This is a genomic window from Rhizobium sp. 32-5/1, assembly GCF_029537235.1.
Taxonomy (GTDB): domain Bacteria; phylum Pseudomonadota; class Alphaproteobacteria; order Rhizobiales; family Rhizobiaceae; genus Pararhizobium.
Window position 1 is genome coordinate 978,438 of the sequence record NZ_CP120639.1, and the last position, 108,184, is coordinate 1,086,621.

The 108,184-nt window shown below is 57.9% G+C and carries 89 protein-coding genes and 32 pseudogenes (1 of these 121 running past the window's edge); 65 read left to right on the plus strand and 56 right to left on the minus strand.

Going from position 1 to position 108,184, the window contains the following annotated elements:
• On the plus strand, positions 1-466 hold the 3' portion of the coding sequence (locus P6U16_RS26400; RefSeq protein WP_277704325.1) for an SDR family oxidoreductase. It extends 179 nt beyond the left edge of the window; only the last 466 of its 645 coding nucleotides appear in the window; the start codon falls outside the window, past its left edge; its stop codon occupies positions 464-466.
• Between the two features lie 102 nt (positions 467-568).
• On the opposite strand, the gene P6U16_RS26405 is transcribed toward P6U16_RS26400, so the two are convergent.
• Positions 569-1,462 (minus strand): LysR substrate-binding domain-containing protein, encoded by an 894-nt coding sequence (locus P6U16_RS26405; RefSeq protein WP_277704326.1) that lies wholly within the window; start codon positions 1,460-1,462, stop codon positions 569-571.
• 100 nt (positions 1,463-1,562) lie between these two features.
• Here P6U16_RS26405 and P6U16_RS26410 point away from each other — a divergent pair.
• The 6 genes and pseudogenes from P6U16_RS26410 (at position 1,563) to P6U16_RS26435 (ending at position 8,009) form a co-directional block, all read left to right on the plus strand.
• Positions 1,563-2,782, plus strand: a pseudogene (locus P6U16_RS26410) (pyridoxal phosphate-dependent aminotransferase).
• Between the two features lie 22 nt (positions 2,783-2,804).
• Positions 2,805-3,590 (plus strand): SDR family oxidoreductase, encoded by a 786-nt coding sequence (locus P6U16_RS26415; protein WP_277704327.1) that lies wholly within the window; start codon positions 2,805-2,807, stop codon positions 3,588-3,590.
• Between the two features lie 27 nt (positions 3,591-3,617).
• A complete protein-coding gene (locus P6U16_RS26420; RefSeq protein WP_277704328.1) occupies positions 3,618-4,328 on the plus strand; it encodes a ribonuclease activity regulator RraA in 711 nt (236 codons plus the stop codon).
• Positions 4,329-4,833: 505 nt separating this feature from the next.
• Positions 4,834-5,121 (plus strand): integration host factor subunit beta, encoded by a 288-nt coding sequence (locus P6U16_RS26425; protein WP_277704329.1) that lies wholly within the window; start codon positions 4,834-4,836, stop codon positions 5,119-5,121.
• Between the two features lie 306 nt (positions 5,122-5,427).
• Entirely contained in the window at positions 5,428-7,527 is a 2,100-nt protein-coding gene (locus tag P6U16_RS26430) for a methyl-accepting chemotaxis protein (RefSeq protein WP_277704330.1), read from the plus strand.
• Positions 7,527-8,009, plus strand: a complete 483-nt coding sequence (locus tag P6U16_RS26435; protein WP_277704331.1) for a chemotaxis protein CheW — start codon at positions 7,527-7,529, stop codon at positions 8,007-8,009. The genes P6U16_RS26430 and P6U16_RS26435 overlap by 1 nt, the downstream gene beginning before the upstream one ends.
• A 261-nt stretch (positions 8,010-8,270) precedes the next feature.
• Here the strand turns inward: P6U16_RS26435 and P6U16_RS26440 are convergent, their stop codons facing one another.
• Positions 8,271-8,396 (minus strand): hypothetical protein, encoded by a 126-nt coding sequence (locus P6U16_RS26440; protein ID WP_277704332.1) that lies wholly within the window; start codon positions 8,394-8,396, stop codon positions 8,271-8,273.
• Positions 8,397-8,754: 358 nt separating this feature from the next.
• Between P6U16_RS26440 and P6U16_RS26445 the strand changes: the two are divergent.
• The 3 genes and pseudogenes from P6U16_RS26445 to P6U16_RS26455 all read left to right on the plus strand — a co-directional run bounded on the left by P6U16_RS26445 (position 8,755) and on the right by P6U16_RS26455 (position 11,304).
• A pseudogene (locus P6U16_RS26445) lies at positions 8,755-9,416 on the plus strand (transcriptional regulator).
• 129 nt (positions 9,417-9,545) lie between these two features.
• Positions 9,546-10,088, plus strand: a complete 543-nt coding sequence (locus tag P6U16_RS26450; RefSeq protein WP_277704333.1) for a hypothetical protein — start codon at positions 9,546-9,548, stop codon at positions 10,086-10,088.
• A 126-nt stretch (positions 10,089-10,214) separates the two neighbouring features.
• Positions 10,215-11,304, plus strand: a pseudogene (locus P6U16_RS26455) (GSU2403 family nucleotidyltransferase fold protein).
• A 58-nt stretch (positions 11,305-11,362) separates the two neighbouring features.
• Here the strand turns inward: P6U16_RS26455 and P6U16_RS26460 are convergent.
• From P6U16_RS26460 to P6U16_RS26475, 4 genes and pseudogenes are all read right to left on the minus strand, one after another.
• Positions 11,363-12,818: pseudogene (locus tag P6U16_RS26460) on the minus strand (ISKra4 family transposase).
• 360 nt (positions 12,819-13,178) lie between these two features.
• Entirely contained in the window at positions 13,179-13,817 is a 639-nt protein-coding gene (locus tag P6U16_RS26465) for a lipase (RefSeq protein WP_349017719.1), read from the minus strand.
• Positions 13,818-13,821: 4 nt separating this feature from the next.
• Positions 13,822-14,406 carry a protein-S-isoprenylcysteine O-methyltransferase gene (locus P6U16_RS26470; protein ID WP_277704334.1) on the minus strand — a complete coding sequence of 195 codons (585 nt, stop codon included), beginning with the start codon at positions 14,404-14,406 and terminating at the stop codon, positions 13,822-13,824.
• Positions 14,403-15,587 (minus strand): lipase, encoded by a 1,185-nt coding sequence (locus P6U16_RS26475; RefSeq protein WP_277704836.1) that lies wholly within the window; start codon positions 15,585-15,587, stop codon positions 14,403-14,405. Before P6U16_RS26475 ends, P6U16_RS26470 begins: the two co-directional genes overlap by 4 nt.
• A gap of 181 nt (positions 15,588-15,768) precedes the next feature.
• On the opposite strand from P6U16_RS26475, the pseudogene P6U16_RS26480 reads away from it, so the two are divergent.
• The 3 genes and pseudogenes from P6U16_RS26480 to P6U16_RS26490 form a co-directional block, all read left to right on the plus strand.
• Positions 15,769-16,053 (plus strand): annotated as a pseudogene (locus tag P6U16_RS26480) (transposase family protein); the annotation flags it as partial.
• A 163-nt stretch (positions 16,054-16,216) separates the two neighbouring features.
• Positions 16,217-17,754 (plus strand): IS3 family transposase gene (locus tag P6U16_RS26485; RefSeq protein ID WP_277701657.1). Its coding sequence is split into 2 segments (ribosomal slippage): positions 16,217-16,853 and positions 16,853-17,754, totalling 1,539 coding nucleotides; the frame shifts between segments, so codons are not numbered across the junction.
• Between the two features lie 63 nt (positions 17,755-17,817).
• Positions 17,818-18,318 (plus strand): SOS response-associated peptidase family protein, encoded by a 501-nt coding sequence (locus P6U16_RS26490; protein WP_277704837.1) that lies wholly within the window; start codon positions 17,818-17,820, stop codon positions 18,316-18,318.
• Between the two features lie 7 nt (positions 18,319-18,325).
• On the opposite strand, the gene P6U16_RS26495 is transcribed toward P6U16_RS26490, so the two are convergent.
• Both P6U16_RS26495 and P6U16_RS26500 read right to left on the minus strand, forming a co-directional pair.
• Positions 18,326-18,523 carry a hypothetical protein gene (locus P6U16_RS26495; protein ID WP_277704335.1) on the minus strand — a complete coding sequence of 66 codons (198 nt, stop codon included), beginning with the start codon at positions 18,521-18,523 and terminating at the stop codon, positions 18,326-18,328.
• A 20-nt stretch (positions 18,524-18,543) separates the two neighbouring features.
• Positions 18,544-18,924 carry a hypothetical protein gene (locus tag P6U16_RS26500; RefSeq protein ID WP_277704880.1) on the minus strand — a complete coding sequence of 127 codons (381 nt, stop codon included), beginning with the start codon at positions 18,922-18,924 and terminating at the stop codon, positions 18,544-18,546.
• Positions 18,925-19,079: 155 nt separating this feature from the next.
• Between P6U16_RS26500 and xth the strand changes: the two genes are divergently transcribed.
• Both xth and P6U16_RS26510 read left to right on the plus strand, forming a co-directional pair.
• Positions 19,080-19,883: an exodeoxyribonuclease III gene (xth, locus tag P6U16_RS26505; protein WP_277704336.1), complete on the plus strand. Its 804-nt coding sequence runs from the start codon at positions 19,080-19,082 to the stop codon at positions 19,881-19,883.
• Positions 19,876-20,094 carry a hypothetical protein gene (locus P6U16_RS26510; RefSeq protein WP_277704337.1) on the plus strand — a complete coding sequence of 73 codons (219 nt, stop codon included), beginning with the start codon at positions 19,876-19,878 and terminating at the stop codon, positions 20,092-20,094. Before xth ends, P6U16_RS26510 begins: the two co-directional genes overlap by 8 nt.
• Before the next feature lie 40 nt (positions 20,095-20,134).
• Here P6U16_RS26510 and P6U16_RS26515 read toward each other — a convergent pair.
• The 3 genes and pseudogenes from P6U16_RS26515 to P6U16_RS26525 form a co-directional block, all read right to left on the minus strand.
• Positions 20,135-20,308 (minus strand): annotated as a pseudogene (locus P6U16_RS26515) (nucleotidyl transferase AbiEii/AbiGii toxin family protein); the annotation flags it as partial.
• A gap of 5 nt (positions 20,309-20,313) precedes the next feature.
• Positions 20,314-20,628, minus strand: coding sequence for an addiction module antidote protein (locus P6U16_RS26520; RefSeq protein WP_277704338.1), 315 nt, complete (start codon positions 20,626-20,628; stop codon positions 20,314-20,316).
• A 4-nt stretch (positions 20,629-20,632) separates the two neighbouring features.
• Positions 20,633-20,929: pseudogene (locus P6U16_RS26525) on the minus strand (type II toxin-antitoxin system RelE/ParE family toxin).
• A gap of 344 nt (positions 20,930-21,273) precedes the next feature.
• Here P6U16_RS26525 and P6U16_RS26530 point away from each other — a divergent pair.
• From P6U16_RS26530 to P6U16_RS26540, 3 genes and pseudogenes are all read left to right on the plus strand, one after another.
• Positions 21,274-22,074: a hypothetical protein gene (locus tag P6U16_RS26530; RefSeq protein WP_277704339.1), complete on the plus strand. Its 801-nt coding sequence runs from the start codon at positions 21,274-21,276 to the stop codon at positions 22,072-22,074.
• A gap of 167 nt (positions 22,075-22,241) precedes the next feature.
• Positions 22,242-22,358, plus strand: a pseudogene (locus tag P6U16_RS26535) (LysE family translocator); the annotation flags it as partial.
• Between the two features lie 40 nt (positions 22,359-22,398).
• Positions 22,399-22,956, plus strand: a complete 558-nt coding sequence (locus tag P6U16_RS26540; RefSeq protein WP_277704340.1) for a cysteine hydrolase family protein — start codon at positions 22,399-22,401, stop codon at positions 22,954-22,956.
• A gap of 165 nt (positions 22,957-23,121) precedes the next feature.
• On the opposite strand, the pseudogene P6U16_RS26545 reads toward P6U16_RS26540, so the two are convergent.
• The 3 genes and pseudogenes from P6U16_RS26545 to P6U16_RS26555 form a co-directional block, all read right to left on the minus strand.
• Positions 23,122-23,436: pseudogene (locus P6U16_RS26545) on the minus strand (DDE-type integrase/transposase/recombinase); the annotation flags it as partial.
• 344 nt (positions 23,437-23,780) lie between these two features.
• Positions 23,781-24,401 (minus strand): nucleotidyl transferase AbiEii/AbiGii toxin family protein, encoded by a 621-nt coding sequence (locus tag P6U16_RS26550; RefSeq protein WP_277704341.1) that lies wholly within the window; start codon positions 24,399-24,401, stop codon positions 23,781-23,783.
• 309 nt (positions 24,402-24,710) lie between these two features.
• Positions 24,711-25,160, minus strand: coding sequence for a DUF892 family protein (locus P6U16_RS26555; protein WP_277704342.1), 450 nt, complete (start codon positions 25,158-25,160; stop codon positions 24,711-24,713).
• Positions 25,161-25,337: 177 nt separating this feature from the next.
• Between P6U16_RS26555 and P6U16_RS26560 the strand changes: the two are divergent.
• Positions 25,338-25,937: pseudogene (locus tag P6U16_RS26560) on the plus strand (IS6 family transposase); the annotation flags it as partial.
• A gap of 47 nt (positions 25,938-25,984) precedes the next feature.
• Here P6U16_RS26560 and P6U16_RS26565 read toward each other — a convergent pair.
• Both P6U16_RS26565 and P6U16_RS26570 read right to left on the minus strand, forming a co-directional pair.
• Positions 25,985-27,379, minus strand: a complete 1,395-nt coding sequence (locus P6U16_RS26565; protein WP_277704343.1) for an EAL domain-containing protein — start codon at positions 27,377-27,379, stop codon at positions 25,985-25,987.
• Between the two features lie 26 nt (positions 27,380-27,405).
• Positions 27,406-28,257 (minus strand): CHASE4 domain-containing protein, encoded by an 852-nt coding sequence (locus P6U16_RS26570; protein WP_277704344.1) that lies wholly within the window; start codon positions 28,255-28,257, stop codon positions 27,406-27,408.
• A gap of 245 nt (positions 28,258-28,502) precedes the next feature.
• Here P6U16_RS26570 and P6U16_RS26575 point away from each other — a divergent pair, with 245 nt between their 5' ends.
• Entirely contained in the window at positions 28,503-29,306 is an 804-nt protein-coding gene (locus P6U16_RS26575; protein ID WP_277704838.1) for a transporter substrate-binding domain-containing protein, read from the plus strand.
• A 1,555-nt stretch (positions 29,307-30,861) separates the two neighbouring features.
• Here the strand turns inward: P6U16_RS26575 and purU are convergent.
• The 3 genes from purU to P6U16_RS26590 form a co-directional block, all read right to left on the minus strand.
• Positions 30,862-31,746 carry a formyltetrahydrofolate deformylase gene (gene purU / locus P6U16_RS26580; RefSeq protein WP_277704345.1) on the minus strand — a complete coding sequence of 295 codons (885 nt, stop codon included), beginning with the start codon at positions 31,744-31,746 and terminating at the stop codon, positions 30,862-30,864.
• A 61-nt stretch (positions 31,747-31,807) separates the two neighbouring features.
• Complete coding sequence (locus tag P6U16_RS26585) at positions 31,808-33,037, minus strand: FAD-dependent oxidoreductase (protein WP_277704346.1); 1,230 nt, start codon at positions 33,035-33,037, stop codon at positions 31,808-31,810.
• Between the two features lie 142 nt (positions 33,038-33,179).
• Complete coding sequence (locus P6U16_RS26590; protein ID WP_277704347.1) at positions 33,180-34,208, minus strand: LacI family DNA-binding transcriptional regulator; 1,029 nt, start codon at positions 34,206-34,208, stop codon at positions 33,180-33,182.
• 304 nt (positions 34,209-34,512) lie between these two features.
• Between P6U16_RS26590 and P6U16_RS26595 the strand changes: the two genes are divergently transcribed.
• The 10 genes and pseudogenes from P6U16_RS26595 to P6U16_RS26640 all read left to right on the plus strand — a co-directional run.
• The gene (locus P6U16_RS26595; protein ID WP_277704348.1) at positions 34,513-35,535 is read left to right on the plus strand and encodes a sterol desaturase family protein; all 1,023 of its coding nucleotides are present in this window, start codon (positions 34,513-34,515) and stop codon (positions 35,533-35,535) included.
• 149 nt (positions 35,536-35,684) lie between these two features.
• On the plus strand, positions 35,685-36,635 hold the full coding sequence (locus P6U16_RS26600; RefSeq protein ID WP_277704839.1) for a substrate-binding domain-containing protein: 951 nt from the start codon (positions 35,685-35,687) through the stop codon (positions 36,633-36,635).
• A 109-nt stretch (positions 36,636-36,744) separates the two neighbouring features.
• Complete coding sequence (locus P6U16_RS26605; RefSeq protein WP_277704349.1) at positions 36,745-37,755, plus strand: ABC transporter permease; 1,011 nt, start codon at positions 36,745-36,747, stop codon at positions 37,753-37,755.
• A pseudogene (locus tag P6U16_RS26610) lies at positions 37,755-38,578 on the plus strand (ATP-binding cassette domain-containing protein). The gene P6U16_RS26605 and the pseudogene P6U16_RS26610 overlap by 1 nt, the downstream one beginning before the upstream one ends.
• 145 nt (positions 38,579-38,723) lie before the next feature.
• Positions 38,724-39,035 carry a MocE family 2Fe-2S type ferredoxin gene (locus P6U16_RS26615; protein ID WP_277704350.1) on the plus strand — a complete coding sequence of 104 codons (312 nt, stop codon included), beginning with the start codon at positions 38,724-38,726 and terminating at the stop codon, positions 39,033-39,035.
• 1 nt (position 39,036) lies between these two features.
• Positions 39,037-39,821: pseudogene (locus tag P6U16_RS26620) on the plus strand (TIM barrel protein).
• A gap of 11 nt (positions 39,822-39,832) precedes the next feature.
• A pseudogene (locus P6U16_RS26625) lies at positions 39,833-40,644 on the plus strand (3-methyl-2-oxobutanoate hydroxymethyltransferase).
• A 68-nt stretch (positions 40,645-40,712) separates the two neighbouring features.
• Positions 40,713-41,708 (plus strand): inositol 2-dehydrogenase, encoded by a 996-nt coding sequence (gene iolG / locus P6U16_RS26630; protein ID WP_277704351.1) that lies wholly within the window; start codon positions 40,713-40,715, stop codon positions 41,706-41,708.
• Between the two features lie 33 nt (positions 41,709-41,741).
• Positions 41,742-42,044, plus strand: coding sequence for a hypothetical protein (locus P6U16_RS26635; protein ID WP_277704352.1), 303 nt, complete (start codon positions 41,742-41,744; stop codon positions 42,042-42,044).
• 106 nt (positions 42,045-42,150) lie between these two features.
• Positions 42,151-42,888 (plus strand): annotated as a pseudogene (locus tag P6U16_RS26640) (AraC family transcriptional regulator); the annotation flags it as partial.
• A gap of 162 nt (positions 42,889-43,050) precedes the next feature.
• On the opposite strand, the gene P6U16_RS26645 reads toward P6U16_RS26640, so the two are convergent.
• Positions 43,051-43,257 carry a hypothetical protein gene (locus P6U16_RS26645; RefSeq protein ID WP_277704353.1) on the minus strand — a complete coding sequence of 69 codons (207 nt, stop codon included), beginning with the start codon at positions 43,255-43,257 and terminating at the stop codon, positions 43,051-43,053.
• 238 nt (positions 43,258-43,495) lie between these two features.
• On the opposite strand from P6U16_RS26645, the gene P6U16_RS26650 reads away from it, so the two are divergent.
• Positions 43,496-43,888 (plus strand): SMI1/KNR4 family protein, encoded by a 393-nt coding sequence (locus P6U16_RS26650; protein WP_277704354.1) that lies wholly within the window; start codon positions 43,496-43,498, stop codon positions 43,886-43,888.
• Between the two features lie 5 nt (positions 43,889-43,893).
• On the opposite strand, the gene P6U16_RS26655 is transcribed toward P6U16_RS26650, so the two are convergent.
• The 3 genes from P6U16_RS26655 to P6U16_RS26665 all read right to left on the minus strand — a co-directional run bounded on the left by P6U16_RS26655 (position 43,894) and on the right by P6U16_RS26665 (position 45,287).
• Positions 43,894-44,307 (minus strand): hypothetical protein, encoded by a 414-nt coding sequence (locus tag P6U16_RS26655; RefSeq protein WP_277704355.1) that lies wholly within the window; start codon positions 44,305-44,307, stop codon positions 43,894-43,896.
• Between the two features lie 12 nt (positions 44,308-44,319).
• A complete protein-coding gene (locus P6U16_RS26660; RefSeq protein ID WP_277704840.1) occupies positions 44,320-44,592 on the minus strand; it encodes a DUF2382 domain-containing protein in 273 nt (90 codons plus the stop codon).
• A gap of 395 nt (positions 44,593-44,987) precedes the next feature.
• On the minus strand, positions 44,988-45,287 hold the full coding sequence (locus tag P6U16_RS26665; RefSeq protein WP_277704356.1) for a hypothetical protein: 300 nt from the start codon (positions 45,285-45,287) through the stop codon (positions 44,988-44,990).
• A 383-nt stretch (positions 45,288-45,670) separates the two neighbouring features.
• Between P6U16_RS26665 and P6U16_RS26670 the strand changes: the two are divergent.
• A pseudogene (locus P6U16_RS26670) lies at positions 45,671-46,024 on the plus strand (exodeoxyribonuclease III); the annotation flags it as partial.
• A 365-nt stretch (positions 46,025-46,389) separates the two neighbouring features.
• On the opposite strand, the gene P6U16_RS26675 reads toward P6U16_RS26670, so the two are convergent.
• The 6 genes from P6U16_RS26675 to P6U16_RS26700 all read right to left on the minus strand — a co-directional run bounded on the left by P6U16_RS26675 (position 46,390) and on the right by P6U16_RS26700 (position 53,461).
• Entirely contained in the window at positions 46,390-47,313 is a 924-nt protein-coding gene (locus P6U16_RS26675; RefSeq protein WP_277704357.1) for a HAMP domain-containing sensor histidine kinase, read from the minus strand.
• Positions 47,208-47,996 (minus strand): PAS-domain containing protein, encoded by a 789-nt coding sequence (locus P6U16_RS26680; RefSeq protein ID WP_277704358.1) that lies wholly within the window; start codon positions 47,994-47,996, stop codon positions 47,208-47,210. Before P6U16_RS26680 ends, P6U16_RS26675 begins: the two co-directional genes overlap by 106 nt.
• A 556-nt stretch (positions 47,997-48,552) precedes the next feature.
• The gene (locus P6U16_RS26685; RefSeq protein WP_277704359.1) at positions 48,553-48,954 is read right to left on the minus strand and encodes a response regulator; all 402 of its coding nucleotides are present in this window, start codon (positions 48,952-48,954) and stop codon (positions 48,553-48,555) included.
• Between the two features lie 4 nt (positions 48,955-48,958).
• Positions 48,959-50,203, minus strand: coding sequence for a PAS-domain containing protein (locus P6U16_RS26690; protein WP_277704360.1), 1,245 nt, complete (start codon positions 50,201-50,203; stop codon positions 48,959-48,961).
• 418 nt (positions 50,204-50,621) lie between these two features.
• Positions 50,622-51,602 carry a sensor domain-containing diguanylate cyclase gene (locus P6U16_RS26695; RefSeq protein ID WP_277704361.1) on the minus strand — a complete coding sequence of 327 codons (981 nt, stop codon included), beginning with the start codon at positions 51,600-51,602 and terminating at the stop codon, positions 50,622-50,624.
• Between the two features lie 71 nt (positions 51,603-51,673).
• A complete protein-coding gene (locus tag P6U16_RS26700; RefSeq protein WP_277704362.1) occupies positions 51,674-53,461 on the minus strand; it encodes a methyl-accepting chemotaxis protein in 1,788 nt (595 codons plus the stop codon).
• A 436-nt stretch (positions 53,462-53,897) separates the two neighbouring features.
• Between P6U16_RS26700 and P6U16_RS26705 the strand changes: the two are divergent.
• The 4 genes and pseudogenes from P6U16_RS26705 (at position 53,898) to P6U16_RS26720 (ending at position 56,885) form a co-directional block, all read left to right on the plus strand.
• Positions 53,898-54,619: pseudogene (locus tag P6U16_RS26705) on the plus strand (LuxR family transcriptional regulator).
• Between the two features lie 334 nt (positions 54,620-54,953).
• Positions 54,954-55,250 (plus strand): hypothetical protein, encoded by a 297-nt coding sequence (locus P6U16_RS26710; protein ID WP_277704363.1) that lies wholly within the window; start codon positions 54,954-54,956, stop codon positions 55,248-55,250.
• Between the two features lie 50 nt (positions 55,251-55,300).
• Positions 55,301-55,727: pseudogene (locus P6U16_RS26715) on the plus strand (transposase); the annotation flags it as partial.
• A 423-nt stretch (positions 55,728-56,150) separates the two neighbouring features.
• The gene (locus tag P6U16_RS26720) at positions 56,151-56,885 is read left to right on the plus strand and encodes an autoinducer binding domain-containing protein (RefSeq protein ID WP_277704364.1); all 735 of its coding nucleotides are present in this window, start codon (positions 56,151-56,153) and stop codon (positions 56,883-56,885) included.
• Between the two features lie 434 nt (positions 56,886-57,319).
• Here the strand turns inward: P6U16_RS26720 and P6U16_RS26725 are convergent, their stop codons facing one another.
• Positions 57,320-58,303: a glycerophosphodiester phosphodiesterase family protein gene (locus P6U16_RS26725; protein ID WP_277704365.1), complete on the minus strand. Its 984-nt coding sequence runs from the start codon at positions 58,301-58,303 to the stop codon at positions 57,320-57,322.
• A gap of 567 nt (positions 58,304-58,870) precedes the next feature.
• On the opposite strand from P6U16_RS26725, the pseudogene P6U16_RS26730 reads away from it, so the two are divergent.
• Positions 58,871-59,757: pseudogene (locus tag P6U16_RS26730) on the plus strand (alpha/beta hydrolase); the annotation flags it as partial.
• Between the two features lie 815 nt (positions 59,758-60,572).
• Here the strand turns inward: P6U16_RS26730 and P6U16_RS26735 are convergent.
• Complete coding sequence (locus P6U16_RS26735) at positions 60,573-62,387, minus strand: methyl-accepting chemotaxis protein (protein ID WP_277704366.1); 1,815 nt, start codon at positions 62,385-62,387, stop codon at positions 60,573-60,575.
• A gap of 579 nt (positions 62,388-62,966) precedes the next feature.
• On the opposite strand from P6U16_RS26735, the gene P6U16_RS26740 reads away from it, so the two are divergent.
• From P6U16_RS26740 to P6U16_RS26750, 3 genes are all read left to right on the plus strand, one after another.
• Complete coding sequence (locus P6U16_RS26740; protein ID WP_277704841.1) at positions 62,967-63,335, plus strand: integration host factor subunit alpha; 369 nt, start codon at positions 62,967-62,969, stop codon at positions 63,333-63,335.
• A gap of 291 nt (positions 63,336-63,626) precedes the next feature.
• Complete coding sequence (locus P6U16_RS26745) at positions 63,627-64,544, plus strand: AraC family transcriptional regulator (RefSeq protein WP_277704367.1); 918 nt, start codon at positions 63,627-63,629, stop codon at positions 64,542-64,544.
• A gap of 2 nt (positions 64,545-64,546) precedes the next feature.
• Entirely contained in the window at positions 64,547-64,915 is a 369-nt protein-coding gene (locus P6U16_RS26750; protein ID WP_277704368.1) for a hypothetical protein, read from the plus strand.
• Between the two features lie 367 nt (positions 64,916-65,282).
• Here the strand turns inward: P6U16_RS26750 and P6U16_RS26755 are convergent, their stop codons facing one another.
• Positions 65,283-65,606, minus strand: a complete 324-nt coding sequence (locus P6U16_RS26755; protein WP_277704369.1) for a helix-turn-helix domain-containing protein — start codon at positions 65,604-65,606, stop codon at positions 65,283-65,285.
• A gap of 138 nt (positions 65,607-65,744) precedes the next feature.
• Between P6U16_RS26755 and P6U16_RS26760 the strand changes: the two genes are divergently transcribed.
• Complete coding sequence (locus tag P6U16_RS26760) at positions 65,745-66,050, plus strand: antibiotic biosynthesis monooxygenase family protein (protein WP_277704370.1); 306 nt, start codon at positions 65,745-65,747, stop codon at positions 66,048-66,050.
• A gap of 102 nt (positions 66,051-66,152) precedes the next feature.
• On the opposite strand, the gene P6U16_RS26765 is transcribed toward P6U16_RS26760, so the two are convergent.
• The gene (locus tag P6U16_RS26765; protein WP_277704371.1) at positions 66,153-66,995 is read right to left on the minus strand and encodes a LysR family transcriptional regulator; all 843 of its coding nucleotides are present in this window, start codon (positions 66,993-66,995) and stop codon (positions 66,153-66,155) included.
• Between the two features lie 88 nt (positions 66,996-67,083).
• On the opposite strand from P6U16_RS26765, the gene P6U16_RS26770 reads away from it, so the two are divergent.
• Complete coding sequence (locus P6U16_RS26770; RefSeq protein ID WP_277704372.1) at positions 67,084-67,485, plus strand: 4-oxalocrotonate tautomerase family protein; 402 nt, start codon at positions 67,084-67,086, stop codon at positions 67,483-67,485.
• A gap of 44 nt (positions 67,486-67,529) precedes the next feature.
• Positions 67,530-68,421 (plus strand): annotated as a pseudogene (locus P6U16_RS26775) (DMT family transporter).
• A gap of 147 nt (positions 68,422-68,568) precedes the next feature.
• Here P6U16_RS26775 and P6U16_RS26780 read toward each other — a convergent pair.
• On the minus strand, positions 68,569-69,492 hold the full coding sequence (locus P6U16_RS26780; protein ID WP_277704373.1) for a LysR substrate-binding domain-containing protein: 924 nt from the start codon (positions 69,490-69,492) through the stop codon (positions 68,569-68,571).
• 160 nt (positions 69,493-69,652) lie between these two features.
• On the opposite strand from P6U16_RS26780, the gene P6U16_RS26785 reads away from it, so the two are divergent.
• The 5 genes and pseudogenes from P6U16_RS26785 (at position 69,653) to P6U16_RS28610 (ending at position 72,707) form a co-directional block, all read left to right on the plus strand.
• The gene (locus P6U16_RS26785; protein WP_277704374.1) at positions 69,653-70,480 is read left to right on the plus strand and encodes a transporter substrate-binding domain-containing protein; all 828 of its coding nucleotides are present in this window, start codon (positions 69,653-69,655) and stop codon (positions 70,478-70,480) included.
• Positions 70,481-70,491: 11 nt separating this feature from the next.
• Positions 70,492-71,169, plus strand: coding sequence for an amino acid ABC transporter permease (locus tag P6U16_RS26790; RefSeq protein WP_277704375.1), 678 nt, complete (start codon positions 70,492-70,494; stop codon positions 71,167-71,169).
• A 41-nt stretch (positions 71,170-71,210) separates the two neighbouring features.
• Positions 71,211-71,976: pseudogene (locus tag P6U16_RS26795) on the plus strand (amino acid ABC transporter ATP-binding protein).
• A 153-nt stretch (positions 71,977-72,129) separates the two neighbouring features.
• Positions 72,130-72,198: pseudogene (locus P6U16_RS28605) on the plus strand (hypothetical protein); the annotation flags it as partial.
• A gap of 134 nt (positions 72,199-72,332) precedes the next feature.
• Complete coding sequence (locus tag P6U16_RS28610) at positions 72,333-72,707, plus strand: MBL fold metallo-hydrolase (protein ID WP_349017720.1); 375 nt, start codon at positions 72,333-72,335, stop codon at positions 72,705-72,707.
• Positions 72,708-72,736: 29 nt separating this feature from the next.
• Here P6U16_RS28610 and P6U16_RS26805 read toward each other — a convergent pair whose 3' ends face one another.
• From P6U16_RS26805 to P6U16_RS26825, 5 genes and pseudogenes are all read right to left on the minus strand, one after another.
• Positions 72,737-72,943, minus strand: a complete 207-nt coding sequence (locus tag P6U16_RS26805; protein ID WP_277704376.1) for a hypothetical protein — start codon at positions 72,941-72,943, stop codon at positions 72,737-72,739.
• 170 nt (positions 72,944-73,113) lie between these two features.
• A complete protein-coding gene (locus P6U16_RS26810; RefSeq protein ID WP_277704377.1) occupies positions 73,114-73,452 on the minus strand; it encodes a DUF982 domain-containing protein in 339 nt (112 codons plus the stop codon).
• 404 nt (positions 73,453-73,856) lie between these two features.
• Positions 73,857-74,521: pseudogene (locus P6U16_RS26815) on the minus strand (NAD(P)H-binding protein).
• Positions 74,522-74,591: 70 nt separating this feature from the next.
• A complete protein-coding gene (locus P6U16_RS26820) occupies positions 74,592-75,065 on the minus strand; it encodes an SRPBCC family protein (protein ID WP_277704378.1) in 474 nt (157 codons plus the stop codon).
• 38 nt (positions 75,066-75,103) lie between these two features.
• Positions 75,104-75,972 (minus strand): annotated as a pseudogene (locus tag P6U16_RS26825) (NmrA/HSCARG family protein).
• A gap of 105 nt (positions 75,973-76,077) precedes the next feature.
• Here P6U16_RS26825 and P6U16_RS26830 point away from each other — a divergent pair.
• Positions 76,078-76,968, plus strand: a complete 891-nt coding sequence (locus P6U16_RS26830) for a LysR family transcriptional regulator (protein ID WP_277704379.1) — start codon at positions 76,078-76,080, stop codon at positions 76,966-76,968.
• Positions 76,969-77,002: 34 nt separating this feature from the next.
• Here the strand turns inward: P6U16_RS26830 and P6U16_RS26835 are convergent.
• Positions 77,003-77,901, minus strand: a pseudogene (locus tag P6U16_RS26835) (AraC family transcriptional regulator).
• Positions 77,902-77,998: 97 nt separating this feature from the next.
• Between P6U16_RS26835 and P6U16_RS26840 the strand changes: the two are divergent.
• Entirely contained in the window at positions 77,999-78,802 is an 804-nt protein-coding gene (locus P6U16_RS26840; protein ID WP_277704380.1) for an SDR family oxidoreductase, read from the plus strand.
• Between the two features lie 393 nt (positions 78,803-79,195).
• Here the strand turns inward: P6U16_RS26840 and P6U16_RS26845 are convergent, their stop codons facing one another.
• From P6U16_RS26845 to P6U16_RS26865, 5 genes and pseudogenes are all read right to left on the minus strand, one after another.
• Positions 79,196-80,701: a tripartite tricarboxylate transporter permease gene (locus tag P6U16_RS26845; protein ID WP_277704381.1), complete on the minus strand. Its 1,506-nt coding sequence runs from the start codon at positions 80,699-80,701 to the stop codon at positions 79,196-79,198.
• A 1-nt stretch (position 80,702) separates the two neighbouring features.
• Positions 80,703-81,266, minus strand: coding sequence for a tripartite tricarboxylate transporter TctB family protein (locus P6U16_RS26850; protein WP_349017758.1), 564 nt, complete (start codon positions 81,264-81,266; stop codon positions 80,703-80,705).
• On the minus strand, positions 81,224-81,625 hold the full coding sequence (locus tag P6U16_RS26855; RefSeq protein WP_277704382.1) for a tripartite tricarboxylate transporter substrate-binding protein: 402 nt from the start codon (positions 81,623-81,625) through the stop codon (positions 81,224-81,226). The genes P6U16_RS26850 and P6U16_RS26855 overlap by 43 nt, the downstream gene beginning before the upstream one ends.
• Entirely contained in the window at positions 81,622-82,203 is a 582-nt protein-coding gene (locus P6U16_RS26860; protein ID WP_277704383.1) for a tripartite tricarboxylate transporter substrate binding protein, read from the minus strand. The genes P6U16_RS26855 and P6U16_RS26860 overlap by 4 nt, the downstream gene beginning before the upstream one ends.
• A 31-nt stretch (positions 82,204-82,234) precedes the next feature.
• A pseudogene (locus tag P6U16_RS26865) lies at positions 82,235-83,337 on the minus strand (4-oxalomesaconate tautomerase).
• Positions 83,338-83,436: 99 nt separating this feature from the next.
• Between P6U16_RS26865 and P6U16_RS26870 the strand changes: the two are divergent.
• Positions 83,437-84,335, plus strand: a pseudogene (locus tag P6U16_RS26870) (LysR substrate-binding domain-containing protein).
• Between the two features lie 289 nt (positions 84,336-84,624).
• On the opposite strand, the gene P6U16_RS26875 reads toward P6U16_RS26870, so the two are convergent.
• The 5 genes and pseudogenes from P6U16_RS26875 to pcaD all read right to left on the minus strand — a co-directional run bounded on the left by P6U16_RS26875 (position 84,625) and on the right by pcaD (position 88,302).
• Positions 84,625-85,713 (minus strand): 3-carboxy-cis,cis-muconate cycloisomerase, encoded by a 1,089-nt coding sequence (locus P6U16_RS26875; protein ID WP_277704384.1) that lies wholly within the window; start codon positions 85,711-85,713, stop codon positions 84,625-84,627.
• 6 nt (positions 85,714-85,719) lie between these two features.
• Positions 85,720-86,334 (minus strand): protocatechuate 3,4-dioxygenase subunit alpha, encoded by a 615-nt coding sequence (gene pcaG, locus P6U16_RS26880; RefSeq protein WP_277704385.1) that lies wholly within the window; start codon positions 86,332-86,334, stop codon positions 85,720-85,722.
• Positions 86,334-87,081 (minus strand): annotated as a pseudogene (gene pcaH / locus P6U16_RS26885) (protocatechuate 3,4-dioxygenase subunit beta). The gene pcaG and the pseudogene pcaH overlap by 1 nt, the downstream one beginning before the upstream one ends.
• Positions 87,082-87,092: 11 nt before the next feature.
• Positions 87,093-87,497 carry a 4-carboxymuconolactone decarboxylase gene (gene pcaC / locus P6U16_RS26890; RefSeq protein ID WP_277704386.1) on the minus strand — a complete coding sequence of 135 codons (405 nt, stop codon included), beginning with the start codon at positions 87,495-87,497 and terminating at the stop codon, positions 87,093-87,095.
• Complete coding sequence (gene pcaD, locus P6U16_RS26895) at positions 87,490-88,302, minus strand: 3-oxoadipate enol-lactonase (protein ID WP_277704387.1); 813 nt, start codon at positions 88,300-88,302, stop codon at positions 87,490-87,492. The genes pcaC and pcaD overlap by 8 nt, the downstream gene beginning before the upstream one ends.
• A 93-nt stretch (positions 88,303-88,395) precedes the next feature.
• Here pcaD and pcaQ point away from each other — a divergent pair, with 93 nt between their 5' ends.
• Positions 88,396-89,331 (plus strand): pca operon transcription factor PcaQ, encoded by a 936-nt coding sequence (pcaQ, locus tag P6U16_RS26900; RefSeq protein ID WP_277704388.1) that lies wholly within the window; start codon positions 88,396-88,398, stop codon positions 89,329-89,331.
• Positions 89,332-89,384: 53 nt separating this feature from the next.
• On the opposite strand, the gene P6U16_RS26905 is transcribed toward pcaQ, so the two are convergent.
• Both P6U16_RS26905 and P6U16_RS26910 read right to left on the minus strand, forming a co-directional pair.
• Positions 89,385-90,047 carry a sulfite oxidase-like oxidoreductase gene (locus P6U16_RS26905; protein ID WP_277704389.1) on the minus strand — a complete coding sequence of 221 codons (663 nt, stop codon included), beginning with the start codon at positions 90,045-90,047 and terminating at the stop codon, positions 89,385-89,387.
• Positions 90,048-90,114: 67 nt separating this feature from the next.
• Entirely contained in the window at positions 90,115-90,870 is a 756-nt protein-coding gene (locus P6U16_RS26910) for an IclR family transcriptional regulator (RefSeq protein WP_277704390.1), read from the minus strand.
• Positions 90,871-91,011: 141 nt separating this feature from the next.
• Between P6U16_RS26910 and P6U16_RS26915 the strand changes: the two genes are divergently transcribed.
• The 3 genes and pseudogenes from P6U16_RS26915 (at position 91,012) to pcaF (ending at position 93,856) form a co-directional block, all read left to right on the plus strand.
• Entirely contained in the window at positions 91,012-91,872 is an 861-nt protein-coding gene (locus P6U16_RS26915) for a CoA transferase subunit A (protein ID WP_277704391.1), read from the plus strand.
• A gap of 10 nt (positions 91,873-91,882) precedes the next feature.
• Positions 91,883-92,656: a CoA-transferase subunit beta gene (locus P6U16_RS26920; RefSeq protein ID WP_277704392.1), complete on the plus strand. Its 774-nt coding sequence runs from the start codon at positions 91,883-91,885 to the stop codon at positions 92,654-92,656.
• Positions 92,656-93,856, plus strand: a pseudogene (pcaF, locus tag P6U16_RS26925) (3-oxoadipyl-CoA thiolase). The gene P6U16_RS26920 and the pseudogene pcaF overlap by 1 nt, the downstream one beginning before the upstream one ends.
• A 55-nt stretch (positions 93,857-93,911) precedes the next feature.
• On the opposite strand, the gene P6U16_RS26930 reads toward pcaF, so the two are convergent.
• Entirely contained in the window at positions 93,912-94,553 is a 642-nt protein-coding gene (locus P6U16_RS26930; RefSeq protein WP_277704393.1) for a TetR/AcrR family transcriptional regulator, read from the minus strand.
• 238 nt (positions 94,554-94,791) lie between these two features.
• Between P6U16_RS26930 and P6U16_RS26935 the strand changes: the two are divergent.
• From P6U16_RS26935 to P6U16_RS26945, 3 pseudogenes are all read left to right on the plus strand, one after another.
• Positions 94,792-95,687: pseudogene (locus tag P6U16_RS26935) on the plus strand (shikimate dehydrogenase).
• Positions 95,684-97,571, plus strand: a pseudogene (locus P6U16_RS26940) (TIM barrel protein). Before P6U16_RS26935 ends, P6U16_RS26940 begins: the two co-directional pseudogenes overlap by 4 nt.
• A gap of 276 nt (positions 97,572-97,847) precedes the next feature.
• Positions 97,848-97,913 (plus strand): annotated as a pseudogene (locus tag P6U16_RS26945) (hypothetical protein); the annotation flags it as partial.
• A 96-nt stretch (positions 97,914-98,009) separates the two neighbouring features.
• Here P6U16_RS26945 and P6U16_RS26950 read toward each other — a convergent pair.
• A complete protein-coding gene (locus P6U16_RS26950; RefSeq protein WP_277704394.1) occupies positions 98,010-98,684 on the minus strand; it encodes an FCD domain-containing protein in 675 nt (224 codons plus the stop codon).
• A 227-nt stretch (positions 98,685-98,911) separates the two neighbouring features.
• On the opposite strand from P6U16_RS26950, the gene dctP reads away from it, so the two are divergent.
• The 4 genes from dctP (at position 98,912) to P6U16_RS26970 (ending at position 102,294) form a co-directional block, all read left to right on the plus strand.
• Entirely contained in the window at positions 98,912-99,898 is a 987-nt protein-coding gene (dctP, locus tag P6U16_RS26955; protein WP_277704395.1) for a TRAP transporter substrate-binding protein DctP, read from the plus strand.
• Between the two features lie 103 nt (positions 99,899-100,001).
• Positions 100,002-100,520 carry a TRAP transporter small permease subunit gene (locus P6U16_RS26960; protein WP_277704396.1) on the plus strand — a complete coding sequence of 173 codons (519 nt, stop codon included), beginning with the start codon at positions 100,002-100,004 and terminating at the stop codon, positions 100,518-100,520.
• The gene (locus P6U16_RS26965; protein WP_277704397.1) at positions 100,517-101,818 is read left to right on the plus strand and encodes a TRAP transporter large permease; all 1,302 of its coding nucleotides are present in this window, start codon (positions 100,517-100,519) and stop codon (positions 101,816-101,818) included. The genes P6U16_RS26960 and P6U16_RS26965 overlap by 4 nt, the downstream gene beginning before the upstream one ends.
• Positions 101,819-101,832: 14 nt before the next feature.
• Entirely contained in the window at positions 101,833-102,294 is a 462-nt protein-coding gene (locus P6U16_RS26970) for a type II 3-dehydroquinate dehydratase (protein WP_277704398.1), read from the plus strand.
• A gap of 237 nt (positions 102,295-102,531) precedes the next feature.
• Here the strand turns inward: P6U16_RS26970 and P6U16_RS26975 are convergent, their stop codons facing one another.
• Entirely contained in the window at positions 102,532-103,398 is an 867-nt protein-coding gene (locus P6U16_RS26975) for a helix-turn-helix domain-containing protein (protein WP_277704399.1), read from the minus strand.
• Positions 103,399-103,526: 128 nt separating this feature from the next.
• Here P6U16_RS26975 and pobA point away from each other — a divergent pair.
• A pseudogene (pobA, locus tag P6U16_RS26980) lies at positions 103,527-104,698 on the plus strand (4-hydroxybenzoate 3-monooxygenase).
• Positions 104,699-105,044: 346 nt separating this feature from the next.
• Here the strand turns inward: pobA and P6U16_RS26985 are convergent.
• Positions 105,045-106,118 carry a LacI family DNA-binding transcriptional regulator gene (locus P6U16_RS26985; protein WP_277704400.1) on the minus strand — a complete coding sequence of 358 codons (1,074 nt, stop codon included), beginning with the start codon at positions 106,116-106,118 and terminating at the stop codon, positions 105,045-105,047.
• A gap of 115 nt (positions 106,119-106,233) precedes the next feature.
• On the opposite strand from P6U16_RS26985, the gene P6U16_RS26990 reads away from it, so the two are divergent.
• The gene (locus tag P6U16_RS26990; protein ID WP_277704401.1) at positions 106,234-107,334 is read left to right on the plus strand and encodes a glycoside hydrolase family 88 protein; all 1,101 of its coding nucleotides are present in this window, start codon (positions 106,234-106,236) and stop codon (positions 107,332-107,334) included.
• Positions 107,331-108,167 carry a 5-dehydro-4-deoxy-D-glucuronate isomerase gene (gene kduI / locus P6U16_RS26995; protein ID WP_277704402.1) on the plus strand — a complete coding sequence of 279 codons (837 nt, stop codon included), beginning with the start codon at positions 107,331-107,333 and terminating at the stop codon, positions 108,165-108,167. The genes P6U16_RS26990 and kduI overlap by 4 nt, the downstream gene beginning before the upstream one ends.
• Positions 108,168-108,184: the final 17 nt, after the last annotated feature.

Below are 108,184 nucleotides of genomic sequence, written 5' to 3' on the forward strand. Positions count from 1 at the left end.
GCTTGCAGGCAAAATAGCCGGAAGCGACGTTGTTGTATTCTCCGCTGGTGCTGGTGGCGCTGGATTGGAGGTAACAAACGCAATTGACGGGAAAGGCCTGGAACTTGCGGTCGACGCGGCACAGAAGGCCGGCGTAAAGCGATTTTTGCTTGTCTCGGTATTTCCTGATGCACTCCGCGATGATGAGCGCAACACGGGCTTCGAGAATTACATACGGGTCAAAAAGCAGTCGGACGTCTATCTCGCGGCTTCAGCGCTCGATTGGGTCATCGTTCGTCCGGGCACACTGACTGACGACACCGGAACTGGCCTTATCAGCGCAGGTGCCGCCATTCCCTACGGCGAAGTGACGAGGGACGACGTGGCCGCTTTCCTAGCCGAGCTCGTTGATCATCCTGCGACAAACAATGTGATCCTGGAATTGACGTCGGGCAGCACACCTATTCAAGCAGTGATGCTGAGGTAATAAATGCGTCTCGGCCTTCAATAGGGAGCATCCACTGCATCAATTCAGTCGTGGATAGATAGAAAACGCTGATGATGTCGTAGTGACTTTCGACAGTCAGCTTTACCCCGTCGTAAAGCCGAGGTTTTTCGCTTTTGCCGCGGCACGGGCCTCTTCCGCGAAAGCCTTGACGAGACGCTCGTTCAACGTCAGGCGCGGGAAAATAATGCCGACGGCCCGGAAAGGGCCTCCCTTTAGCGCTATCCTTCGCAGGGACAGCCCCTCCGGCCATGGCGGCAGCCAGTCCGGCACGACGGAGACCCCAAGGCCCCGGTTCACCAGCACCGCGATCGCTTCGAGTGAGTCGAGTTCGTATTTTTCCTGCAGGTTGAGCTTCAGCCCTTTGAGATACACCTCACCCGGTCGCCCGCCCCAGTGCTTGCGATCGTAGCGGATGAACGGCGACCGCTTCAGGAGCGCGACAGGATCGTCCTCGGTCTCGTCGATACTGCAGAGGACGACTAAAGGATCCTTGCGTAGTTCGTGCCAGGCAAATTCCTTGGGGATGGCGAAGGGAGGTTCGACAAGGATTGCTGCGTCCAGGTTGCCGTCGACCATCTGCTGGAACAGGTCCGATGACTGCCCCGGTTGCACCTCGACCTGTATCCCCGGCCGTTTCTCCTTCATCAAGATCAGGATTTCCGGAAGCAGCCCCGTCGTCATCGAGTGGATGATGCCGACGCGCACCTTGCCGATTTCGTCGTTCCGGTTCGCAAGGCTTGGCATGCTTTCGGCCATTTCGACGATCCGCCTCGCTGTTTCGACGACGGCCATTCCCGCTTCGGTCGGGCGCATGGAGTGTCCGGCCCTCTTTACCAGCGGCGCTCCGACCTCATCTGCCAATGCCCGCAATCTTTGCACGACGGCAGAGGGCGTCAGATTTTCTTTCCGCGCGGCGGCAGCGATGGAGTTCCCGTCGATCACTAGGAGCAGGGTCTTCAGGAAGCGGGTCTCCATTGTTAAGACTTTCTGCTTTTCGAGAACATGAAAGCGTATGTTTTCTTACGTTGGTCCACGTGTCAATCTCCCTCAAGGAATCCAACTAAGGGAACAATCGATGACCGTCCAGTTTCAGCAGGAGAGCCTCTCCGGGCGTCTGAAAACCGTCAAGCCATCGCCGACGATCGCAATCACGCGGCTGGCGACCGAGCTTCGTCGCGGCGGTGCGGACATTATCGCGTTGTCCCAGGGCGAGCCCGATTTCGACACGCCGGATCACATCAAGGCGGCAGCGAAAAAGGCCATCGACGACGGCGCCACCAAATATACCGACGTGGATGGTATACCGGAGCTGAAGCGCGCGATCGTTCAGAAATTCAGGAACGAGAACGGTCTCGACTACGAAACGACCAACATCTCGGTCGGAACCGGCGGCAAGCAGGTCATCTTCAATGCCTTTTCCGCCACGCTCGACGCGGGCGACGAAGTCATCATTCCGGCACCCTACTGGGTGTCCTATCCCGACATAGTGCTTTTGACTGGCGGCGTGCCGGTCGCCGTCGCCTGCGGCGAGGAAAGCGGCTTCAAGCTGACAGCCTCGGCGCTCGAGGCGGCGATCACGCCGCGCACCAAGTGGCTGGTCCTGAACTCGCCGAGCAACCCAACGGGTGCCGGCTACTCCGCCGCCGAACTCAAGGCCATCGCCGAGGTTCTTCTGCGCCATCCACGCGTTCTGGTGCTGACGGACGACATGTACGAGCACATCCGCTACGACGGGTGGGAATTCTCCACCATCGCCGCGGTCGAGCCGCGTCTTCACGAGCGCGTTCTCACCTGCAACGGCGTCTCCAAGGCCTATGCGATGACCGGCTGGCGCATCGGCTATGCGGGCGGCCCCGCCGCCCTGATCCGGGCGATGGCCACCATCCAGTCGCAGAGCACGACCAACCCGAGTTCGATCTCGCAGGCCGCCGCCGTCGCGGCCCTGACCGGCCCCTCGACTTCCTCGCCGCGCGCAATGCCATCTTCCAGGAGCGGCGCGATCTGTGCCTGGCCTCGTTCAATGCGACGCCCGGCCTCACCTGCCGGACGCCCAACGGCGCCTTCTACCTGTTTCCGTCCTGCGCGGGACTGATCGGCAAGACGACGCCCGATGGAAAGGTCATCGCGAGCGACGTGGACTTTGCCACCTACCTGCTGGAATCGGTCGGCGTCGCTGTCGTGCCGGGCTCAGCCTTCGGTCTCGGACCCTATTTCCGCATTTCGTTTGCGACCTCCACGGAGCGGCTTCGCGCGGCATGCACACGCATTGGCGACGCCTGCGCGTCGCTTCGGTAACCTCAGCTAAGGATTGACGACGATGGATTTGGGAATCTCTGGAAAATGCGCCCTGGTTCTGTGTGCCGGCGGCGGCCTCGGCGGCGCAATCGCGCAAACGCTGGCAGGCGAAGGTGCGAAGGTCGCCGTTGCCGATATCGACGTGGCTGCTGCGGAAAAGACCGTGGCTTCCATCGCATTGGCGGGCGGCGAGGCCTTTTCGATCAAATGGGACATCGGTGATCTCACTGTGCTTGAGGGCAATGTCGCGCAGATCGAGGCGCGGTACGGAAATATCGCCATTCTCGTCAACAATACGGGCGGCCCTCCGCCGACACCGGTGTCCGGCCAGAGCCCGGAACAGTGGTCCCAATTCTTCCAGTCGATGGTCCTGTCGGTCATCGCGCTCACCGACCGGGTTCTTCCCGGCATGAAGAGCGCCGGCTGGGGCCGCGTCATTACCTCGACGTCGTCCGGTATCGTGGCGCCGATACCCAATCTCGGCCTGTCGAACGCGCTTCGCTCCACCCTCGTCGGCTGGTCGAAGACGCTCGCGAAAGAGATAGGCGGCTCCGGCATCACCGCTAACATCGTCCTGCCCGGACGCATCGCCACGGCGCGCATCACCTTCCTCGATGAGCAGAAGGCCAAGCGCGAAGGTCGCTCGGTCGAGGAAGTCGCCACCGAAAGCACCGCCTCCATCCCCGTCGGCCGCTACGGAAAACCGCAGGAATACGGCGACGTGGTCGCGTTTCTCGCCAGCGAGCGGGCCTCGTTCCTTACCGGAAGCGTGATCCGCGTCGACGGCGGCATGATTGCAAGCATCTGATAAACATTAGAGATCAAAGGAAAACCAATGGCTACCGATGCAGACATCAAAAACATCCTGGCAGGCGTCACGACCGCGACGCTGACGACGATCCTGTTGAAGAAGGGTCTGCGCAATGTCTGGATGCGCGGCGCACTGCCGATCAAGCCGGGGCAGGGCCGCATCATCGGCCGCGCCTTCACGCTGCGGTTCGTTCCCGCCCGCGAGGATCTGGCCACGCCGGAATCCTGGTCGTCGCCGAAATCCACCCGTGCCGCGATCGAGGCGATGCCGGATGGCTGCATCGCGGTCGTCGACGCAATGGGCATCACCGATGCCGGCATCTTCGGCGATATCTTGTGCGCCCGCATGGCGAAGCGCAATGTCGCGGCGCTCGTCACCGACGGTGTCATCCGCGATCTCGACGGCGTTCTGGGCACGGGCCTGCCCGTCTGGTGCGCCGGCGTCGCGGCCCCGCCGTCCGTCGCCGGCCTCACCTTTGTTGACTGGGACCAGCCGGTCGGCTGCGGCGGCGTCGCCATCTTCCCGAACGATCTCATCGTGGTCGACAATGACGGCGGCGTCGTGATCCCGGCGGCCCTCATCGACGACATCCTCGAACTTGCGCCCGAACAGGAACGCCTCGAGGGCTGGATCATGCAGGAGGTCAATAAGGGCGCAGCGTTGCCGGGTCTTTATCCCGCCAACGCCGAGAACAAGGCGCGCTATGAAGAATGGAAGAAACGGTCGGGCCACTGATCGCACTATCCACGAGCGCGCTATCGTGTGCTGCGGGAAAATCTGACGGATATTTGTATCACACGCCGCGCCCTCCATCGGCGCGGCGTGTGATTGTTCTTGAAAGGGGCCGCTCTCCGGCCGCCTTGGGCGTAACCCGGTCATTTTCTGAATCTGGAAGTTCCATAAATAGGCGTTATCCCACGAAGTATGTCTTTTCAGACACTTAAGCTATCTGACCAACCTGTCGCCGGTTCGATTCCTATCAAGGCGTGTGCGATAACGCCGTCTCCTTTGTGATCTTGATGAACAGCGTGTGCTGCGCCGGATCGGGCTCACAAGACGGTGGTTGTTTGACGAGCTCGACGAACTACCCCGGCAGTTTCACGATTGCCCGCAACGGGAAGGTTTGGTCCTGCCGCAAAATCCCGCATCTTTTTGGAAAACCAGTTAAGTTTACAATGCCTCATGGCGGTCTATTGTTAAGTCAGTAGTGACGTCGCTTCAACATCTGGTATAGGCCAAAATGATAAGATCAGAACTCGTTCATAGTATCGCCTCACGCAACCCTCACCTTTACCGCAGTGACGTCGAACGGATCGTTGACACCATTTTCGAGGAAATTACAGAAACGTTGGAGCAAGGCGGAAGGGTTGAGCTGCGCGGTTTCGGGATTTTCTCCATCAGACATCGGCCATCCAGATCGGGGCGAAACCCGATGAATGGCCACGCAGTCTTTGTAGAGGAAAAGTGGGTGCCCTTTTTCAAGGCCGGAAAAGACATGCAGGAACGTTTGGATTCTGAACAACGGTAGATCGGGTCGCGAGTTGGCTACGAACTCACAAACAGTTTTGCTGACTTCGATGACGTGTGATGCGCTAGTCATGACGCATTGCCTCCGCAGCCGGCAGAGTTGCGCTACGCTTTTAATTCACTTTTTTGCGCGGACCCCGCGATTTTTCGCATGCGCGAGAAAAATTGTGCAGATCACATCGCACAGTGGATTACGTCGAATTGAAAAAGAGGGTCGAATTGAGCTGATATTCAACAGCATAGGACTTAGTCTGGAGCAGAATAAGAACCGAGAATAGCTGGCAAGCGATTCGAATGTTTAAATGAAATGAAAGCTTTTCGTTTAACATTGGATGTGACTGAAAGTACGAAATTGGTGCGAAGATGTATTTCCACCATCCCGGCTCATAAGCAGAATGATTTTGCCAAACGGGTTGTGTTTGCGCCGCCGGGCCTCGGTCCGGCGATGGGAGGATCTATGGCTCGCCCGAAAATCAAAACTGCACTGGTGGGAATGCTGATCGCGGTCAGCATTATATTCGGTGGCTTTGCGTTCTATTCCATAAATCGCCTGGAAGTCGTCAACAGATACGTCAGCGATCTGGCAACCGACTGGATGCCAAATCTCGCCTTGGCCAAGAATATGGCCGCCGACTTGACCACTCTGCGCGTTGTGTACCGTGACCACCTTCTTTCCGTGGATGACGCCGGGAGGGAACGCGCGGAGATCCGAATAAAGCAGACCGGCGAGGCTTTTCTTGCGCACTTGGTTGCCTACGAAAACAGTGGCATCAATCAGGGCCAGGTCAATGTCACCACTCAAATCAGGGCGGAGCTGGAGAGCTACAACACTGTCGGCGAGCGCGTCCTCACCGCCTCCCGCACGGGCAAGACCGATGAAGCCAAGCAAATACTTTGGTTGGAACTGGCGCCTCTGGGCGACAAGATCGTCAAGCAGGTGAGCACTCTTGTCGAGACAGCCGAAGCCGGGGCAATGGAGACCTACTCGAGCAGCCAAGTCATCCACGACACAGCTCTGGTCATGACGTTGATCGCCATCGGCTTGTGTGCCGTGGCGATTGGCGGTTCGATCTGGTTTGCCGTGGCGGGCATTGCCAGGCCGATCCAGACCATCACCGCCTCCATGAAGACGCTGGCTGCAGGTGATTCAAAATCTGCGATCCCCTATAATGGACGCTCTGATGAGATCGGTGAAATGGCCGCCGCTGTCGAAGTATTTCGCGCGAATGCTGTCGCCAATCTGCGCCTTGAGCAGGAAGCCCATACGCAGCGAAACCAGGCTGAACAAGAACAGCGCAAGGTCGCCGAGATCGAGCGGATAAAGGCCGAGGCAATGGCTCAGGCAACATCGGGTCTGGCCGCGGGTTTGAAGCATCTCGCCAGCGGAGACCTTACCTTCCAACTCTCTGAGCCCTTCGCTTCCGATTTCGAGAGCCTTCGATCGGACTTCAACGCGGCGGTTGGACAGCTTGCCGAAACGCTGGGCTCTGTCGCTCAATCAACAGGATCCATTGACAGCGGCACAAGAGAAATCAGCCAGAGTGCAGAAGACCTGTCAAAGCGGACCGAGCAGCAGGCCGCGGCGCTGGAGGAAACTGCCGCAGCATTGGATCAGATCACTGTAAACGTCAGCAACTCCTCTAAACGCGCAGAGGAGGCGCGCATCGTTGCCGTCGAAGCCAATAAGAGTGCAGAGGGGTCTGGTAGGGTGGTTGCCGACGCTGTCAACGCCATGCAGAAGATCGAGCAGTCCTCAAACCAAATCGCCAGTATTATCGGCGTCATCGACGAGATTGCTTTCCAAACCAATCTGCTAGCCTTGAACGCAGGGGTCGAAGCGGCCCGTGCGGGAGATGCCGGAAAGGGCTTTGCTGTTGTGGCGCAGGAAGTGCGTGAACTGGCGCAGCGCTCGGCGAAAGCCGCAAAGGAAATCAAGGATCTCATCCGCAATTCCAGTGTGGAGGTTCAGAGTGGCGTCAAGCTTGTCAGCGAAACCGGTCAAGCGCTGAAGACGATTGAGGGTTATATCATCACGGTAAACCAGCATATGGATTCCATCGCCACGTCGGCGCGTGAACAGTCTATTGGCCTTGCTGAGGTGAATACGGCCGTCAACCAGATGGACCAGGTGACGCAGCAGAACGCCGCGATGGTTGAAGAAACCAACGCAGCCAGTGCCACGCTTGCCAATGAGGCCGGTCGACTGCGTGAACTGATCAGCCAGTTCCAACTCGGGGGACAACGCACGCCGCAAACGATGACCGCCAGAAAACCGGCAGGCCTGACGATCGCAAGCAATCAGTATAAGCCGGTCGTCGCGCCGGTGCGGCGGATGGCCAATTCGGTTGCCAAAGCGTTTGGCGGTGGTCAGGCGGCACGTGCGACCGACAACTGGGAGGAGTTCTGATGCACCCTGCTGCGGCTGCGGCAACAACAGGTGATCAGATGCTTGAAATCATCGCTTTCAAACTCAATCATCAGCAGTTCTGTCTCAGGACTGAAACCATCCGCGAAATTCGCGGGTGGACCCCTGCAACACCCATCCCCCATGCGCCAGTTTATGTCGTTGGAATGATGAACCTCCGTGGCCTCGTCATTCCTATTGTCGATCTTGCCCGTAAACTCGGCATGCCCGATGCCGTAACACAAGAGCGAAGTGCAATCGTTGTCGCCGAAGTCCATGGAATGAACTTGGGTCTTCTCGTGGATGAGGTGTCAGATATTCTGTCAGTTCGCTCCCAATCGGTGCAGCCCGTACCGAATATCCATATTGCCAGTGGTGTTTGCTATTCAGCGGGGATCATTGTCCAGGAAAGCGGCATGATCTGCTTGCTCGACTTGGAACAGACATTTAGAGACGACGATTCTGGCTCGCTCCTAGCTGCATGACTAACGGTGCATAGGCCTGAAGTGTTTGCGCTGCCGGCTCCAATCTCTTCAGGGCGCGCCAGTCACACAATTTGCTGCAAAGCGATACTCCGCAACTCGTTCTTCGTCAGCGCTGGCGACCCGTCATGGCTCTCGCGGAAGCCAGCTGGATCTACGCTCCGCGCGCGGCTTGGTTGAAAGATCATGCCCCTGCTTACGCTGCACATGAAATCAAAAGCCATATTGTAAAAAGAATTATTTTTAGGGCAGAGCAGATCAACATCAGGAGGAAACGTCGACCGGCCAGAAGTCTATGTCGTCTTGCGCATACGCTTCCGGCGTGTGACCCTGCTCGGCGGTTTTCGAATATTCACGAGCGATCCGTTCTGCGTAGAAGAGAACAGGCATGCCGTCCTCCCACAGCGTTCGAACCTGACATGTTCTACCCCAAGCGCTGCCGATAACGCTCAGAATCTCATCTTGTTGCCTTTGTTGCAAGAATTTTGCTGACCAGACATGTCCGACGTGCTGAGGCCGACCAAAGGTTCATAATCGGCAGGCGTTAAGCGCATCCAAGCAAGTTGCGTTTCCATGACGGGCCGGTTTTGCGCGTTAGCGTCTAGAAATGCGTCACACAACGCAGAATCGCTCATTGGGGCCTTGTCTCACAAGGGGCTGGACTGAAACACTGGCATCGCATATTTCGGAGCCTTCTCTCGACGGCGAACTGTCGATGAGCATCCCGTCGTCACCCAGGGTTTTCAAAATTGAAAAAGTCCAACGCAGTTTTGCCGTTGAATATAAAAACGGTAGGCGAAAAGCAGATGCCAGGTCAAACTCTATCTGGGGCAATATGGATCTCAAGTCTGTGGCGCTCGCGTTGGAGGAAGAGACAATGCTCTTGCCGGATAACCAGCTTGCGAGAACATCCGACGGCGAAATTTCTCCTTCAAGCGCTAAGCCAGCAGTGTTCTTGTTGACACCGCCGATTGGGCAGAACAAAACTGTGGCAGTGATAGAGGAGACAACAATGGCTGACGAAATCGATACAATCACCACTGAAGCGCCGGCCGTTGCGGAAACGCCTGTCGCACCAAAAAGCAGCGCAAACCTCGCGCGACAAAGGCAACCCCGGAAGCAGTCACGGTTGACGCTGCAACGGATCCGTCCATTGTCTCTGGCAAGCAGAAGCGCGGACGAAAAGTGAAGCCCGTTGACAACGCTGGTACTGCAAAGCGCGCGCCTGTGAAACGCTCTCCAAAGGCCGTTCAAAAAGCGCCTGCCGAGCCGACGCCTGCCGAGGCTGCTGGCGATGAGATGACGGACATCTTGCAGTTGGAAAAGGAAAACCAACGGCTGCGCAAACAGCTGGCGGAAAAACTTCGGGTCGAAAACGCTGATCTGCGTAAGCGTCTGAAGCTCGACTGAAAGACCTAAGCGGCCAATCGCCGACCGCATTTCTGTGCTAAGCGCGACGGGGTATTGGCAGAGGTCATGTCTGCTGCCGGACCCGCAAACGCTCAACCTGCATGCGGATAGTAACGCGAGGTCGAAGTGATGGCGTCACCCTGGAAATTTCTTACTCGGCTTATCTCACCGCGACGACAGCGAAAGCAGGATGATGCCGCGATCGGTGTCGAGCCGGTTGCGGCGCTCTCGGAGCAGACGGTCACCCCTGTCGGGGAGAGCGTCGATCAGCCAACGCGCCAAACTCCAACGCCCTTCGTTCGAACAGAACCGTTTACGGCAGAGCCCAAACTACTGATACAAACTGGCGGCGACGGCCGGGACACTGCGCAAAGCGATAGCGAGCGGGGTGCAGGAACCTCTGACCCCGCGACATACGGTATCACCGCCACAATCGCATCTGCCTCTCCAAGGGACAAACCGAGTGCTAAAGTTGCGCCGGGCAAGAGAAGAGGGCGTACCAAGAAGATCGCCACGGTTGAGGGTGTCGAGCAACCGGCTGAAGTCATTCCCAAAATCTCTGACGAAATCGGCCTGGATCAAGAGATCAGGATGCTTCGAATTCAACTGACAAGCAAGCTAAGGCTGCAGAACGCCCAATTGAAAAAAATGTTGGAGCGGTTCGAACGTTGAACCAGTGGCGATGTTTTCCTCGCACATCGACCAAGCGCGATAGGTGCATCCAGCACCCCATCTTGCGCCTATCCTCTCGATCGTTATACTGTTTTTGAAAAACAGTATAACGTCGGATTCGAGCTTATGAAGTCCATCGACCTCATGTATCAAACTATGCTCGCCGAGCTAGGCCAGCGCTCGCTCGACGCCACTTGGACGGCCGATTTCCCTCCAGAGGGTCGGTTCACCCCAGCTAACATCAAGGGGCGCAAGTATTGGTACTTCGACATCCCAGACGGACATGGTGGTACGAATCGTCGTTACGTTGGCCCTGCTGACGATCCGGATATCGCGCAGCGCGTAGCTGATCATAAGCGGGACAAGGACGATCTACGCGCCCGCAGGCGGTTGATAAATACCCTGACCCGCGAAGGCGGGATGATCGCCCCTGACGCCATGTCGGGCGACATCGTCGAAGCTCTCGCCCATGGGGGCTGTTTCGGCGCCGGGGTGTTCTCATCGGCACGGTGGCCTTTCAGTGCTATTCAGGACTGCTGGGCGTGCGCCTTCCTATGGCTGCAATTCTGACCGGCGATGCTGACATCGCCCAGGACTATGCCATCAGTAGAGAAGTTGAAGACAGTCTGCCTCCGATCGTAAAGTTGCTGCAGGGCGTCGACGCCAGTTTCCGGCCAGTTCCACACAGATCGGGATCCGCAGCCTCGTCGGCATTTCAGAATGCCGACGGCTACAGGGTTGAATTCCTAACGTCAAACCGTGGTTCGGACGACTACATCGATCAGCCGGCGAAGATGCCTGCCCTTGGTGGCGCCAGTGCAGATCCACTACGCTTTCTCGACTTTCTCATCAGGGAACCCGTCAGGACAATATTGCTTCACCGAAGCAGTATCCCAGTCGTCGTCCCCGATCCGTCTCGGTATGCAGTCCACAAGCTCATAGTCGCCAGCCGTCGGCACACTGACGCGCAGGGGCCAGCGAAGCGAGAGAAGGACATTCGCCAAGCTGCGCTGCTGTTTGAGGCCCTGCAGCAAACAAGGCGATCTGCCGACTTGGCGCTCGTCTACAATGAAGCATGGAAGCGCGGACCTGCGTGGCAAGACGGTATTCAAGCCGGGGCGGGGATGCTGTCGACACCAGATGCCGAACGGTTCAAAACGGTCCTGATCGAGGGCGCAAAGAAAACCGCGAAGATATCGAACTTCCGTTTGGTTGATAGGCTGTCCACGCATTGAACGCCAGGCAGTTGGTTGAGACCGGTAATTTCACTGGGGTCAGGCGGCACGCAGGAGGGGCGGTTTTGGTTTGAATAGCGGTGGAAAGTTCGCTTCAGGCTGTCGGAAACGTGCCCGCAATCGATCACGAAGTTCACCATTGGCCTCCGCAGTGCGAACCTGCATGAGCATATTCGCGCCGTGGAGCGACCACCGCATCGGCTGCTTTTTCACCATCCGCTTGCCGATGAGGAAATTCACTGCCGACTCGGCGAGGGTGGTAGCAACACGGAGCCTGGCTCGGTGGCGCTTTCCATAGTCGACAATCGCACCACGTTCGAGCGGATATAGGTCAGGAGTTGCACGCCGAGGCTGTGTAGCCGTACGATCGAGAACTCACTTACCTGCGGTGATCCCTGCAGCTTCGCCAGGAGCCGCTCAAGGTCCCGGATCGGGCGATCCGCGCGGCCGTGCCATAAACGCCATTTCACGGCTCTGATATCTCTATCTATGGTAAAGAGCGCTTCAACGGGGCTGGGCTGCGATCGCGCGATGCGATCGGCAATCTGCTGCATGGGCTGGATCTTGATGGCGATGTGGAACCAGTCGATGATGTGGGTGTCGGCTTCGGCATGGCGCGGGGCACCCGCTTGAGAACTTCTGCGCCGTCCGAAATCACCGTCACATCGCCAAAGCCGCGATATCCGACTCCCTCAAGCGCGTGGAGGGCGCGATCGCGAATTGCTTGCTGGGCGGTGCTACCGGTGACGAAATAGCGGCCACCTGGTTCGCCTCGTCCTCCGCGGCCGCATCGGGCAACGACGAGCTCGAAGTTTCGAGCTGCGTTGGGCTCGGCGCTGCGAACAGGAACGGTATCGATGCTGATAACGAATTCCTTGTGGCGATCGCCTGGAAGCTGCATCTCAAGTTGGCGACGGTCATCCGTCTGAGCTCTCGCCTTCCATGTTTTCCGCACAATCTGGTCGTCGAGCCGTTCGCCGATCCTAATGGTCCGCTTGCGCACGGTAGCGTACGTCTCGGTGGGTTCAATCGGCAGGAACTCGGCCAGCACCTTGGCCGCCTGCCGGTAGGGCATCATGCTTCCCAAACGGGCGGTCAGCTCCATCAGTTCGGGCGTCGCTCGATCGGAGCAGATTTCCTTCAGCGGCGCGAAGGCGCCGAGCATGGCCGGATGGCAATCCTGGCACAGCATCCAGCGAGGATTACGGACCTCCACCGTACCGAAGACGGTTCGGATCCGGCGTGATGTGTAGTCCTTCACCGGCCGGAACTTGTGGCAGTCCGGGCAGACCCGACGGAAGAGGGAGTAGGTCTCCGCCTCATGGGCTACGACTGCGCTTTGCAGCGCCGTCACAATCGTCTTGCCGTCCTCAATCGACAGGCCAATGTCGCCGTCAAACAGACGTTCCCAACTCTTGTCGATACGAACCGCCTTCCGGCAAACGTCGCCGAACTCGTTCTGCCCCTCGATCGTGATCGTCCATTCCACCGCCATCGCTGCTTCTCCGAACAAAGCGATGCTGATGGACTGGACTGACCTAACACCCGGTGTCCGACTCCAGAGAAATTACCGGTCTCCAGCTTCGTATCGAGAGAAGGTTGGAGCCGCTCGTCTTCAATCTTTACCACCGGGACGAAACGCATCTCCTGCCTATCCGATGCGCACTCGCGGGCGCAGCGGCGCCAGTAGTGTACCAAGCCTTGGGTGACGCCGTATTGACGTGTGACCGCAGAGATATTGGCGCCAGGCACAAAACTCGCGCCGTAATCGTCGCCTTATCCTCGGGGCTCCATTGAAAGGGCGCCCCTTCAAAAGGGGTCGCGCTCCTGCTGCGCCTTTTGGCCGTCGGGCTCATCAAATCGTTATCTTTAAAGCGCGAAGAATATCACTGACAACTTCATCCTGTAGCAGATCCTGCTTCTCGATATTGAAATGATTGACATACCGGTCATGAGACAGGTCTCGGTTCTCGAGCCTACCTTTAAAGCCGGGGCCTTTTGTCAACAGTGCTCCCCAGCTATGGCTGGAGAAATAAAAGTTCACGACGCGTTTGATATTCCCTGGCAAGGGGCTAGGGGTCGTCGCTGCAAACGACGCCATGTAGTCCACCCGGATACCACGCTTCTCCAATTCCTGCGCCAGAGAGATAATGGCGTTGGCGCCGAGTGAATGCCCGACAAGAATTACGGGCGATGGCCCGAATGTCTGCCGGTCAGCAACGATTTTGTTCAAGGCTGACCGCCAAGCCGTGAAACTCCGGACATGCGCATCGACGCCCGCCGCCTGAAGCTTTCTGCCAATTTCATCAAGTCCTGTCGAAAAAATATTTGCCAATCCGCGTAAAAGGTAAACTTGCGGGTGCCCGCCATACTTGCTTTTGCCAGCTGCGAAAGTCGACTTCCCTTGCGTACCGGTGAGTGCGATAGCCAGAACTGAGCCCAAAAAGGCACGACGGCCTGAGGAGATTTCGATAGGAGTTTTGAAATTTTTCACTTAATTACCAAGGTTTGGGGATGATCCGGCCCGTCTGTCTGGTATATTCGTCGTACGATGTTCCAAACGTGTCTCGCATCATCGCCTCTTCATGGCGAACACGAGAGAAGTAGAGTGTCGCAACCCCTACAAGACCCGCCGACCCCGCAATGCCATTAGGCAAAAGGCAAAGCTGAGCGATCGCCCAAAGCCAAAATGATAGATACATGGGGTGCCTGACGTAGCGGTATAGGCCATCGGTGACGAGCCTGTGTTCGGTGCGAATTTCAAGTGTCACCGACCAATATTTCCCAAGTTGTTGATGACTGGCATAAAACAGGCAAAGAAATGCCAGTTCAATCAGAAGTCCTAACCAACCAAGCCAAGGTTGAAACGTGTAGTTGGCAAAACCTGGAAAGCCCGTCGCGACAAACAATATTGGAACGAGACACAGGCCTACGGCGGCGGCAAGCAAAGCCAGGCGATCTTGTAACGTTTTAGCGCTGCTGGTCACGCGTGTCTTGCGAGCTCGGCTTTGATGCGGCACGCGAATAATGGCCCATGCGACAAGACCAACGCCCCATACAACTTCAGCAAGCATAGGTGTCATACCATTGTCGCTTTCTCCGTTTGCAGGCCGCCAACAATACGGCTTTCTACTCTTTCCGCGAGGAAATTGGGGCCGCAACAAATCTGGAAGAAATCATACCAGTACGGCTTTGTATTCGCGCATACATATTGATAGTGCACGCGAAAGAAGTTTCTTTTTATGCGCGCGTATGTATCAGGCTGCAGCATGTCCCGTACTTTAATGGTTCGAACGATGGGAAACGCCCGATTAGCCTTAGGATCAAGACCCATTTCCGCCACTGGATCAGTCTTGTAAAAATTGATGGCGTCAGTCAAACACTGAATTTCCACCCACACCAATTTATCATCATTGATGAGCTGCTCGACGGATTTTCGGAAATTCGTACCGGCAGGGTGATACCCTGCTTTGAGTGCTGTCGAGCCTAAGGTGAGAAGAGCCACTTTCCTTGCGGAGCCTGCAAATTTCTTGTCAATTGAAAGGCAGCGTGCGGCGACATCGATCATTAGTAGGCCACCAGTGCTGTGGCCGATTAAAATGACCTCATCATAGCCTCCAGCCGCTGTTCTCGCGATGACGGTCTCTGCAAATCGCTGCAAAATTATATCGGCATCGGCCCTCCTACCACGGATGAAGTCAAGCGAAAACGACCACAAATCCATCAGATGATTTGTCGACCATCGCTCTCCCGCCACGGAAAGCGCGAGAATAAAAATCAACACGCCGACCAGCCCACTTGCTAGACCGAACCATTGTAACGTTAGCTGCGCGACAAGGTAACCGACCAGGGCAAAAAATGTCAGCACGAGAAATGGATAGACGAAATAAAGACCAAACCGCCAGGCCTTGAAAAAGAAATGAAATGCTGCGCCCGAGATTACGAAGTCTGTGAAGGAGCGAATATAATAGAACAATCTTATAGGCATCGGGCGAGCAAAATCGCCAAGCACAATCCTGTTCAAACTAAGGAAATTGAAATCGGTGCTTGTCGACCAGTTTTCCTCGGTCGCGCGTGTTGAGATTGTTACTACACCCGAGTCATTATCCTGTGTAACCTCGACAGGTGAAACATCCGAGCTGTAGCCCCAGAGCGCATCGAAGCGAGAAACCTGCCTGGAAAGCCCGCTGAAAAACGCCTCCGGCGTTTTTGGCTCGTAGCCTCCAATGAAGAATACGGCGCGCTTCAGGACAGGCTGCTTCATGTCAGAACCGTAATTTGCGTTTCTGGTATCGTCAAGAACATGTGGCCCGAACATAGGACAAATGCGCGGAGCGTTCTCGATCGTCACCTCGATCCCGGCTTCCGCGGTTCTCACAATTTACGGGTCTTCCTCAATTTCTGTGGTCAACAGGATGTTAGCGCCTCGACTGCTATCTGCGAGAATGCGAGCGCAATTGAAATGGTCACCCGGCCCAGGGGGCAACGTTCTGGGTATCACCCTTCAAGATGAAGGAAACTGGGTTGTCTCCGCTGCTGCGAAACCGGTCGGCATCTGCCCTGATTGTGGAGCGCGGAGTCAGCATCGGCACGGCTGGCACCACCGCCGTCTGCAGGACTTGCCTGTTCAAGGTCAAGCTGTGAAAATCAGGCTCTCTCTGAACCGGTGGCAGTGTCGACAGCGGAGATGTGGACGACGAACATTCACCGACAGACTGCCCGAGATTGCTTGTTGAGTTTCAGCACTATTTGATCCACTTTTTCATTTCGCGTTAGCCCACAAAATTCGACGTAGTCAATTGTGTGCAAACGTCTTTATTCGCCCTGAGTGGATCACGGCGAAATGGAAAAGTGGGGGTGCGGACGAAAACTTGGACCACCAGGAGGTAGTTCATGTATTCCTACGCAGACAGACTTCGAGCCGTTGAGCTTTATATCAGGCTTGGCAAGCGACTTAACGGGACCATTCGGCAGTTGGGTTATCCCACAAAGAATGCGCTGAGGGGTTGGTACCGCGAGTACGTACAGCATCTCGACCTGCGTATTCAGCCGGTAGCTCGAGCGCCAAAGTATTCCAAGAGTCAGAAGCAGGCGGCACTTGAGCATTACCGCACCCATGATCGTTGCATCTCTGCGACGATGAGGGCGCTCGGCTATCCTGGTCGAGGAACTCTGACCGCATGGGTACGTGAGGCCTTTCCGGAGACGCGAACATCGATGGTGGGTCGATCGTGGCGCCCTGCCTATCCCGCAGCGGTGAAGCAAGCTGGTGTCATCGGACTATGTAGTGGAGATGAAAGCGCCCAACAGGTGGCTGACCGGCTGGGCGTCTGCAGGCCGACGTTGTACAACTGGAAAGACCAGCTACTCGGTCATGAGGCTCCTTCCTCCATGAAACGCCGCAAAACCACCCCGCAGGCGCCGGAACGCGAGGAACTCGAGCGCCAGCTTGAAGCCCTCCAACGTGATGTTCGCCAGTTGCAACTCGAGCATGACCTCCTGAAGAAGGCCAATGAACTCCTAAAAAAGAACTGGGCGTCGATCTGCAGATCCTGAGTAATCGGGAAAAAACACAGCTGGTTGACGCCCTTAAAGATACCTATCGCTTGCCAGAACTGCTCGCCCAGCTGCAAATTGCGCGAAGCTCCTACTTTTATCATCGCACGCGCATGTGTCTGGCAGACAAGTATGCCGCCGTCCGGCACAGCCTTGCAGAAATCTTTGAAGCGAACCGTCGTTGTTACGGCTACCGCAGACTACAGGCGTCACTGGCCAGGAAGAGCGTGATCATCTCGGAAAAGGTTGTCCAGCGCTTGATGAAGCAGGAGCACTTGGTCGTGGCCAGACCGCGCCGACGGCGTTTCGGATCGTACTTGGGAGAAATAAGTCCGGCACCCGAGAACCTGATCAATCGCGACTTCCATGCGAAAGCGCCGAACGAGAAATGGCTGACAGACATCACCGAGTTCCAGATCCCAGCCGGGAAGGTGTATCTCTCGCCCATCATCGATTGCTTCGACGGAATGGTCATCAGTTGGTCGATTGGAACGCAACCAGACGCGCGGCTGGTCAATACTATGCTGGATGCAGCTATTGAGACCGTGACCGACGGCGAGGAACGGCCAATCGTCCATTCCGATCGCGGAGCCCATTATCGCTGGCCAGGCTGGCTAACGCGGATCAGCGAAGCGAAACTGGTTCGCTCAATGTCCCGAAAGGGATGCTCACAAGATAACGCCGCATGCGAAGGCTTCTTCGGCCGATTGAAAACGGAACTATTTTATCCACGAGATTGGAAGGCCATCACAATCAAACAGTTCGTTGCCGAGGTAGACGCCTATATCCGCTGGTACAATGAGAAGCGGATCAAGATATCGCTGGGATCACTCAGCCCGGTCGAATATCGCAAGAGCCTCGGCCTTAACTTATAAAGCTGTCCAACTTTTTATCCGCACCCCCAGTGGATCAAATTGTGGTGAAAATGAACATTAAGGCTGCTGAAGTCGATCTCATGGGGTTTTCCGCTGCGCCTGAAAGGCATGAAGCCGGAAGCCAAGCCAAAGCCGGTCAACAACATCGCCGACCTGGCGAAAGGCATGTGGATTGGCTTGGCGCGTAAACCGCAGTGGCGCTGCCTGATCCCTGTGACGGGTTTTGCTGAAGCTGAGGGTGAGAAGGGCAGGATGACCCGCACCTGGTTTGCGCTGAAGGACCAGCCGGTCTTCGCCTGGGCAAGGCTGTGGCGGATCAGCGACGAGTGGGGTCCGGTCTATTCTGGCGTCATTACGGACGCCAATGAGGCGATCCAACCCGTGCACAACCGCATGCCCGTCCTGTTACTTGCCCACGAGTACGAACAATGGCTTCACGGCACCTTTGATGATGCACTCGCATTCCAGAAGCGGACATTTCCGCCCGAGTTGGTAACGATGGAGCGGACCAGCGAACTATGGGCGAAAAAGAAGACTGCAACCGAGGCGCCTCAGCTGCTTTGACGCCGGCCTATTTCCCAAGTGTGGCGAACCAGTCGCCATCGGGCGTGTTTTTCGGAATGTGCCGGTTATAATCCGGCGCGCCGACCTCCCACCAGGGCGGACCGCGCTCGACAAGAGCCACCTTTGCATTGTTGACCAGATGTCGGGCCTTTGCCATTGCATCCGGCTCGCCCTTGACGTCGCGAACGGCCCTTCTTGAAGACATCAAATCCTTGACCAGTCTATTCAGTGTGGCTTCGTCAAGCCCGGGCCGCCTTTGATCGCTTGGTCGATCATCCGCTGTGTTTCCAGATTGGATGCCAGCGAAAGCATGTGGCAGTCGGCAATATCCACCAGTGCGCCGGCGACTTCGGTCTCTCCCCAACCGGCCATCACAGCTTGCGCAGTCAATAGCCTGAATGCGTCGGCGATCGCTTCCTGACAGTTCAGAAAGCGGTCGGGATGTTCGGTAAGCGTTTTCGGACCCGGAATGTATTCCCTCTCTAATGTAATAGAGTCGGTCGAGTCCGGTTCAAGCCTGTTGGCACCGATCTGAAACTTTTCCGGTCTTGGAGGGTTTTTGGTGCACAAGCAAAGGGAGCTCATAATGTCGAAGCGCGAACTCATCGATACCGGAACCGACAAACGCTATGTGCGTCGCGATGAAGATGGCAAGTTCAAGGAATCCGTCGACGTCGGCCGATCCCTGTCTGCCGACAAGCGGCACGAGGCAAAAACGATGCCAAGCCCGGCGAGGGTGACAAGGGCGACCACAAGCCCAAGTGAAAATCGCCACCTACAATGTCAATGGCGTGAACGGTCGCCTCGATGTCCTGCTCCGCTGGCTGGACGAGGCGAAGCCTGATGTTGTCGTTCTCCAGGAGCTGAAGGCGCCGAATGGGAAGTTTCCCGCAAAGGCCATCGAAGCTGTGGGGTACGGTTCAGTTTGGCATGGCCAGAAATCCTGGAACGGCGTCGCCATCCTTGCCCGTGGTCAGGAACCGCACCTGACGCGCAAAGGTCTGCCGGGGGAGCCGGAGGATGAGCAAAGCCGGTATATCGAGGCCATCGTGGACGGCGTGGTGATTGGTGGCCTCTATCTTCCCAACGGCAATCCCTATCCCGGCCCAAAGTTCGACTATAAACTCCGCTGGTTTCAGCGCCTGCACGACTATGCCGCCGAGTTGCTGGAGCTAGAGGTGCCCGTGGTCCTGGTCGGTGATTATAACGTCATGCCGACGGAGTTGGATGTCTATAAGCCGGAGCGTTGGACTGACGACGCGCTGTTCCGCACCGAAGTCCGGGAAGCTTACCGAAACCTCGTCGCTCAAGGCTGGATGGATGCGCTGCGCAAAATGCATCCCGGAGAGCGCATCTACACGTTCTGGGATTATTTCCGGAATGCCTATGGACGCGACGCGGGGTTGAGGCTCGACCATTTCCTGCTCAGTCCAGACCTTGCCGAGCGACTGAAAAAAGCTGAGGTCGACAAGCATGTGCGCGGCTGGGAACACACCAGCGATCACGCTCCGGTGTGGATCGAGCTATCCGATAAAAAGATCAAGCGGAGAAAACGAAATGAGTAATGACTGGCGAGATCAACTGCGCATTGGATTGGAAAGCCTGCTGGACCAAGCGGTCGTTTCCGGAGCCAAGCAGGCCGATGTCTTCAACGCCGCGATCGAAGAAATCGAGCGTTTGCGGATTGCGAATGAACGCGATCCCGACCCTGCAGACGATGTGTCGGATGACGCTATCGAAGAGCCGGCAAATGACTGGCCGGCCGCTAGTGCCTGATCAGGAACCTGCGGTCGGCCGTGCTTGGGAACGCAGTCGCTTAAGCAAACATGTTCTCGATTTCCCCACGCTGCAGCGCGTGTTTATCAGGGTTCTGCTGCTTCAGCTTTGCAAGATTGAGCAACTTCCACCGAACTGCCGGTAGGGCCGCCGCCTGCGGCAGCCCGATGGCGTCGAAATCCGGCTCCGTATCATGGAGAGTAAGCAGGAACCGCATCGCTATTTTGCCGCGACGGTCGATGCGCCATCGGATTTCAGTACCAGATTCAGCCTGTAACCAAGCGCGTCAGCTACTTTTGCGATTGTGCCAAACTCGGGGTTGCCTTCCCCACTCAATGCTCTGTAGAGCGCAGGTCGCGTAAGCCCGGTGTTTCGAGAAAGTTCAGACATGCCGCGCGCGCGCGCAACAACACCAAGAGCGCGGGCAATATGGTTTGCATCGCCATCTTCGCTGGCAGCTAAAAGATACTCCGCCATCGCTTCCTCACTCCCAAGGAATTCGGCGGAGTCGTACTCAAATGTTTCAAGTGGCATGCCGTTACTCCGTCAATTGCTGGGCTAGCCTTTTGGTCAGTCGAACGTCTTTATCTTGGCTACTCTTGTCGCCACCGCAGAGAAGAACATAGACAACTGATCCCTCGCGGATGAAATAGACCCGATAGCCAGGACATAATTGACGCGGAGTTCACTCACGCCTTCTCCAACCGGCTTTACGTCCCCAGGGATTTCCTGCCGCCAGCCGGTCAATACGGTCGGCAATTCGAGCTTGGGCGCGGAAGTCTTTTAGCTTCTTGATCCAGTCCGCATAATCGCGGGTGCGCCTAATCGTGAACATTCGCCAATGTAACCTATAAGGGACAAAATATCAAGGAGCCGCTGCCTTAGGGCAGGCATAGGAATTTAAGTTTCTCTGACCCACATGTCACCCCACCAATATGAGGGTCGCCCGTTCGATTCTTTTCAAGGCGTGAAATCTCCAGCGGCAGTCCGATTTCAATCAAGGTCTCCACATTTTGCGTCTCAGCCGTTGGCGGCAGGGCGTTCATAATGCTAGCAAAGTATGATGATTACCGCGACGGAACTACGAACACTGGATGTCTTTCTAGAGGGCCTGACGCGCAGCCGTCCAATTTAAGCGCCGCGAGCGGTCTGGTCTGCGTAGGCTCCTACATCTATGTCGTGGCTGATGACGAGCTACATCTCGCTGTCTTTTCCGCGGGTGACAATGAGCCGGGACATCTGATCCGCTTGTTTGCTGGTGAGTTGCCCATCATCAAAGCTGATCGAAAGCGCCAAAAGCCGGACCTGGAGGCGATCGTGTTCATTCCGGCTTTCGAAGATTTTCCATATGGGGCTCTGCTGGCTCTGGGATCGGCATCGAGGCCCAACCGCGACCGCGGTGTTCTCCTTACCCTTGATCCGCAAGGTGCGCTCAGCGGTTCGCCCGAGCTAGTCGCCATGACCCGGATGCTTGCCCCGCTTCATCAGGCGTTCGCCGATCTCAACATAGAGGGAGCAGCCGTGGTTGGCGATGAACTCCTGCTTTTTCAGCGAGGCAACAAGAAACATTCCGAAAACGCGATCATCCGTTACCCGCTGCTGCGGGTTCTCGAGGCGTTGCGAGGTCTGGATACAAATGCCTTTGCGCCAGCCGCCATTACGAGAGTGAATCTCGGTATGATCCAGGGCGTCCCGCTCTGCTTCACCGATGCGGCGGCTTTACCCAATGGTGACGTGGTGTTTTGTGCCGTGGCGGAAGATACCGACGATGCATATCTTGATGGCCCCTGCGTAGGTGCTGCAATCGGGATCGTTGACAAAACCGGGCAGCTGCTCTCGCTGCACCAGCTCGAACAGCCATACAAGGTGGAAGGTATCAGCGCTCATCTGGAGAATGACACGTTGGACCTGCTTCTCGTTACCGATGCGGACGACCCCGCGATATCGGCAAAACTGCTGTCAGCGTCCCTAGCATTGTGAAGCGCGCTACCGCTTCATTCACAGCATCGATGATCTGCGACTTTACCGGCAGCACGTGTTTTTGTCGGCGCTCGGTCCGCAACATGCCTGTCTCGTCTTCCGGTTCTCCAATTCCAGCCAAAATTTTCCTTGCATTCACCGGGGCGTCCAGTCACATCCCGATCACCGGCTTGATCGCCACATTCCTCAGTCGCCCGCCGACATGGCTGTCAATGCAGCGCTGGCTGATGGGCGGCGTGCTTGGCGCCCTCGCGCTACGCATGACCATGGAAAGCCGTCACTGAGGCGAGGCCCATCCTCTTCACAACACAGACAGTGCATTGAATGACAACAGCACTTCTCATCATCGACGTCCAGAACGCCATTCTCGAAGGCGAAGGCACGCCAGAACGGCAGCCCGCCATCGATGAGGCACTTGACGAGACCGTCGGCCGCCTACAGTCCATCCAGGCGCGTGCCCGCGCCGCCCGTGTCCCTGTCTTCCTGGTGCAGCATGACAGTGGCCACGGAAGTTCCATGGCCCGCTCGTCGACCGGCTGGGACCTGCGCGACGAGATCGCGCCGGTTCCAGGCGAGACCATCATCCACAAGAGGAACTGCGACAGCTTCTTCCAGACCGATCTGCAGGAAGAGCTGGAAAAGCGTTCCATCAGCCATCTGGTCGTCGGTGGATGCATGACGCAATTCTGCATCGACACCACCGTGCGCCGCGCCGTTTCACTCGGCTACGATGTCACGCTGCTGTCCGACGGCCACGCGACGGGCGATATGGGCGAACTGACATTTGCGCAGATCGTCACCCATCACAATGCGCTGCTCAGCGGCTTCAATGCCGGAGCGCATGGCGTCGAGCTGCGCCGTTCCAGCGAGATCGCCTTCTGAGCAAAAGATCCTACTCGAATACCGACCGCATGAATCTGCGCTCACAGCGGGGAATGCAGCGCGTGCGATTGGTCCGCACAAAGGCGGCGGGGCAATCGGCGTCCTAGTCTATGCGTGCGCGAAACGTCCCGTGGGCCGGCGTTGTAGCCAATTCTCGCGCTTCACCGACGGAAACTTATTGGCGCCGTCCGTGCCGATCATGCGAGGCGAAAATAACGGCTCGTCTTTCAGCATCTTGCGGAGGAAACGTTTGGCGGCGCCGAGATCGCGCTTCGCCGTCAACAGGAAATTGATCGAGTTGCCGTGTTTGGCGATGGCTCGATACAGATATCGCCATTTGCCGCGGATCTTCACATAGGTCTCGTCAATCCCGACCGACCCACACTGTGGGCGGCGGAACTGATGAAGCCCCTTCTCGATCATCGGCGCATAGGCCAGAACCCACCGATTGATGGTGCTGTGATCGACCTCAAACCCGCGAGAGCGTCTTCTTGGGCGTGAAGTGCAGGTCACGTTCGATCTTCAACCCGAACGGACCGGCTATGCTCCTTGAAGGGCGGTTTGTCCCCCAACACGGGGGACGCTGCAGACGGCGAATGGAGCGGGCACGCGAACAGGACAAAGCGTCCGCGGTGTGTAGGAATCCAGTCCATAATCAAGGCCACGACCCACCGACGGAGATGCATTGGATTTCCTGAAACCTGCAAACCGAAGACGGGCCGCACACGGACACGTAGACGAGTGGACCCGCGAAAGGTCAGAGGGAATACGACGGAACCTTCAGAGGCGCGCGGCGTAGGAGGTGATGCGGGCGAGGATTTCTTTCAGGCTGGGCTGCCGTGGTAATAGAGCGCCCACGTCCGCTCGTATGCGCGCTCGTAAAGTCCGAACGTCTCTGGGTCGGATAGGCTGAACGCGGGATTACTGCTGATGTCCTGATTGTCGGCCTTCGGGAAGCGCTTCTGCTTGTGGGCACCATACACGTCCGAGCCGAGGAAAGCTTGCACGTCCGGTTGGTCGAGCAGGCAGTAGACGTCGTAATAATGCCGGAGGAAATTGGCGGGGAACTGGCCGGTTTCCTGCTGCTTGCGATATTTGGTGGAGATGGTCTGGAGCTTCTCGACCAGCGTGTAGCCGGGCTCGTAGCAGGGAACGGCCAGCGCGCGATTATCGATCAGCTCGACGCGCGATGCCGCGTAGGCCCAGGAGCTGATACCCTTGTCGATATTGGGAGCCACCGTGTCGAAGCCAGCTTCGGGTAACACGCCGTCCTTGAGATCGGATTTCGTGCCGGTCGTCTCGGGGTAGTAGAGGCGGATGCCGCCGCTGCGATACGTCTCGGTGTCAAATTCGGTATCGCGCTCGATCTTTTGGATACCGTCGATCGTGATCGCGCCTCCCGAATACGGGCGGGATCGAGCTGCATGCCGTCGATCTTGAACCATTGATGGCCTCCGCATCCATTGCGGCAGCGTGCATCCGGCGTCGCGAAAACCGTATTGGGCAATTGAGCACGCCACGTTGATGCGAGAGGCCCAATCTGTTGGCCGGACGCGTCTAAGCGTGGAGGAAGATAATGGGGTGCGATGCGGTCATTTAATCTCGTGCTTGGAAAACACCGAAGGCGCTCGACCCATGATGGGGAGCGCCCTCGTCACCCGCGACAGCGAACGCACAACCGTCATGGTCGCTGCAGGCCGTCGGCAATGTGGGTGGCGATCCCTAAATGAGGATCGCCCACCTGTTTTTCAAGGTCACATCGACTTCGCAGTCGTTTCTATCCAAGCGCGGTGACGACGCTCGTCCTCGTGCGCCCTCATGAAGAAGGCCTTCGACTGCGGGATCGCATCCTCGTGTCGGGATGCGCGTTCGTAGGCCGTAACAGTGTCGTCCTCGTTCGTCTTCATCGCCTTGAGGATAGCCGAATCTCCCATGAGATCGGCCAGAGCAATTTTTCCAGTGGTCAGCATCTGCTTCATGTCGCCTTCGGTCGGTGCCTCAATACCGAGTTCGCGGGCCATCTCGTTGAGGACTGTTACATGCTCCAGGTGATCCTGTTTGAACTCGGCGATCTTTGCGCTGAGAGTCTTGTCATCCAACCGCTCAATACAGGAATCGTATGCGGCAATGGCGTCGTGTTCCAGATAAACTAAATCCTTGACAAGTTTCTCGATGTTGCCTTCGTTTCCGACCATGGTGACCATGAATTCTGCTCCGTTTGTTATGCAACCAGAGAACGAACCGCCACTGAGATTGTTCCAGGCCACTTGCGCCGCTCAGTGGATGGAATGGCTCTACATTCGATTAGGGTGAACTGCAGCGAACTGGCGGAGGGATATTGCCAAGTGGTTTGAGCTTTCTGCGTGGGCTATGCGAGGTGGATGCGCACCCCGTGTCAAATGCCGTGCCTGAAGGGCTTTCGCTTTGCCCGTGATATTATCGCCTATGCGGTGTGGGCTTATCATCGCTTTGCCCTCCGCACCGCCGATGTGGAAGACCTGCTCGCCGAACGCGGTGTCATTGTCAGCGGGGAAGCAATCCGCGTTTGCGTCAATCGTTTCGGGCGGAATTTTGCAGATCGTGTCCGGCGAGATCGGCCTGCGCCTGGCGACAAGTGGCACGTCGACGAGGTCGTGATCACGATCCGTGGCATAAAGTATTGGCGATGGCGGGCCATTGACGCGGACGGCGATGTGCTCGACATTTTGGTCCAGACACGTCGAAATGCGAAGGCCGCGAGGCGATTGCTGCGCGGACTGATGGAGCGGTTCTGCACGCCGAGGGTTGTGGTCACGGACAAACTCCGCAGCTAGATCGACCCGATCCGAACCCTGGCGCCGGGCGCTGAGCATCGGGCGCACAAGGGGCTCAACAATGCGATCGAAGTTTCGCGCAGGCCCATCCGAAAGCGCGAGAAGATAGTCGGGCGGTTCAAATCGCCTAGGCAAGCGCAGAGGTTCCTTTCCGCCCATGACCAGATCACTCTGATCCTTCCTTCTGCAGTCAAATCGCTCCCTAGCACCTTGCTTCAAACAACTTGGCAAAACCTGGCGGTTCTATCGCCAGCGGCGTTCGTGGCGCGGTCGGGTGCATCTTGGAAGCCAAGCTTTTCCAGAAAGTCGCTCAAGGGGAGAGGGCGGGAGAGCAGATAGCCCTGCAGATCGCTGCACCCCGCCGCGACCAAGAAGTCTCTCTGGCCTTGAGTCTCCACGCCTTCCGCCGTGGTTGCTTTGCCTAGCGTACGGCTGAGCTCAAGAATGGCGGATACGATGGCGGCACCTTCGGCTTTGGTGCCCAGCAGGTTGACGAAAGACCGATCGATCTTGATGCGATCGATGTTGAACTGAATGAGATGGCTGAGAGACGAAAATCCCGTGCCGAAGTCGTCTAGCGCGATACGGATGCCATGAGATCGGAGCAAGCCGAGCGTCGCCTGGCCTTCTTCATCAATGTCGAACAGGGCGGCCTCCGTCAATTCTAGCTCAAGTCGCGAAGGCGGCAGACCGGTCTCCGATAGGATCGACATGACGTGGCTGCCAAAGCCGCGATGGCGGATCTGCGACGGCGAGACATTTACAGCAAGCGACAATTCGACCGGCCAGCTGGCAGCGTCCTGCGCCGCATTACGCAGGACCCGTTCGCCCAGTCGCAGGATCAGGCCCGTCTCTTCGGCAATCGGGATGAACTTGTCCGGTGACAATAGCCCCAGCGTCGGATGGTGCCACCGCACCAGCGCCTCTGCGCCGGAAAGTAACCCACTGCCATCAGCGCGATGGACGCCCTGATAGTAGACCTCCAGCCGACCCGTCTTGGCCGCCAGTGAATAGCCGTTTTCGCCGGTATCTTCCGCGCCCCCTTCAAGCAGGAGACGAAGATCGCTTTTCAAATTTTCCCTCGCCTCAACCCGATGGTCCAAGGATGAATCATACTCGACCAGTCGCCCGCGCCCGCTGATCTTGGCCTCATAAAGTGCAACGTCGGCGCGTCTCATGATCTCCTTGATTGTGTAGGTCGTATCCTCGACGAGAGCGACGCCAATGGAACATCCGATACGAATGGTGGCATCTATTGTGTCGAGCTGAAACGGCTTGCTCAACCCTTCTATGATGCTGTTGCAGATCCTCAGGTAAACATCATCCTCGCGATCAAGATCCGCAAGAATAAGAGCAAACTCGTCGCCGCCGACCCGGGCGAGGGTATCTACTGGCTTGATCAGTGCATTCATGCGACCTGCCGCGGAACGTAGCAATTCGTCGCCGGCGGCATGTCCATAGGTGTCGTTGACCTCTTTAAACCTATCGAGGTCGATCAGCGCAACGACTGCTCGCTTGCGCCGTGGTGCCAGATCCAGGAGAGATTGCTCTAGGCGGTGTGGGAACAGCGCACGGTTTGGAAGTCCGGTCAGAACATCGTGCGCCGACAAATGCCGAGCATGGTGCTCGCTGGCGCTCAGTTCCTCAGGCTTTTGCGCAATCGTCCCACGAGCGCAAAGAACAGGGCTGCAATAACGAGCCCAGCTATCGAAAGCACCGGAACGAGACGGCCTATCACCCGGGAGCCTGGCAGATCCGGCTCCCAGATAATGAAACCGAGCGGTTCACCGGTTCCTGTCGCCGCGATCTGGAAGGCAACCTCATTGTGCTCCTGGTCCGAGGTGCGGGCATAGCGCGCGCCAGCGAGTCCCTGTTCCCGGCTGATCATGTCAAGAGTGGCGCCGTCTAGGAACCGGAAGACGACGAGATAGAGCTGGGCGCGTTCATCGTGCACATCGGCTCGCGAAGCAGCCGATATCGAAACGGCCCCTGCAACGGAGGGACGACCTTCAAGCCGCATCAACTCTACCCGACTTGGTTCGGCATCCAACGACCGCTGCGCGTGACTGATTTCCAAGTCGCGGATCAATGGTTGAAGCAGAGGGCGCACCCACTTGAACCGCCGTGCGGTTTCTGTGTCGGCCCTTAGCGCAAGCTCCCCAGACGGTGTGACCAGAAAGGCGGCATTGTAGCCGAACACCGTCCTTGCAATTTTGCCGAAGGTCCGCGCGGATGAAGCGCCGTCACCGCGGATGCGACCGAGAGTTTTCTCGCCGTGAGCAGCAGGATCTGCTGCGAGAAATGACGCATAGCCGGCGCCAATCAGTTGGATCTCCTGCGACACCCGCTTCACCTGATCATTAAGCCGGTCATTGACAAGTTGGCGCTGTCGATCAAGGGCAGCAGCATCACTTTCGGCGCCTGCCCAGATCGTCGCGAGAAAAACCAGCCCGAGAATTGCAAGTCCACTAATGGCGATCAGCAGCAATATCGACCCTGACGTTGTCCAGGGGCGTTTGTGTGCGGTTGTCTTTGTTTGGGTTTGGCCGAGCACGCAGTCGTCTCCGATATCGTGCTGATCCTGCTCCCAATTGTTTACCAAACGCTTTCACAGCGGTTGCAATATTTCTGCTTCGACACAACCAGCTCGTTAATCATTTCGTGTTTGGCTTTAGGTGGTAAGAACCGCGTGACGCCTCCTTGCTGGAGCGTCTTCCACATCAAGGTACCGACATGCTGCGATTGAAATCTCTACTCCAGCGAAAAACTTTGGCGCTGGCTTTTATCCTATCCGTTTGCTCATTTGGCCAACCCCAAACGATCTTGGCGTCCGGAAATGACACGATCCGGATCGCCGTGGAGGGCGCATTCCCGCCTTTCAACTACCTTGACTCGTCAAACCAGCTCCAGGGCTTTGACGTCGATATTGCTAAGGCGCTTTGTGAGACCGCCAAGCTGAAATGTGAGTTCGTCATTCAGGAATGGACCACAATGATCCCCGGCCTGCTGAACAAACAGTACGACGTGATCATTTCGTCGATGTCGATGAGCGCCGAGCGGCGCGAAAAGGTTTCCTTCACCCAGAGATACTATGACAGCCCGTCCGTCTTCATCGTCGGCAAAGGCTCCGCCATTGCCGGAACCACGCCGGAGAGCCTGAGGAACTTGAGGTTAGGCGTTACTTCGGGCACCTCCCAAGAAGCCTATGCCAAAAAGTTCTACCCTGATGTCACAACCACGGTGTTTCAGGCTTCACCGGACCTGTACAAGGGACTGGCACAGGGAAAGGTCGACATTATTATGGAAGACAAGCTTGCAGTTTATGACTGGCTGGCAAACACTAAGGCGGGCGGCTGCTGCGAGTTCCTGGGCGGTGATATCAAGGACACCGAGTTTTTCGGCGATGGAGCCGGCATCGCCTTGCGGCCTTCCGACAGCCATTTGCTCGCACAGTTTAATGCCGCACTCGAGACGATCCAGACTAACGACACTTATGACACGATCAACGCCAAGTATTTTCCCTTCAGCATCCGCTGATAGGGTGGCCAGCCCCGAGGCCAGCCAGCTATGTACATTCAGGGTGGACAAGGCATGCCGGAACTGGGCGATCTTTCGAACCATGATGGAAGCGGCTTCCATTCTGGCTAACCAGCTGCAAAGCGAGTTTTTGACCTTCATCCATAACGCCAATCAGTTCGCAACGGACTGCCGCCCATCCGCAATTGTCGGGGCTGCGCGCTCACCCCGCGAGGTTCGGCAAACCTACATTTCCGGGGTTGGTCCAAGCTGAAAGTATCGCCTCTTGAGCTTCCGAGTGCGAGCTGGAGAGGCGCAATGCCATCAAGATATATTGCGTTTGGCGTGCTGCTCACCTAAAGCCTCGAAATCTCCGGGTCTGGAGAACCGTGCCATTCAAGCCTCCATGTTCCGCCTTGACGAAGGTTTTGAATCAGGGACGGATGGAATGTTACAAGGCATATACCCCGGTGATCTTACGGAAGGATAGATCAGGCTCGGACTAGACTGAAAAACGCCGGCAGAGACAGAGTTAGGGTTGCAGATGGTTCGCGGTATGGCGCGCGTTATAGAGCGCTAACTCGACAAGCGTGATCTTGTGAAGGTCGAATTCTACAAGGTCTGCAGGATTAACGCCCTTCTACTTCAGAATTTTAGCCGCGACCGCAAACCCCACCCTGTTTACGATCACGCGGATCTCGCAGCTGTTGTCGATATTGGTACGGGTATGCTCTTAGGGGGAAAGATGCTTAATGCCGGTCCTGAAAAGCCTCAGGCATTATGGAACGCTCTTGGCGGCCATCAAAACGTCAAGGTCCACCGAACCCGGCCCGAAGCGATAATTGAGCTTCTTGGCCGTTTCAGCCAGGAGATCATACCGAGCTTGGAATTGTTCGAGAGTATAGAGATGCCCTCGGATCTGGCGTTTACGGGTACGGTTAGGCTCGGTCATGCTCGTCCTTTATGGAGAGGGCCCGGCATGGACAGGTAGGAAGCTCGACTGCCAATTCGTTGGCTACGGGCAGAAAGCGGAAAAACCCCCGTATTCACCATCCCTGTCATGTCCGCTTGACACACACCGGGCCCTTGTGGACCCAATGCGTTTGTCTTCAACTTGTTCCATAGGTTTTAAGGACGTGGGCCACATCGGCCGAAGACCTCCAAGATGCTTGATCCGCTAGACGCTCAGGTTGGCAGCAGGATCCGCCTGCAGCGCAAGATGAAGACCTTGAACCAGTCAGACCTGGACAGGGCTGTGGGAGTAACTTTTCAGCAAATCCTGAAATATGAAAGCGGAACCAATCGCGTTAGCGCCAGTCGACTGCAGTTGATCGCCGAGGCGCTGCATGTCCCTGTTGCCTTGTTTTCGAAGGCCCGGGCGTCGCGAAGTCTGGCCAGACATCTGAGATAAACGACCTATTCCTATTTCTCTCGACGGATGAGGGGCAGGCCGTCAACCGTGCCTTTGCGAAGATTACGGACGACGGTCTGATCCTTCAGCGCCTGCGATGCGGTTTTCACGGCATCGATCACCGATGCTGCAACCTGTTTTCAATTTATAACCATAGCCATAATATCAGCCCATGCGTTCCGAGGCGTAGGAGCCGGGGCTCGCTGGGAAGACGACGGTGCGGTTGCCGTTGATGAAGGTGCGGTTGTGAATATGGGCATGCACGGCGCGGGCCAGAACCTGGCTCTCGACGTCGCGGCCGATCGAGACATAATCCTCGGCTGACTGTGCATGGGTGATGCGGGCGATGTCCTGCTCGATGATCGGGCCTTCATCGAGATCGGCCGTGACGTAGTGGGCCGTGGCCCCGATCAGCTTCACGCCGCGCTCATAGGCCTGCTTGTAAGGGTTGGCACCCTTGAACGACGGCAGGAACGAATGGTGGATGTTGATGATCTTGCCCGACATCTTCTGGCACATGGAATCCGACAGGATCTGCATGTAACGGGCCAGCACGATCAGTTCAGTTCCGGTCTGCTCGACCACGTCCATGATGCGGGCTTCGGCCTGAACCTTGTTGGCCTTGGTCACGGGTATGTGGTGGAACGGGATGTCGTGATTGACGACAACCTTCTGGTAGTCGAAGTGATTGGACACAACGCCGACGATCTCGATCGGCAGCGCACCGATCTTCCAGCGATAGAGCAGGTCGTTGAGGCAGTGACCGAAGCGCGACACCATCAGCAACACCTTCATGCGGTGCTTGCTGTTATGGAACTGTGCCCTCATCTTGAAGCGCTCGGCGATGACCGCGAAGCCCTTTTCCAGCTGCTCTTGCGAGGTGCCTTCCTGGCTGGCGAATCTGAGGCGCATGAAGAACAGGCCCGTTTCCAGGTCGTCGAACTGCGCACTGTCGACGATATTACAACCTTTCTCGGCGAGATAACCGGTGATAGCAGCGACGATGCCGCGGGTCGATTTGCAGCAAACGGTAAGCACATAGGAGGTCATGACAATCCTCTGTCAGGATGAGCGCGTGGCTTATCCGCGTTGATAGCGGAAAGGGGAGGGATCAGGCCGCCAGCAATTGCTTGAGCTTGACCTCCGGCGCTGCGAGCGCTGTGGGATCGGGATGGCGGCTGGCGCCAATGAGCATTTCAGCCAGGCGGATATCGCGGGCGACTGCGTTGCCCGGTCCGATACCGCTGGCTGCAAGCAGTCGTCCGTCGGCGGCCAGATGGAAGAGAATAAACGCCTCTGCGGAGAGATCTCGCCGAACCGTGGTCACGGCACCCTCGGCAAGCCCGGCGACCTGCAAGGTAAGGTCGTACTGATCCGACCAGAACCAGGGCACGCTGGTGACAGCTTCCGCAGCGCCCATCATGTTGGCAGCGGCGAGAAGCCCATGCTCCTGGGCGCTGCGCCACGACTCGAGCCGGATGCGACGGTTACTGTAATGGCCGATGGGAAAGGAACAACAGTCGCCGGCGGCGTAGATATCCGGGTCGCTTGTTTGCAGATGCGTGTCAACGGCAATCCCGTTGTCGGTTGCCAGGCCGGCTTCGGTGGCAAGCTCAGTGTTCGGGATCGACCCTATGCCGACAACCAGAAGATCCGCGTCGATTGCGGAACCGTCCTCCAGGACAACATGCACGGCGTCCGGTGCTTCTTCTATCCTGGCGATACGGGCGTTGCAGAGAATGTCCACACCTTCGGCCTGATGGCGAGCAGCAACGGCTTCTGCGATCTCCGCAGGAACACCACGCGAGAGGATGCGCGGCAAGCCCTCGATCAACGTTACCGACGTACCTAGATTTCGTGCGCTCGCCGCCAGCTCCAGGCCGATGAAGCCGCCGCCAATGATCGCCATCTTCCGTCCTGGTCCGAGGCAGGAGCGTATTGCCATCGCGTTGGCGTGGCTGCGGAGTGTCCGGACACGCTCGCTGGAGGAGGGAAGCGTGGGCAGTTCACGCGGCCGCGCGCCCGTGGCGAGAAGCAGCTTGTCATACGAAACAAACACTCCATCGGAGAGGGCAACACGCATGCGGCCACGGTCGAGTCCGGTTGCCGAAACGCCGAGCCGCAAATCGATGGCAAGCGATGCGTACCGGTCTGCTTCCGCAACGAACTTCGGTTCCGCAGCGAGAACGATCGCCTCCTTGGACAATGGTGGCCGCTCATAGGGCGCGAGGGCTTCGCTACCGATCAGGGTTAGCGACCCTGCAAAGCCCCTTTCGCGCAACGACAGTGCCGCACGGCCGCCGCACTCGCCAGCGCCGATGATGACGATATGTTGACTCATAGGTGTTGCCTCCCAAAGCATGGTGAGACCATACGCAATGTCCAGCGGCACGCAACATATCTATGATATAATATATCAATGCGTATCATAGATTGACAAAAATGAGACTGATAATGTCAATATAGGCCGTTACACGCGTAACCTATATGTTCTCGCGGGTATAAATTTCGAATGGCAGGACGCTGGTATAGGCGCCATCGCTTCCCTTTGCCTTGACGGAGCGAACCATGCCCGACAGGGCTTCCTCCGCCACGCGATTTAACGGGTGAGAAATGACAAATGTCATCGCTCCATCAAGAAGCGCTTGCTTCGTTATGTCCATCAGCTCGTAGCCGACCAGTATGATTTTCCCGGCGTTGCCGCTGGATCTCAGCGCGGCCAGGGCGCCGGAGATGCCGCCTCCCGCGACATACAAGCCTTGCAGGTCCGGGTGCTCCTTGAGAAGGTTCTCCGTCATTTCCTCCGCGACCGCCTTCGACTCGAAGGTGGAGCGTGGTTCGAGAATGGTAAAATCGGAGGCATATTCGCGGAAATAGGATCGAAATCCGCTTTCGTTCATCTCCTGGCATCGATATCGAGGATTCCCCATGAGAACGCCGAGTTTGCCTGGCCGCTTGCAGACGTGCTCGAACATCCAGGCGGCCGTGCGCCCGACTTTCCAGCCGTCGAGACCGATAAAGTGAACCTGCCCGGTTGGGGCGATCTGCGAAATGAGCGCAAAGACCGGCTTGCCCTGGCTCTGTAGCGTTTCCACCGCCTGGCTCACGATGGGATGAACCGCTGCAACGACGCCGATGGCGTCGCAGTTTTCGGCAAGCTCTAGCATTTTTGCTGCGGTGTTCTGGGGCGACAGGTCATCGAGAAAGTCGATACGGAGTTCGATCGCCGAATCAGAGGTTCGCTCCGCTGCGGTTCGCAATGCCTGCGCGAGGTTGAGATAAAATTGCCGGGACGGCTGGTGCAACAGGAAGCCGAAACGGTATCTTGCCCTTGCGGCAGCAATCCGACTGTCGATCGTGCCCATGCCGTAAAACCCGATCTCCTGGGCGGCCTCCTTCACACGCAGCATGGTCGATTGTTTGACGTTGCCGCTGCCGCCAATCACACGGTTCGCAGTGGCGATGGAAACGCCGGCAGCGTCAGCCAGGTCGCGTATCGTTGGGCGCGTCATTTTCGTTCCTCGTATCATTTCATATCAGATTTCACACCATTCTGATACAAAAGAAACTTTTGTATCTCTGTATATCAACAACACTTGCGTTGAGAGGCGTCAAGCCATTTACTTCCCTCATGCAAGACGGCCTCGGGATGAGCGGCCGTTTGGGAGGAAGATAGTCAGCCGCGTGGCGTGAGACGAACGGCCCCAACACCTGGGCGCCGAACGGATCGGTTTGTCTGCGGTGATGGCATCGACCTCCCTCAACAACATCAAGGCTGCTGTCGAGCAATTCATGTTGCTCGCTTGAGGATTGAACATGGACGATCTGAAGTTTGGCACACGGAACAAGCGAGGCGACTGGTCGCCCAATGGACGCATCGAGGTCGCACCCTTCTGGACATGGCCGCCGAAATTCCTGAAAGTGCTGCACTGGCTGCCGGAATACCTTTTTCCGTGGAATGCGTTCCACATGGCAACGGCGCTTGCCTATTGGTACCTTGTCGTTCCCGATGTCGAGACGATGAAGACATTGAGCTGGGGCTGGCCGCTTTATCTCTATGCGGTCAATGCGGCGGCGATCTTCGTCATGTACGGCTCGATCGAGCTTTTCTACTATGTGAAGCGCGTTCAGGGAACTCGCTTCAAATACAACGCCAAGTTTCCATCGGAGCAGCCCTCTGACGTCTTCTGGTTCAAGAGCCAGAACATCGATAACTTCATGCGGAGCTTCTTCATCTCGATCCCGCTTTGGACCGTGGTCGAAGTCTTTATGCTCTGGTGCTTCGCAAACGGCTCCGCCACCTGGGTCAACTGGGACGAGCATCCCTATTATCTGGCCCTGCTGGTCTTCATCGCACCGGTCATTCACGAGGTCCATTTCTTCCTAATCCACCGGCTGATCCACACGCCGCTGCTCTACAAGTGGATCCACTCCGTGCACCATAATTCGGTCAATCCGTCGCCCTGGTCATCGCTGTCCATGCATCCGGTGGAAGGCTTTCTCTATCACGCCGTGGCCCTGTGGCACCTCGTCATTCCCTCCAATCCGATCGTCGCGCTGTTCCAGTTGCACATCGCCGGATTTGGTGCGGTTAACGGCCATATCGGCTTCGAAAAGCTCGAGCTCACCGAGGAAACCGCCGTCGATGGCCACGCCTATGCGCACTACCTGCACCACAAATATTTCGAGGTGAACTACGGCGGCGACGGGCTGATACCGCTCGATAAGTGGTTTGGCACCTGGCACGACGGCACCAAGGAAGGTGAGGCTCAGATGCAAGCACGGTTCCAGGAAAAGAAGGCACGGCTGAACGCCAAGGCGAGTGGCACCACCACCTGACATTCGAGATCGGATCGGGTGTCGCGAGGAGGCGGTGCCCGACGGTTAAGACGATCCGCAATCGGGCGTCTGCACCGGATACCAACATTTCAAACCCGCCAAATGGCGAAAACTGGGAGGAGACTAACGTGAGACTCGTGAAGAACCTGATGAAAGCCGCGGCCGTCGTGGCACTGATCGCATCGGCCGCATCGACGGCCAATGCGGCGACAATTGCCGTCGTGGGCGGCTCGAACGATGACGCCTTCTGGAACCTGATCAAAAAGGGCATCGATGACGCCACTCCGGCCGTTGTCGCCAATGGTGGTTCGGTCAACTATCTGCGCCTGCAGAACTACGACAACTTCGCGCCGGACGTGGTGCAATTGATCCGCACCGCGATCAGCCAGAAGGTCGACGGTCTGGTCATTCCGAATTGGGTGCCAGAAGCCGAAGATCCGGCGATCAAGGACGCGATTGCGGCCGGCATCAAGGTGATCCTGATGAACGCCGGCGGTGCTGACAAAGCCCGCGAATTGGGGGCGATCAACTATGTCGGCTCTGACGAATATGTCGCTGGTCAGGCGGGCGGCGCCTATTTCGCCAGCCATGGCAAGAAGCATGTCCTTTGCGTGAACACCCTGCCGGGCGCCAACAACACTGAAGCGCGCTGTAAAGGCGTGACCGACGGCATGGTTGCCGGGGGCGGCGCTGCCGAGCAACTGCCGCTGCCCACGACCAGCTTTGGCGACCCGACCGCTGTGGCCGAAGCCATCAAGGCCACGGTGTTGAAGGACACCACGATCGACGGCGTCATCACGATCTCGGCCGGCGACGCGGATGCAGCGGCGACCGGTATCCAGCAGTCGGGCATTGCTACGGTGTCTCTGGGATCGTTCGACATGAACGCAGCGGGTCTGGCGCGTATCAAGGGCGGCACCCAGACCTTCGCGATTGACCAGCAACCGTATCTGCAAAGTTTTCTGGCGGTCAGCCTCCTGGCCTCAGCCATCGACTTTGGCACCTCGCTGCCGACTTTCCCGGTCTTGACCGGCCCGGGCATTGTCGATGCCGCCAACATCGAAGCAACTTTAGCCGGTGTTGAAAAAGGCGCTCGCTGATCGCCTTTACGCGCGGATTGGTCCGCAGTTAGGTTCTGCGGGCCGAACCCCAAACGACCGGGATCAGCTCTGGCTGATCAACACTTGAAACCCTGGGAGGGGGCATCCCATGCAAAATAGCTTTTCACCAGGCGCCATGCTGCGCCGCCCCGAGGCCGGCGCCTTTCTTGGCCTGCTAGCCGTAATGATCTTTTTCGGAATCTTTGGCGGCCTAACCTTTCTGCAACCTGCAGGCATGGCCAGTTGGATGAACGTGGCATCAAACCTTGGTGTCATCGCAATTCCCGTCGGCCTGTTGATGATTGCCGGAGAGCTGGACATTTCGGTGGGCGCGATGGTGCCCTTTGGTGCAATGACGGTGGCTATAATCTCTGGCCACTACGATCTGCCGATCTGGTTCGGCATTGCGGTTGCTCTGTCTTTCGGCGTGCTGATCGGCTTGATCAACGGCTATATGGTGATCCGCACCGCTGTCCCGTCATTGATCGTCACCCTGGGCACGCTTTTTGCTGTGCAAGGCATCGTCCTTGGCCTAACCGTTCTGATCACCAAATCCACCAGTGTTGCCCTGACCACCGAGGGAGCAGCCAAGACAATCTTCGGCGAGTTCCTCTTCAACGGCCAAGTTCAGGTGATGGTACTGTGGTGGCTTGCAATTACCGCGGCCTATATCTTCTTCGTTCACTTCTCGCGTTTCGGAAACTGGATCTTCGCGATGGGCGGTGACAAGGTTTCTGCACGTAACGCCGGTATCCCGACCGAGCGGATGACGATCCTGCTGTTTGTGCTGTCCTCGACCTCTGCTGCTTTTGTCGGCCTGTGTCAGGCGATCCTTTATAACTCGGCGCAGGTCGCAGGCGGGCAAAGCTTCATCTTCAACTCCATCATCTCGGTCGTGGTCGGCGGCGTCCTGCTGACCGGTGGTTTCGGTTCGATCGTCGGAATATTCTTCGGCACCATCACTTTCGCCATCGTCAACCAAGGCATCTACTACACCGATTTCGACCGCAACTGGTCGTCGCTGATCATCGGCATCCTATTGCTCGTGGCGGTTTTGATGAACAACACGTTCCGCAAGATGGCGCTGTCCTATTCGCCCAAGAAGACGGGGGCCAAATAATGTCACAGGCAATCCTTTCGCTGAAGAACATCAACAAAAGCTTTGGCCCGATTGACGTCTTGCACGACATCAACCTCGAAGTGCGGGCCGGGGAAGTGCTCTGTCTGCTGGGCGACAACGGTGCTGGCAAGTCCACGGTGATCCGGCTGCTCTCCGGAGTGCACAAACCCACCACGGGTGTGATGGCGATGGACGGCAAGCCAGTGTCTTTCGCCAATCCGCGCGAGGCCGCCGATCATGGCATCGCAACGGTCCACCAGTTCGGCGGAACCTTTCCACTAATGTCGGTCGGGCGGTCGTTTTTGTCGGACGAGAGCCAACGAAGTGGGTCGGGCCGTTCAAGATCTATGACCGTAAGTTGGCCAACGATACTGCCGTAAAAGCGGTACAGTCATTCGGTATGACCCGCATTGACGACGGCGACCGGCTGGTCGGCGGTCTGTCGGGTGGCGAGCGGCAAGCCCTGGCCATCGCCCGCGCTGTCCATTTCGGCGCCCGTGTATTGATCCTGGACGAGCCCACTGCAGCGCTAGGGGTTAAGCAGGCCTCGCACGTTTTGCGCATCGTCAACGAGGCCAAGCGGCGCGGGCTAGCGGTGATTTTCATCACCCACCAGGTCATGCACGCCATGGCCGTCGGCGATCATTTCGCCGTGCTGATCCGCGGCGCCATCGCGGCAGATTTCCGCAAGGGCGAAAAGAGCCGGGAAGAGATCACCGATCTGATGGCCGGCGGCGAGCAGATGGCGGAGTTGGAGGCCCAAATCGAAGGCTACATGGCTGCAGGCGAAGGTCATCCGGAGCCGGCAAAGCGCGTGCATTGATGCGGCCGCCAGACACCGCGCAAGCGATGTTCATTGCGTTCTCCCGGTCCGCACACCTCCACGTGCGGACAACTCGCGACCCGGACCCGTCATGGTCCGGGTCGTAGAACCCCAAAGCGACAATAGAAGAGAGAGTATTCATATCATGCCTCAATGGGTGGAAGCCTGTGGAACCAACGACGTTGAACAGGAAGAAGTCATCCGGTTCGACCACCAGGGTCGAACATTCTGCATTTTCCGCAGCCCGGAAGACGACTTCTACTGCACGGATGGCCTCTGCACGCATGAGAAGGTTCATCTCGCAGATGGCCTGGTGATGGATCATTCGATCGAATGCCCCAAACATAGTGGCGTCTTCGACTATCGCACAGGGGAGGCAATGCGCATGCCCGTCTGCATCAACCTGAAAACATATGTAGCCAAGGTCGAAAACGACCGCGTCTTTATCGAGATATAACATGACAACTGGAACATTCTCACTTGCTGCATGCGCCGAAATGCTCTGGCGCGGTCGCCCGATAGAGTGGCGAGCCAGCCGGCTGAAAGACCTGGGCTTCGGCGTCGGGCTCTGGAACTGGCCGGATCATGACCTGTCGAAGCTGGAGGCCACCGGCGCCACCTTCACCATCATGAACGGGTATCTGCGCGGCCGACTGACGGATGACGAAGGCGCCGCGGAGCTCTTGAAGACCGCGCGTGAAACCGCCGAGGTCGGTAAGCGGCTGGGCTTGCAGCGCCTCAACCTGCACGGAACCGGCCTCGGGGAGGGCGGTCTTCCCGTCCAGCCGATCGACGTCGTCACCGGCGCGATGTGGATGAAAGCACGCGACACACTTTGCCGGGTTGTCGACCTGGCTGACGCAGTGGATGTGACGTTCACGCTGGAGAACTTGAACCTGCCGGTCGATCATCCGGGCGTGCCGTTCGGCCGCGCGGAGGACACCCTGGCGCTCGTTTCAGCCGTGAACCATCCGCGCCTGCGGCTCAATCTCGATCTCTATCATGCACAGATCGGCGAGGGAATCTGATCGAATTGTGCCGCAAGTCGCTGCCGTGGATCGGCGAAATTCAGGTCGCCGATGTTCCAGGCAGATGCGAACCCGGAACGGGTGAGGTGAACTGGCATGGCATCGCCAAAGCATTGAAGGCCATGGGCTATTCCGGCCCGGTCGGCATGGAAGCCTTCGCCGCGGGCGACGCGGACACAGCACTTGAAGCCTTCCGCAACGCATTCACAGTTTGAAAGGGTAAGCAATGGGTCTCTACCTCACCCGTCCGACGGTCGCTGATATTCGTGCCATGAAGGCGCGCGGCCAGAAGATCTCGATGCTCTACGTCACGACGCTCGAAGAGGCTGCTGCCGCCAATGCGGCAGGTATCGATATGTTGTCGATCGAGGGCCGGTTCTTCAGTGCTGAGATGCGCGAAGCCGCTGGAAATTGCTATGTCCAGGTGGGGTTGCCCTTCGGCCCCTTCGGCAAGCTCGCCACTGCTGAAGACTATCTGCGCGAGGCCTTCCGCTTCATGGCGATCGGAGCGGACTGCATCTATTGCGCCGCCTCGCTCGATATCCAGAAGGCGCTTTGCGATAATGCCGTTCCGGTGATCGCCCATGTCGGCTTGATCCCTCGCAGGCCACCTGGACCGGTGGCTTCAAGGCGGTCGGCAAGACTGCCGAAAGCGCCAAGGCGGTCTGGGATCACGTCAAGCGGCTGGAGGCGATCGGCTGCTTCGGCGCGGAGTTGGAAGTCGTTCCGGATCGCGTCGGCGATGTGATCTCGAAGAGCACGCCGCTGATCATGCTGGGAATGGGTGCGGGGGCGGGAGCCGATGCACAATATCTCTTCGCCGAAGACGTGCTTGGCCACACGACCGGCCACAAACCGAGGCACGCAAAGACCTATCGCAACTTCGCCGCCGAATATGCGCGACTGCAGCAGGAGCGGGTGGCGGCATTCAAGGAATTCATCTCCGAAGTCGAGACGGGCGCCTATCCGGCCCCGCAGCATGCAGTTCCGATAACGGACGCCGAATTCGAGCGCTTCGCGGCCAGCATTAAAGCTTAACGTCGAGCAACATCGCGGACATCAGAAAGAACGAGCGGCCGTCGAGCCGCCCATGGAAAGGAATTGAAATGCTCAAAGTTGGCCTCCTCGGCGCCGGCCGCATCGGCAACGTTCACGCAAAGGCAATCTCCTTGCACCCCGGCAGCACGCTGGTTACGATCTCGGACGTCAATATGGATGCGGCGCGAAAGCTCGCCGGCCAATACGGGGCCGAGGCGAAGGCAACGGTCGAGATCATCAACGACCCGTCCATCGACGCCGTGCTGGTCGCAACATCCACGGATACCCATTCAGACCTGATTGAAGCAGCGACCGCCGCCGGAAAGGCCGTCCTGTGTGAAAAACCGGTCGACCTTAGCCTTGAGCGGGCACGAGCCTGCCAGGTGGCTGCGGCGAAGAACGGGCGTCCGGTCATGATCGGCTTCAACCGTCGCTTCGACCCCAATTTCGCAGCGCTCAAGGCGGCAGTCGATCGGGGCGAGATCGGCAAGACTGAGCTGTTGTCCGTGACGTCGTTTGATCCCGCGCCGCCGCCGGTTTCCTACGTCAAGGTATCCGGTGGTCTGTTCCGCGACATGATGATCCATGACTTCGACATGGCCTGCTGGCTCATGGGCGGTTTGCCGGAAACGGTGACGGCCGTCGGCAGCTCGATCGTCGATCCGGAAATCGGCGCGGCCGGCGATGTTGATACCGCCGTGGTGACGCTACATTTTGCCGACGGTCGCATTGCGGTCATCAAGAACAGCCGTCGCGCCGTCTATGGCTACGACCAGCGGGTCGAGTTGCTCGGTTCGGAGGGGCTCCTGTCGGCGGGCAATGTCCTTGAGAATACCGTCTCCAAGGCGACGAAGAGCGGTGTGACCTCGGCGAAGCCCGAGTTCTTTTTCCTGGAGCGCTACATGCGGGCCTATTCCGCGGAATGGGCAGCGTTTGTCGACGCCGTCAATTCGGGGTCGGCATTGCCCGTCACGCTTGACGATGGCGTCAACGCGCTCGCCGTCGCCGAGGCTGCGACGCGCTCGGCCAAGTCTGGTCAGACTGTCAGTTTGGCAAGCATTTAACGGGTCGGGGTTGGCTCTTTGCGGGGGCATGCCATGACGTTCAAATATGAGGGGCAGCCGCCAAAGTCCGTGGCGGAGCTGAAATCCTTGATTGCTTCCGGGAAGATTATTCTTTCCGGAAAGCTCGGCGTTATGGCGAGGGCGATGCTTGAACAGCCGGGCTGTGCCGCGTTCGACAGCGCCGGATCCATCGCGCATGGCTGTGGGGTTTCACAATCTATGGCCCTTCGGTTGACGCGCCTGCTGGGGTTTCGATCGTATCAGGATCTTCGCAGACTGTTTCTAGAAGAAGTAAAGTTACGTTTCGGGTTAGAGCCTGAGTCGATGAGTGCATGAAGATCCAGATGGGAAAGTTCGTTAAATCGTCCTATCTGATTTCTAATAAGTGATTGATATATATAAACGATTTACGAGATTTTTAATCTCCTTCTCCCACAAGCCGCTCATTGGGCCCAGCACCGTATTTTGAGTTCAGCGCAAACCAGGCGTATCCTGCATTCCCGCTGAGCCTCTGGCTGAAGCTGTCCGCCACGGCGAGCAGGAAGGAGAGTCCGAATTCGCGGCGTTGGGCGGAAGCTTCTCGATTGAGAGTGTCAACGCGCCGCTGCTGCTCGCGCTGTTGCCCGACCATATCCATATCTCCGCCTCAGCGGGGCGCGCGACGCGATTTGGCCGCCTGATCGAACTGCTGTCTGAGGAGTGCGTTGCCAACTATCCCGGCAAGGAACTGATTATCCAGCGATTGCTGGAGACGCTGCTGATGGAGGGATTACGGTGGGATATTATCGGCAACAACCCAGCTTCGGCGGGCTTGTTGAACGGTCTGCGCGATCCCGCCATTGCCCGTGTCCTGCGTGCCATACACGAAGATGTGCGAACGAGGTGGACGCTAGCCAATCTAGCGGGAATAGCGGGCATGTCGCGATCGGCCTTCGCCGTGCGATTCCATGAGATTCTTGGTTGTGCGCCCATTGAATAACTGGCGCGCTGGCGCATCGCTCTGGGCAGGGATGCACTCCTGAGCGGCGCGAAGTCACTCGACAGGATCGCGGACGAGATTGGTTATGAATCCGCCAGTGCCTTCAGTACAGCGTTTAGCAAAAGGTTCGGTTGTTCCCCAGGCAGGTTCGCCAAAGGATACGTCGCCGGTGCTAGTCCTGACCTGCTCGCCGTTTTATGACGCTATCTGCCGACGCCAGAACGTCTCGTGGTGGACCGGAGCGTTGCAGGGTGTTGCCTATCGCGAAAAGGGTGTCGCGGTCTGCAATGCTGGCTGTCGCTGTGAGTGATCGGCCAACCCACTGGAATGTTCTTCGCCACCTGGATGATGAGATCCGAAAACCTACCTCGCCTCATGTCCCGTGCAAATGCGCGCCGCTTGCGATTCGACGTCCTTTGGATCCAAAGTGGCGCTGCCGCCCTGGCGATGGATGTCATCCGAAATGATTTTCAGACACGTCTCGAAATCAGATGGGCGAAGCAGAATGGCGACCACAATACTGGCCGCTGAGAGCGCGATCACAATTGCGAGCACAGGAAGATCGCGCACTATCACCGCTCCTCAAAAATGTTCTCCGTAGGCTGCAAAGTGACGACGGATTGTGGCAACACATGGTCAGCGTGGTCAGTGCCCACGCCCGGTAACCGGTCGTATTATGAAACACTTATCCGCAGTCCAAACAAGCCAACCCAGTTCCGGCGCGACGGTTTGCCTGCGTCGGCGTTGCCAAGCGCTCGAGATTGCATTTCCTTAGCTCACGAATTCGCAGATCGGGAAGGTAACCTCCGTGTTCGAAAAATTACGGCATGGATTTCAGCAGCCCGGTGCGAGCCCAGGCGAAATTGAAGAATGTGAAACCAAGCCCCGCATCGCATTGCCCGATGACTATAAGGCGTTTCTAAGTATTTCGAATGGGTTCAACGACGAGGTCGGGCAGGGGTACCTCGTTCTTTGGAGCATTGAAGAGCTTTCATGGGCCGGTGGATATGAATTGTTCGAACTCCGGTCACATCGGTTTCTGATCGGCTCAAACGGCGGACCAACGGCCTATGGGATCATCGACGGAAACTACATTTCGTTCCCGTTCGTATTCGCCGGCCAATGGGAGGATGAGGTGAGAGTTCTTGGCAATAGTTTCGAAGCGTTTATCGCAGCGATCGACAGCGGTGAAGGTTGGTAACGGCTTCACCGGGATGGGCCGAGACGTTCTTCGTTACCCGTCTTTTGTGATCGCCCATGCGGTCTGGCCAGTGGCAAGCTACCCTCGTCGTCGAGGATGTCGAGAGCGGTATCGTGCACGTCGAGCGGATAGCCCGAAACGGTGACGAGATAACCGCCGCGGCGAATGCCCGCGGCATAGGTAGTGCGGTCGTCGTCAGCGAGGAACAGTTCGCCGAGGTAAGCCCAGGATCCTTTGCTTTTCCCATGCGAGGTAGTGGTCTCGCTTTCGTCGGCTATTATCCGTACGGCCGATCTTGGAATTCCGGCTGCGACGAGTCTTTCCATAGCGCTGTCGGCTTCCGAACGGTCATCGTAAAACGCCGTGATGGTGTTCGATCCGCCATGCGGCGACGCAGTGGTCTGTTCTGCATATGACATGGTATTTCCTCTCTATTCTTCGGTTCTCTCGATCGTCGCCGTCTGTTTTCGCAACGTGACGGGAATTGATACGTCTTCGGAGGTGGCGATTTGCCGGATGCGTATTTCCTCTACGAGGACCAGGCGCTTCTCGGCGATCAAGACCTCTTCGACGATGGGGATGATGGTGGTGTCGCCTTTGACCCCGGTAAGGGGAGCGGCGTCGATCTGACGGTCAATACGCTCCCGGGTCACTTCGACGCGTACTCCAGCAAGAGTGGCTTGCGCGAAGTCTTCGACGGATATACTGGGTGTCGCGACACGAACGCGCCCGTGACGACCTGTTCTTTATCGACGCTAAAGTGTTCCTCGACGATTTTTATCGTGTTATCGTCTTGGTCTGCCACCATCACCGCCACCAGGTCCGGAGCAGAAACACGGGGACTCGAATTATGTTCTGCGTCGGTGATAGCTAGGGTTCAGCTGTCAATGACCCGGCACGTTTGTCGCTATGACATCAAAGTATTCGCGTGCCGTCATGCGCGGCGTGGATCAGATGGATCGGATTCCAGGGCCGCAGCGACGACAGTGTACGGGTCTACATCCTCAGAAGCCGTACGATCTGGCACGCGTCGTTGAACCGATGAGAGGCTCCGCCGCCGGAATACGCGGACCGAGAGATACCGCTTTTTGGAAACGGCTTAGAGTCGCGTCGCCGACATTGCGCGAATGACGATCTCGTCCTGCTGGAAGCGTTGCTCAAGTTCGGCGCGATAGTTACTCCACCAGTCGCGGTCCAGTTCATCGGCCATCACCTCAGCCACAACTATGACATCTTGTTCAACCGTCCCGCCATCTTCCCAAAAGCCATCCGCAGGGGCGTTGCGGTACAAGGTGAGACCGCCGAAAAGGATCATCAATTCCTGGCGAACCTGATTAATGCGTTCCCGAGAATCGGCGTCGGCGGTGCTCAGAGGCAGCAATATCTGGATCAGTTGCATCGGTTCTCTTCCTGAGGATGAAACACTCCTCTCTAAAGGCAATAACCCTCGCACTTGCGACCTGTTCCTGCTCCGCTATTTCGCTCCTGTGCGGCGGTACAGTGTCCAAAGGCTATCTGAAGTGACGCGATTCATGTACAAGAATGATGTCTTGCTCGTCAGCTTCAGACAGCTATATCTGCGCCGCCGGCAATCACGGAAGGGAAATTATGTCCGCCAACGTCAGCGTGCTCCAGAGCAAGGCTCTCGATGAACGCTCCCGCGTTCTCGTCGATGCCATCACCGACTACGCGATCTATATGCTCGATATCGGCTAGCCTGTCAGCAGCTGGAACTCGGGAGCAATTCGCTTCAAAGGTTACACAGAAGCCCAAATCCTCGGCATGCCGACGGAACTGGACGTCTACAAGCCCGAGCGTTGGACGGACGACGCCCTGTTTCGTACGGAGGTGCGCGACGCTTTCCGAAAGCTTATTGCTCAAGGCTGGACGGATGCGCGACGCAAGATGCATCCTGGAAAGCGTATCTACACATTCTGGGACAATTTCCGAAATGCCAGTGGGCGCGACGCAGGCTTGAGGCTGGACCATTACTTGCTCAGTCCTGACCTTGCTGGGCGGCTGATGCAGGCTGAGGTCCACAGGCATGTGCGCGGCTGGGAGCACACCAGCGACCATGCGCCGGTGTGGATCGAGCTATCCCACAAACAGATCAAGCGGAGGAAGCGAAATGAGTAATTACTGGCGAGACGAGTTTCGCAGCGGTCTGGCGAACCTGGTCGATTGAGCGGTTGTTTCCGGAGCCAGGCAGGCCGACTTTTTCAAAGCCGCTATCGAAGAAATCGAACGTTTCGGATTACGAACGAACGGGATCCTTACCCTGCAGACGATGTGTCGGATGATGCTATCTATGAGCCGGCATGACTGGCCGAGCATGCACTAACATTAAACCCGGATCACCCCATGGGGGCAGACCAAAATGGAATCTGGATCAAATTCACACGAAAATTGATAGCCGATGACTGCCATCGGGATGGCGGCTAAGTAGCCTTGCTCCATTTTCCTCCTATTGCCTCGCGGGTCAGCGGAACTCCCTGAGCAAATTATGTGCTGCTCGTCTGAACCTGTTCGGCTATTGGGAAAGAGACCGTAAATGTCGATCCTTCTCCTCTCTTGCTTTCCACACGGACCCGGCCGCCGTGCGATTCCACGATGTGCTTGACAAGATTGAGGCCTATGCCAGTGCCTGCGATCCCTGTAGACGTCCGCGCCCGAAAATAGCGCTCAAACATCTTCGGCAAATCGTCGGCATCGATACCAACCCCGTGATCTTGCACGGACACCCGCACCATGTCTCCTTCACACCAGCCCTTCACAATGACGTTTTGGGAATTGGGGGAATATTTTATTGCGTTCGAAAGCAGGTTCGTAAACACTTGATCGAGAGCTGACCTGTCTGCCACGATGGTGTCCGGCAAGGAGACCATGTCGGAAACAATTCTATGGCGGGTGGAGAGGTCTTGCTGGCGCTGACAGCAAGCGGATAACAATTGGCGAAGCGAGAATCTTTCGGGCGGGTTCCTAACATTGCCCGCGTCCAGTGCGTCGAACGACAGGATGCTCTCCATCAGTTCAACAATCCGACCAACGGCTTGACGAATCTGCTGAGATTTCTCCCCAACGAAATTCGTGGAGAGTTCTTCCTTTCGTCGCAGTAGCCGTTGGGCGGCTCCGTCGATTATTGCTAAAGGTGTGCGGAACTCGTGGCTAGCCATGGCAACGAACTGCCTCTGCAGTTCATTTGCATGCCGCTCCTGTTCCAAAGCAGATTTCAGTTGGCGTGAGCTCTCTTCAAGTTCATGCGCTCTTTTTCGCAGTTCTTCTGCGTTTCTTCGGGCCGTAATTTCCCTGGCCACACCTATCAGGCCAACAATATCGCCGTTGGCGTTGCGCAGTGGGATCTTACTGGAGGAAAACCATTTTTCCTGTCCAGTTGCATCGACGATGGCTTCTTCTGTGTCCAGCATAGGTGCGCCTGAGCGAAGAATTTCAATTCTCTGGCATGGAATTGCACTGCCCTTTCCGCGGTATGCACATCGAAATCTGTCAACCCGATCATGTCGGCTGATTTCATTCGGCCGCTGTCCATAGCAAGAGCGAGATTGGCCACGACAAAACGACTTTGGGTATCTTTGACCCACAGATAGTCAGGTAGCTGGTCAATGAGGGCCTGAAGGGAAACAAGTTCATAGTTGACCTGGGATTGCTCGGAAACTTCGCTTATGACCCGATGTCGGGTAACCCAACCGCCATCGATAACAAGATGGTGGTTGATCTGAACTGTTTTGCCGTTCGAGAGTGCCAATCTCACGCTCTCCGGGATATGTTCATGGATAGGAAAGCGCGAGGGGGCGAGGCATTTGAGAGCCTCGATCTTGCTTTTGCAAGCTGAGGCCAACATTGCTACCAGCTCCTGTAAGGAGAATTCCGTGAGTTCCTCGTTGCGGCCGATCCCATAAATGGTCGAAAAGGCGGGGTTTGCATAGGTGAGCCTTCCCAAGCGATCGAATGTCGTGATGCCCGTCGCATCTAAGCTAAGAGCATATTCCAGATATCTCAGCCTCTCTTCCAACCTTTCCACGGGCAGACCTTTGACAGAGTGGGACTGGGAAGCGGGCAGTCGATCGGCCGATTTGATAGTTTCTGGCATCTTTCCTCTGCTTGGCGTTGAAAACGATGAGATTTGCAAGCTGCAAGCGCGTCCGCACAACTATAGTGGATCATTGTTAAATTTTAGCAGAGGCGCGTGGGTGAAGGTGGTAGTAGAACTCTGATGCGGAGCGACCGAGGATTGAGATTTTGCCACGCGGCATCGATACTTGGTTCACCCTGAATATACGCGCGACCATCTGACGGCGGTCGTTCCGCCGGTGTCCAGAATGAACCTCGCCAACTGCACGCGAGACAATGTCCGGCAAGCGCTTGCGCAACAAGCCATTTTGTCCCCAGCCGTTCTAGCGATCACAATCTGTAACCAATCCATCAACGAGAACATCAATCAACGGAGATCCGAGGGCAGGTTAGCCCAGACGCGACATTTAATCATGCAGCCAAGCAAATTGTCTGCGCCATGCGCTTCATATGGCTTGTTCGAGCTTGCAACACTCCCTGGTTTGCTGGTCCAACGAAAACACGCAAGCGGTTGCGATGGCGGGTACAAAGTGAAGTCCGTCTTGTTGTACCGGGCTGCGGCCCAGCCCCTCGCTTCAAAAAGCCCGCCCCATCTTCCTGTCACTTTCCAGCCGCGTGACACAGCCCTGGATCTTTGCCATCAGCAGATCGAAATCGACCGGCTTGGTAAGGTAGTCGGCTGCGCCAGCTTTAAGCGCTAAGACCGTGTTTTCCTTGTCGCTCAATGCGGTCAGAAAGATAAAAGGAATGTTGGCAAGTTGTTCATGGTTCATCTGAATTTCGGCGAACAGCTGATGGCCACTCATCTCGGGCATGGTGATATCGCAGATGACGATGTCCGGCCACTTTCTGATGATCAGTTCAAGTGCCTGCCGTCCATTGGAGGCTTCGAGCGTCGCGAACCCAGCGTCTCTGATCTCTTCGACCAGAAGGGTGCGGATATCGTCCTCGTCTTCGACGCAAAGGATAGTAATCATTGGTTTAACCTGCCTTTACTTCGCCGCATCCAGTGGCAATGAGCATTGGATTGGTGACGGGCAGGGTTACGGTGAAGGTGGACCCTTCGCCCTGCTGGCTTTCGAGTCTAATATTCCCGCCATGTGCTTCAACGATCTGTTTCACGAGATTGAGGCCGATACCGGTCCCGGCAATTCCCGTCGAGCTTCTCGCCCGGAAGTAGCGCTGGAACATCTTCGGCAGATCGTCGGTATCGATGCCAACCCCTGTATCCGCAACACTGACACATGCGCTTCCGCCTTGAGAATACCCCGTAATATAAATGTCTGGCGAAACAGGTGCGTATTTCACGGCGTTTGAAACGAGATTTGTAAATACCTGTTCCATAGCCGCGGTGTCAGCAACGACAACGGGCGGGAGATTGCTAAGTTCCAAGTGGAAGCGATGAGTAGAGGCTATGGACTGCTGCCGTACAACACACCGCTCGACAACCTCTCTCAAGGAACACGGACGAAATTCGTATGTCATGTTTCCGTGCTCGATGCGGCCCGCTGACAGGAAGCTCTCCATCAGGTCAACCATTCGCGAAACGGCCCCGCGGATTAATCCGACCTTCTCATCAACGAACCCACTCGCGATGTCTTCCTTTCGCCGCTGCAGCCGCTGAGCTGCACCGTCAATGATGGCGAGCGGCGTTCTGAACTCATGAGACGTCATCGTGACGAACTGCCGTTGTAGCTCATTGATATGGCGTTCCTGGTCGAGTAGTCTCCTTAACTCCTCAGCCTGCCGCTCGATTTCTTCGGTTCGAAGCAAGACCAGTTCCTCAAGCGTTTCCCTGTGCCTGAGGAGTGCCTGCTCCGCCCGTCTGTTTACGCTGACGTCGAGGTATGTCAGGACGCTCCCACCCCCGGGCTTCGGGGCAGATCGCATCTCGATGATGAGACCCGTGCCGACCTCCCGATCGAACCGGTGCTCTTCGAAGCGCCTGACGTGGCTGAGACGCTCGCGCACTTTTTCTTCGGGATCGCCGGGGCCGTATTCACCGCGCTGGGCATTGTATCGGAACACCTCTTCGAGGTTGGAGCCCACCGGAAACATATCTTCGGACAGATCAAGCAGCTCATAAAATCTTCGGTTGGTCACGAGCATGGTCAGATCGTTGTCAAGCACGCAGATACCGCCTGGGAAACTGTCAATCGTGGCATGCAACAGGCCACGCACAACTTCCCTGTCGTCAATGGACTTTGCCTTGGTTCGATTCGACATCAATTTTCCTACATCGGCAGTCGGCTAAAGCGCCTATTCTGTGAATTTTCGCCGGTCATCGTTGTATTCGTCAAACGTTATAGGTGTATTAAAATCCGATAGCAGCTTTAGGGAGGCGCCGCATCCGCCAGTCGCGAAGCGAAAAATTTGTGGCTTCGATGGCGCATGTTTGGACATGAAGGGGCAGGTCAGGGCCCGCTACAAACATTTTTGCACTTTTCTACGGTCTCATAACGACAAGTCGGATTTCTTTTGAATTGTCGCTTTCACATCGTATTCGGAATGCGATTTCAGATCTGTCCCTAGGCCGGATCTGGCATGGCGATATCCCTAAAAATCAAGACTGCTGGGACATGCTTTTGTTCCGGCGATATCTGTTTTGGCGAAGCACTGCCCAACTAGCTGTAATAGTTGCGCCTTAATTCAGAATCGTCGCCTGTTGAAGCGGCTCTTGCGTTGGATTATTCCAGCACACTCGGTTTCGGCCTGCGGATTTGGCGTCGTACAGCGCACTATCCGCGTTGGAATAAGCGGTGTCGAAGGAAGGATCCGCCGCTGCTTGCAATGTCACGCCTATCGAGGCCGTTATACGAAACGTTCCTGCCGCGGAGAGAACCGGCCGCTGCTCAATCTCGCGCCTGATGCGTTCGCACACGTTGAACACGGCGTCGGGAACCATGACAGGAAACAGGATCATGAATTCTTCGCCGCCGACGCGCGCAAAGATAATGTCTTGGGACGGTTCGCCAGCAAGGGTCTCGTTAACGGTTTGCGTCAGTGTTTTTAAGGCGGCGTCGCCAGCGGAATGCCCATAGGTGTCGTTCACAAGCTTGAAGTGATCGACATCGAGAATTGCCACGGCGATGCCGCGATGCAAGGCTTTCTCGTTGTCGAACAAGGAACGACCAATCGTGAACGCATGGCGACGATTGAACGCTCCGGTCAGTTCGTCGGTCACGGCAAGACGATGCAACCGGTCCTGGATCGCCATCAGATCGGTGATATCCTGCAACAGCAGTTGCACGACAGGATTTCCCTCCCAAGGCAAAGCGCCCGCGATCAGCTTGATTGTTCGGACGTCGCCGGTTGCGGGCCTCAGCTCTGCCTCCGTCGGCTTTGCGCCGATCAGGCCATCGAACGCATCTTCCATCTGCTGTGCGGCCTCATCGGCATGGGTAGTCAGAAAATCGAGAAAATGTTTGCCTACGATTTCATCCTGCGGCACCTGAAGCAGGCGCGCGGCCTCCTGATTTCCAAAAATGATCCCCTGCCTTGTATGAATGAGCAAGCCCATCGGCATGAGGTCGAGCATCACGCCCATCCGCGCCTGTGTATCGACAAGTGTTTGCTTCGTGATCTCCGCGGCTTGGCCGGCTTCGTGATCGTCGTCCAGGAACATTATCAGTCTTTCGCGTGAATGCTTTTGGAAGGAGTGAAACGCGGGCAGGTCGGACTGCCCCGTCGCATGCATCAAAATTCTTCCCAAGAGCCATTGGCCACGGCAGCGTTGCCATGGAAGGCACTTGATACCTTGGCGAGCATGCCCCGGGCTGGCGATTCGAACGGTCGCGATGCGGCGGACGCGGCGGCGGGTTGCGGTTTCGACGAAGCTCGACCGTTTCCGATGTTGAACTGGCCTACCAGACGGAACAGCGCATCACTTTCTTTCGCCAGGCTATGGGCCGCTGCGGTTGCTTCTTCGACCATAGCGGCATTCTGCTGCGTACCCTGATCCATTGTGTTGACCGCTGTGTTGATTTCCTTCAGGCCGATTGCTTGCTCTCGGGCGGATTCCACGATAGCCGCAACGTTGATGTTGACTTGCTGAACCTGAGAGACGATCAATCCGAGAGCGGTACCCGTTTCGCCCACTAACGAAACACCACTTTTCACATGACTGTTCGATGATGTGATCAAGCCTTTAATTTCCTTGGCTGCCTTGGCTGAGCGCTGGGCAAGCTCCCGCACCTCCTGTGCCACGACGGCAAAGCCCTTTCCTGCCTCGCCGGCACGTGCGGCTTCCACGCCGGCATTCAGAGCCAGAAGATTGGTCTGGAAGGCGATCTCGTCGATCACACCGATTATGTTGGAGATTTCCGCGGACGATGAATCGATCCTCCCCATGGCATCGACGGCACCACGCACGATCGTACCGGAATGCTCCGCATTCTCCCTCGTCTGCCGAACGAGCGATCCTGCTTCATCGGCACGTTTGCTGGAATCAGCAACCGTGGTCGTGATCTGCTCCAGAGCTGCCGCAGTTTGCTCAACCGAGGCAGCCTGGTGTTCTGTTCTCTTGGCGAGATCGTCTGACGCCGTGCGGATCTGTTGCGCACCGGCCGCGATTGCGCCGGCATTTTCCGCCACCGCCTGCATGGCCGCGCGCAGTTTTTCCGCAGCTCCATTAAAGTCGGTTCTGAGCCTCTCAAGCGTCGGAATGAACGGGGTATCGATATGCTGGGTCAGGTCACCGCCCGAGAGGGCCTGGAGAGCGTCCGCAAGTTGATCGACGTTGCTGACGCGGCCGGTAACGTCGGTGGCAAACTTGACAACCTTGAACACTTTTCCATTCATATCGAAGATTGGATTGTAGGAGGCCTGGATATGGACCCGTTTGCCACCTTTTCCTATGCGGAGAAATTCGTCGGCGACGAACTCGCCCTCCGCGAGACGCCTCCAGAAGTGTCGATAGTCATCGCTGTTTGCATAGCCGGCTTCGCAAAACATTGAATGATGCCGGCCCTGAATTTCGGCAAGCTGATAGCCAAGCGTCGAGAGGAAGTTTTGGTTCGCCGTCAGAATCTCACCGCTTGGAGTAAATTCGATGACTGCCTGGGCGCGGGAAAGGGCATCCAGCTTGCCGGCATCTTCCGCGGTCTTCAGCTTTTGTGCTGTGATATCGGTTGCGAACTTGACGACTTTGAAGGGCTTGCCACCACTGAACACCGGATTGTAGGAGGCCTCGATCCAAATTTCCTTGCCACCCTTACCGATCCGCTTGTATTGGCGCCGATCGAACTCGCCTCGCGCCAGTCTCGCCCAGAACTCGCGATAATCCGCGGACGACGCTTCTGCCGGATCGACGAACATCCGGTGGTGCTGACCGATGATCTCCGATGCATCATAACCGAGCGCCGCGCAAAAATTGGCATTCGCCTTGAGGATCTTGCCCGTCAAGTCGAACTCGATGATCGCCTGCGATCTGCTCATCGCGGACAGAATGGCCTTGGCACCAGATCCAAATCCTAAGTTCATCATTGCTGTCTTCTCCTACACGGACACCAGGGGTTAACAACCCCTCAATTCTGGGGGATCCTTTGAATCGAATATAAGGGTATTTGCTAAAGTATCTGTTAACCTGATCAACACGTGACGCTGCGATTGCATGCACTTTTGTTGATGTAAAAATGCTAACTAAAACAATAAGTTGATCAGGATTCGTTCTGAAGAAATGTTCAAGTGATAACAACCTCCAAACCACGAAATGGGCGTGCAATAGAATCTACGAAGAAGAAAACTGAAAAAATCATTTAGCAATTGTTAACCTTCACCTTGATGGCCACGACCAACGAGAAATGGCTTGAATTGAACCGGTTTCAATTGCATGATGCAATGCAACCGTTTGCTGGAGGAGCATTCGGCATGCGGCATTAGCTGCAGCATCCTAGAGCATAGTGCCAAGTGGGGTTTGTGAATGAAACTGGACGCGCAGGTGGATCTGATCGGAGACATCGCCGCCGGCTTCAACACCCACTACGAAATCTTCAAATACATAAAGGGATTGGTTCATGAACTAGGGATGCATGCATTCCTAGTTCTGACGTTGCCCACGGTCGATACCCTCGAGATCGGCGCAACGAAGATCATCACGAATTGGCCGGCGGAAATGGTCGATTATTATGATGCGAACAACTTGCTGATCGACAGCCCGGTCATCCGGCGGCTGCTTCAATCCACGCGCCCATTCAACTACGACGTCGAGGCCATCAATGAGAACCGCGATGGAAGCAAGAAATCCGCTGTAATTGGCCTGTTTCAGAAATATGCAATTGGGAAGGGTGCCTATTTCCCCGTGCATGATGCCGCGGGCGGACGTGGCGCCATGTCGATTTCAGGCGAACGGAATTTCAGCCAGGGCGAAATGGCGAAACTTCTTTTATTGCCACGCATGTCTACGACCGTCTCTCTCAACTGACGTTGAAAGAAAAACACCGCCCGGTCGAGTTCACCCAGAGCGAACTCGATTGCCTTAGGCTCACAGCCGGCGGCAAGAAGAGTAGTGAAATTGCCAAAATTCTCGATCTGTCCGAGCACGTGGTCAGCAATCAACTCAACACGGCCGTCAAGAAATTGGGGTGTTCGACGAGAACGCAAGCCGTCGTCAATGCGTTGCGCCTCAATCTTATCCGGGCATAAACGAGCTTCTGTCAATTGAATCGCCGAGAGAACAGTGCGCGGTCAGGTCTGCGGTGGCCGTTGTCGGATGGGCTTTGCAGTCAATCCCGGCCAGGATTTCCATCGGCTGTGTTGGCCGAAATCCAGGGCTAGAAGTTCCTCCCTGCCGAATTGTGCATAGGATTCCGCAACATCTTAGAAAGGGACGACACGACGCGCCAAAGTGGCGAGGGAAACAATGTGGGCGCGATCTGAAAATATCCGCCTTTCCACATTGCATGTAATTCTGGCACATAATAGGAGCATTATTAACAGGTGTCTATTTTAGTTAATACTGTTTTTACACGAAAGCGGCATGATCTGTTTTCTCAACTTTTCCCGGATGTCGAACTGGATGGTGCAGATGAAGCCGCTTGACCAACAGCATGAAGCACAAGGCGCAACTCAAGGGATAGGCACGGGGATCATTGTTCCTTTTCCCGTCGTAAACAAGCGCACCGCTATCACGGCACTCTGCCGTTCCGAATCCAACCCTCCAGGCGTCGATCAAGATGAGCCGTGGATAGTGCAGACGCGCGACGCGCTTCGTCAGGTCTTCGAGGAACTGGAAGCTGTTCAAAGGGAGGTGGCACTCGTCATCGCATCGCGATAGCCCAATGAACTGGGGGAGCCAGTGTCGCACCCATTGCTCGCGCGGCGGTTGCGAAGGAAAATTAAGCTGGTGCGTCAAGCAAGCGGGAGGGAGCCGTGGAGACTACGATCGCAAATGAAGATCAGGCCCTTGGCGGTTCCAGCGGCGGCCTGAGCACCAAAATCCATATGGCGGTACGTGGTCTTCGATGCCGCATGCGCTTCATTCTCACCGTCGGCCAAGGGCGACGCACCGCAGGCCGATGCCCTGATCGAAGATCTACCAGCCGACGTCGTCATGGCCGATACCGCTTATGACAGTGACCGGCTACGCAAGACTGTCGCCGACAAAGGCGCAAGCCGTCATCCCCAATGACCCCTCTCGTGCAAAGGAGTATCCGCTTACAAGAAACTCTATGCGCAGCGTTATCTGATCAAGGGCTGCTTCTCCAAACTCAAACGATTCCGGCGCATCGCCACCCGATCCGAGAACACGGCACGAACGCCCCTAGACCTTGCCTCCTACAACGAGGCCATTGCGCTTGAGCGAATTGATTGCCTCGCGCACATCGTTGAGCGGCCGATTGGGGGCGAAACGACTACCGGGCAAACACCTGTTTGCCGGTAGCGAAGGCTGCGGCAACAGATGGGCAACAATCGTCCTTATTGCAGATAGCAAAAATGAACGATGTCGATCCGCTTGCCTGGCTTACATAGACGTTAACACGCATGGCCAACCACCGGTCCGATATCAGAGGCTCTAATGCCCTGGAACTTCACGCAGGCGTGGTTTGACTACAGCTTACAACCTGCTCACCATAGGTACCCGCGATTAAGGTCAGCTAGGTCAAAAAATCGGTCGTTAACCTGCTGTTAAGGAATGATCCGAAAAGTGACGTTAACGAACATTCTGGAATCGAACATGCCCGTTAGTCCGTTTTCAATCCTCGACCCGAATGCGCTTGATGAGTATGTGGATCTCCGTTCTGTCCCCAAGCACCGGCATTTTGGCAGGAATGAGATCGTCGATCGGCTCCGAATGGCGGTTCCCTTCGACTATATTGCAGTCAGCGGCCTCGACGTCGATCATTATAGGTTCGGTGACGGACTTTCCATCGATACTGACATGCCGCCCGCATTCTTGGAGGCTTATGATGCCGACGGGCTCGTGAAAGTGGACCCATTCATATTGGCGGCGAGATCGTCTATGGCGATCGTTGTCGAAAGCGAGGTCTATGCAGCGCACGAGCCGCCGCAACGATTGGTCTATCTGCAGCGCACGTTCGCGGTCCATAACCGCACTTTGATACCGATGACGCGAAACGAAGTCGTCTACGGCGCGATCTGCTTCACGCGGTCAAGTCCGTTCACGGAATCCGAGATGACCTTTCTGTCGCTTGTCTCGGAATCGATCCACACGGCCGTTACGAAACCTTTGATGGACCGCTTCGCAGCTCACCAGCTCCGGCTGTCGAAGGGCGAGATCGCCTGCCTGACACAGGCCAGCTTTGGTCTCACCAGTCATGGAATTGCAGTCGCCACAGGATATCAAAATGATACCGTAAACAGCTACATCAAATCGGCCGTCAAAAAGATTGGTGCAACGAACCGCACCCAGGCCATAGCCGAGGCCATCCGCAGACGATTGATTGTATAGTGTTCAACTGGACGGTTGCAGATAGAAGGCGCGCCGTTTTTTTCAACAAGATCGGCGCAAAGAGGAGCTTCACAATATTGCGCTGGTCCGGTATTCCAAAAGTGCCCCTTACCTCTATGGTAGGGAGCTTGCGCATAGGTGATTGGTAAGGAAGCGATCAACCGTTTCTTATCGCAAATCCAATTGTCCCTTCATCGCGATAAAAGCTTTGTGGGTTGCCAGGAGCAGGTACGGCCTTCGACCGTATTTCACTACACGTGTTGACGAAAGAGGCCTCGGCCTCGCCGTTGTCTACGGTTTTGTCCGCCAAAGCGGAGGCGACGCCCGCATCATTTCTGCTCTTGGGGAAGGAGCGACAATCGAACTTCAGTTTCCAATATGAGCAAAGGCACATTCTCTCTATCTCGTAGAGCCCTCGTGCGCTGGACGCCATATCAGCTTCGCGGTCGAAAAAACCAGGGGGCGACAGTTTCGATCTCGTTGGTAAGCACGCCGCCGCTGTAGCCCTCCGGCAGGCGGGCGAGTTCTTCATTGCTGTCCATGCCGGTCGAGAAATCGCCGCCAGAATAGGGGCCCACTACGAACACGGCACTGCCAACCGACCCCATTCGGTCCAGAAAGCGGTTCGGCCAACCCCAAAGCCACGGGGCCACGTTTATTGGGACATACACGAGCGTCAAGCGACATTCATCCGGCATCGCGCCAGTCCATCCATAAGCGATGTAGCGTAGCAGGCATTCCTTCAAAGAAGCGCGCGACATCGTTCTCAGGCCGGGAACCGAGGAGCGCAACGCAGCGATCGGTCTATCTCCGCCATAGGCCATCAGGGTCGCTCGCCGCTCGGGTGGAAGGGCGTTTATGAACGTCGCCAGTTTCTGCCCTTCCTCGGGATCGTTACTCTTCACGTTGATCATGAAGGTTCGGTTGGGAAAAGTCTCCAACACTTCGGGAAGTGACGGTATCAGTCCGACGCCCTTACCCCGGAACGGATATGTCTTTCCGCCGTCGGCGGTGTAGCCGTAGCCTATATCGAGCCTTTTGAGGTTGGCGATCGAGTGTTCTCGCGTGACGCCGTGACCCTCAGTCCGACAGTCCAGGGTCCAGTCATGGAAGACCGCGAAATTTCCGTCTGTGGTAGGGTGAACGTCGAGCTCCACAATGTCAGCGCCGGCCTCGAAGCTTGCGTGCATTGAGGCTAGCGTGTTCTCCAGATAGGCATGTGTCGGCGGGAAGATACGGGAAGCCGTGCAGGTATCATTGGTGACGCCGACCGGATCAAAGCGTTGCGCAATTCCACGATGGGCAAGAAGAATTGGCTTGCCGCTCAATTCTGGTGCGAAGAGATTCGTATTGTTGAGAAAGATGAAGGCGAAAAGCCCCACCAACGGGAAGACTAGATAGCGCCAAAAGTTCTGCAAGTAGGATTCCCCGCACGGCTAAGAATCAGGCCAATCTGCAACGTGTTTGCTTTCCGCATATGGCGGAAATGGGGAAACTCTCCATAATCTACCAACTTCGGTGGTGTCGCGGAATTCCCGAGTTTTGTTTCGATTTTGCGCTTGGTATCTGCGACGTCGCAGAATGGCCTTGCTTTCCTTTTCACTGCAAAATTAGCGCTTAGCCTGATCGTTAGGAACTTCTATCCATGAATGGCCTCCTGCAATTGCAGATACTGCCCTTACAGGCGACTCAACGGCCCGGCCCAACGCGCTGGGCGACGCCACTGACCTGGCAACAGAGACTTGAGTTCAATCAGGATCTGAGCCAGTTTTCCAGTTGGCGCGTATCATGAAACCTGACGCAACGAACCGCCCATATCCAACCTGAACTGCCGTCGCTTTCTCGCATTTGCTTCCAATGGGATAAGAGGTTCATCAGGACCAAAGGCCTAACAACGCCGCCCAAGCCTGTGAGAGACAGCGACCAGAATGCCTCGGAGGACGTTCTCGAAGCCAAGAGGGTCTTGTTGAACGGAGGAATCCGTTATGCCGCAGGAAATTGTTTTGAAACACGTCTCCGCAGGCGTGCTCGACGTCGCCTATTACGAGGCGGGGCCTGCGGACGGCGTTCCGACCATTCTTCTTCATGGTTTTCCTTATGATGCACACGCCTATGACGAGGTGATGGCCGATCTTGCCGGTGCTGGGCACCTTTGCATTGTCCCGTTTTTGCGTGGTTACGGCCCGACCCGCTTCCTGTCGCCGGATACGCCGCGCTCTGGTGAGCAGGCGGCGCTCGGGGCGGACCTGCGGGCGTTGATGGCGGCCTACGTATTCGGAAGGCGATTCTCGGTGGCTACGACTGGGGTGGTCGAGCCGCCTGCATCGTCGCTGCGTTATGGCCCGAAAGAGTAATCGGCCTCGCGAGCGCCGGGAAGGGCTACAACATCCAGGAGATCGCTGGCGCCGCCAAACCAGGTATGCCGGATCAGGAGGCGCGCGACTGGTACCAATACTACTTTCACACGGAGCGTGGCCACAGAGGCCTAGAGGAGAGGCGGCGCGAGATCAGTCGCCTTCTATGGGAGACTTGGTCACCATCCTGGTCCTTCGATGAGGATATATACGAGCAAACCGCAGCCTCCTTTTACAATCCCGACTTCGTCGATGTGGTGATCCATTCCTACAGCCATTGGTACGGCGTTGTTGGAGGAGATCCGGCCTACGCAGAAGTCGAGGCGCGACTGGCGCGCCAACCCGATATTACCATTCCGAGCATCGTGGTGTTAGGCGCAGACGATGGTGTGGATCCTCCCCAACAGAAGGACGAGGACGGTAGAAAGTTCATCGGGTTCTATAACCGCCGTGTACTGCCTGGCGTCGGGCATAACGTGCCGCAGGAAGCTCCGACCAGTTTCGCAGATGCTATCAGGGATGCGCGAGCGGGATTGAGCAGCGGCCTGCGATGTGATTGCCAGACCAATCACGGTTGGAAAACACCTTGCCTCCAATACCTGCGCTTCCGATGTACCCATTCGGCGAGGACCGCGGTCGGTATGCCGTGGCAGCATCACACTTCGGAAACTCCTTATCGGCAAACTGCCCGCGTATGCAGTGAGCGTGCGGATGCAGTGCATGTTGAGAATGGTGTTCCTTTTCCTGGTGGGGATGACGGTGTCGGAGAGTACCTTTGCAGGAGCAGTTGAAACAGTGCGCCCGCGAGAGAAGAGTGCAATCTCTGTTGCCGAAATGAAAATTCCCCAAGAGTGCGTTGTCTCTTCTTCGGCCTGGTGATAGCACTGCCTTGCTTCCACACGCGGCGGCTGAGGCGGTGCAATTCTGCGTTGCGTGCAAGGGCTATTCGCAGCGGGTTGCTTCAAACCCTGATCTCAATACCGACGACATCGACGCTACCACTCTCCTTCGGATCCATCCCTTGGCTCCACGATTTTTGCTGCAAGCACCATCCGATCGCCTCTCTTTCTCAACGCCCGAGTGAGAGTCTTGGCGTTTCGCTCTGGATGTCCTTGCTTAGAAACTCGGTCCTTCATAATCACGCGGCGATGAATCCCATTAAGTCCTCCGTTCGCCATTAAGAGATACAGCGGCCGATATTTTAAGACTTGCCAATCGATCCAGATTTCCCCGGCTCACCCCCACAGGCGGCGCCGTAAGACCCACGATCGACATGCACTTCGCCCCTCCAGTGTACCGCGCGGCGTAAAAGGACGAGGCGGAGTAAGTTCCTTCAAGCGGCGCGCGAAATAGCGTGCGGGCGGACTTCGATTGTTTTGAATCCCGAAACGACTTTCTCCAGCGCCTGAACCTGTTCGCTAAGCCCAGTGCATGCGGCGTTGGTTTCGGCTGCCATTGCGGCGTTGCGCTGCGTGACTTCGTCCATGAGATGGACAGTCTTATTGATTTGACCGATGGAAGACGATTGTTCGCTGGATGACGAGGCCACCGCGTCGATCAGTTCGCTCACTTGTCCCACCATTGTTTGGATATCAGACAGAGCTTCGCCGGTGCGGTTGACCAGCTCGCCGCCGGTGCCAACTTGTTCCCTTGATGAAGAGATTAGCGTCTTGATCTCTTTGGCAGCATTCGCCGAACGGGACGCAAGCTCCCGAACTTCCTGAGCTACGACCGCAAAACCCTTACCGGCATCACCCGCTCGCGCTGCCTCGACCCCGGCATTCAGGGCGAGCAGGTTAGTTTGAAAGGCGATTTGATCAATGACATTAATGATCTGGCCGATCTGACCGGAGGATCCTTCAATACGTTGCATGGCGGTGATCGCATCGCGCATCAGCCCGGAGCACTGACCGGCAGCCTGTTTGGTCTCTGACACCATACGTTTTGCCTCGACCGACTGGCTCAAAGAGTGATTGACGGCAGACATAATCGTGGCGAGTGCGCCGGAGGTCTCGTCAATCGTCTTCGCCTGCTGATCCGTGCGTTGCGAAAGGGATTGCACCGCCCCAGCAATGCTTGATGATGAGCCACGAAGAGCATCCGTTGCGAGGGACACGGCATTTATTGAGCTAGCCAGCGTATCGAGGCTGGTGTTGAAGGTTTTGCGAAGCGGCTCATAGGAATGCGGCAAGACCGTGTTGATCCGGAAACCGAGATTGCTCCGCGACAATTGTTCGAGGCCATCAGTGAGTGCTTGGATAACGTCGTTGCGTTCCGCTTCCGCTAAAGCTTGATCGGCAGCCAGCTGGCGCTCCCGGGTGACCTCGGCCTCCCTTGCCTCCAAGGCCCGCAGATGCCCTTCGCGTCGATCGAGAGAGTTCTCTCGGAAGACAACGACGGCTTGCGCCATCTGCCCAATCTCGTCACTGCGATCCGCATAAGGCACCTCGGCCGAAAAGTCACCGTTTGCAAGACTGCTCATATATTGTTTCATTCCGTCGATCGGCAGGATCGCGCGTCGACGGAAGAAGTATAGACCAGCAAGTAAAAGGCTGAATGAGGCTACGGCGGCTGCGGCCGCGGCTGTTGTCCAGGTCACAATTTCGGAAGCCGCATTGCGCTCTTCGGACTTAAGGAAGGCGTCCGAATTCCCGACCAGTTGTTCAACGGCATTCTGATGATCGTGGAAAGCGGTCTTGAGCTTTGCAATCGCGGCAGCCGTCCGGCTGGACTCATTTGCCTTCAGGGCTGGAATAATATCGGCTTCCAGGACCGTCCAAAAGACATCGCCCTTGACGAAAACCTCGCTGTTGAGTTCGTCTTTCAACGCCTGGGGTAGGCGTGTGGTCTGCCAATATGCGCGCCGGTCATCATATGCCTTTTTCAACGTCGCGATTTTGGTGAGATTGACTTCAACTAGATCCGGAAAGTCGCCGGCTTCGTGGGACAACATGTAGGATTCGACGACAAACAGTGGAGGTGGCAGAATGTCAGCGATGAGATCCTTCCCGTAGACGATCTGCTCATAGATCGGCCCGTTGACCTTCAGCCGCTCCAGTGCCGCATATTGCAATCCGAACGACACAAACATTCCCACAGACACGGCCACTCCGACCGCCGCGAGGTTTCTTGCGATAGTAAACCCCATGATTCACCCCCAAATGCGGCGCCGTGCATCCATTTTTACTGGGAGGCTCACGCCGGCGACGCGAACTGGAACAATTTGAACGCTTGTGGTTAAAAATTCTCTAGTCTTTCATAGACCGGAAAGTGCCAATGCTACCGCCTGTTCGGCGTCAGCGCCATTCAACATCGTGGGCCGCGCGTTTGTGTTACCTCAAGCTGGGGCCGTTGGTTTGACTTCAGACGAGAATAAGCAAGGGCAGGGACATCGCGATCAAGGTTAGCGCAACCGCTGCGGATATCCTCGCCACTGTCATTATTCGGCTTTTCTTGCCGTCACAGTCGTATGTCATCGCATCCCCCATGTGGCCGCGAGTGCCGGAAAATCAACCCTCGTTCCCTCTTGCGTGCCAACCGAAGTTGATCGACTACACCGGCCAATGCTAAGCATGAGATATAGCGATCTGGCATTTGGCGAGCGTAGGCCAACGCCAGCCATGCAATTGCTGCTGCCGGCGAAGATGCCGGTAGCATCTGGAAGTTTCGCGGCGACGTTCGTGCCCGCAGCGTGCCGGTCGACATGCAACAATATCTGGTGGAGAAGATGAGCGGAAAAACGGTGACTCGGACGGACCTCGCTGAAACTGTTTTTCGCAAGGTGGGCCTTTCGCGCACTGAATCGGCGGAACTGGTAGAAACTGTCATCGACGAAGTCTGTAACGCGATCGAGCGCGGAGAAGTCGTGAAGCTTTCGTCTTTTGCAACCTTTCAGGTGCGCCACAAGAAAGAGAGGATCGGCCGTAATCCCAAGACTGGGGAGGAAGCGCCAATATCCCCACGCCGTGTCGTCAGTTTCAAGGCTTCGAATGTGTTGAGGCAGCGAGTTTTAAAGGCGCATCTTAGCCGAAAGGCCAAAACGAGGACGGTGTCCCCAGCTCTGCAACTTCAAAATCCTCCCACCTCTTCACTGTAAAAGTGGCGGTTCCCCTTGCGGCGAGATGCAGATCGGTGAGACCAGCTTTTTCCGCCTTGCGTTGGGCCTTCAATCCTACACCGGCCAATGGTGTCGTGACGGCAACATGCGAAGGCTGTGCCGGTTTCCCGCCGAGAATGAGCCTAAGTACGGTTTTCTGATCAGGGTTTGGTCAAGGGATTGGCTTTTTCTCCTCTTGACTTCGACATTGGCAATTCCGGCACATTCTTTTCGGTGGGGCGGCCTTCACCGTTGTGACCGAGCCCGCTATCAATTGGGTCGGAGGCACGGATGCAGGCAGTATTGATCGGTCAGGCATATCAGGCGGAAAGCGCAACAGAGGCGGAGCGAAAGCGGCATTGGGACCTATTCCGCACGAGCATCGTCGCGTTCCGGCTACGAACACGAAAGCTGGCGGTTGAACCGCATACCGGCGGCTTCAGCCTCAAAACCGTCTTCTCTGGCTTGGAAGCTTACGAGTTGAACGACAGGGCAGCGTCGGTCGTGCCTGGCGAAGTTTTGCTGGTGAGGCAGAACGAAGTCTACAGCAGCTCGATCGCCACGGCGGTCGAGACCGACAGCTTTTCGCTGTTCTTTCCATTCGAGTTCTACAGGCAAGAGATCGCCGAAGGGCGAAGTGAGCCCCTCCGCAGATTTCTGGACAGTGCAGCATCGAGCGTGAGCCTGCCTGTCAATTCGAAGTTCTCGGCATTGCTGCGCAGGGTTGCCACGCAACTGGAAGTCACCGACTCCAAACTACTTCTCGGGGAACTCGTGGCCCAGTTGCAGATGGCGATCGGTGGCCATGTCGAAGACGTAGTGAAAAGCTACGCACGCATCAGCATGCGAATAGGGGTTCGGAAGGCCGATCGGCTCCGCAGGCTAATGCGCGCCAGAGAGATGCTTCACGATGATCTCGGCCGCGACGTTACCTTGGCCGACCTCGCGGCGGAAGCTTGCATGTCGGAGTTCCACCTGTTGCGGTGCTTCACCGAGGCCTTTGCCGTGCCACCCTCGAGATATCTCGACCAACTACGGATGGAACGCGCTCGAGAACTTCTGGGGAGCTCTCGTCTACCGGTGAAGGTCGTGGCCGATCGGGTGGGATACACGAACTTTTCAGCATTCTGCCGTTCGTTCGGCCGCGCGACCGGGATGACACCGCGGATGTTCCGGAACGAATATGTCAACACGTTGTGCGAGGAATGAAGATGAACGTCATCCGCTATGTCATGTGCGCTCTGCTGGCTCTCGGCGCGCTCGGCCATCTCTATGGCACCTTCAGCGGCTATCCGTTAGGCTCAGAAGTCTTCGTCTGGTCTTTATCGGCAACTGCCTTCACGCTCGCCGTCGTCACATTCAATCTGATGGCCTGCTCGGGTGACAGATTTCCAGTTGTGGCAGCTATGGTCTCTGCAGCGGTATGGGCAGCCTTGGCACTCGGCTTCGGCTCAGCGGTGGGCAACATCTTTGATCCCCGCGCGGTTATACACGCAGTGCCGTCAATCATGCTCGCTACTTTGGACGCAAAATCGTTATGGGATTCGTCACACAGGAGCAAACGTTTGAGCCGAGTTTAGGCGCAGAACGGCAGTAATGCGCCCCCGTGTCCGTTGAGAGGCGGTACACGCCTTTGCCCAAAAGCTGCCTTTGATTGAGCTTGATGCTACCTCCGGGGCTGACACAAGAGGTGGCCGCTGCCCAATGAGCGACATCGTCACAAACATCGCGGAGGAGCCGCCGAAGTCGAGCGCCGCTCATGATACAACCGTTACCGTGGGGCTCATGGGACGGTGTCCAGGACGCCGAGGAAAAGCATGCGCCTGCGAACCGGCATTCCTCCTTGGGTGTTGAAGTCCTATGAGTTCAAGAAACGTGTGCTGGCAGCCCGACGCATTGCGACACCTGTTCGTTTCGGCATACTCAACAGTGGCAAAGCGTCCTCGCTCAAGCGGATCTTGTCTTGTGCAGTAAGCCCCACATTCCCACGGCATTTAAGACGGGGATTAGCGTGCGGCCGTAATCCGTATAGTCATATTTGACGAATTCGACCGATCCTTCTTTGTAAGGCGTCCGCGAGAGTAGTCCATCGCGCTGCAAGGCACGCAGATTTTCCTGCAGAACCTTTTCTGAGATCCCCACGATGCGGTGTAGTTCACCGAATGTGGCCGCTCCGTTGCGCAAGTGCCACAGAATACGTGGCTTCCATTTGCCACCGATCGCTCGAATCGTGTCCATGACAGGGCAATCTTGCATCTTATCGAGTTCCACGGATGTTTCCCATTTTCGATCCGCCACAGGCAGAAAGGTATTGAGGTGTCAGTAGTTGTACACTGCTTACCTTGAGGTAAGCCATTGCGGGGACTGGAGAATTGTTCATCATGATGGCGAGTTAACTGAGGAAATTCTATGATAGTCGAATACGTACGTTATGAGATGACAGAATATACCCCAGAGAAGCTGATTGAAGCCTATGGTGCTGCAATAGAGCATCTGCGTGCCGCGCCACAGTGTTTGGGATATGATCTCACCCGCTGCGTGGAAGAACCGCTCAGTTTGATCTTGCGAATCCAATGGACATCGAGGGAAGACCATCTCGAAGGCTTTCGCAAAGGTCCTCACTTCCCGCAATTCTTGGCTCTGATCCGTCCCTTTGTGGGTGAAATCACCGAGATGCGGCACTACGCACATCTCGACATCCAGTGGCAACGCTAGGACGCTATCGACCACACCACCCGCGCAGCGCTGACCGCGCGCGGGGCGGACTGTTGCTGAAGGTGCCGCGGCCGAAGAACAAGACACCCTCATCTCATAAGCCTAGCCGGCCGTGCTCGATACGGCCGCAGCCAGCGCCCTGATCGCCGAGGCATGGGCTGGCGTTCGGGCGCGGGAAAGAAGGACGATGTCTGAAGATGGCAGCGGCGGCAACCCTAGCTCGGCGCCGCGGTCGGGCAGACCGCGAGCGCAGATGTCGCCCATTGGCGCGACACCCGCGCCTGCAAGAATTCCGTCATGGAGGGCCGCGCAGCTTCCGGCGGTGAAGGCGTCGCGCCACTCTACGCCGGCCATTCGAAGCTCCGCTATAGCGAGCTCCCGGACTCCGCATCCGGATCCCAGGGACACCAGGGAGATGGCGCTGTTCGAGCGCGGCCGCCAATCCGGGGACGCCCGCCAACCGAGCCTGTCGGTGCGCAGAATCTCGCCGTCGGAAGAACCGCTGTTGCGCCGGATGATGGCGGCGTCGGCCTTTCCTGATACGAAGGTCTCCCGGACGTGCGGGGAGAAGCCGACGCTCACTTCGATGACCGCATTGGCGGGAAGCGCCAAACGCATGGCCCGAATTGCTGGCGACAAGCGACTTCCGATCGCGTGGTCACTGACAGCAAGGGAGAAATTCAGGGGTGTTTCGTCGTCGAAGGTCACCGCTTCCTGGTACTTGGCCAGCAGCTCTCGCGCTTTCGGCAGGAAGACCTCCCCGTCTTCTGTCAACCGCATGTGCCGCGGCGTACGGTCGATGAGACGCCTGCCCACCCGCTGCTCCAGCGTCTTCAGTTTCTGGCTGACAATGGGCTGAACGGTTCCTGCTGCCTCGGCTGCCTTCGTCATGCTGCCGAGTTCGACGGTAAGAATGAACAGGCGGATGCCCTCAAGATCGATCATATAAAATCACTATGGCTGGAATATCGAAGCGCATCTTCTCATTATGATGAAAGTTGCGCAAGGTCCTGTGGCAACAAGGAGATGCCCCATGCCCATGATCAAAGCCCGCTACACGAAACCCCGAGACGGACGCGATCCGAAACAGGATGTCGCAGCTCTGCTGTCTCGCCTTACGGCCGAAATCCTACATAAGGATCAGGGTGTCACGGCGGTCCTGGTGGAGAGCGCCGAAGCTGGTGATTGGATCGTTGCCGGTTCGAGTGTCGCCGACCAGAAGATCGGAACGTTTTATGTCGAGGTCTCGATCACTGAGCGCACGAACATCAAGGACGAAACGACCGAATGGGTCCGGCGCGTCTATGATGGGATGAACGCGCTGGTCGGTCCGGCGCACGAGGCAAGCTATGTCTTGGTCCACGCCGTCGACGGCGATGCCTATGGCTATGGCGGGCTGACCCAGAATCAGCGATGGGCGCGCAAGCACATGTAGCGTCGGCGACCGGATAAAGCGGGTCGCGGGATAAGGAGGACGAGATGCCGATATATGAATTGGCGGCCATTGGTGCCGCGACCTGCTGGGCGCTGACAGGACTCCTGTCGACAGGCCCGGCGGGATATCTCGGAGCTTTGGCCTTCAACCGGACGCGGCAGCTCTTCGTCGCCCTCCTGCTCGGCCTGTACGTCCTCGCGTCGGGGACATGGCAGGAACTGCGGCCTGAGGTACTGTGGCCCCTACTCCTGTCCGGCTTCATCGGCATCTTTGTGGGCGACACGCTTTTGTTCACCTGCCTGAACCGGCTGGGGCCGCGCCGCTCGGGAATCCTGTTCGCGCTCAATGCCCCGATCGCCGCACTGCTCGGATGGTTGGTGCTCGGCGAACAGCTTTCCGGTGCCGCCGTGATCGGCATAGGCCTGGCGCTCTGCGGCGTTCTGCTCGCAATCCTCTTCGGCAAGCGCAAGGCGCAGCTGCACCAATGGGAGATTGTAAAGGGACCCCTTTGGCTTGGCGTCCTGGCTGGGTTACTGGCCGCGCTCAGCCAGGCGATCGGCTCACTGATCGCGAGGCCCGTCATGGCGAGCGGGATCGATCCGCTGGCCGCCTCCATGCTGCGTGTTGCGGTTGGCGCCTTCTGCCTGACCGCGCTCACCCGGCTGCCCATCGAGGGGTTAGGCCGAAGGGCGGACTAACGAAGAGCGTGTTTCTCCAGACCGCTATGACAGGTATCATCGCCCTGGCCTTCGGTATGACGCTTTTCTCTTCGCGCTTTCCGGCGGAAAGGTCGGCATTGTCTCTACGTTGTCTGCGACAACACCTGTGATCATCCTTCCGATGCTCTGGCTGAAAACCCGGGAAGTACCTGCACCTGGTGCATGGGCCGGAGCCGCACTTGTGGTGGCGGGAATGGCGTTGATCTTTTGGAGATAGGCGACAAGCTCAGACTTGGCCCTCCCGTTCAGACTCGTCAGGAGCCGCCGGTCAGCAAGGCGCCGTCCTGTCGGTCAACGAGTGCCGCAATCCGCACCCGAGCTTCTGCAAGATAAATGAGGGCGGACTCAAGAATGCAGTCACATCCTACGGAAGGAAAACGCGTCCCTTGCTCAAGTCTGTGGCTTTCCTTGCCTCCGCGACCAGCCAGTCGACAAAGTGACTCACGTCCGGTCGTTCACGTTTCGATTCCGTGCACAGGCAGTAATAGTTTTGAAGCGCCGGTACTGTGAGGGCCAAAGGTTGGACCAGGCGTCCTTCGTCAAGATCGCGCGCGGATATGATCTCGTCACTCAACGCAACGCCGTATCCATCGCGGGCAGCTTGCAGCACGATCCCGAAGTCGTCGAAATACACCTCGGAATGGCCAATCTGGGTAACGCCTGCTGCTGACTGATAGATCTTCCATTGAGAACCGTCGTCCTCGTGCAGAAGGCGATGATGGGCAAGATCTCCGATTTGTCGGATCGCGTGCGGGCCACGCAACAATTGCGGACTGCATACCGGTGTCATGTGAATGCCGTGAAGCAGTTGCCACCAGAAACCCGACCATGGCGGCGCCCCGTAGACAACCGCAATGTCTGCCTTTCGCCAGTTCACATCACTGGAACGGCTGGCAGTTATGACATTCAGGGTGATGTTTCGGTTCTCCGACATGAACTCGAACAGGCGGGTGGCCAGCCAGGCAACTCCGTGCACCTGTGGAATGGAGATCGTCAGCGTACTTTTGCCTGCGTCATTTGATCTTTGTGCGGCAACTTCCTGAACACCGGTCGTTAATGCATTCATTGCCCGGCGGGCGGAGCGTTGCAGGATGGCGCCATATTCCGTCAGCACGAGTTGTCGACCACGCTTTTCGAACAGTGGGACATCAAGAACGTCCTGAAGGGTGCGAAGCTGCTGGCTGACCGCGCCGGTCGTTACATGCAATTCCGCGGCTGCCGCACCAAGGTGACCAAGCCGGGCGACGCTTTCGAAGGCGCGCAGTGCGTTCAGCGGTGGCAAAGCCATTCGCTTGTCTCCTTTTGCACTAAGTTCATTTGCAGTCCAACATTCGTTTAGTTTTTCTGCCTATTTTATCTCATAAAATTTAGATTGTCTGCCTAATTGTTCCATGTTGCTATGAGCAGAGGATCTCAAAAGAGATCCCAATAAAAGAGGGAACGTAGACATGAATAAGCGACTGACATGGGCGACCAGATTGTTCTCCGGCAGCCTCGTTGCTCTGGTAGCAGCAGGGCAAGCCCAGGCGGATGGGGCTCAACCGGACTTTGCCTCGAGCGGAACGCTCAAGGTTTGCACAGCCGGCGATTTCCCGCCGATGCAATATTACAAGAACCCCGGTGACACGGATCTCGTCGGCTTTGAGATCGATGTCGTCGATGCTATCGCCAAACAGTGGGGCGCGAAGGCTGAATTTGTTGTGGGCGATTTCAAGGGGCTGCTGCCCTCTCTCGATAGTGGCCGTTGCGATCTGGTCGCAAGCGGTATCATGATCACGCCGGCCCGCCTCGAGAAGTACGATGGCGTACCCTATTTCGGGTCGCATGTGGTTCTGCTCGTTCCCAAAACAGATGAGATCTCCAAAACGCCGGACGATATGAACGGCAAGGTCATGGCGATCGAGGCCGGCACGACCTATGAAAAAACGATGGCCGACCTTAATGCCAGGTTCGCCAAGGACGGCAAGCCAGAGGCCGTTATCCAAACCTATCCGTCCGCGTCGGGCGTCATCGAACAGATACTTGTCGGCCGGGCTGCAGGCACGGTTACGCAGGATACCACTGCCGCGTTCCGCATGCTGCAGATGCCCGACAGGCTGAAGATCGCCTATACGTATGACGAGAGCGAAACCTACGGCATCTACATGCGCAAAAGCACCGGTGATCGAAAGCTCGTCAAGGACGCAATCGAGGCGCTGCAGGCAAGCGGGGAAATGAAAACCTTGCTTGTCAAATGGGGCTTGCCGGAAACATCGACGGATGTCGCTCACGACTAGGGGGCGGTGCAATGTTCGATTTTAACCTCTTCCTCTCCGCCCTATTCGGCTGGCCCCTTGCGAAAGGGGCTATGCTGACGGTCGTGCTCTCCCTGCTGGTCATGAGCGTTTCGCTGGTGCTGGGGATGGCGTTCGGTTCCGCTGCCGGCTCCAAAAACAAGCTGTTGCGCTTTTTTGTTGGGGCTTACGTCTGGCTGTTCCGCGGTGCTCCGGGCCTGCTGATCCTACTCTTCGTCTGGAACGGGCTGCCGCAAATATCGCCGATTTTCCGGGCGGGCTGGTTCACGCCTTTCTTTGCGGCCTTCCTCGCCCTGACGCTCATCCAGATCGCCTATCTCTCCGAGATCCTGCGGAGCGCCTTTGATGCCGTGGGGAAAGGTCAGAAAGAGGGCGCTGCCGCACTCGGCTTGCATAAATGGCAAATCTTCCTGCTGATTACGCTGCCCCAGGCTCTGCGGATCGCCATGCCTGCATTGGTCAACGAATTCATATCGCTTTTGAAGGCGACTTCCCTTGCAACCGTAATCTCTCTCAAAGAACTGATGACGATCACGCAGTTTGCCATCGCAACGAGTTTCCGCTTCCTCGAATGGTATGGCGCGGCACTCGTCTACTACATGGCCATGGTTTCCGTTTTGACCATTGTTCAGTCCCGCATCGAACGCGCCCTGTCGAAAGGGCATCGTTAGAACCCTTTCGTCATTCTTTTTACGCCTAACGAGGAACATCCATGATCGAGAGATTCCCGTCGCCCGATGCGCAACGGCCGTCGGCCGTCGAACTATTGGACGTCAACAAGTCCTACGGCACCTATCATGTCCTGCATGATGTCTCGCTGAAGGTCAGGCAGGGGAGCGCATTGTGATATGCGGCCCGTCAGGCTCGGGGAAATCGACACTGATCCGATTCATCAACCGTCTGGAAACACATCAAAGCGGTAGGATCATGGTCAACGGCGTTGAATTGACCGACGATACATCAAAAATCGACCATGTGCGGCGGGATGTCGGGATGGTGTTCCAGCACTTCAATCTTTTCCCGCATCTGACCGTGCTTCAAAATTGCACGCTGGCGCAGCGCTGGGTCCGCAAGCGCTCTCAGTCGGAAGCGGTAGACGTTGCGATGGCTTTTCTGGAGCGCGTTCGTATCCCCGAAAAGGCCCATCGTTATCCCGGCGAACTTTCGGGGGGCAGCAGCAACGCGTTGCCATCGCCCGTGCGCTTTGCATGACGCCGGGCATTATGTTGTTTGACGAACCCACATCCGCGCTCGACCCGGAAATGGTCAAGGAAGTGCTGGATACAATGGTTGGGCTCGCCGAGGACGGGATGACAATGATTTGCGTCACCCATGAAATGGGATTTGCGCGGCAAGTCGCAAGCGAGGTCGTCTTCATGGACGATGGCAGGATCATCGAGAAAGGAGCGCCCGAAACATTGTTCGGCTCGCCCTCGCACGAGCGGACAAAACGCTTCCTCAGCAATCTCCTCCATTGAACGGCAAAAAATGACTGACCAAGCAAAGTGGTTTTGTGCAGAACAACTCACCGATACCATCCGACGCATCTGGGAGCCGCATGTGCACCGGTTTTTCAGGGCCAACTTTTTCATGTCGTCGGCAAGGATGCCGATCTGATTATCGATTTTGGAATGGGCCTCGCCCCGCTGGGTCCCTTTCTCAATATCGAGATCGGAAAGCCTGTGATTGCGCTGGCGACACATGTCCATGCGGACCATATCGGCTCGTTCCACGAGTTCGAACATCGACTGGGCCATGCCGCCGAGGCTGACGGCTTCGCGGGGATGGAGGATGCCGCCACACTGGCACATCTGTTTCGTGAGCTGCCCCAGGGGTGGAACAGAAGCCGGAGCCGTCCTTCGAGCAGGACAGCTACACGATACTCCCGGCTCCGCTCAGCAAGGTTCTTACCGACAAGGACACCGTCGAAATCGGCGGCCCATCCTACAAGGTCTTGCACCTGCCCGGGCATTCGCCCGGATCGATCGGGCTGTTTGATGAAGCGTCAGGCATCTTTTTCAGCGGCGACGCGATCTATGACGGCACATTGGTCGATGATCTGCCCGGCTGCGACAAACCTGCCTACCGGATGACCATGCGCCGGCTGCGCGATCTCGATGTTTCCATGGCCTATGGCGGCCACGGCGCGCCAATGTCGCGAGAACGCATGCGCGTGATTGCCAAAGCCTATCTCGATGCGTCAGCCTAAAGGCGGCGGTTAACCGCAGCGCAAGGGCCCTAGCGGCGCTTTTGCGCGTCCATGAAGTCAAACTCCATTCCCTCATCGCTGACCTTGACCAGTTCGATGATCTTGGGCTGGGGCAAGCGACTTACATCGGAAATCAGGAAAGAGCGGCGGCCAGGCTGAAAGACACCGCCACAAGAACTATCGCCACCACTATCCTGCGGAACATCTTTCTTTTCCGGAAACTCGTCTCGTCCCACTCATAAGTCATGACGGCCGTGATGCTTGCTGGTCGTCAGTTTTTGTTTGCAAAGAAGTCCAACGCTCACGCTCCGAGCGGATGCCCTCTGCTATCATATGTGTCGGATCCTTTTGTCCGCGCGCAATGTGTTTGGCTGCAATGATCCACGCCGCGCGCGTAATGTCATCTTCAAACATACTGATCCTCTAAAATGTATTGCGCGTACATTTCTGCGGAGGCCTCCGTAATCTCGGAGACGAGTTGATCGTGCTGCGCAATGTCTGGGCTTAAAGAGAACGTCAGACCCGCCTCGCGCGCTGCCTTCTGAAATGGAAATCTAGCCAGAGTATCGGGGAGTTCTCCGGACAACGCCATCTTGCAGCCTATAATGGCCTGCTTGAACGGATTGCCGGAGTTGACTGGCCATTCACGCAGAAGGCAATGTGCGGCCTCACTGGTGCTTCGAATATTGCGGACATGGATTGTGCCGCGTCCCTGTAATTCAATTGTTACTGTCCTGTTCCACATGGCTGCGCCTGAAATTTCGTTAGCATCTCCATGCCTGATCAAGCTGTTGCGGGACTTAAGTTTGAAAAAATGGAAATTATAACACAAACTGTCGACGGAAGATCATGCCTTTGTCACGGCGATCGGCCGGCTGGTGGAGTAGCTGCGCGGCCCTAAGGGATACGCGTGGTGACTGGCCTAGCTGTGATGCGATGATCGATGTCGGGGCGGTCGGTTTCCGGCTTTTTGAGGAATTCGGCGGGCATGCGTAGCCGCAACCTGACGGGCAGGCCCATATCAACGTGCCTTTCACAGTGGATACCATGCCTAACGTTGCGTTAGAATCGTCTTCACATTTTCTTCGAGGACGTTTTTGCGAATCGAGGACTATTTTTACTTCAGGGTCGCTATTCAAGCGAACGCTATCACGTGATTAACGGGGACTTGCGTAGCCATAGGTCCGTGGTGACTTGATCCAGAACGAAGGTCGCCACGTCTTCGGGCGAGATGGAGCCGCCATGGAATTCGTTCAAGCTCGTGAGCGTCTGGATCGTGGTGCGTCTGGGCTTGTGGTTGAGAACGGAAGGACGGACAATGATCCAATCCAGATCTGTGCCCTTGATGATTGCCTCCTGACGGTTCTTGTCGACGTAGACCTTGCGCAGGAGCAGAGGGAAGATCAGCTTGTCGAAGAGGAGGCCACCGTGCTCTGCGCTGTCGCCAGCGCCGATACCGGGAATAGTAACCAGACGCGAAACGTGTTCCGCCTTCATGGCGCTAACAAACGCCCGAGTCGCGGTCGAAAGAAGCGTGACTTCATGAAACGGGCGGGCGGGTGCGCCAAGCGCGCACATTACGGCATCGCGACGCTTGACGGCTTGGCGCAACGCCTTCACGTCGCGGGCGTCTCCAACGACGATCTTCGCTCCCTTCCTGTATGCGACCTTTCCGGCGAGCGCACCAGGACGGTTATATCGTAGCCGCGGGCCAGCGCCTGGCCAACGAGGTGGCGGCCGGTGGGCCCGGTTGCGCCGAGGATCAGGATCTGCGGCGCAGCGGCCAGAATTGTGTCAGTACTGGACGTGGTCATTGGCGTGCTCCTCTCGAAAGACAGGGCGCCTCTGAGGAGGCCGCCCTGTTGGGTTTGATGCTGCGGGTAATCAGAGGCGGTCTTCTGCGAGCAATTCGCGGGTCCGCTTCAGCGTCGACACGAGGGCCGACTTGTAGCCCTTGTCACTGTCGAACTGCGCCTGCTCGGCTTGTTCCTCCCGGCCATCAGGTTGCTTTCCGCGCAAGCCGAGGTAACAATAGAACTTCAGCTGCAGTTCGCCGGCCTCATTCTCGAAAAGCTCGTTGACGATGGCGCCTTCGCGTGGGCCGGTTGCCTGGAAGAAGGTGATCTTGCTCCGAGGCTCAAGCGTGATGATCTCCCTGATGTCGGACCCGGCGATGGTGGCTTCGCGCACGAAGTGGATAGCACTTTCCTCAATGACGTCGCAGCGGGTGCAGAGGCCGGGCGGGAGAAACAGGCGCGCATCACGCGCCTTCAGCTCCAGGCCCTTCCAGACCTGCTCCCGGGTGAGCATGGTTTCGCCTTCCGGATTTACCGGTATGGTTGCGGTTGAATAGATCACGATGATGGTCCTCGTTTCGAAGTTGTGGGACGCTTGCCTCAGGCAGTGGCAGCGGTTTCGGAGGCGAAATTGCGATAGGAGCGGAGCGGACGGCCGAGAAGTGTCGTCAGGCGTTCGATGTCGCCACCCTCGGGCAGCATGCCCTCAGTCAGGAAACGCTCGCCCATCATGCGCATGTCGTAGGCCATCCAAGCCGGCATGAACTGCCGGAGGTTCTGCTCGAAGGCCTGCGTATCGCCGCCGCCATAGTCGATCTGGCGGTCAAGAACGTCCGTCCAGATGGCGGCGATAGCCGCTCCGGTGAGGGTGTCTGGACCGACCAGATTGATGCGCGTGATCGGGAGCGGTTGTGCGGCCTGTTCACGGCGCAGAAGCTCGAGGGCGGCGATCTCCGCGATATCGCGAACGTCGATCATGGCAAGGCCTTTGTCACCGACGGGCATCGGATAGACACCATAGCCAGTGATGACGTCCTTGATCGTCAGATCGTTCTGGATGAAGTAGGCCGGGCGCAGGATCGTTGCCTTGAAATCCATCTGTTCGATCATCCGCTCGACGCCGAACTTGCCGGCGAAGTGCGGGACGTTGACGTAGATGTCGGAGTGAATGACTGAAAGGTAGACGATCCGCTCAACGCCCGCCGAGCGGGCGACGTTGAGGGCGATCAACGCCTGTGTGAACTCGTCTGGTGCGACAGCGTTCAAAAGGAAAAGCGTAGACACACCGTCGAAGGCGGTACGCAGGAGTCGACGTCGAGGAAGTCGCCCCTCACGGCGGCTACGCTCGCTGGGAAGTTGGCCTTGGAAGGATCTCGAACGAGAGCGCGGACGTCTGCGCCACTATCGACGAGGTGCTTGATGACTTGGCTGCCGATATTGCCGGTGGCGCCGGTAACGAGAATGGTCATGAGAGTATCTCCGGGTTTGTTTGCTTGACACCCGGAATATGGCTGGTTCACTGTTGAACCAATAGACATTCAAGTTAGACAGTTCGTCTCACAGATGGAACGATCATGGATCTCGTCGCTCTTGCCGATTTCAACCTTGTCGCGCGTCACGGTGGTTTTGGAAAAGCGTCGCGAGCGTCCGGCCGTCCCAAAGCGACCTTGTCCCGACGGGTGACTGAACTGGAGGCTGCCCTTCAGCTTCGGCTGTTTGAACGTGGCGCGCGCAATCTGAAACTCACCGAGGAGGGACGCGCCCTTCATGAGCGGACAGCTGCTTTGCTGACGGAGCTCGACGAAACGGCGGCCACCATCGCGGCGGGCGGGGACAAGCCGCGTGGAAGGTTGCGGATCAGCGCACCGCTTTTGTTTTCGCAAACCGCGATGGGTAGGATCGCGGCGGGGTTTTCACTGAAATATCCCGACGTGCGGTTGGACGTTACCACGGAGGACCGAGCCGTCGACATGATCGAGGAAGGCTATGATCTGGTCATCCGGGTCAATCCGGACCCAGACCAAAGTCTTGTCGGTCGAGCCTTTCTGCATGATCGGCTGGTCGTCGTGGCAAGCCCCGATCTTGCTCGTCCGGGGCCAAATCTCTCGGCGCCAGGGGTCGTGCGCGGGGCCGACGATCGGCAGACCTGGAACGTCCTGACCGCAGAAGGACGCATGACGATCAGGATCAAGCCTATCCTCGGCCTGTCGTCGCTCATCATGGTTCGGGATGCCGTGCGAGCAGGCGTGGGCGCTGCACGCCTGCCGATCTCGTTGGTAAGCCACGATCTTGCTGACGGCACTTTGCAGCGCTGGGGCGACATCGAGGGTTCCGAGATCGCGCTGTGGGCGCTTTACCCGTCGCGGCGACTGCTCAGCGCGCGTGTATCTGCCTTCCTGGATTTTCTGAAGCAGGCTTTCCCCAAGGGAACGCCCGATGAACTGGCGGCCTATATCGGCAGGTGACGGCCCTGTTCCACATTTCGCACGTGCGCTATCGTTACCCTGTGGTGCTTGCCCGAGAATAAGCGCCGGGCGGCATGCCCACATGCCGACGGAACGCGACGCTGAAGGCACTTACGGAACCATAGCCGACGCGTTGTGCAATCTCGGCTGTGGCAACATCCTCGCTGAGGAGTTCCTTCGCCAGCGCCATGCGCCAGCCGGTCGCGTATTCCATCGGGGCTACGCCAACTTCCTCCGGAAACGATCGAAGAAGGTCGAACGGGACATGGCGGCATCCCGCGCGAGTGTTTCCACCGTCATGCTGCGGCCAGGATCTGCATGAATCCGGCGCAAGGTCGGTGCCAGCAGCGGATCGGCCATACCGCGCAGGAGACCGGGCGGGGCCGCCGCACTTGCCGTTGATCGCAACGCCTCAATCAACAGCACCTCCAGCAACCGGTGAAGCACCATCTCACGGGCGGTGCGGTCGGCCCTGGTTTCGTCATTTATCATCCGGACCAGCATCATCAGCCGCTCTTCGCCGTGGACATGGATGACCTCCGGTAGCAGCGAGACGAGAAGAGCCTTGTCAACAGAGCCAAAGGCACAATGACCAACCATCGCCTTGATTTCGGCAGGGGCGTCCGGGTCTCCGAGCCGGAACACGCCTGGGCTGGTCTCAAGACGCTGGGCAAGCGCTCCGCGGGGCGGCGGATCCGAGCTGCACATTGTGAACGAAAAGATGTCCGGAACCAGCACGAAGTCGCCGGCGGCCAAAAGCATCGGCTCACGGCCGGTAATCGTCATCCAGCAATGGCCCTCGACCACGGCACAATAAAACGGGCTTCCAAATTCTCTGCGCTCGACGAGCCACTGACCGCCGCCTGTCACCCGCTTTGAGATCGACGGGCTTGGCCTGAGCAGGGAAACGACTTCGGCAATTGGATCGGTCATGGTTCCGGACGCATGCTAAAAAGATCGGACAATCAAATATAGCAAGTACGAGATGGCTGGTCCATTCCTTGGCAGGTTAATCGTCAGGAGACAGAATATGCCAAATATCCTCATCACCGGTTGCTCATCCGGTTTCGGTCTCGCAATCGCGCAAACATTTGTGAAGGCAGGATGGGACGTGGTCGCGACCATGCGTACTCCGCAGACCGATCTGATACCCGCCAATGAAAGGCTCAAAATCCTGGCGCTGGATGTGACCAACGCGGAAAGCACCACCAAGGCGGTTGACGCGGCCGGTCCGATCGATGCGCTGGTCAACAATGCCGGCGTCGGAATGCTCAATGTGTTAGAAAGCGCCGAAATGTCGAAAATCCGCGAACTGTTCGAGACGAACGTGTTCGGCGCGATGGCCATGACCAAAGCCGTTCTTCCGCAGATGCGAATCCGTCGGTCCGGCGTCATCGTCAACGTCAGCTCCAGCGTCACCCTCAAGCCGCTGCCGGCACTCTCTGTCTACAGCGCCAGCAAGGCAGCGCTGAGTGCTTTTACCGAAAGTCTCGCTCTTGAAGCCGCTCTGTTCGGAGTGCGGGCGAAACTGGTGCTGCCAGGTTCGGCGCCGACCACCGGGTTTGGCAAAAATGCGGTAGCACGCATGGGGATGGAGATCCCCGAGCCCTACAGCGCATTCGTCCAAGACTACCTGACAACATTGCGATCCGGCATAGAATTTACAACGCCGGATGACGTCGCAAAGGCAGTCTGGCGCGCGGTGACGGAGCTTGACGCGCCGATGAAAATCCCAGCCGGTGCCGATGCGCAAACCTGGTTCCGAGAGGCGGGCCGTTCGCAGGCCCCAATACGACTATCTGGCGTCAGCGATCCGGATCCCACCAATACCTGACATCCCTTCCCGGCAAAGCAAAACCAGCCACAACGTGCAAATGGCAGGTACCAAATTGCGTCTGGAAGGAAAGGCAGCGTGCCCGGTGCCACCGCGCGTCGTTCCATCCGGCAGCAGCCGCGTCGAAGCAGCCCTGACCCGATTGCCTCTGCCCCAGGTGCGCCGGAATGAAAGCGACGCCGGGGCGGCCAGCGCCACGCCTCGCAGAGTGAGAAAATCGTCGCCCGCGAGCCTTGGCAGGATCGCTATTTCCGCTTTTGGACCGGGCGATGAATGTCGAATGGCATAAAATGGCATTATCGAACCGATGCGGACGACAGTGGTCGTCGGACCACACTCTGCGCAGCGTGAGCCGGCTCGCAGCAACTTTGGCTTGCTGCGAGCCCGTTTCGATCATGAGTCCTTGAAGACGTCCTCGCGGCCACGCCGCATCGAAGGCGAAATCGCGACGATGAGTGCGATCATGCCGACCGCCAGAAGGGTGGCGGAGAGCGGCGACTGGAGGAAGGTCAGCGGGTTCCCATCCGAGATAATCAACGACTGACGCAGCTTCTCTTCCAGCAACCGGCCAAGAACGAAGCCGAGGGCAAGGGGCGCGGCTTCGAAGTCGAGCTTGTAGAGTGCATAGCCGACGAAGCCGAACAAGGCAGCCATCATCACCTGAGCTGCATCATTGGCGATCGAATAGAGGCCAATGCAGCAGAAGCAGACGATGGCGGGGAAAAGCAGGCGGTAAGGCACGCGCAGCAGCTTCACCCATAGCCCGATAAGCGGCAAGTTGATGATGACCAACATCAGGTTGCCGATCCACATCGAGGCCACCAATCCCCAGAAGAGTTCCGGGTTGCGCTCGATCACCTGTGGGCCAGGCACGATGCCCTGGATCATCATCGCGCCGACCATCAGCGCCATGACTGCATTCGGCGGCAGGCCGAGCGTGAGCAACGGAATGAAGGAGGTTTGCGCGCCGGCATTGTTGGCGCTTTCCGGACCGGCAACGGCTGCCGGCGCGCCATGGCCAAAGTCCTGCGACCGCTTCGAAAGCCGCTTTTCAACCGCATAACTGGCGAAGGGTCCAAGGATCGCCCCGTTTCCCGGGAGTACCCCAAGGATTGAGCCGAGGAACGTGCCGCGCAGGATTGGCGCAAGGTTTTCGCGCAGCTCGCCCAATGTCGGCCAGAGGCGACCGATCTGATTGCGCACGACGTCGCGGGTCTCAGGATCGGCAAGGTTCTTGAAGATCTCGCCGAAGCCGAAGATGCACATGGCGAGAACGACGAACTCGATGCCGTCATGCAGCATTCCGAGATCGAAGGTCATGCGCTCGCGTCCGGTCTCCATGTCTGATCCCACGCAGGAGAGAAGGATGCCGACGACAATCATCGCGATCGCTTTAATGAGCGAACCGCGGGCCAGCACGACGGCGAGGACCAATCCCATAATCATCAGCGAGAAATATTCCGCGGGCCCGAAGAGCAGGCCCATACGGGTCATCGGCACGCCGAGCGCTGCAATCACGATGGTCGCAATCGTTCCGGCGATAAAGGAGCCGATGGCGGCCAGGCCGAGCGCGAGGCCGGCTTGGCCCTTTTGCGCCATCTTATGGCCGTCGATGGCGGTGACGACCGCGGTCGCTTCGCCGGGGATGTTGACGAGGATGGCGGTCGTTGATCCGCCATACTGGGCACCGTAGTAGATGCCGGCCAGCATGATTAGGGAGCCGGTCGGATCAAGGGACAGGGTCACAGGCAGCAGGATCGCGATCGTCGCCACCGGGCCGACACCGGGAAGGACGCCGACCAGGGTGCCGATCAGGCAGCCTATGAAGCACAGCGCCACGTTGTTGAGCGTGAGCGCGACGGAGAGGCCGAGGCCCAGATTGGTGAAAACGTCGAACATCTCAGTATCCTAGCAGCCAGGGCGCCACGGGGACCGAAAGGCCGAGCGCATAGCGGAACAGCCCGATACAGAAGGTGGTCAGCACGACCGCAAAGACGAGCAGTTCGGGAAGGCGGGAATCGCGTGCGGCCAGGCCGGATGCGATGATCGCCAGCGGGCAGGCCACCGCCATCCCGAGGTTCGGGATGGCGATCGGACCGATGTGATAGCCACGGATCGTGATGGCGAAAAGAATGACGCCGAGGACGACGGGAATAGTCTCCCGAATCGCCCAGTGACCAGTCGATGGACCAGGATCCTTGAAGCTGAAAGCGATCTGGAGAATGCCGAGCGCGACAATCATGAGCGAGAGGATGCGGGGCATAAGCCCCGAGCCGACGCCGTCGCTGGTCATGAAGGGCAAGTCCACGCCACCCCACAGGCCGAGGCCCCCGAGAGCCAGAAGGACGAGCCCGGCAATTCTCTCGTCCCTGCCAGCCGTTTTCGGCCGGCGGCTGCGAATTGATCGAGATATCCTGCATGTTACTCGACCTTGATGTCGGCGGCCTGCACCACCTCGCCCCAGCGAGCCCGCTCCTTGGCCATGAAGTCGGCAAAGGCCTGGGCACCCATGGTGGACGCTACGGCGCCGTCGTTCTTCAGCTTGTCTAGAACCTCGGCATCGCCCAGCGTCTCGGCGGTCGCCTGTTCAAGCTTCGCCTTGACTTCTGCCGGCATACCCTTAGGCCCGACCAGGCCATACCAGGCCGAAGCGGTGTACCCGGTGACACCCGCTTCGATGGCCGTCGGCACGTCGGGCAGTGTTTCGAAGCGCTTGTCGCCGGTGACGGCAAGTGCCTTCAGCGTTCCACTTTCAATGAGGCCGATGGCCGACGGAATGGTCGTGACCATGAAATCGATATGTCCACCGACAAGATCGTTCACCGCCGGACCTGCTCCTTGTAGGGCACGTGCTTGACCTTGATGCCAGCCGTCTGGCCCAGAAGCAGCGCGCCGAGATGGCTCGCCGAAGCGTTGCCCGCCGAGCCATAGACCAGATCCTTGGATTTGGCGGTCTCGATCAGTTCGCCGAGCGAATTGACCTGAAGACGTGGTCCGACGACGACGACGAGCGAAGCGTCGGCGATCATGGCGATGGGGTCCAGGGCTTCGGCCGGATCAGCTTTGAGCTTGAAGATGTGCGGATTGACGACCATCGGGCCCTGGTTGCCGATGAGCAGCGTGTAGCCGTCCGGATCGGCGGACGCGGCCACTTCTGTGCCGATGTTTGCGGCCGCACCGGGCCGGTTTTCGACGATCACGCGGCCATCAAGCGCCTTTTCGAGGCGCGCTGCAAAGACGCGCGCAATCGCGTCAGTTCCGCCGCCGGCGGCGTAGGATACGATCAAGGTGATCGGCTTGGACGGATAGGCTTCCTGGGCAAGGCCGGAGCCTGCGACGGAAAAGGCAAGCGCCGTGCTGCACAGGGAAAGCACGAGGCGGCGGGTCATTGTAGTGGGCATTTCTGATCTCCTCCCGAGTCAAGTATGGCATTCACTTCGAGGCGATGCGATAGTCTGCAAACATCGGATCGCGTTTGCGGACGAGCGCCGCGCCTTCAAACAGCCTTCGGCTGGTTCTCATCACCGAGACCGTCGGACTGTTGTCTCCCTGGGCTTTCTCGATGCGAATGCGGAGAAGGCCCGTCGGATGTTCCCATGCCAGCGACACCGGCAAGGTCAAGTTTGGAAAATGTTCCCCGACGAGGCTCGTGGGGATCGTGGCGGCAAGTCCTAAGCTGACCGCACCGGTCGTTGCCAGCGCTGTATGACAGTTCGCCGGGGTGAAATAGCGGACGGCGAGATCACCGTCACCAAGCGGCGCGCCGATGAGGGTCGGCTTCGGCAGGACAGACTGGCTGACGTCGCCGAGCCCCATCATGCGTCCCGCCTCGCGTCTCACGGTTTCGAGCCGTGTCATGAAAGCACTGTCCGCGTCGAGAACGGCGGCTGCCTCGGAACCGGTGAAGCCGAAATCCGAGGCGCGCATTACCACCAGTGGCGTTGCACCGTCGACCAAGGTCGCATCGACGTCGTGCACCCGATCGACCGCATTGCCGGTCGGCAGGAGCTTGCCCGTCTTGGCGCCGATGGCATTGCGGAAGGCGAGGTAGACGGGAGCCGCAGTTCCGGGAACTCCGTCGATCTGCGCTTCGCCCTGATAGACCATCCGGCCCTGCGGGTGCGCACGCGCGCCTCGATGATCTTACCGGTGTTGACGTTGTGGACGCGAATGAGCGTCTCCCCCACTTCAACCGGAATCAGGCCGGCCTCGATGGCGAATGGACCAACGGCCGAAAGCATGTTGCCGCAATTGGGCGCTGTATCGACCGTCTTTTCCAGAACTTTGACTTGGACGAACAGGTAGTCCACGTCCGCGTCCGGATGGGTCGACGGTCCGATAATCGCGACCTTGCTGCTGAGCGGATTGCCTCCACCGATGCCGTCGATTTGCAAGGGATGCCCCGAACCCATGATTTCCAGAAGGAGAAAATCCCGTTCGACCGGATCTGCCGGAAGGTCGCGGGACAGGAAGAAGGGTCCCTTCGACGTTCCGCCGCGCATCATGACGCAGGGTATCCTGATCAGGTCGTCCATTCGCCGTCATCCTCCAAGCCGATCTCTACCAGCCGTGGAGGAGAGTTCTCACGTCAGAAATCAGTTGTGAAATGCAAAGAATTGCGTGATTATTGCGTTATGCGGAATAATTTCGAATTTCTCGACCTGAAGGCATTTCTCGCCGTCCTTGATCTGGGCTCATTCAACGAAGCAGCCCGACAGCTGAATCTGTCACAACCTGCGCTTTCAAGGCGCATTAAGGGATTTGAGCAGGCGGTCGGAGCCCAGCTGATCGAAAGAACGACCCGGCACGTAGCCCAGACCCAGATCGGGCGAGAGCTTTTGCCGCTTGTGCGGCGCCTTGTCGATGAATTCGAAGATTCCATTCTTTCAATCAGTGATCTCGGTGGACGGCATCGCGCGCAGGTGACGATCGCCTCGGTTCCGACGGCTGCCTTCTACTTTCTTCCCAGGGTTGTGCGGTCCTTTAACGAAAAGTTCCCGGAATCCGTTTTCGTATTCTCGACATCTCGGCCAATGAAGGGCTCGATGCGGTTGCGAACGGCGAAGTAGAGTTTGGTATCAATATCACTGGCGCTGCGCGCGCCGATCTCAATTTCACACCTTTGATCGAGGATCCCTTCGTCCTGGCATGTCGGCGTGATCATCCGCTGGCCACCGCCACGTCGCTTACCTGGGCAGACCTCGCCGGCCATCCCTTGATCGGTGTCAGCAAGACGAGTGGTAACCGGGCCGTTCTTGACAGGGCTCTGACGACTGCCCAAGTGCAGCTTAACTGGTTCTATGAGGTCAACCATCTCTCGACGTCTCTCGGTCTGGTTGAGGCAGGGCTCGGCATTTCTGTGATGCCGAAGCTCGCGACACCACAGTTGGAGCATCCCGTCATTGCGACGGTGCCACTTAAGGGGCCTCCGGTCAGTCGCACCATCGGACTTGTTGAACGCCGCGGCGGGCGTCTATCGCCGGCGGCGATCCGCTTCCGGGAAATGCTGATTCAGGAATGGACGGACTGTTGACAGCCGTTTTTGGGGCAGCCTTGCACCATCAATAGCGCGTTCGATTGGGGCAGATCTCGAAGCGCGTCAGAGATCGGGGCACGCACTCTCCCTGAACCCATGACCGCGGAGTCTTTTCGTCGAAGGTTTGCCCAACCGTGTCGTGCTCCCGCGTTCCAGCGCGCAGGCGCTTGACGTGCAAGCGCAGAGCACTACGTAGATCCTTGTCCCCAGTAAACGATACTTTACCTTGCGCAAGTCGGACCCTTCAGGTTCAGACGCGCCATTTCACTGGCGTTGGGCCACAAGGTCATGGATTGTCGGGTAACAGAGCAGCGTTACCGTCTGTCTTGCCAAGTCGCGTGATGTTTCCGACAAGCGTCTGCCCGAGTTTCAGGGACGCCGCAAGCGCGCCGGCCATTTGCGGCAGGATCAGCCATTCCAGCGTCCAGGCGGCGCCGGAGCGTTCCTGCTCGTGGACAAGCGCCTGGTGCATGCCGGACAGCTGGACTGCGTTGAAACGAGCAAGCGACACCAGCACTTCCGCGGCCACCGGGTTCTGTTTGTGCGGCATGGCCGATGATCCACCGCCGCCGGAAAGCGCGATCTCGTCGCCGATCTCGGCCATCAGGGCTACATCCTGTCCGAATTTCCCGAGGCTTCCTGATATCAGCGAGAAGAGTCCGGCAATCTCGGCAAGGCCATCGCGCCGGTTCTGCCATTGCGGCCGGTCCGTGAGGCCGAGTTCGGCGGCAAGTGCCGCTCGCAGGACCCGTCCCTTGTCACTGAATTTCTCCAGCGTCCCGGCTGCACCACCGAACTGGACTGCGAAGGCGGTTTCGTCCAGGGCGGCCAGTCGTGCATGGTGCCGTTCCAGTGGTTCGCGCCAGGCGCGGATACGATCGGCCACGCGGATCGGGATTGCAGCCTGCATGCGGGTGTAGCCTGTCAATTCGGCCGTGCCGTGCTGGCTTTCCAACGACGTCATGACGTCGATGATCAAGGACAGCCGTGTCCGGGCAATGCCGCAGACTGCTTTCAGCCGCAACATCAGGCTGGTGTCGATGACGTCCTGACTGGTGGCTCCGAAATGCAGATAGGCCGCCGCATCGCCGCCGATCGCGTGGCGCATTTGTCGCACGAGTTCTGGAATTAGGACGCCGTCCCACGCGATCGCCTGTTTCAGAGAATTCACGTCCGGCCAGAAGGTTGCACAAAAGGCCGCGATACGCTCGGCTGCGTCTACTGGAATGAACCCGTGCCGTGCCTGCACGATGGCGAGCGACGCCTCGAAGGCGAGCATTGCTTTCAGGTCCGCCTCCGCCGAAAAGAAAGACGCAATCTCGGGGTCGCCGAGAAGGCCGGACAGGATTGGGTGGTCGAAAGCGGAATAGGTCATGCGCACCTATATATCGAGAAAGACGGTTTCCTTCTCGCCCTGGAGATGGATGTCGAAGGTATAGACCGATCCCTCCACGGAAGCGATCAGGGTTTCGGCGCGCTGCCGGTGTTCGATGCGCAGAAGCAGCGGATCGCTTGCATTGGCCTCACTTTCTTCCGGAAAATAGAGCCGTGTCTGCAGGCCGATATTGATGCCTCGGGCGACGATCCAGAAGGTGATGTGCGGCGCCATCAGGCGGCCGTCCTTGAAAGGCACGCGTCCGGGCTTGATGGTCTCGAAAACGTATCCGCCGGTTTCCGTGCTGGTCGGACAGCGGCCCCAGCCGGTGAAATCAGGATCGGCGGTCCCGCGAAGGTCGGACGGGCTGTTGTAGAGGCCTGACGCATCGGCCTGCCAGATTTCGATCATCGCATCCTTGAGCGGCGTGCCGGCGCCATCGATCACGCGGCCGCGAACCGTGATCCGCTGTCCAAGCGTGCGATCGTTGACCATTGCGGACCCAAGGTCCGTCTCGTAGACCCCTGAGATGCCGGCGAAATTGGGCATGCAGCCGATATGGACATAGGGGCCGGCGGTCTGCGAGGCCGTTTCCTTGAGCAGGTCGAGATACTGAACCATCAATTGCCCTCCAGCCGGTTTTCAAAGAGCGTCGATCGCCGGCCGCGCAGGACGATGTCGAACTTGTAGGCGCGCGCGTCCATCGGGATGGTGTTGGCCATGTCGAGCGGCGCGATCAACAGTTCGATCGCCCGCTTGTCGGGGATGGTCGACACGATCGGACAGCGCCAGATCAGCGGATCGCCCTCGAAATACATCTGGGTGATCAGGCGCTGGGCAAAGCCATGGCCGAAAACGGAAAAATGAATATGCGCCGGGCGCCAGTCGTTGACGCCGTTCGGCCAGGGGTAGGGACCGGGCTTGATCGTGCGGAAACGGTAAGACCCGTCTTCTGCTGTAATCATGCGGCCGCAGCCGCCGAAATTCGGATCGAGCGGTGCGAGATAGCTTTCCTTCTTGTGGCGATAGCGTCCGCCGGCATTGGCCTGCCAGAATTCGAGAAGTGCTCCCGGCACCGGACGTCCGCGTTGGTCGAGCACGCGGCCATGCACGATGATGCGCTCGCCGATCGCCGATTCGCCTGATTTGGCGAAATTGTGAATCAGGTCGTCGTCCAGTTCGCCCAACATGGCATGGCCGAAGACCGGGCCGGTAATTTCTGAAAGCGTGTTGTCGAGTGCCAAAGCGCCTTTTGCGGCGAGCGCAGCACACTGGTTTTGTAGGCAGGTGTCAGCGCCGGCGCGTGCCAGTCACGGTCTCGGGGAAGAAGGCGCCGGTCTCCGGCTTGGTTTTGGACATATCGGACATTTTGGCCCTGCCTACTCTGCTTTCCCAGCATCCATTTCACTGAAAACCTGCTTGGCGATCCGGATCGCGCTGTTGGCGGCCGGGACCCCGGCATAGATCGCCACGTGCAGCAGCGCCTCGCCGATGTCTTCGCGGGTCGCCCCCGTATTGGCGGTGGCGCGAATGTGCATCGCCACCTCTTCGTCATGCCCAAGCGCGGCCAGAAGCGCGATCGTCACCATCGACCGCTCGCGCTTCGACCAGGCCGGCCTCGACCAGACATGGCCCCAGGCCGCCTCGGTGATCAGTTCCTGGAAAGGGCTGTCAAACGCAGTCGCTGCCGCGGTAGCGCGATCGACATGGGCGTCGCCGAGAACCGAACGCCGCGTCGCCAGCCCCTGCCGGTAGCGCTCGGAAGACATGCGGCCGTCAGTCATGGGGTTTCTCTCCGGAAGGTAGCGTGTCGATGAAGGCGCGCAGGATTTCGGTCAGAATCTCCGGCTGTTCCACGCAGGGAATATGGCCGGAACCCTTGATGACTTCGTAGCGGGCGCCGGGGATGAGTTTCGCCATCGACAGCACCAGATCTGGCGGCGTCGAGCCGTCCTGGTCGCCGACGATGCAGATGGTCGGGACCGTTATGCGCCCGGCGGCCAGCGTATAGTCGGCGTCGCGGATTGCCGCGCAAAGGGCGGTATAACCGGCCACCGGCTGGCGGATGAGCATATTGCGATAACCGGCGAGCGCCAGCGCCTGCTGCGAGCGGAAGGCTGGCGTGAACCAGCGTTCGAGTATCGCATCGGCGATGCTGTCGATGCCGTTGCTCTCAATGGCTGTGATGCGGCCGTTCCAGATGTCAGGCGTTCCGATCCTGTGCGCCGTGTCGCAGAGAATGAGCGCCCGCACGAGATCAGGACGTCGCTCATAAAGTCCCTGAGCGATCAGCCCGCCAACGGACAGGCCGCAGATGATGGCGTCCTTGACGGCGAGATGATTCAGAAGCTTGATGAGATCGTCGACATGGGTCTCGATGTTGACCGGCGCCGCGCCGATGTCCGACAGGCCCTGGCCGCGTTTGTCATAGGTGACAACAGGGAAATCGCCGGCGAGCCGCACGATGACATCGCGCCAGATGCGAAAGTCGGTGCCAAGCGAATTGGCAAAGACGATCACAGGTTTGCCGGCAGGCCCGCCGATGGTCTGGTAGTGCAACGCTATGTCGTTGATCTGGGCAAACTGCACGGTGGTCTCCTCCAAGACGAGTTTGGAACTTTCATCTGGTTCGGTAAACTGATATTTTTCGATGAACACTTAACCCAGAAGTTATGAAATTACATGATCGATAGTCGCGTGAAGTTTCGCCATTTGCAGACCTTTGTCGAGGTGGCACGCCAGAAGAGTGTGATGAAGGCGGCCGGGCTGCTGCATGTGAGCCAGCCGGCGGTGACCAAGACCATTCGCGAACTGGAGGAGGTACTCGGCGTTTCCGTTTTCGAGCGCGACGGTCGCGGTATCAGGATCACCCGTTATGGCGAAGTGTTCCTGCGCCACGCCGGCGCCGCCCTGACGGCGCTGCGCCAGGGCCTCGATTCGGTGTCGAGCGCGCTTCAGGGCGATGCGCCGCCGATCCGCATCGGTGCCTTGCCGACAGTCTCGACCCGGATCATGCCGCAGGCGATCGCTGCCTTCCTCAAGGAGGGGACCGGCAGCCGCATCAAGATCGTCACCGGCGAGAATGCCGTGCTTCTCGAACAGTTGCGAATCGGCGATCTGGATCTCGTGATCGGTCGTCTCGCTGCGCCGGAGCAGATGACGGGTTTTTCCTTCGAGCATCTCTATTCCGAGCGCGTGGTGTTTGCGGTTCGCATCGACCATCCATTGCTGGAGAGCCGTCAGTCTGTCTTCTCGACGCTTGGCGACTATCCCATCCTAATGCCGACACGGGCGTCGATCATCCGGCCCTTTGTCGATCGTTTCCTGATCGCCAATGGCGTCGCCAGCCTTCCCAACCAGATCGAGACGGTATCGGATGCTTTCGGTCGGGCGTTCGTTCGATCCAGCAATGCGGTGTGGATCATCTCGGCCGGCGTCGTCGAAAGCGATATCCGCGACGGTGTGATCCGGGCGCTGCCGATCGATACCAGCGAAACGAAGGGCCCGGTGGGTCTGACTATGCGCACGGATGCTGTTCCCAGCCTGCCGCTATCGCTGCTCATCCAGACGGTACGGGAGGCCGCCGAAAACGTCTCGCGGGGCGACGCCTTCAAATAAACGCACGCCAACCGTTTCCGGAGCCAATTGGTGGAACGCGCGCTTTCGCTTGTTCAATTGTCGGAATAGCGTTCCTCCGCCCATGGGTCGCCGCGCATGTGATAGCCGTTCCGCTCCCAGAAGCCAGCCTGGTCGGCGGTCAGGAACTCGATGCGGTTGATCCACTTGGCGGACTTCCAGAGATAGAGATGCGGCACGATCAGGCGCACCGGACCGCCATGGTCGCGGGTCAAGGGTTCGCCCTCCCAATGGGTGGCGAGGATCGCCTCTTCGGAGGCGAAGTCGGAAAGCGGCAGATTGGTGGTATAGCCGTCATAGCTGGTCAGCATAACAAAGGTGGCGTCCGGCCTCGGCATGATGTGGTCGAGCAGGTCGTGGGTGGCGACGCCTTCCCAGCTGTTGTCATAGCGCGACCATGTGGTGACGCAGTGCATGTCGGAGCGCTTTTTGCTCTTGGGTAGCGCGTCGAATGCTTGCCAGTCCAGCGACAGGCTGTTTTCGACGGCGCCGGTAACATCCAGCCGCCAAGTGTCGGTGCGAACAAGCGGTTGCTGCCCCAGATCGAGCACCGGCCAGTTCTTGACCAGATGCTGGCCGGGCGGAAGGCGGTCCGATTCCGGGCGCGTCGGGCGTCCGGTGAGGAATTTGCCCTGCTCGGCCCACTTGCGCTTGGAGGTCGTGAGCTTGCTTTCCGGTGCTTGCGTGTCGTCGGTCATGATGGGATTCCGGCTTCGGTTAAAACCTTAGATGTTGCCAAGCTGCGCCATGTCAAGCGCCGCAAAGTCAGCGGAGAACCTGCTTCAGGGCGGACTGCGCTTCGCGAAGAGCCGGCAGATATCTCTCCACCAGCGCGGCCGCTGGAACGCTCGCGGCCGGAGCGCCGATGTTCAGGGCGGCGACGATCCGGCCCCGGTCATTCTCCAGCGGTACGGCGATCGAGCAGAGGCCGAGTTCGAGTTCCTGATCGATCAGCGCGTAGCCCTGTATCCGCACGCGACGCAGTTCGGCGATGATCTCGTCGGGGGCTGTCAGGGTATGGGATGTATTGGCCTTGAGATCCGAGCGGGACAGAATGGCCTTCGCATCGTCCTCGGGCAGGGCGGCGAGCAGCACGCGGCCCATCGAGGCGCAATAGACGGGCAGGCGGCTGCCGGGTGTCAGGTTGATCGACATCACCCGCTTCTGCGCCGCGCGGGCGATGTAGACGATGTCGGTCCCGTCGAGCACGGAGACGGAGGCGCTCTGTCCGGTGCGCTCGGAAAGCTGGTCGAGAGTGGGTTGCACGAGTGTCGGAAGCGGGGTCGCCGCCAGATAGGCATGGCCGAGCCGCAGGATCTTTGGCGTCAGGGCGAAGAATTTTCCGTCATAGTCGGCATAGCCGAGTTCCGCGAGGGTCAGCAGGCAGCGACGGGCCGTGGCGCGGTCCAGACCGGTGGTCCTGGAGACGTCGGCAATCGACAGGCGCGGTCGGGTCTCGTCGAAAGCTTCGATGACGCTGAGCCCCTTGGCAAAACCGCCGACGAAATCCGTTTCTCGCATTGCAACTTCTCCGTAGATCAATGTAATGTGTGCGATATATGAACAAATGTCAATTATCGCACAAAATATTTGACGTCCTGCGTCCTGCGGATTTAACTCCAGCCAGAAAGCGGCTTGATCAAGCAGCCGGGAGGAGACGATATGGCGCGGTTGTGTTCCCTGTCAGAGGCGATTGCAGACAATGTTTGGGATGGCGATACGGTCGCCATGGAGGGGTTTACCCATCTCATTCCCTATGCGGCCGGCCACGAGGTCATCCGGCAGGGGCGGCGCGATCTCTATCTCGTGCGGATGACGCCTGATATCATCTATGACCAGTTGATCGGCGCCGGCTGCGCGCGCGGCATGAAATTCTCCTGGGGCGGCAATCCCGGCGTCGGTTCGCTGCATCGGTTCCGCGACGCGGTCGAAAACCAGTGGCCGCGGGCGCTGGACATCGAGGAGCATTCCCATGCGGCGATGGCCAATGCCTATGAGGCTGGCGCCGCCAGTTTGCCGTTCGCCATGTTGCGTGGCTATATCGGCGCCGACCTGCCGAAGGTCAATCCGAACATCAGAAACGTGACCTGCCCATTCACCGGCGAAGTGCTGGCCGCTGTTCCCGCCATTCTACCGGATGTGTCGATCATCCACGCGCAGCGTGCCGACCGGAAGGGCAATGTGCTGATCGAAGGCATTACCGGCGTGCAGAAGGAGGCTGTGCTGGCCGCCAAGCGCTCGATCGTCACGGTCGAGGAGATCGTCGAGGAACTGAACCCGCCGTCGCCCAATTCCACCGTGCTGCCGAGCTGGGCCGTGACGGCGGTGGTGCATGTGCCGGGTGGGGCATTCCCGTCCTATGCCCATGGCTATTACCCGCGATCCAACGCCTTCTACATTGCCTGGGACAAGATTGCTCGCGAGCGCGAGACGTTTGCGGCCTGGATCGAAGAAAACGTCATGAAGGCGTCGCCGGAGGATTTCGGAAAGTACGCTGCGAAAAAGCCGGTCAAGGCAGCGTGAGGAACACGAGATGAACACGGATTTCACGCCCACCGAAATGATGACGATCGCCGCCGCCCGCGCGCTGACCAATGACGATGTCTGCTTTGTCGGCATCGGTGCGCCCTCGGCGGCCTGCAATGTCGCACGGCTCACCCATGCACCCGATATTACGCTGATCTACGAGAGCGGTACGGTCGGAACCAAGCCGGATGTGCTGCCGCTGTCGATCGGCGACGGGGAACTCTGCGATACGGCGCTGTTCACCGTGCCGGTGCCGGAGATGTTCCGCTACTGGCTGCAGGGCGGGCGCATCACCACAGGTTTTCTCGGCGGCGCCCAGATCGACAAGTTCGCCAACCTCAATACAACCGTCGTTGGCCCTTACGACAAGCCGAAGGTCAGGCTTCCCGGCGGCGGTGGCGCGCCGGAAATCGCCAGCAATTGCGGCCGCATCTTCATCACCATGGCGCTCACCAATCGCGGTTTCGTCGAAAAGCTGCCCTTCATCACCTCCATGGGCCACGGCGAGGGCGGCGATCATCGCGCGCGGTTGGGCATGAAGACCAAAGGCCCCACACGGGTCGTGACCGACCTCTGCATTTTCGAGCCTGATACCGAGACCAAGGAGCTGACGGTTGTATCCATCCACAAGGGCGTGACGCGTGCGCAGATCCGGGAGAACTGCGGCTGGACGGTCAAGTTTGCCGACTTTGTAGAGGGTACGCCGGTGCCGAGCGAAACCGAACTCACCGTGCTGCGGGATATCAACGCCCGCACGAAAAAAGCGCACGAGGCCGCCTGATGACCGATGCCTATATCTGCGACTATATCCGCACGCCGATCGGCCGTTTTGGCGGTTCGCTCTCGTCGGTCCGGGCCGATGATCTTGGCGCGGTGCCACTGAAAGCGCTAATGGCGCGCAATGCTGCCATCGACTGGGACGCGGTTGACGACGTGATCTTCGGTTGCGCCAATCAGGCGGGAGAGGACAATCGCAACGTGGCGCGTATGTCGCTTCTGCTGGCGGGGCTGCCGGTGACCGTGCCAGGCACGACAATCAATCGGCTGTGCGGTTCGGGCATGGACGCCGTGATCTCGGCCGCCCGGGCCATCAAGGCTGGCGAGGCGGACCTGATGATCGCCGGCGGTGTTGAAAGCATGTCGCGCGCGCCTTTCGTTCTGCCCAAGGCCGACAGCGCTTTTTCGCGCAATGCCGAGATCTATGACACGACCATCGGCTGGCGCTTCGTCAATCCGCTGATGAAGAAGCTGTACGGTGTCGATTCCATGCCGGAGACAGGCGAGAACGTCGCTGAGGATTTTCAGGTCTCGCGCGAGGATCAGGACGCCTTCGCCGTGCGGTCCCAGAACAAGGCCACCGCCGCACAGCAGAATGGCCGGCTGGCTCGCGAGATCACGCCGGTGACCATTCCGCAGCGCAAGGGCGACGCCGTGCTCGTCGATCGCGACGAGCATCCGCGCGAAACCACGATCGAGACGCTGGCCAAGCTGAAGGCTCCATTTCGCGACGGCGGTTCGGTGACGGCCGGCAATGCGTCCGGCGTCAATGACGGCGCTGCGGCGCTGATCATCGCTTCGGAAGCGGCTGCAAAAACATGGCCTGACGCCGATTGCCCGCGTGCTGGGCGGCGCAGCGGTCGGCGTCGCGCCGCGGATCATGGGGTTTGGCCCAGCACCAGCGGCGAAAAAGCTGATGGCGAGGCTCGGCCTGACGCAGGAGCAGTTCGACATCATCGAGCTGAACGAAGCGTTTGCCTCGCAAGGATTGGCGACGCTACGCGCTCTCGGCATTGCCGACGACGATGGCCGCGTCAACCGCAATGGCGGCGCGATCGCGCTTGGTCACCCGCTCGGCATGTCCGGGGCACGCATCACCGGTACGGCGGCGATCGAGCTTGGTTTGAGCGCAGTTCGCTATTCTCTGTCGATGATGTGTATCGGCGTCGGGCAGGGGATTGCGGTCGCGCTCGAACGCGCGTGAACCCGTCGGAACACAGCGCCGCTCACAGGCCTTCTGCAGCCAGCATGAGACATTGTCACGGCGTGCACATGAAATTGACGACAGCGTCCGATATCAATTGCTTGTGCCGGTCGTAAAGCGCTGGTTCGGACAGATCACGGCGGAAGATGGTGCCAAAGGTGTGGCGGTTCGACACCCGGAAAAAGCAAAAGGCGCTGATCAGCATGTGCAAGTCGATGGGGTCGATGTCACGCTGGAAACTTCCATCCTTCCTGCCACGATCAAGGATCGCCTCAAGCGCGCGAATGATAGAGACGTTGAGGTCTTTAATCTCGGCGGATCGCTGCATGTGTACGGCTTGGTGGATATTTTCAATGCTGACCAGTCGGACGAAGTCCGGATTGTGCTCGTCGTGATCGAACGTAGTTGCGATAAGGGTCCGCAGCGCAGCGATCGGCGTCATGTCGCGAAGCTCAAGGTCGGCCTCAAGGGAACGGATCTTGCGGTAGGCCTTCTCCAGGACAGCAAGATAGAGTTCTTCCTTGCTGCCGAAATAGTAATAGATCATTCGCTTGGATGTACGTGTACGCTCCGCGATTGCGTCGACCCGGCCGCCAGACAGGCCACGAGCAGCAAACTCCTGCGTCGCAACAGTCAGGATGTCTTCTTTGGTCTTTTCAGCGTCATTTTTGCGTGCGCTGCGCTCTTGTGTGGTCATCTAAACTGGCATCCAGATCGGGCTTTTCGTCGGCGTCTCCATGCTTTCCTTAACACATGCAGACTTATTTGGCATTCATAGGCAGGTCCGATGGTTGATTCAACGGGCACCAATTGACACGAACTAGTTAGTACATTAATCATAGTGACGGAGTGAGGATCAGGTTCTGGCCGGAAAGATGGGAAGGGTTGCGAGATTGGCGGGCGTGCAAGCTCCGTCACGTCTAGCGGCAACGAAAATGGATGTGTCTTCCAATTCCATTCGCGCCGGCCTCATCGGATCCGGTATTCAGGCGTCGCTAACGCCTGCCATGCACATGGCTGAAGCGCGCAGCCAGGGTTTTTCCTATCGCTACGACCTGCTCGACCTCAATATTCTAGGGGTGGTGCGGAGCGTCTTGCCGGATTGATTGCCCAGGCAGAATCTGAAGGTTTCTCCGGGCTCAACATTACCCACCCTTGCAAGCAGGCAGTAATACCCCTTCTGGACACTCTTTCGGACGATGCCACCGCACTTGGTGCTGTCAACAGCGTGGTACTGCGCGACGGCCGCCGCCATGGTCATAACACTGACTGGTGGGGTTTTGCCGAGGGGTTTCGTCCGCGACTTCCAAATGCCGAGCTGAGCCATGTCGTTCAGCTGGGTGCTGGCGGGGCGGGAGCGGCCACAGTCTATGCAATCCTGATGCTGGGTGCGGACGCAGTGACTATCTTCGATCCGGATGGCGCCCGCGTCGCTGCACTCGTTGCTGCCATGGCGGCCCGTTTCCCGTCGGCCCGGATTTCTGCCGGTCACGATCTGGCCGCGGCCATGGCGGATGCGTCAGGCCTGATCCATTCGACGCCGACCGGCATGGTCAACTATCCCGGTCTACCGTTAGACACGGACCTTCTGCAAGTCCATCAATGGGTTGCTGAGGTCGTCTATTTTCCGCTGGAAACGGCACTCCTCACGGCGGCGCGTCAGCGCGGCTGCCAGGTTATCGATGGCGGCGGGATGGCGGTGTTTCAAGCGGTTGGCGCATTCCGTCTCTTTACGGGTCGGGAAGCGGATGGCGGGCGAATGATGCGCCATTTCATGGAACTGACCGGCACGCGAGCTGAAAGCGAAATTCCTCCGGGGAGCGTCAGATGAAGACGTCGATCGCCACCGTTTCGATCAGCGGGGAACTGCCCGACAAGCTGGCGGCAATCGCAGCTGCAGGCTTCGACGGTGTCGAGATTTTCGAGAACGATTTCCTTGCTTTTGACGGCAGCCCGGCCGATGTCGGCAAGATGGTCCGCGACCACGGGCTGGAGATCACGCTGTTTCAGCCGTTCCGCGATTTTGAGGGAATGCCGGAGCCCCATCGCTCCCGCACCTTCGATCGGGCGGAGCGCAAGTTTGATATCATGCAGCAGCTCGGCACCGATTTGGTGCTGGTTTGCTCCAACGTCTCACCGGTCTCGCTCGGCGGCATCGACCGCGCCGCTGCAGATTTCCACGAACTGGGCGAGCGGGCGGCCAAGCGCGGGCTGAGGGTCGGCTACGAGGCATTGGCCTGGGGACGGCATATCTCCGATCACCGCGACGCGTGGAAATTGTGCGCCGGGCCCAGCATCCAAATATCGGTATCATCCTTGACAGCTTCCACTCGCTCGCACGCAAGATCGATATCAATTCGATCCGCTCTATCCCCAATGAAAGCATCTTCATCGTCCAGCTGGCGGACGCGCCGCTGATAGACATGGACCTGCTTTACTGGAGCCGCCACTTCCGCAACATGCCGGGCGAGGGCGATCTTGCCGTGACGGACTTCACGACAGCAATCGCCGAGACAGGGTATGATGGCTACTTTTCGCTGGAAATCTTCAACGACCAGTTCCGTGGTGGTTCTGCAAAGGCAATCGCTGCCGATGGGCAGCGTTCGCTTATCTTTCTGGGCGACCAGGTTCGCCGTCGGTCGGCATCGTGCGGTCTGACGCTGGCACCTATGCCGGAACGCGTTGCCGTCTCGGGCTTGGGCTTCATCGAGTTTTCCGCCGACCCGGACGACGCGGGCGATCTTGCCGCAATCCTGAACACACTTGGATTTCGGAGGACGGCGCATCACCGTTCCAAGCAGGTCCACCTCTATGAGCAGGGTGAGATACGCATACTGATCAATACCGAAAATGTGGGCTTTGCCAATGCCGCCTATGCGGTGCATGGGACGTCTGCCTATGCGATAGCGCTCGTGGTGGGTGATGCGACCAAGGCAATGGCACGGGCAGTCGCGCTGGGCGCCGAGCCGTTCAGTCAGCCGGTCGGGCCGGGGAAGTGGCCGTGCCGGCCATCCGCGGTGTCGGCGGCGGGCTGCTGTATCTTTTGGACAGCGGGGGCGATCTTGGGCGGATCTGGGATATCGATTTTCGCGCGCTCGATGCCGATTCCGGCGTCATGCCGGCAGGGCTTTGCCACGTCGATCACGTGGCACAGACGGTCGCCTATGAGGAGATGCTGACCTGGCTGCTTTTCTACACGTCGATCTTCGAGGCGGACAAGTCGCCGGTCGTGGATATCATCGACCCATCCGGCGTGGTGCGCAGCCAGGTCGTCCAGAACAAAGAGGGTTCGCTGCGCATCACCATGAATGGCGCGGAAAACAGGCGAACGCTGGCTGGCCATTTTATTGCGGAGAATTTCGGATCCGGGGTCCAGCATATTGCCTTCTCGACGGAGGATATCTTCGCAACCGCTGCGGCTCTTCGGGCAAACGGCTTTCAGCCGCTGCAGATATCGCCCAACTACTATGACGATGTGGAAGCCCGCTTCGGGCTCGACCCCGAACTCACGGAGCGGCTAAAGGCGGAAAACATCCTCTACGACCGCGACGAGCAAGGCGAGTATTTCCAGCTTTACAGCCCCACTTATGGCGAAGGTTTCTTCTTTGAGATCGTCGAGCGGCGCGGCTATCGCGGCTACGGCGCGGCCAATGCGATCTTCCGCATCGCGGCGCTGAAGAAGAACCTGCGCCCTGCCGGCCTGCCGAGGAGCTGAATGATGGGTGGTGGCGTACCACGGATGCTCGGAAGCGAGCGGGTGCGTTGTGCACTGCGACGACAAGCTCGGCGAGTCGCCATTGTGGTGCGATCGGTCGCAGAAGCTCGGGTGGCTCGACATCGAGAAACCGAAGCTCCAAAGCTTCGATGCTCTAGCGCAGTTCCATCAGGTGTTTTGCGGATCGCGAGACGACCTATCTCGGTGGTCAGGCCTTGACGGAAAGCGGCGGACATCTTCTGGCGCGTGATCTGCCCGGACGGCACCTGCTTCGATGTGGACGGCGGACTTTGGACGGCGTTTTCCGCGGGCGGGCGGGTCGTGCGCTATGCGCCCGACGGGCACATCGACACCGTCATTCCGCTGCCCGTCAGCAACCCGACCTGTGTATGCTGGAGCGGATTAATGCACTTTGAGCGCATGGTCCATGCACGGCTTTCAGCGGATGAGGCCGCTTTTAAGAACGTGGTCTATGCCGCTGCGGACGTGGCGCTTGAGCATGGCGCGCGCGCCGTCCACGTCCCGTTGCATGGCAAGGTCGAGCAGCTGCCGGTGATCGTCGCTGACCGCCTTGCCGCGAAAGCTGCGGGCCAGAAGATGATAGCGAAGGAACCGGTCGAAGGTGGACGACAGGGCATCGATAAGAACCGTGGATCCACAGGCGGCGACGAGCGCTTGGTGAAATTCCCAATCATAACCGACCCATTCAACGGTTCGCTCGACCTCGCCGTTCAGAAGACGGCGTTCGACGCTGGACAGCTTGTGGTGGGCGGCAACGACGCGGGCCTCCCAGTCGAGATCGCCGGCGGCAAAGGAGAGGCCGACGGCGTGGCTCTCCAGAAGCAGCCGAAGATCGCCGAGGTTTTCCAATTCCATGACCGACACCGGCGCGACCTCGAAACCCCGCTGGCCCTCGGCAAGGACAAGATTTTCCGTGGCAAGGCGCGACAGGGTTTCCCGCAGCGTGGAGACGCTGACGGCATAGCTGTCCTTCAACTGCTCAAGCCTCAGCTTCTGCCCGGGTGCAAGTTTGCCGGCGATGATGTCGCTGCGGATGCGCCGAAAGGCCAGGTCACTGGCCGTCTCGAGCCGATCGGATTCATGTTTGGTCATTGATCCCCCTACAGCGAAAATATAACCGATATAAATAAAAATCTATGATAAAAGTTATTTGACAGGGGATATTAGACAAGGGACATTCGCTATCACACATGGCAAAAGCCGTCCGTTTGACATAAACGAACTATTTCGTACAATATTCAGGATGCCGAATTCCGGGAGGGAAATCGGTCTTGGAGGAGCGCCGACGGTACGACCGGTCGGCTCAGTGGAGGAAAAATATGACATTCGCACTCACCCGGCGCTCTATTCTGAGCGTAACCGTTGCGGCATCGTTGGCGTTGGGTCTGCCAGCCTTCGCGCAGGACAAGCCCACGCTCAAATTTTCGGCGGTCTTTTCCGAACAGGACATACGCGCGCAGATGACAAAGTCTTTTGCCGAGGCGATCAAGGACAACTTCACGCTTGAGCCCTACTACGGCGGTACGCTCTTCAAACAGGGCACGGAGCTCGTCGCGCTCCAGCGTGGAAACCTGCAGATGGGCAACATCGCGCCGCAGGACATCTCAAACCAAATACCGGAATGGTCGGTGCTGACATCAGCCTACCTCTTCCGGGATGCCGCGCATGTGAAGGCATTCTTCGAGAGCGAGACCGGTGCGGAATTCAAGAAGATGGCTGAAGATCAGCTCGGTGTTCACATTCTCGGGCCGACCTATTTTGGTGCGCGTCAAGTAGGCCTGAAGACGGACAAGAAGATTACCACGCCAGCAGATATGGCTGGGGTCAAGCTGCGCATGCCGGGCGGTGATGCCTGGCAGTTCCTCGGGACGGCGCTCGGCGCCAACCCGACACCGATGGCCTATGCGGAAGTTTACACTGGTCTCCAAACCGGCGCGATCGACGGGCAGGACAACCCGCTTCCGAACGTGAAGAATATGAAGTTCTATGAAGTCATGTCGCAGGTCGTGCTGACGTCGCACCTTATCGGATATGACCTCCTGACAGTTTCCAGCAAAGTCTGGAATGAGATGACCCCGGAACAGCAGACAGCTTTCCAGGCCGCAGCCGACACGGCGATGGCCTGGAGCCAGGAGCAGCATCTCGCACAGGAGAAGGCGCTGACGGAGGAGTTCAAGGCCGCCGGCCTCGAGATCTACGAGCCGGATCTCGCCGCTTTCCGCAAGTTCGCCCAGGAAAAATACCTGGCCTCCGATCTCGCCAAATCGTGGCCAGAGGGCATCCTTGAAAAGGTTGCCGGCCTTTAGGTTGAAAATCTGCCCTGCTTCAAATTGGAGCAGGGCAGCCACAGGGTTTTCGGCTGGCGGCAGGTTTGCGCGGCCGGAATCATGCGATTGGTGAGGATCCCCTATGTCTAGAAAATCTGTCGTGCTGGGCGGCTGGCTGCGGGAGAGGGCGGAGAATATTCTCTGCCTCATGCTCTTTAGCATGTTCGCAGTCTTTTTGCTTCAGATCGTCTTCCGTTACGGACTGAACCTGTCGATCGGCTGGACGCATGAAGTGAGCGTCGCTCTGTGGATCTGGATCGTGCTCTTCGGCTCTGCATTCGTCGTGCGCGAAAGCGAGGAAATCCGCTTTGACTTCTTCTGGGCAAGCGCCTCCGACCGGGCACGCCGCCTCATGACAATTGCAATGGCGGCTGCGTTGATCATTGCGTTCGGCGTCTCTCTGCCGGCCGTCATCGACTACGTCTCATTTATGAAGGTGGAAAAGACGGCCTATCTGAAAATCCGCTTCGACTATCTCTATTCCATATATGTCGTTTTCGCCGTGGCGATGATCATCCGTTACATATGGCTCGGCATCCAATCCATTCGCGGCCAGACCCCCGAAGCCTTCGATCCCACCAAGGCGAGCTCCGGCGTATGAACCTCACCAGCCCCTTTTCGCTTGCCATCGTCACCATCACGGCGCTGGCATTCTTAGGCCTGCCCATCGGGCTGTCGATGATGGTTGGCTCCATTTTGTACTTGTTCATGATCGGTGCCGACATGGGTACCGTTGCCGAGCAGTTTCTAAACGGCATGTATTCGAACTACATCATCCTTGCCGTCCCACTTTTCGTGCTGGCAGCCGAGTTCATGAATATCGGCTCGATGACCGAGCGTCTGCTGACATTTTGCAATGTACTCGTCGGGCGGTTTCGCGGAGGACTTGCCCAGGTCAACATCGTGCAAAGCATCGTATTTGCCGGCATGTCCGGTTCTGCGATTGCCGATGCGGCCGGCAGCGGCAAGATGATGCAGAACATGATGACCAAGGGCAACCGCTATACGCCAAGCTACGCGGCGGCGCTCACGGCGGTCACCTCTGTCATCGGGCCGATCATTCCGCCGTCAATCCCGATGGTCATCTATGCCCTCGTTTCCGACGCCTCGATCGGCTATCTCTTCCTCGCCGGCATGGTACCTGGTCTCCTGATGGCCGGACTGCAGATGATGCAGGTGGCGATCACGGCGCGCCGCAAGAACTTTCCCGTTGAGGTAGCGGTTCCCCTGCGTGACATCCCGTTGATCACATGGCGTGCGTTTCCGGCGCTGATGATGCCAGTCGTGCTGCTCGGCTGCATTTATAGCGGCATCACGACGCCGACCGAAGCTGCAGCCCTTGCTGCGGCCTATGCCTTGCTGATCTCGGTCGTTATCTACCGCAGCATAACGTTTACCGCCTTCTATGATGCGTTGAAAGTCAGCTCCAAGACGACGGCCTCCATCGGCATGCTGATCGCCGGCTCGCTGGTGTTCAATTACGTCGTCACCATCGAGAACATTCCCGACAGTCTGCGCGTCATCCTGCAAGGCTGGGACCTGTCCCCGATCGGCTTTCTGATCCTGGTCAACGTCATCCTGCTGCTGCTCGGCTGCGTGCTGGAAGGCACCGCGATCCTGCTGATCATCGTGCCGGTCTTTATCCCGACGGCGCAGGCGCTGGGCATCGACATGGTGCATTTCGGGGTCATGGTCGTCGTCAACATCATGCTCGGCCTGGTGACGCCACCTTATGGCTTGCTGCTCTTCATCATGACCAACATCTCCGGCGCTCCGGTCAAGGACATCATCCGCGATGCGTTGCCCTTCCTGTTTTGGATGGTAATCTGCCTGATGGTCATCACCTTCGTCCCCGACATGGTCCTGTGGCTGCCGAGGCAATTCGGATACCAGGGCTGAGAAACGAGAACATAATGACCGACCTGAAACCGCTCTACATTCTCAACGGCCCGAATCTGAACCGGTTGGGCAAGCGCGAGCCCGAAATCTATGGGTACACCACCCTTGCCGAAATTGAGGACTGGTGCCGCGAGGCGGCCGGCGCACGCCCCGTGGCGTTCCGCCAAACAAACAGTGAGGAGAGACTGATCGATTGGGTGCATGAAGCGATCGATGAGGGTTCCGCCATCATCATCAATCCCGCAGCGTTCACCTTCACCTCCCTTGCACTCCTGGATGCGTTGAAGATGTTCAAGGGGCCGATAATAGAGTTCCATATCTCGAATGTGCACAAGCGGGAACCGATCTATCATCGCTCCTATGTTTCAATGACGGCGACCTCGGTCATGGCGGGGCTCGGCGCCAAAGGATACCCAGTGGCAGTAAGAGCAATAGAAATGTTGATCTCTGAGTGGAACCAAAAACCAGGTATTTAACATTGAGCGTAGCTGCGATCCGAACCTGCTCTCGAGGTATTAGATGTCGTTCGCGGTGGACGAGGGAGGAAAGGTGTCCGGGTCCAGGTCGGCTCGCGGAGCCCTGTTTACAAAAGGTAGGTTTGCGCAAGGTGAGGGCTCTCCCTCATTGGCCAAAGCGCTTACTGGCTACCGTCGCGGCGCTGCTCGGCTTATTGCTGGCCGGCGATCCATGTGGACGTCCTCCGCCCGGAAAGTTCAAAAAGCGGCGTATCTTTTCCTTTCGGCCATACGCCACTGCCGGGGTGTCATCCCTGTTTCCCGTTTGAAAAAGCGGCAAAAATAGCCTGGCTCGGTGAAGCCAAGTCGATCAGATATGTTCTGGACTGTCGAAAAGGTAAACAACAATTCCTGCTTGGCCTCCTCGATCTGGCGCCCGGCTATCAAGCGTTGCAAGCTAAGCCCGCAAGCGGACCGAACAAGGCGATTGAGATGTGTCTGCGAAAGTCCAAGCTTTCCGGCGTAGAATTGTGCATCTTGCGGTTCCCGGAAATGTCGAGTGATGAGCGACTGCAGGAGCCCGAACCGGCTGTCATCCAAATTTTTGCTGTTCGCGCTCATCTTCGGCCGATCAGCTCGCGCAAGAAGGGTGATGATCATGGCGATATGCCCTTCAATCATCGCATCGCGGCCCACCTCGTGCGTCACATACTCCTGCGCAATTCGCTCGAATGATGTTTCGACCTCCTGTCTTTCAAGACTGTTTTTCAACATCAGCAAAGAGGGGCGATGGAAGTTCCGCCGCAGAACCGCTTGGACCGAAGGGGACAGTGCGCCGGGCAAAAGCGTAAGGATGACACCTGCAATATCGCGCGAAAAGAGGAACCCGTGTTCGAAGCCCGGCGGCACCAGGATGGCAGCGGGTGGCTGAATGATTTGCGTCACGCCATCCAGGTTAGCGTCACCGTTGCCATCCGAAATGTACAATATCTGGAAGAAGCCGGGATGCTGATGCACACCGATTTCGAACCGGTACAGGCTGCTTCTCGAAAACAGCGTCTCACAATGAAATCGAAAATCTTCAGTTTTCTCCGGTTCTTCACCGTATAGCCGATCCCTCAACATCGCCTGTTGTTCCTTTGGGATATCCTCAATGCATGGTCGGATAGTGCAATAAATTGGCGGGAAAGTCCATTGAGAAGGCGCCCGCGCGTCGCCACTTTCTTGGATAGGAGCCAGTTGGGGAGAATTAGGTGCGCACACAGGTCGTCATCATAGGGTCAGGCCCTGCAGGATTGTTGCTGGGCCAGCTTCTTTCGAAGGAAGGCGTGGACAACATCATTCTGGATCGCGTCGGCAAAGACTATATTCTCGGTCGTGTGCGGGCTGGTGTTCTTGAGGAAGGGACCGTTCATTTGCTGGAAAAGCTGGCGTCGGCGCGCGCCTCCATAGGGAAGGCCTGCCGCACGACGGATTTGCCTTGGCATTTAACGAGCGCAGCCACCGCATCGACGTGCATGATCTCTCCGGTGGAAAACGTGTCATGGTGTTTGGCCAGACGGAGGTGACGCATGACCTGATGAGTATTCGTGAGGCAAACGGAACCGTTACAAAGTATGATGCGAGCAACGTTACGCCCCATGATTTTGAGGGGAGCAGCCCGTATGTTACCTATGAAATGGATGGCTTGGAACATCGCATCGATTGCGATTTCATCATAGGATGCGACGGCTACCACGGCGTCAGCCGCAAGGCTGTACCACAGAGCGCGATCCAGGAATTCGAACGCGTCTACCCTTTCGGTTGGCTTGGCATTCTTGCGGATGTCCCACCTGTAAGCCACGAGCTTATTTATGCCAATCATTCCCGCGGTTTTGCGCTATGTTCGATGCGGTCCGAAAAACGAAGTCGCTACTACGTGCAGTGTTCACTGGAGGACAAGGTCGAAGACTGGAACGACGATCGCTTCTGGGATGAACTGAGGCGGCGGCTGCCTGCCGAGCAAGCCGAAGCGATGGTGACCGGCCCTTCATTCGAAAAATCGATTGCACCCTTGCGCTCTTTCGTTTCCGAGCCGATGCGTTTCGGACGTCTGTTTCTGGCGGGTGACGCCGCCCACATCGTTCCGCCGACCGGCGCCAAAGGTTTGAATCTTGCCGCGAGCGATGTTCATTACCTGAGTGAAGCGCTGGTCGAATATTACAATGAAAAGTCTCCGGCTGGCATTGATGACTATTCTCGAAAGGCACTCGCGCGAGTCTGGAAAGCCGTGCGCTTCTCCTGGTGGATGACGACGATGATGCACCGTTTTCCGGACACAGGTGATTTTGGCCAGCGGATTCAGGAAGCGGAACTGGACTATCTCGTCCATTCTCGCGCGGCATCAACGGCACTCGCTGAAAACTATGTCGGGTTGCCATTCTGATTGGTGACGGCTCCAGTTTCCCCGTCGCCCGGTGCACTCTCGAAAACGCACGGCAGGAGCGGATCGCAATTACCCGCGGCAATCGAAACGTTTGGCAACGTTCCGCTATCCTGACCGGGCAGATCACGGCAGCCGGCAAGGTGCACCGGCAGAGGCGCTGCTCATCGGGGCGGTTTGCGAGCTTCCTGCCACGTGAGCAGGCAAATGCGACTTGGCCGTAGCAATGAGAAGATCGTTTCAAGCCGCCGCGGTGCTGTCATATCCCAGGATTGCCTAACTGCATGGCGGTCCAGTCTCCACACTCTATGCGACTGGGGGACCCTCGTAAAATCTGGCAAGGCCAGGGTCAGCCCATATCCCGCCAGCGAATGTGGAGCGGTGCGGCTGCCGTAGATGCACGCTCAACGAGGTGGCACGCGAGTTCGATGCGCCGGGGTGGCATAGGCAGTCCTGACAGATTGTCGCGTAACAGATCGAGCGCGACAGAGCCGATTTCCCGCATTGGGATGTGCATCGTGGTCAGCGGCGGATTGAGAAAGGCCGCCTGTGGCAAGTCGTCCATCCCCATCACCGACACATCTCCGGGCACCGAAAACCCCCGCTGTTGAACCCCCATCATCGCGCCGACGGCCAGGCTGTCGCCGGCGGCCAGCACCGCGGTAAAATCGAGCCCGCGTGCGTCGATCCGAGCCGCGATGGCCTGCGCTGCCAGTTCCGGCAGCCAGTCCTCGACTGGCACCACCAAATCCGGATCGGCGGCAAGCGCATGGTGCAAAAGCGCGTCCTTCCAGCCCTCATAGCGCCGCTCGATCGTCCGCCGGCCTGGCCGCATCAGGAACAGGATGCGCTCATGGCCGAGCTTGATCAGGTGGTCGGCCGCCAGTCGCGCACTGGAGCGATTGCAGGGGGTGACGCTGGAGAGCCGCATGAACGGATCGTCACCGTTGAGTAGCACCACAGGCTTGTCGAAGCCGCGCGTGGCAGCCAGCATGTCCTCGTCATCGACAGTGAGAAACAAGAGACCGGCAACTTGGGGATCGTCCTGTGCCTCCTTCAGCACAGTCAGTTCCTCTTCTCTATCGGCGATCGGCCGCGTGATAATCTCAAGACCAAGCACTTGTGCACGTTCCTTGAGGCCCTCCAGCACGTAGAGCGTGAACTGGTTGCGCACATAGTCGATCATGGCGGCGCTTGAGGCGGCCAGTATGACTTTCTGGCCCGCAATGGCTGTCGGGATCACATAATTGGCAGTCTTGGCAGCTTCGAGCACCAGTTGGCGAATTTCCGGCCTGACACCTTTTTCGCCGGCAATGGCCCGCGAGGCGGTGCTCAGCGAGACCCCGCACGCCTCGGCGATGTCTTCCAGCCGCACACGCTTGCTCTTCTTTCCGCGTTTGCCCGCGATGGGTTTGACTGCCATATCGATCTCCGTTGCATCAACATGAGAAAAATTTTCAGATTGCGCAACAAAATTCGTCGTGCATTTATTTCCCCAACGAGCCGTCCCCAAGAGCGGCGCATGTGGAGGAGCATTCATGGATCCGGATGGCCGCGATATTCGCAATGGTCTCGATCGCCTTGTCGCTGGAACGACCGGCCTCAAGCACGACGGGCGGTTCCACGAGCCCAATCTCGATGGAACCGCCGGCGACTATATCAGCTTCGACAGCTGGGAATGGCCGCAGGGCGTCGGCCTGTATGGCCTGATCAAGCTCTGGCTTTTTACTGACCGTGACGACCTGCGCCAGCTTGTCGAAAGCTGGTACCAGGCGCGCATTGACGCCGGCCTCCCGCAACTCAACGTCAACACCACGGCGCCGATGCTCGGCCTTTCGGTCCTCTGGGCAAAGACCCGCGATCCGCGCTGGCAGCCGGTACTCGACGGCTGGGCCGACCGCGTGATGAACGAGCTTGGGCGCACGCCAGAAGGCGGCTTCGAACATCATGTTTCTGATAAGATCAACCACGACGAACTCTGGGACGACACGCTCTACATGGTCGCACTTTTCCTTGCGTCCTATGGCCAGGCGAGCGGCCGGCGCGAACTGGTAGACGAAGCCTCTCGTCAATTCCTTGTCCACACCCGTTACCTCGCGGACCCCCATACCGGTCTCTGGTTTCACGGCTGGACCTTCGATGGCCGACATAATTTCGCCCGGGCACGCTGGGCGCGTGGCAATGCCTGGATCACGGCGGGATTGCTCGATTTGTTCGATCTCGCCGACCTCGCCAACCCCGTGAAGGATTTTCTGCAGGGTGTCCTCGTGGCGCAGGTCGATGCGCTGCTATCGCTGCAGGCTCCATCGGGAGCTTGGCGGACACTGCTCGACGACGCTACATCTTATGAGGAGATTTCCGCGACGGCCGGCATCGGCTACGGCCTCTTGAAGGGATACCGTCTCGGTATCGGCACGCCCGATTGGCGCGCTGCAGGACTGAAGGCCCTGCGCGTCGTGATGGACAATATCGACGAGACCGGCACCGTGCTGAACGTGTCCTACGGCACCCGCATGGGCCACGATCTCCAGTTCTACAAAGACATTCCCATTCAACCGACCGGCTACGGACAGGCATTGGCGATCCTGTGCCTGTCCGAAGGCCTGCAGCATGTCGGCACGGAAGGACAAGCAGCATGACGATGAAGATTTTGTATGGCGCAGCACCGGAAGATGTCAAAAGCTATGACACGGAGAAACTCCGCAGCGCCTTCCTGATGACCGACCTGTTTGTGCCGGACGCTGCCAATTTCACCTATACGCATATCGACCGCCTGCTTCTCGGCGGAGCGATGCCGGTTTCCAAAAGCGTGACCTTCGGCTCGGGAGATGAGATCGGCACGCCCTATCTCCTGTCAGCCCGCGAAATGGGCATCGCCAATCTTGGCGGTACAGGCACCGTGACCGTCGATGGCCAGACCTTCACGCTGGAAAATCGCGACGTGCTCTACCTTGGCCGCGGTGCGCGCGAGATTGTGATGGCAAGCCTCTCGGGAAAGACCCCTAGTCGGTTCTACATGAACTCCGTACCCGCCGGCGCTGACATCCCGCACCGGCTGATCAAAAAGGCCGAAGCGAAGGCGATCGACCTGGGTGATGGTCGCCGCTCGAACAAGCGGCGGCTCGCCATGTACATCCATCCGGAAGTGACCCCGTCCTGCCTGCTCTTGATGGGCATTACCGATCTTGCCGAGGGCAGCGTCTGGAACACCATGCCGCCACATCTGCATGAACGTCGGATGGAAGCCTACTGCTACTTCGACATGGCAGCGGAAGACCGCATCATCCACCTGATGGGTCGCCCGGAAGAAACGCGCCATCTGATCGTCGCCAATGGCGACGCCGTGTTGTCACCCGCATGGTCTATCCACATGGGCGCTGGAACCGGCCCCTATGCCTTCGTCTGGGGCATGACCGGAGAAAACCAGCAATATAACGACGTAGCCCCGGTTGCCCTGGCAGAACTGAAGTGACCCCGATGAGATCTCTG

Coding starts and splice junctions, on each gene's coding strand:
- P6U16_RS26405 (WP_277704326.1), bottom strand. CDS start 1,462: ATGGAGACCCGCTTCCTGAAGACCCTGCTCCTAGTGATCGACGGGAAC.
- P6U16_RS26415 (WP_277704327.1), top strand. CDS start 2,805: ATGGATTTGGGAATCTCTGGAAAATGCGCCCTGGTTCTGTGTGCCGGC.
- P6U16_RS26420 (WP_277704328.1), top strand. CDS start 3,618: ATGGCTACCGATGCAGACATCAAAAACATCCTGGCAGGCGTCACGACC.
- P6U16_RS26425 (WP_277704329.1), top strand. CDS start 4,834: ATGATAAGATCAGAACTCGTTCATAGTATCGCCTCACGCAACCCTCAC.
- P6U16_RS26430 (WP_277704330.1), top strand. CDS start 5,428: ATGAAAGCTTTTCGTTTAACATTGGATGTGACTGAAAGTACGAAATTG.
- P6U16_RS26435 (WP_277704331.1), top strand. CDS start 7,527: ATGCACCCTGCTGCGGCTGCGGCAACAACAGGTGATCAGATGCTTGAA.
- P6U16_RS26440 (WP_277704332.1), bottom strand. CDS start 8,396: ATGCCTGTTCTCTTCTACGCAGAACGGATCGCTCGTGAATATTCGAAA.
- P6U16_RS26450 (WP_277704333.1), top strand. CDS start 9,546: ATGGCGTCACCCTGGAAATTTCTTACTCGGCTTATCTCACCGCGACGA.
- P6U16_RS26470 (WP_277704334.1), bottom strand. CDS start 14,406: ATGACACCTATGCTTGCTGAAGTTGTATGGGGCGTTGGTCTTGTCGCA.
- P6U16_RS26475 (WP_277704836.1), bottom strand. CDS start 15,587: ATGAAGCAGCCTGTCCTGAAGCGCGCCGTATTCTTCATTGGAGGCTAC.
- P6U16_RS26495 (WP_277704335.1), bottom strand. CDS start 18,523: ATGTCTTCAAGAAGGGCCGTTCGCGACGTCAAGGGCGAGCCGGATGCA.
- P6U16_RS26500 (WP_277704880.1), bottom strand. CDS start 18,924: ATGAGTTCGCGCTTCGACATTATGAGCTCCCTTTGCTTGTGCACCAAA.
- P6U16_RS26510 (WP_277704337.1), top strand. CDS start 19,876: ATGAGTAATGACTGGCGAGATCAACTGCGCATTGGATTGGAAAGCCTG.
- P6U16_RS26520 (WP_277704338.1), bottom strand. CDS start 20,628: ATGCCACTTGAAACATTTGAGTACGACTCCGCCGAATTCCTTGGGAGT.
- P6U16_RS26540 (WP_277704340.1), top strand. CDS start 22,399: ATGACAACAGCACTTCTCATCATCGACGTCCAGAACGCCATTCTCGAA.
- P6U16_RS26550 (WP_277704341.1), bottom strand. CDS start 24,401: ATGGTTCAAGATCGACGGCATGCAGCTCGATCCCGCCCGTATTCGGGA.
- P6U16_RS26555 (WP_277704342.1), bottom strand. CDS start 25,160: ATGGTCACCATGGTCGGAAACGAAGGCAACATCGAGAAACTTGTCAAG.
- P6U16_RS26575 (WP_277704838.1), top strand. CDS start 28,503: ATGCTGCGATTGAAATCTCTACTCCAGCGAAAAACTTTGGCGCTGGCT.
- purU (WP_277704345.1), bottom strand. CDS start 31,746: ATGACCTCCTATGTGCTTACCGTTTGCTGCAAATCGACCCGCGGCATC.
- P6U16_RS26585 (WP_277704346.1), bottom strand. CDS start 33,037: ATGAGTCAACATATCGTCATCATCGGCGCTGGCGAGTGCGGCGGCCGT.
- P6U16_RS26590 (WP_277704347.1), bottom strand. CDS start 34,208: ATGACGCGCCCAACGATACGCGACCTGGCTGACGCTGCCGGCGTTTCC.
- P6U16_RS26595 (WP_277704348.1), top strand. CDS start 34,513: ATGGACGATCTGAAGTTTGGCACACGGAACAAGCGAGGCGACTGGTCG.
- P6U16_RS26600 (WP_277704839.1), top strand. CDS start 35,685: ATGAAAGCCGCGGCCGTCGTGGCACTGATCGCATCGGCCGCATCGACG.
- P6U16_RS26605 (WP_277704349.1), top strand. CDS start 36,745: ATGCAAAATAGCTTTTCACCAGGCGCCATGCTGCGCCGCCCCGAGGCC.
- P6U16_RS26615 (WP_277704350.1), top strand. CDS start 38,724: ATGCCTCAATGGGTGGAAGCCTGTGGAACCAACGACGTTGAACAGGAA.
- iolG (WP_277704351.1), top strand. CDS start 40,713: ATGCTCAAAGTTGGCCTCCTCGGCGCCGGCCGCATCGGCAACGTTCAC.
- P6U16_RS26635 (WP_277704352.1), top strand. CDS start 41,742: ATGACGTTCAAATATGAGGGGCAGCCGCCAAAGTCCGTGGCGGAGCTG.
- P6U16_RS26655 (WP_277704355.1), bottom strand. CDS start 44,307: ATGTCATATGCAGAACAGACCACTGCGTCGCCGCATGGCGGATCGAAC.
- P6U16_RS26665 (WP_277704356.1), bottom strand. CDS start 45,287: ATGCAACTGATCCAGATATTGCTGCCTCTGAGCACCGCCGACGCCGAT.
- P6U16_RS26675 (WP_277704357.1), bottom strand. CDS start 47,313: ATGCTGGACACAGAAGAAGCCATCGTCGATGCAACTGGACAGGAAAAA.
- P6U16_RS26680 (WP_277704358.1), bottom strand. CDS start 47,996: ATGCCAGAAACTATCAAATCGGCCGATCGACTGCCCGCTTCCCAGTCC.
- P6U16_RS26685 (WP_277704359.1), bottom strand. CDS start 48,954: ATGATTACTATCCTTTGCGTCGAAGACGAGGACGATATCCGCACCCTT.
- P6U16_RS26690 (WP_277704360.1), bottom strand. CDS start 50,203: ATGTCGAATCGAACCAAGGCAAAGTCCATTGACGACAGGGAAGTTGTG.
- P6U16_RS26695 (WP_277704361.1), bottom strand. CDS start 51,602: ATGTTCCTGGACGACGATCACGAAGCCGGCCAAGCCGCGGAGATCACG.
- P6U16_RS26700 (WP_277704362.1), bottom strand. CDS start 53,461: ATGATGAACTTAGGATTTGGATCTGGTGCCAAGGCCATTCTGTCCGCG.
- P6U16_RS26710 (WP_277704363.1), top strand. CDS start 54,954: ATGATCTGTTTTCTCAACTTTTCCCGGATGTCGAACTGGATGGTGCAG.
- P6U16_RS26720 (WP_277704364.1), top strand. CDS start 56,151: ATGCCCGTTAGTCCGTTTTCAATCCTCGACCCGAATGCGCTTGATGAG.
- P6U16_RS26735 (WP_277704366.1), bottom strand. CDS start 62,387: ATGGGGTTTACTATCGCAAGAAACCTCGCGGCGGTCGGAGTGGCCGTG.
- P6U16_RS26740 (WP_277704841.1), top strand. CDS start 62,967: ATGAGCGGAAAAACGGTGACTCGGACGGACCTCGCTGAAACTGTTTTT.
- P6U16_RS26745 (WP_277704367.1), top strand. CDS start 63,627: ATGCAGGCAGTATTGATCGGTCAGGCATATCAGGCGGAAAGCGCAACA.
- P6U16_RS26750 (WP_277704368.1), top strand. CDS start 64,547: ATGAACGTCATCCGCTATGTCATGTGCGCTCTGCTGGCTCTCGGCGCG.
- P6U16_RS26760 (WP_277704370.1), top strand. CDS start 65,745: ATGATAGTCGAATACGTACGTTATGAGATGACAGAATATACCCCAGAG.
- P6U16_RS26765 (WP_277704371.1), bottom strand. CDS start 66,995: ATGATCGATCTTGAGGGCATCCGCCTGTTCATTCTTACCGTCGAACTC.
- P6U16_RS26770 (WP_277704372.1), top strand. CDS start 67,084: ATGCCCATGATCAAAGCCCGCTACACGAAACCCCGAGACGGACGCGAT.
- P6U16_RS26780 (WP_277704373.1), bottom strand. CDS start 69,492: ATGGCTTTGCCACCGCTGAACGCACTGCGCGCCTTCGAAAGCGTCGCC.
- P6U16_RS26785 (WP_277704374.1), top strand. CDS start 69,653: ATGAATAAGCGACTGACATGGGCGACCAGATTGTTCTCCGGCAGCCTC.
- P6U16_RS26790 (WP_277704375.1), top strand. CDS start 70,492: ATGTTCGATTTTAACCTCTTCCTCTCCGCCCTATTCGGCTGGCCCCTT.
- P6U16_RS26810 (WP_277704377.1), bottom strand. CDS start 73,452: ATGTGGAACAGGACAGTAACAATTGAATTACAGGGACGCGGCACAATC.
- P6U16_RS26830 (WP_277704379.1), top strand. CDS start 76,078: ATGGATCTCGTCGCTCTTGCCGATTTCAACCTTGTCGCGCGTCACGGT.
- P6U16_RS26840 (WP_277704380.1), top strand. CDS start 77,999: ATGCCAAATATCCTCATCACCGGTTGCTCATCCGGTTTCGGTCTCGCA.
- P6U16_RS26845 (WP_277704381.1), bottom strand. CDS start 80,701: ATGTTCGACGTTTTCACCAATCTGGGCCTCGGCCTCTCCGTCGCGCTC.
- P6U16_RS26860 (WP_277704383.1), bottom strand. CDS start 82,203: ATGCCCACTACAATGACCCGCCGCCTCGTGCTTTCCCTGTGCAGCACG.
- P6U16_RS26875 (WP_277704384.1), bottom strand. CDS start 85,713: ATGACCTATTCCGCTTTCGACCACCCAATCCTGTCCGGCCTTCTCGGC.
- pcaG (WP_277704385.1), bottom strand. CDS start 86,334: ATGGTTCAGTATCTCGACCTGCTCAAGGAAACGGCCTCGCAGACCGCC.
- pcaC (WP_277704386.1), bottom strand. CDS start 87,497: ATGACTGACGGCCGCATGTCTTCCGAGCGCTACCGGCAGGGGCTGGCG.
- pcaQ (WP_277704388.1), top strand. CDS start 88,396: ATGATCGATAGTCGCGTGAAGTTTCGCCATTTGCAGACCTTTGTCGAG.
- P6U16_RS26905 (WP_277704389.1), bottom strand. CDS start 90,047: ATGACCGACGACACGCAAGCACCGGAAAGCAAGCTCACGACCTCCAAG.
- P6U16_RS26910 (WP_277704390.1), bottom strand. CDS start 90,870: ATGCGAGAAACGGATTTCGTCGGCGGTTTTGCCAAGGGGCTCAGCGTC.
- P6U16_RS26915 (WP_277704391.1), top strand. CDS start 91,012: ATGGCGCGGTTGTGTTCCCTGTCAGAGGCGATTGCAGACAATGTTTGG.
- P6U16_RS26920 (WP_277704392.1), top strand. CDS start 91,883: ATGAACACGGATTTCACGCCCACCGAAATGATGACGATCGCCGCCGCC.
- P6U16_RS26930 (WP_277704393.1), bottom strand. CDS start 94,553: ATGACCACACAAGAGCGCAGCGCACGCAAAAATGACGCTGAAAAGACC.
- P6U16_RS26950 (WP_277704394.1), bottom strand. CDS start 98,684: ATGACCAAACATGAATCCGATCGGCTCGAGACGGCCAGTGACCTGGCC.
- dctP (WP_277704395.1), top strand. CDS start 98,912: ATGACATTCGCACTCACCCGGCGCTCTATTCTGAGCGTAACCGTTGCG.
- P6U16_RS26960 (WP_277704396.1), top strand. CDS start 100,002: ATGTCTAGAAAATCTGTCGTGCTGGGCGGCTGGCTGCGGGAGAGGGCG.
- P6U16_RS26965 (WP_277704397.1), top strand. CDS start 100,517: ATGAACCTCACCAGCCCCTTTTCGCTTGCCATCGTCACCATCACGGCG.
- P6U16_RS26970 (WP_277704398.1), top strand. CDS start 101,833: ATGACCGACCTGAAACCGCTCTACATTCTCAACGGCCCGAATCTGAAC.
- P6U16_RS26975 (WP_277704399.1), bottom strand. CDS start 103,398: ATGTTGAGGGATCGGCTATACGGTGAAGAACCGGAGAAAACTGAAGAT.
- P6U16_RS26985 (WP_277704400.1), bottom strand. CDS start 106,118: ATGGCAGTCAAACCCATCGCGGGCAAACGCGGAAAGAAGAGCAAGCGT.
- P6U16_RS26990 (WP_277704401.1), top strand. CDS start 106,234: ATGGATCCGGATGGCCGCGATATTCGCAATGGTCTCGATCGCCTTGTC.
- kduI (WP_277704402.1), top strand. CDS start 107,331: ATGACGATGAAGATTTTGTATGGCGCAGCACCGGAAGATGTCAAAAGC.